Annotated in this window: 103 protein-coding genes, 1 pseudogene and 1 riboswitch (1 of these 105 running past the window's edge); of the genes and pseudogenes, 86 read left to right on the top strand and 18 right to left on the bottom strand. The window is 36.3% G+C overall.

Going from position 1 to position 115343, the window contains the following annotated elements; genetic code table 11:
* A protein-coding gene (locus IGL30_RS08980; RefSeq protein WP_034699167.1) for a YtxH domain-containing protein crosses the window boundary here: on the top strand, nucleotides 1-79 show its final stretch. The gene continues 518 nt to the left of window position 1, outside the view; only the last 79 of its 597 coding nucleotides appear in the window; its start codon lies beyond the left edge, outside the window; the stop codon is at nucleotides 77-79.
* A gap of 519 nt (nucleotides 80-598) precedes the next feature.
* Here IGL30_RS08980 and IGL30_RS08975 read toward each other — a convergent pair.
* Entirely contained in the window at nucleotides 599-1702 is a 1104-nt protein-coding gene (locus IGL30_RS08975) for a M24 family metallopeptidase (protein WP_088745272.1), read from the bottom strand.
* Nucleotides 1703-1909: 207 nt separating this feature from the next.
* Here IGL30_RS08975 and ccpA point away from each other — a divergent pair, with 207 nt between their 5' ends.
* The 3 genes from ccpA to IGL30_RS08960 all read left to right on the top strand — a co-directional run bounded on the left by ccpA (nucleotide 1910) and on the right by IGL30_RS08960 (nucleotide 8483).
* The gene (gene ccpA / locus IGL30_RS08970; protein WP_010718548.1) at nucleotides 1910-2911 is read left to right on the top strand and encodes a catabolite control protein A; all 1002 of its coding nucleotides are present in this window, start codon (nucleotides 1910-1912) and stop codon (nucleotides 2909-2911) included.
* 225 nt (nucleotides 2912-3136) lie between these two features.
* Nucleotides 3137-5548 carry a hypothetical protein gene (locus IGL30_RS08965; protein ID WP_349700660.1) on the top strand — a complete coding sequence of 804 codons (2412 nt, stop codon included), beginning with the start codon at nucleotides 3137-3139 and terminating at the stop codon, nucleotides 5546-5548.
* Between the two features lie 553 nt (nucleotides 5549-6101).
* Nucleotides 6102-8483 carry a hypothetical protein gene (locus tag IGL30_RS08960; protein ID WP_123874637.1) on the top strand — a complete coding sequence of 794 codons (2382 nt, stop codon included), beginning with the start codon at nucleotides 6102-6104 and terminating at the stop codon, nucleotides 8481-8483.
* A gap of 90 nt (nucleotides 8484-8573) precedes the next feature.
* On the opposite strand, the gene IGL30_RS08955 is transcribed toward IGL30_RS08960, so the two are convergent.
* Nucleotides 8574-10919 (bottom strand): transglycosylase domain-containing protein, encoded by a 2346-nt coding sequence (locus IGL30_RS08955; RefSeq protein WP_088745268.1) that lies wholly within the window; start codon nucleotides 10917-10919, stop codon nucleotides 8574-8576.
* A gap of 292 nt (nucleotides 10920-11211) precedes the next feature.
* Between IGL30_RS08955 and IGL30_RS08950 the strand changes: the two genes are divergently transcribed.
* Nucleotides 11212-12111 (top strand): deoxyribonuclease IV, encoded by a 900-nt coding sequence (locus IGL30_RS08950; RefSeq protein ID WP_081128037.1) that lies wholly within the window; start codon nucleotides 11212-11214, stop codon nucleotides 12109-12111.
* Nucleotides 12112-12356: 245 nt separating this feature from the next.
* Here IGL30_RS08950 and IGL30_RS08945 read toward each other — a convergent pair whose 3' ends face one another.
* Entirely contained in the window at nucleotides 12357-13934 is a 1578-nt protein-coding gene (locus IGL30_RS08945; RefSeq protein ID WP_010718543.1) for an Nramp family divalent metal transporter, read from the bottom strand.
* A gap of 238 nt (nucleotides 13935-14172) precedes the next feature.
* Between IGL30_RS08945 and IGL30_RS08940 the strand changes: the two genes are divergently transcribed.
* From IGL30_RS08940 to IGL30_RS08925, 4 genes are all read left to right on the top strand, one after another.
* Nucleotides 14173-14397, top strand: a complete 225-nt coding sequence (locus IGL30_RS08940; protein WP_010718542.1) for a YneF family protein — start codon at nucleotides 14173-14175, stop codon at nucleotides 14395-14397.
* A 173-nt stretch (nucleotides 14398-14570) separates the two neighbouring features.
* Nucleotides 14571-16331 (top strand): ABC transporter ATP-binding protein, encoded by a 1761-nt coding sequence (locus IGL30_RS08935; RefSeq protein WP_123874638.1) that lies wholly within the window; start codon nucleotides 14571-14573, stop codon nucleotides 16329-16331.
* Nucleotides 16321-18099 carry an ABC transporter ATP-binding protein gene (locus tag IGL30_RS08930; RefSeq protein WP_010718540.1) on the top strand — a complete coding sequence of 593 codons (1779 nt, stop codon included), beginning with the start codon at nucleotides 16321-16323 and terminating at the stop codon, nucleotides 18097-18099. The genes IGL30_RS08935 and IGL30_RS08930 overlap by 11 nt, the downstream gene beginning before the upstream one ends.
* A 219-nt stretch (nucleotides 18100-18318) precedes the next feature.
* Nucleotides 18319-18489, top strand: a complete 171-nt coding sequence (locus IGL30_RS08925) for a hypothetical protein (protein WP_317751766.1) — start codon at nucleotides 18319-18321, stop codon at nucleotides 18487-18489.
* A 191-nt stretch (nucleotides 18490-18680) separates the two neighbouring features.
* Here IGL30_RS08925 and IGL30_RS08920 read toward each other — a convergent pair whose 3' ends face one another.
* Nucleotides 18681-19571 (bottom strand): MurR/RpiR family transcriptional regulator, encoded by an 891-nt coding sequence (locus IGL30_RS08920; protein ID WP_088745266.1) that lies wholly within the window; start codon nucleotides 19569-19571, stop codon nucleotides 18681-18683.
* Nucleotides 19572-19791: 220 nt separating this feature from the next.
* Here IGL30_RS08920 and IGL30_RS08915 point away from each other — a divergent pair, with 220 nt between their 5' ends.
* From IGL30_RS08915 to IGL30_RS08890, 6 genes are all read left to right on the top strand, one after another.
* The gene (locus tag IGL30_RS08915; RefSeq protein WP_088745265.1) at nucleotides 19792-21186 is read left to right on the top strand and encodes a 6-phospho-beta-glucosidase; all 1395 of its coding nucleotides are present in this window, start codon (nucleotides 19792-19794) and stop codon (nucleotides 21184-21186) included.
* A gap of 13 nt (nucleotides 21187-21199) precedes the next feature.
* Nucleotides 21200-22633, top strand: coding sequence for a 6-phospho-beta-glucosidase (locus tag IGL30_RS08910; RefSeq protein ID WP_081128034.1), 1434 nt, complete (start codon nucleotides 21200-21202; stop codon nucleotides 22631-22633).
* Between the two features lie 146 nt (nucleotides 22634-22779).
* A complete protein-coding gene (trxB, locus tag IGL30_RS08905; RefSeq protein ID WP_010718536.1) occupies nucleotides 22780-23709 on the top strand; it encodes a thioredoxin-disulfide reductase in 930 nt (309 codons plus the stop codon).
* A gap of 198 nt (nucleotides 23710-23907) precedes the next feature.
* Nucleotides 23908-24303: a hypothetical protein gene (locus IGL30_RS08900; protein ID WP_123874639.1), complete on the top strand. Its 396-nt coding sequence runs from the start codon at nucleotides 23908-23910 to the stop codon at nucleotides 24301-24303.
* Between the two features lie 137 nt (nucleotides 24304-24440).
* A complete protein-coding gene (locus IGL30_RS08895; protein ID WP_123874640.1) occupies nucleotides 24441-26168 on the top strand; it encodes a phospho-sugar mutase in 1728 nt (575 codons plus the stop codon).
* Nucleotides 26169-26182: 14 nt separating this feature from the next.
* Nucleotides 26183-26530 carry an ArsR/SmtB family transcription factor gene (locus IGL30_RS08890; RefSeq protein WP_025480128.1) on the top strand — a complete coding sequence of 116 codons (348 nt, stop codon included), beginning with the start codon at nucleotides 26183-26185 and terminating at the stop codon, nucleotides 26528-26530.
* Between the two features lie 151 nt (nucleotides 26531-26681).
* Here IGL30_RS08890 and IGL30_RS08885 read toward each other — a convergent pair whose 3' ends face one another.
* Nucleotides 26682-27539, bottom strand: coding sequence for a pyruvate, water dikinase regulatory protein (locus tag IGL30_RS08885; RefSeq protein ID WP_123874641.1), 858 nt, complete (start codon nucleotides 27537-27539; stop codon nucleotides 26682-26684).
* Between the two features lie 92 nt (nucleotides 27540-27631).
* Between IGL30_RS08885 and IGL30_RS08880 the strand changes: the two genes are divergently transcribed.
* From IGL30_RS08880 to IGL30_RS08780, 21 genes are all read left to right on the top strand, one after another.
* Nucleotides 27632-28060, top strand: a complete 429-nt coding sequence (locus tag IGL30_RS08880) for a Fur family transcriptional regulator (RefSeq protein ID WP_010718531.1) — start codon at nucleotides 27632-27634, stop codon at nucleotides 28058-28060.
* A gap of 165 nt (nucleotides 28061-28225) precedes the next feature.
* Nucleotides 28226-28423, top strand: a complete 198-nt coding sequence (gene rpsU, locus IGL30_RS08875; protein WP_010718530.1) for a 30S ribosomal protein S21 — start codon at nucleotides 28226-28228, stop codon at nucleotides 28421-28423.
* Between the two features lie 26 nt (nucleotides 28424-28449).
* Nucleotides 28450-28896, top strand: coding sequence for a GatB/YqeY domain-containing protein (locus IGL30_RS08870; protein WP_010718529.1), 447 nt, complete (start codon nucleotides 28450-28452; stop codon nucleotides 28894-28896).
* A 459-nt stretch (nucleotides 28897-29355) separates the two neighbouring features.
* Nucleotides 29356-30327, top strand: coding sequence for a PhoH family protein (locus IGL30_RS08865; RefSeq protein WP_010718528.1), 972 nt, complete (start codon nucleotides 29356-29358; stop codon nucleotides 30325-30327).
* An 18-nt stretch (nucleotides 30328-30345) separates the two neighbouring features.
* Nucleotides 30346-32541: an HD family phosphohydrolase gene (locus IGL30_RS08860; RefSeq protein WP_010718527.1), complete on the top strand. Its 2196-nt coding sequence runs from the start codon at nucleotides 30346-30348 to the stop codon at nucleotides 32539-32541.
* 41 nt (nucleotides 32542-32582) lie between these two features.
* Nucleotides 32583-33059 carry an rRNA maturation RNase YbeY gene (gene ybeY, locus IGL30_RS08855; RefSeq protein WP_025480127.1) on the top strand — a complete coding sequence of 159 codons (477 nt, stop codon included), beginning with the start codon at nucleotides 32583-32585 and terminating at the stop codon, nucleotides 33057-33059.
* Nucleotides 33043-33450 (top strand): diacylglycerol kinase family protein, encoded by a 408-nt coding sequence (locus IGL30_RS08850; RefSeq protein ID WP_185068140.1) that lies wholly within the window; start codon nucleotides 33043-33045, stop codon nucleotides 33448-33450. Before ybeY ends, IGL30_RS08850 begins: the two co-directional genes overlap by 17 nt.
* Before the next feature lie 12 nt (nucleotides 33451-33462).
* The gene (gene era, locus IGL30_RS08845) at nucleotides 33463-34362 is read left to right on the top strand and encodes a GTPase Era (RefSeq protein ID WP_010718524.1); all 900 of its coding nucleotides are present in this window, start codon (nucleotides 33463-33465) and stop codon (nucleotides 34360-34362) included.
* Nucleotides 34363-34523: 161 nt separating this feature from the next.
* On the top strand, nucleotides 34524-35333 hold the full coding sequence (recO, locus tag IGL30_RS08840; protein ID WP_088745573.1) for a DNA repair protein RecO: 810 nt from the start codon (nucleotides 34524-34526) through the stop codon (nucleotides 35331-35333).
* 359 nt (nucleotides 35334-35692) lie between these two features.
* On the top strand, nucleotides 35693-36610 hold the full coding sequence (gene glyQ, locus IGL30_RS08835; RefSeq protein ID WP_010718522.1) for a glycine--tRNA ligase subunit alpha: 918 nt from the start codon (nucleotides 35693-35695) through the stop codon (nucleotides 36608-36610).
* Nucleotide 36611: 1 nt separating this feature from the next.
* The gene (gene glyS / locus IGL30_RS08830) at nucleotides 36612-38687 is read left to right on the top strand and encodes a glycine--tRNA ligase subunit beta (protein ID WP_010718521.1); all 2076 of its coding nucleotides are present in this window, start codon (nucleotides 36612-36614) and stop codon (nucleotides 38685-38687) included.
* 841 nt (nucleotides 38688-39528) lie between these two features.
* Entirely contained in the window at nucleotides 39529-40308 is a 780-nt protein-coding gene (locus tag IGL30_RS08825; protein ID WP_010737948.1) for a YveK family protein, read from the top strand.
* A 10-nt stretch (nucleotides 40309-40318) separates the two neighbouring features.
* Nucleotides 40319-41014, top strand: a complete 696-nt coding sequence (locus IGL30_RS08820) for a CpsD/CapB family tyrosine-protein kinase (RefSeq protein WP_010718519.1) — start codon at nucleotides 40319-40321, stop codon at nucleotides 41012-41014.
* Between the two features lie 19 nt (nucleotides 41015-41033).
* Entirely contained in the window at nucleotides 41034-41798 is a 765-nt protein-coding gene (locus IGL30_RS08815; RefSeq protein WP_010737946.1) for a tyrosine-protein phosphatase, read from the top strand.
* Between the two features lie 11 nt (nucleotides 41799-41809).
* Nucleotides 41810-43627 (top strand): polysaccharide biosynthesis protein, encoded by a 1818-nt coding sequence (locus tag IGL30_RS08810; RefSeq protein WP_010718517.1) that lies wholly within the window; start codon nucleotides 41810-41812, stop codon nucleotides 43625-43627.
* Between the two features lie 168 nt (nucleotides 43628-43795).
* Complete coding sequence (locus IGL30_RS08805) at nucleotides 43796-44425, top strand: acetyltransferase (protein WP_088745569.1); 630 nt, start codon at nucleotides 43796-43798, stop codon at nucleotides 44423-44425.
* Between the two features lies 1 nt (nucleotide 44426).
* Nucleotides 44427-45545, top strand: coding sequence for a DegT/DnrJ/EryC1/StrS family aminotransferase (locus tag IGL30_RS08800; RefSeq protein WP_053766592.1), 1119 nt, complete (start codon nucleotides 44427-44429; stop codon nucleotides 45543-45545).
* Entirely contained in the window at nucleotides 45538-46164 is a 627-nt protein-coding gene (locus IGL30_RS08795) for a sugar transferase (protein ID WP_088745568.1), read from the top strand. The genes IGL30_RS08800 and IGL30_RS08795 overlap by 8 nt, the downstream gene beginning before the upstream one ends.
* Nucleotides 46165-46175: 11 nt before the next feature.
* Entirely contained in the window at nucleotides 46176-47267 is a 1092-nt protein-coding gene (locus IGL30_RS08790) for a glycosyltransferase family 4 protein (RefSeq protein ID WP_123874643.1), read from the top strand.
* Nucleotides 47268-47509: 242 nt separating this feature from the next.
* Nucleotides 47510-48679: a nucleotide sugar dehydrogenase gene (locus IGL30_RS08785; RefSeq protein WP_088745567.1), complete on the top strand. Its 1170-nt coding sequence runs from the start codon at nucleotides 47510-47512 to the stop codon at nucleotides 48677-48679.
* A complete protein-coding gene (locus tag IGL30_RS08780) occupies nucleotides 48680-50101 on the top strand; it encodes an oligosaccharide flippase family protein (RefSeq protein WP_010718511.1) in 1422 nt (473 codons plus the stop codon).
* 209 nt (nucleotides 50102-50310) lie between these two features.
* Here the strand turns inward: IGL30_RS08780 and yidC are convergent, their stop codons facing one another.
* Both yidC and IGL30_RS08770 read right to left on the bottom strand, forming a co-directional pair.
* Nucleotides 50311-51243 carry a membrane protein insertase YidC gene (yidC, locus tag IGL30_RS08775; RefSeq protein ID WP_088745565.1) on the bottom strand — a complete coding sequence of 311 codons (933 nt, stop codon included), beginning with the start codon at nucleotides 51241-51243 and terminating at the stop codon, nucleotides 50311-50313.
* Nucleotides 51244-51575: 332 nt separating this feature from the next.
* Nucleotides 51576-51851 (bottom strand): acylphosphatase, encoded by a 276-nt coding sequence (locus tag IGL30_RS08770; RefSeq protein WP_010718509.1) that lies wholly within the window; start codon nucleotides 51849-51851, stop codon nucleotides 51576-51578.
* A 107-nt stretch (nucleotides 51852-51958) separates the two neighbouring features.
* Between IGL30_RS08770 and IGL30_RS08765 the strand changes: the two genes are divergently transcribed.
* The 4 genes from IGL30_RS08765 to IGL30_RS08750 all read left to right on the top strand — a co-directional run bounded on the left by IGL30_RS08765 (nucleotide 51959) and on the right by IGL30_RS08750 (nucleotide 55698).
* Entirely contained in the window at nucleotides 51959-52723 is a 765-nt protein-coding gene (locus IGL30_RS08765; protein ID WP_034700883.1) for a TrmH family RNA methyltransferase, read from the top strand.
* A 124-nt stretch (nucleotides 52724-52847) separates the two neighbouring features.
* A complete protein-coding gene (locus tag IGL30_RS08760; protein ID WP_010737939.1) occupies nucleotides 52848-53351 on the top strand; it encodes an HD domain-containing protein in 504 nt (167 codons plus the stop codon).
* 248 nt (nucleotides 53352-53599) lie between these two features.
* Entirely contained in the window at nucleotides 53600-54247 is a 648-nt protein-coding gene (locus IGL30_RS08755; RefSeq protein WP_123874644.1) for a FusB/FusC family EF-G-binding protein, read from the top strand.
* 42 nt (nucleotides 54248-54289) lie between these two features.
* Nucleotides 54290-54357: riboswitch (Fluoride riboswitch) on the top strand.
* 48 nt (nucleotides 54358-54405) lie between these two features.
* Nucleotides 54406-55698: a voltage-gated chloride channel family protein gene (locus tag IGL30_RS08750; RefSeq protein WP_088745564.1), complete on the top strand. Its 1293-nt coding sequence runs from the start codon at nucleotides 54406-54408 to the stop codon at nucleotides 55696-55698.
* A gap of 62 nt (nucleotides 55699-55760) precedes the next feature.
* Here the strand turns inward: IGL30_RS08750 and IGL30_RS08745 are convergent, their stop codons facing one another.
* The 3 genes from IGL30_RS08745 to IGL30_RS08735 form a co-directional block, all read right to left on the bottom strand.
* Nucleotides 55761-56960 carry a YdcF family protein gene (locus IGL30_RS08745; RefSeq protein ID WP_010718504.1) on the bottom strand — a complete coding sequence of 400 codons (1200 nt, stop codon included), beginning with the start codon at nucleotides 56958-56960 and terminating at the stop codon, nucleotides 55761-55763.
* 301 nt (nucleotides 56961-57261) lie between these two features.
* The gene (locus IGL30_RS08740) at nucleotides 57262-58569 is read right to left on the bottom strand and encodes a serine hydrolase (RefSeq protein ID WP_063627372.1); all 1308 of its coding nucleotides are present in this window, start codon (nucleotides 58567-58569) and stop codon (nucleotides 57262-57264) included.
* Between the two features lie 124 nt (nucleotides 58570-58693).
* Nucleotides 58694-58816 (bottom strand): hypothetical protein, encoded by a 123-nt coding sequence (locus IGL30_RS08735; protein ID WP_010718502.1) that lies wholly within the window; start codon nucleotides 58814-58816, stop codon nucleotides 58694-58696.
* A 232-nt stretch (nucleotides 58817-59048) separates the two neighbouring features.
* On the opposite strand from IGL30_RS08735, the gene IGL30_RS08730 reads away from it, so the two are divergent.
* The 6 genes from IGL30_RS08730 (at nucleotide 59049) to asnS (ending at nucleotide 67008) form a co-directional block, all read left to right on the top strand.
* Nucleotides 59049-60155, top strand: a complete 1107-nt coding sequence (locus IGL30_RS08730; RefSeq protein WP_088745563.1) for a hypothetical protein — start codon at nucleotides 59049-59051, stop codon at nucleotides 60153-60155.
* Between the two features lie 443 nt (nucleotides 60156-60598).
* Nucleotides 60599-60799, top strand: a complete 201-nt coding sequence (locus IGL30_RS08725; RefSeq protein ID WP_005875554.1) for a cold-shock protein — start codon at nucleotides 60599-60601, stop codon at nucleotides 60797-60799.
* A gap of 284 nt (nucleotides 60800-61083) precedes the next feature.
* A complete protein-coding gene (locus IGL30_RS08720) occupies nucleotides 61084-63864 on the top strand; it encodes a helicase C-terminal domain-containing protein (RefSeq protein WP_123874646.1) in 2781 nt (926 codons plus the stop codon).
* Between the two features lie 77 nt (nucleotides 63865-63941).
* The gene (locus tag IGL30_RS08715; protein WP_010718499.1) at nucleotides 63942-64463 is read left to right on the top strand and encodes a DUF5590 domain-containing protein; all 522 of its coding nucleotides are present in this window, start codon (nucleotides 63942-63944) and stop codon (nucleotides 64461-64463) included.
* Nucleotides 64464-64482: 19 nt separating this feature from the next.
* Nucleotides 64483-65673, top strand: coding sequence for a pyridoxal phosphate-dependent aminotransferase (locus IGL30_RS08710; RefSeq protein ID WP_088745561.1), 1191 nt, complete (start codon nucleotides 64483-64485; stop codon nucleotides 65671-65673).
* Nucleotides 65674-65709: 36 nt separating this feature from the next.
* Nucleotides 65710-67008 carry an asparagine--tRNA ligase gene (gene asnS / locus IGL30_RS08705; protein WP_010718497.1) on the top strand — a complete coding sequence of 433 codons (1299 nt, stop codon included), beginning with the start codon at nucleotides 65710-65712 and terminating at the stop codon, nucleotides 67006-67008.
* Nucleotides 67009-67089: 81 nt separating this feature from the next.
* On the opposite strand, the gene IGL30_RS08700 is transcribed toward asnS, so the two are convergent.
* Nucleotides 67090-68559: a MarR family transcriptional regulator gene (locus IGL30_RS08700; RefSeq protein WP_260221359.1), complete on the bottom strand. Its 1470-nt coding sequence runs from the start codon at nucleotides 68557-68559 to the stop codon at nucleotides 67090-67092.
* 314 nt (nucleotides 68560-68873) lie between these two features.
* Here IGL30_RS08700 and IGL30_RS08695 point away from each other — a divergent pair, with 314 nt between their 5' ends.
* The 10 genes from IGL30_RS08695 to IGL30_RS08650 all read left to right on the top strand — a co-directional run bounded on the left by IGL30_RS08695 (nucleotide 68874) and on the right by IGL30_RS08650 (nucleotide 82697).
* Nucleotides 68874-70052, top strand: coding sequence for a carbohydrate binding domain-containing protein (locus IGL30_RS08695; RefSeq protein WP_375371675.1), 1179 nt, complete (start codon nucleotides 68874-68876; stop codon nucleotides 70050-70052).
* Nucleotides 70053-70437: 385 nt separating this feature from the next.
* On the top strand, nucleotides 70438-72498 hold the full coding sequence (locus tag IGL30_RS08690) for a heavy metal translocating P-type ATPase (protein ID WP_034700865.1): 2061 nt from the start codon (nucleotides 70438-70440) through the stop codon (nucleotides 72496-72498).
* A 530-nt stretch (nucleotides 72499-73028) separates the two neighbouring features.
* Nucleotides 73029-74489 (top strand): APC family permease, encoded by a 1461-nt coding sequence (locus IGL30_RS08685; RefSeq protein WP_010718493.1) that lies wholly within the window; start codon nucleotides 73029-73031, stop codon nucleotides 74487-74489.
* A gap of 94 nt (nucleotides 74490-74583) precedes the next feature.
* Nucleotides 74584-75123 (top strand): topology modulation protein, encoded by a 540-nt coding sequence (locus tag IGL30_RS08680; RefSeq protein ID WP_088745559.1) that lies wholly within the window; start codon nucleotides 74584-74586, stop codon nucleotides 75121-75123.
* Nucleotides 75124-75196: 73 nt separating this feature from the next.
* The gene (locus tag IGL30_RS08675; protein WP_010718491.1) at nucleotides 75197-75634 is read left to right on the top strand and encodes a CopY/TcrY family copper transport repressor; all 438 of its coding nucleotides are present in this window, start codon (nucleotides 75197-75199) and stop codon (nucleotides 75632-75634) included.
* 16 nt (nucleotides 75635-75650) lie between these two features.
* Complete coding sequence (gene copZ, locus IGL30_RS08670) at nucleotides 75651-75860, top strand: copper chaperone CopZ (protein WP_010718490.1); 210 nt, start codon at nucleotides 75651-75653, stop codon at nucleotides 75858-75860.
* Nucleotides 75860-78043, top strand: a complete 2184-nt coding sequence (gene copA / locus IGL30_RS08665) for a copper-translocating P-type ATPase CopA (protein WP_123874649.1) — start codon at nucleotides 75860-75862, stop codon at nucleotides 78041-78043. Before copZ ends, copA begins: the two co-directional genes overlap by 1 nt.
* Nucleotides 78044-78071: 28 nt before the next feature.
* The gene (gene copB / locus IGL30_RS08660) at nucleotides 78072-80309 is read left to right on the top strand and encodes a copper/silver-translocating P-type ATPase CopB (protein WP_088745558.1); all 2238 of its coding nucleotides are present in this window, start codon (nucleotides 78072-78074) and stop codon (nucleotides 80307-80309) included.
* 457 nt (nucleotides 80310-80766) lie between these two features.
* The gene (locus IGL30_RS08655) at nucleotides 80767-82059 is read left to right on the top strand and encodes a helix-turn-helix domain-containing protein (protein WP_010737923.1); all 1293 of its coding nucleotides are present in this window, start codon (nucleotides 80767-80769) and stop codon (nucleotides 82057-82059) included.
* A 59-nt stretch (nucleotides 82060-82118) separates the two neighbouring features.
* Nucleotides 82119-82697 (top strand): prevent-host-death protein, encoded by a 579-nt coding sequence (locus IGL30_RS08650; RefSeq protein WP_088745557.1) that lies wholly within the window; start codon nucleotides 82119-82121, stop codon nucleotides 82695-82697.
* Between the two features lie 150 nt (nucleotides 82698-82847).
* On the opposite strand, the gene IGL30_RS08645 is transcribed toward IGL30_RS08650, so the two are convergent.
* Nucleotides 82848-83192, bottom strand: coding sequence for a hypothetical protein (locus IGL30_RS08645; RefSeq protein ID WP_014834534.1), 345 nt, complete (start codon nucleotides 83190-83192; stop codon nucleotides 82848-82850).
* A 206-nt stretch (nucleotides 83193-83398) separates the two neighbouring features.
* Between IGL30_RS08645 and IGL30_RS08640 the strand changes: the two genes are divergently transcribed.
* From IGL30_RS08640 to IGL30_RS08620, 5 genes are all read left to right on the top strand, one after another.
* Nucleotides 83399-83875, top strand: a complete 477-nt coding sequence (locus IGL30_RS08640; RefSeq protein WP_010718484.1) for a hypothetical protein — start codon at nucleotides 83399-83401, stop codon at nucleotides 83873-83875.
* Nucleotides 83876-84015: 140 nt separating this feature from the next.
* Entirely contained in the window at nucleotides 84016-84255 is a 240-nt protein-coding gene (locus IGL30_RS08635; protein WP_063627364.1) for a hypothetical protein, read from the top strand.
* 146 nt (nucleotides 84256-84401) lie between these two features.
* Nucleotides 84402-84614, top strand: a complete 213-nt coding sequence (locus tag IGL30_RS08630; RefSeq protein ID WP_088745556.1) for a hypothetical protein — start codon at nucleotides 84402-84404, stop codon at nucleotides 84612-84614.
* 2571 nt (nucleotides 84615-87185) lie between these two features.
* A complete protein-coding gene (locus IGL30_RS08625; protein ID WP_010737921.1) occupies nucleotides 87186-88076 on the top strand; it encodes a phosphate ABC transporter substrate-binding protein in 891 nt (296 codons plus the stop codon).
* A 182-nt stretch (nucleotides 88077-88258) separates the two neighbouring features.
* Nucleotides 88259-90724, top strand: a complete 2466-nt coding sequence (locus IGL30_RS08620) for a cation-translocating P-type ATPase (RefSeq protein ID WP_123874650.1) — start codon at nucleotides 88259-88261, stop codon at nucleotides 90722-90724.
* 99 nt (nucleotides 90725-90823) lie between these two features.
* Here IGL30_RS08620 and IGL30_RS08615 read toward each other — a convergent pair whose 3' ends face one another.
* Nucleotides 90824-92557, bottom strand: a complete 1734-nt coding sequence (locus IGL30_RS08615; protein ID WP_123874651.1) for a sensor histidine kinase — start codon at nucleotides 92555-92557, stop codon at nucleotides 90824-90826.
* Nucleotides 92554-93258 (bottom strand): response regulator transcription factor, encoded by a 705-nt coding sequence (locus IGL30_RS08610; protein WP_010718479.1) that lies wholly within the window; start codon nucleotides 93256-93258, stop codon nucleotides 92554-92556. Before IGL30_RS08610 ends, IGL30_RS08615 begins: the two co-directional genes overlap by 4 nt.
* 195 nt (nucleotides 93259-93453) lie before the next feature.
* On the opposite strand from IGL30_RS08610, the gene IGL30_RS08605 reads away from it, so the two are divergent.
* From IGL30_RS08605 to IGL30_RS08585, 5 genes are all read left to right on the top strand, one after another.
* Entirely contained in the window at nucleotides 93454-93957 is a 504-nt protein-coding gene (locus IGL30_RS08605) for a DUF523 domain-containing protein (RefSeq protein WP_123874652.1), read from the top strand.
* Nucleotides 93917-94255, top strand: coding sequence for a putative DNA-binding protein (locus tag IGL30_RS08600; protein ID WP_010718477.1), 339 nt, complete (start codon nucleotides 93917-93919; stop codon nucleotides 94253-94255). Before IGL30_RS08605 ends, IGL30_RS08600 begins: the two co-directional genes overlap by 41 nt.
* 15 nt (nucleotides 94256-94270) lie before the next feature.
* A complete protein-coding gene (gene ffh / locus IGL30_RS08595; RefSeq protein WP_088745807.1) occupies nucleotides 94271-95689 on the top strand; it encodes a signal recognition particle protein in 1419 nt (472 codons plus the stop codon).
* 215 nt (nucleotides 95690-95904) lie between these two features.
* Nucleotides 95905-96486, top strand: a complete 582-nt coding sequence (locus tag IGL30_RS08590; RefSeq protein ID WP_010737917.1) for a DNA-3-methyladenine glycosylase I — start codon at nucleotides 95905-95907, stop codon at nucleotides 96484-96486.
* A gap of 5 nt (nucleotides 96487-96491) precedes the next feature.
* Complete coding sequence (locus IGL30_RS08585) at nucleotides 96492-97022, top strand: dihydrofolate reductase family protein (RefSeq protein WP_088745809.1); 531 nt, start codon at nucleotides 96492-96494, stop codon at nucleotides 97020-97022.
* A 117-nt stretch (nucleotides 97023-97139) separates the two neighbouring features.
* On the opposite strand, the gene IGL30_RS08580 is transcribed toward IGL30_RS08585, so the two are convergent.
* Entirely contained in the window at nucleotides 97140-97361 is a 222-nt protein-coding gene (locus tag IGL30_RS08580; protein ID WP_228196763.1) for a helix-turn-helix domain-containing protein, read from the bottom strand.
* A 173-nt stretch (nucleotides 97362-97534) separates the two neighbouring features.
* Between IGL30_RS08580 and IGL30_RS08575 the strand changes: the two genes are divergently transcribed.
* The 5 genes from IGL30_RS08575 (at nucleotide 97535) to IGL30_RS08555 (ending at nucleotide 101734) form a co-directional block, all read left to right on the top strand.
* The gene (locus IGL30_RS08575; RefSeq protein WP_349700636.1) at nucleotides 97535-98434 is read left to right on the top strand and encodes a hypothetical protein; all 900 of its coding nucleotides are present in this window, start codon (nucleotides 97535-97537) and stop codon (nucleotides 98432-98434) included.
* A 42-nt stretch (nucleotides 98435-98476) separates the two neighbouring features.
* Nucleotides 98477-98689 (top strand): hypothetical protein, encoded by a 213-nt coding sequence (locus IGL30_RS08570; protein WP_010718472.1) that lies wholly within the window; start codon nucleotides 98477-98479, stop codon nucleotides 98687-98689.
* A 141-nt stretch (nucleotides 98690-98830) separates the two neighbouring features.
* Complete coding sequence (locus tag IGL30_RS08565; RefSeq protein ID WP_010718471.1) at nucleotides 98831-99604, top strand: ABC transporter ATP-binding protein; 774 nt, start codon at nucleotides 98831-98833, stop codon at nucleotides 99602-99604.
* Nucleotides 99543-101018, top strand: a complete 1476-nt coding sequence (locus tag IGL30_RS08560) for a hypothetical protein (protein ID WP_349700634.1) — start codon at nucleotides 99543-99545, stop codon at nucleotides 101016-101018. The genes IGL30_RS08565 and IGL30_RS08560 overlap by 62 nt, the downstream gene beginning before the upstream one ends.
* A complete protein-coding gene (locus IGL30_RS08555) occupies nucleotides 101015-101734 on the top strand; it encodes a thioredoxin family protein (protein ID WP_088766027.1) in 720 nt (239 codons plus the stop codon). Before IGL30_RS08560 ends, IGL30_RS08555 begins: the two co-directional genes overlap by 4 nt.
* 216 nt (nucleotides 101735-101950) lie before the next feature.
* On the opposite strand, the gene IGL30_RS08550 is transcribed toward IGL30_RS08555, so the two are convergent.
* Nucleotides 101951-102505, bottom strand: a complete 555-nt coding sequence (locus tag IGL30_RS08550) for an NADPH-dependent FMN reductase (RefSeq protein WP_096708884.1) — start codon at nucleotides 102503-102505, stop codon at nucleotides 101951-101953.
* Between the two features lie 338 nt (nucleotides 102506-102843).
* Here IGL30_RS08550 and IGL30_RS08545 point away from each other — a divergent pair, with 338 nt between their 5' ends.
* From IGL30_RS08545 to rplS, 9 genes are all read left to right on the top strand, one after another.
* Nucleotides 102844-103044 carry a PLDc N-terminal domain-containing protein gene (locus IGL30_RS08545; RefSeq protein WP_010737914.1) on the top strand — a complete coding sequence of 67 codons (201 nt, stop codon included), beginning with the start codon at nucleotides 102844-102846 and terminating at the stop codon, nucleotides 103042-103044.
* On the top strand, nucleotides 103044-103943 hold the full coding sequence (locus IGL30_RS08540) for an ABC transporter ATP-binding protein (RefSeq protein ID WP_063627359.1): 900 nt from the start codon (nucleotides 103044-103046) through the stop codon (nucleotides 103941-103943). Before IGL30_RS08545 ends, IGL30_RS08540 begins: the two co-directional genes overlap by 1 nt.
* Nucleotides 103940-104710: an ABC transporter permease subunit gene (locus IGL30_RS08535; RefSeq protein WP_088745757.1), complete on the top strand. Its 771-nt coding sequence runs from the start codon at nucleotides 103940-103942 to the stop codon at nucleotides 104708-104710. The genes IGL30_RS08540 and IGL30_RS08535 overlap by 4 nt, the downstream gene beginning before the upstream one ends.
* Nucleotides 104711-104810: 100 nt before the next feature.
* Complete coding sequence (gene rpsP / locus IGL30_RS08530) at nucleotides 104811-105086, top strand: 30S ribosomal protein S16 (protein WP_010718464.1); 276 nt, start codon at nucleotides 104811-104813, stop codon at nucleotides 105084-105086.
* A gap of 11 nt (nucleotides 105087-105097) precedes the next feature.
* Nucleotides 105098-105346 carry a KH domain-containing protein gene (locus IGL30_RS08525; protein ID WP_317751777.1) on the top strand — a complete coding sequence of 83 codons (249 nt, stop codon included), beginning with the start codon at nucleotides 105098-105100 and terminating at the stop codon, nucleotides 105344-105346.
* A 107-nt stretch (nucleotides 105347-105453) separates the two neighbouring features.
* Nucleotides 105454-106296 (top strand): hypothetical protein, encoded by an 843-nt coding sequence (locus IGL30_RS08520; protein ID WP_088745756.1) that lies wholly within the window; start codon nucleotides 105454-105456, stop codon nucleotides 106294-106296.
* A 150-nt stretch (nucleotides 106297-106446) separates the two neighbouring features.
* Nucleotides 106447-106971 carry a ribosome maturation factor RimM gene (gene rimM, locus IGL30_RS08515; RefSeq protein ID WP_088745755.1) on the top strand — a complete coding sequence of 175 codons (525 nt, stop codon included), beginning with the start codon at nucleotides 106447-106449 and terminating at the stop codon, nucleotides 106969-106971.
* Entirely contained in the window at nucleotides 106961-107710 is a 750-nt protein-coding gene (trmD, locus tag IGL30_RS08510; RefSeq protein ID WP_025480115.1) for a tRNA (guanosine(37)-N1)-methyltransferase TrmD, read from the top strand. The genes rimM and trmD overlap by 11 nt, the downstream gene beginning before the upstream one ends.
* 137 nt (nucleotides 107711-107847) lie before the next feature.
* A complete protein-coding gene (gene rplS / locus IGL30_RS08505; RefSeq protein WP_002286913.1) occupies nucleotides 107848-108195 on the top strand; it encodes a 50S ribosomal protein L19 in 348 nt (115 codons plus the stop codon).
* A gap of 562 nt (nucleotides 108196-108757) precedes the next feature.
* Here rplS and IGL30_RS08500 read toward each other — a convergent pair.
* Nucleotides 108758-109978, bottom strand: a pseudogene (locus IGL30_RS08500) (PTS sugar transporter subunit IIC); the annotation flags it as partial.
* Between the two features lie 9 nt (nucleotides 109979-109987).
* Here IGL30_RS08500 and IGL30_RS08495 point away from each other — a divergent pair.
* Nucleotides 109988-110149: a cation:dicarboxylate symporter family transporter gene (locus IGL30_RS08495; protein ID WP_430394596.1), complete on the top strand. Its 162-nt coding sequence runs from the start codon at nucleotides 109988-109990 to the stop codon at nucleotides 110147-110149.
* Nucleotides 110150-110404: 255 nt separating this feature from the next.
* Here IGL30_RS08495 and IGL30_RS08490 read toward each other — a convergent pair whose 3' ends face one another.
* Entirely contained in the window at nucleotides 110405-111070 is a 666-nt protein-coding gene (locus tag IGL30_RS08490; protein WP_010737898.1) for a helix-turn-helix transcriptional regulator, read from the bottom strand.
* Nucleotides 111071-111273: 203 nt separating this feature from the next.
* On the opposite strand from IGL30_RS08490, the gene IGL30_RS08485 reads away from it, so the two are divergent.
* The 5 genes from IGL30_RS08485 to IGL30_RS08465 all read left to right on the top strand — a co-directional run bounded on the left by IGL30_RS08485 (nucleotide 111274) and on the right by IGL30_RS08465 (nucleotide 115206).
* Nucleotides 111274-111387, top strand: coding sequence for a putative metal homeostasis protein (locus IGL30_RS08485; protein ID WP_010718433.1), 114 nt, complete (start codon nucleotides 111274-111276; stop codon nucleotides 111385-111387).
* Nucleotides 111388-111503: 116 nt separating this feature from the next.
* The gene (locus IGL30_RS08480; RefSeq protein ID WP_249509853.1) at nucleotides 111504-111938 is read left to right on the top strand and encodes a GNAT family N-acetyltransferase; all 435 of its coding nucleotides are present in this window, start codon (nucleotides 111504-111506) and stop codon (nucleotides 111936-111938) included.
* A 232-nt stretch (nucleotides 111939-112170) separates the two neighbouring features.
* Nucleotides 112171-113835, top strand: coding sequence for an acetolactate synthase AlsS (alsS, locus tag IGL30_RS08475; RefSeq protein ID WP_034700787.1), 1665 nt, complete (start codon nucleotides 112171-112173; stop codon nucleotides 113833-113835).
* Between the two features lie 12 nt (nucleotides 113836-113847).
* Entirely contained in the window at nucleotides 113848-114558 is a 711-nt protein-coding gene (budA, locus tag IGL30_RS08470; RefSeq protein WP_088745754.1) for an acetolactate decarboxylase, read from the top strand.
* 162 nt (nucleotides 114559-114720) lie between these two features.
* Complete coding sequence (locus IGL30_RS08465; protein ID WP_025480112.1) at nucleotides 114721-115206, top strand: GAF domain-containing protein; 486 nt, start codon at nucleotides 114721-114723, stop codon at nucleotides 115204-115206.
* Nucleotides 115207-115343: the final 137 nt, after the last annotated feature.

The following is a 115343-nucleotide window of genomic DNA, read 5'->3' as shown; positions in this document are numbered from 1 at the left end:
AATGGCAGATATGGCTAAAGAAGACGTAAAAGCTAAAAAAGAAGATTTAAAAGATACATTTACTGACAATGGAAAATAGGCAATTTCTATTTTTTGTAAATAATCAATAGATGCTATCTCGATTTTGGTTAATCGAACGGAACAAGTGATGAATATCAAAGCTAGCAAAGTTTCCTAGCTTTGATATTTTTTTGTTTGGATAATTACTAGAATAATACATAATGTAAAGGTCTAATTTGCGTAATCACTTGATAGCATGCTTATTACCATGAGAGTGAAGACACTATAAAAGAACCAGAATGATCAGAAGAATTCGTAAAATCTAATGGTAACCAGAGCTCTTTGGTATGAATGAGCCAACAACGATTAGTGAGGTTGAAGATAAGAAAAAAATGAGTCTAGGACTAACAGTCACCCTAGACTCATTAATAGATGTAGAAGTGATAAACGGCGTTCAAAGAGCTGATCTTCGGTGATAAGTCAAAAAATCTCAAAACATGGGAAGCTGTTTCGAGATTTTCATCCTTACTGCTCCTGCGATTACTCGTCGTAGTTTTTACTTGGTGAGCGCTCAGATCAAGTCGCTCTTCTCACAACCTTATTCAATAACCAATAATTCTTTTGGCGTAGTTGTAAATGGAATACAGCCGTCTTTTGTCACGTAGACACAGTCTTCGATTCGAACACCTACTTGATCAGGGATATAGATTCCTGGTTCAAGGGAGAAGCACATGCCTTCTTCGATGACTAAATCATTACCTGCTACAAGGGAAGGAAATTCATGGACAGTGGTTCCGATTCCGTGACCTAGACGATGATTGAAGTATTCGCCATAGCCATAGCTATTGATTACATTTCTTGCAATTTGATCTAGTTCGGCAGCCGTTACGCCGGGACGTACAGCTGCTTGGGCAGCTAATTGTGCCTCAAGTGTGATTTGATAAATTTTTTCCTGAAATTCAGTTGGTTTTTTATAGGCTACAGTTCGAGTAGCATCGCTGCAATAACCATCCCAAATAACACCTAAATCAAACAAAACAAGTTCATTAGGCGAAATTTTTGTGCTGCCTGGAGCACCGTGGGGGCTTGCTGCGTTTTTACCAGCTAAAACGAGCGTGTCAAACGACATTTGCGAAACACCTTGTTTTTTTAGTTGGTATTCGATTTCCGCAATGATTGCTTGCTCAGTAACACCTTCTTTTACTGCCTTAAAGCCGATTTCAAAGGCAACATCTGCCCATTTACCAGCAGCAAGTAATTGGTCTTTTTCTTCCAGTGTTTTGATTAATTGGAGACGTTGAATGATTGCTGTTAAATCAGTAAAGTTGTCAGAACCAGTTAGAACATCTGAAATGGCATCGAAACGATCAACGGTTAACGCATTTTTTTCAATTCCGATATTTCCAGGCTGACCATAACGGTGACGAATTTCTTTCCCAATGATTTCCCAAGGATTTTCGCTGTCTAAATAGCCACGAACATCAAAAGACCATGCACTGTTTTGTGCATCTTCAACTTCTAAAGCCGGAGTGAATAAAAAAGGATCCTGTTCAAGTGGGATAAATAGTGCTAAGACACGTTCATGGGGTTCACTTTCGTATCCTGAAAAATAAGCGATGTGTCCTGGATCACTAATATAGGCAAGATCCACTTGATTTTGAGCCATCCATTTACGTAATTCGTTGATTTTTACGTTATTCATTTTGGCATCCTTCTTTCTAATTTATTGAATTATTAGATAATTGTACCACTTAATGTTTCAAAGACCAACGTATAAAAGTGAAAAAATGAATTATTTTCATGAAAGCGGTAGTAAAACGGTTGCAATTTTGAGTATTATTTGTTATCCTGTTTTAGAAATGTAAAGCGTATTTTCAGAAAACATATAAAAATGAACAGGAGAGCAAGAATGGAAAAGCAAACAATTACTATTTATGATGTAGCGAGAGAGGCAAATGTTTCGATGGCTACTGTTTCACGTGTCGTTAACGGGAATCCGAATGTCAAACCTGCGACTAGAAAAAAAGTGTTAGAAGTCATTGATCGATTGGACTATCGTCCGAATGCTGTTGCACGTGGGCTAGCAAGTAAGAAGACAACGACAGTAGGGGTAATCATTCCAGATGTCAGCAATATGTTTTTTGCTTCTTTAGCACGTGGGATCGATGATGTTGCTACAATGTACAAATACAACATCATTTTAGCAAATTCAGACGGCAATGATCAAAAAGAAGTGAATGTATTAAATAACTTGTTAGCAAAACAAGTAGATGGCGTGATCTTCATGGGACATCATATCACTGATGAAATCCGTGGTGAGTTTTCTCGATCTAAGACTCCTGTAGTATTGGCTGGCTCAATTGACCCTGATGAACAAGTTGGAAGTGTGAATATCGATTACACTTCAGCAACTAAGGATGCTGTCAATAAATTAGCTAAGAATGGCAATAAAAAAATTGCCTTTGTCAGTGGGGCATTGATTGATCCAATCAATGGTCAAAATCGCTTGAAAGGATATAAAGAAGCACTTAAAGAAAATAATTTACCTTACAGCGAAGGTTTGATCTTTGAAGCAGAGTATAACTTTAAAGACGGATTAACCCTAGTTGATCGCATTCATAATAGTGGCGCAACAGCTGTTTATGTTTCAGATGATGAATTAGCTATCGGTATTTTAGATGGTCTTTTAGATAAGGGTGTGAAAGTACCGGAAGAATTTGAGATTATTACAAGTAATAACTCATTGTTAACAGAAGTTGCACGTCCACGCCTAACAAGTATCACACAACCATTGTATGATTTAGGTGCCGTTTCAATGCGTCTATTAACAAAAATGATGAATAAAGAAGAAGTTGAAGAAAAAACAATTATCTTACCTTATGGAATTGAAGAAAAAGGATCGACGAAATAATAAGTGATTAACACTCCACTAGATGATGCTAGTGGAGTGTTTTTAACTTCTAAAAAAGATTCAGTGATTGAAACAAGTAAACATTCGTTGAAGCTTTTAGCTAGTTAGCAAGAACAACTATTTATTTTTTTGTAAAAACTTGGACAAATTTTATCTTTTTATTCCGTATAATGAAATGGAATCTCTATCAGAAGAGAAAATCTAAAATGCCAGGAGTTACTGTATATGTCAGATTTTTATTTTGTAAAACTACGCCCTGAAGTTTACAATGATTTAATAACTTCAAAGGAAACTAAAAATAGGATATTAAATAAAGAAACAAGAATGTATCTTGCGTTCGAACAAAATGGAAGAAATTGGTATATTCCTTTTAAAGCTCATACAAGTACAAAACATCCAGATTCTGTATTTTTTTTGCCAATATTGGAGGAGGACCCTCATCTTGTTTCTCCGGGATTAGTTTTCTATCAGTCCTTAAATCTTTCCTCTTCCGATGTAATAGAAACAGAGATAGAAAGGAAAGAGATAGCTGATTTATATATACCGTTTATAGAAAAAAATTTGGAAAAAATTAAGGACGCTTTTTATCATTATCTAAGAGGATATTATAATCATTGTGTATACGATAAGAAGACCGGAACGCTTGAATTATTTCTAAAAGAAATAGAGGAAATATGCAATCTTAAGTTTAATGAGGGAATAAGTGATAAAAGTATACAAAATTTGAGCAAACGAGGTGATATAAAAGGGATTGAAGCATATCGAGAAAAACAACTTCCAAATTTTCTAGAAGAAGATTATTTTATTAAGTTTTTATCTGTTAAATCTCATCTTCCTTGGCAAGATTCAAGCATAATCCAAATCTTGATCGCCCAAAAACCAGACGTCCAATTGGCTCTTCAGGCTTGGGAATGGAAGAAACTTGAAAAAAAACTAAATCTGTGTCCGGAATCCCTCCTTAGAGCATATACAGGAGAAGTTTTCAAAAAAAAAACAAACTCTAAACCAACAGATTATTTTCAAGTACAGGTTTTTGATGTTAGTGAATTAAAGGAAAATCAAGAAATACCTAGACCTGCTTACTACGTAGGAGATCAAACAGTTGATTCATTTCTCTATAAAATTTTATTCCAAAGTATCCGAGGACTTACAAGTAGGTCAATCGAGATTAAATCAGGAATGAATGATAAAGAAAAATTGAGTATCTTATTGCGTTCAGCCATACATAAGAGAAGATGGACTAGTATCGGTGATCAAGACCATTTAGAATATTTTAAATCAGAAGCGGTCGGTTATACCTTAGCAAAACATTTAGGATTATCTACGGAGAGTTATTCTTTTGAATATCTTTCTACTTTGAGGCAGAATAAATTGTCTGAAACTACAATAGATAATATTTTAGAGAGCATTAGTTCAGAAGTAAATAAAACATATAATGACTTTAGAGAAAAATTTAATATTATTTTGAATAAAAGTAACGAAAAGAATAAAGTTACCCAACTTCAAAACAATCAATCTATAGAGATATTAGACCCCGTCAATAAAGGGAAAAAAAGACGTGAAGCTTTGATTGAAAATAGTAAAAAAAAGTTTAGCGACAAACGTTTGAAAGTAGGAGAAAAACAGCAGCGTGATCCACAAACTTGGACAGAAGTTAAAACTAAAAAGAGTAAAAGAATCCATCCGAATATATATGAGAGTAAAATACAAAATTCTGAAGGGCAAAATAGCGAAAATAATAGCGAGTATTGGTGGGAAATCGAAAGTAAACACGTGAGGGAAGTCAAAGAAGGGAACCACCAGCTATCAGGCGACTCTAAAGGATTGATTAGACCTGAAGTCAAAATATCTTTGGAAAAAGCTGAGGGTGCCTGCATAAAAAAAACTGAACTCTCGATGGATATTAAGGGAAATGAGCAACAGACAGTTCATATTAAAGGATCAAATGGTACTAAGCAACAAGAAGTTAAAGAGAGATCTTGGAAAGAGAACTCAAGCACAGAAAGAAACAATCAGCTAGATAATCTAGAGAAATATAGAGAAGCGAATCAACAATGGTTTGAGAAAGGAACTTTGGAAAAAAACACAAGTAAAGGAAGTAATACAAGTACTTCAGAAAATGTTGTTACCAATGATTTAAAGAGTTCTAAACTTAGAACTTTTGAAGGATCGATTATCCTTAAAGCCAAAGAAGGTGCAAGTCTACCTTTGAGAAAAGCTGAGGATACCAACCGAAATGAATTTGAACATTCGACGACTATTAATAGAATTAACCCGCAGACAGATCATCAAGAATCTTCTACCCTTAAAACCTTTGCAAGCTTGTTTAACATGAAAGCCAAAGAAGGTGAAAGCCTATCTTTGAAAAAAGCTGAGGATACCAACCGAACTGAATCTAAACATTCGACGACTATTAATGGAAAAGATCAGCAGACAGATCATCAAGCGGATCAAAGTGAGTCGGAAGAAATGACTTGGGAAACAGTTACAAGAAAAGGAAGTAAAAAAAGCAACAAAAGCAACAAAAGCACTTTAGAAAAAGTAGATACTAACAGACTAAGTTCATTTACTACAGATAAAAACAGTCCGCAACGGCAAAGGATAGCTCAGGAAAAGGCAACTAAAAATAATCGGTAGAAAAAAATGGAGTATCCGGGCGTAGAACAGTGGCAAGATAAAAAAGTTTCTTTAAAACCATAACCAGATAAAAACGAGAGTGGGACAATAGTCAGAAAAAAATCTGATTATTTCCCCATTTTTTTGATTTTAAGGTACATAAAAAGCACAACCTTGTATGATTAAAGTGCTTAAACAAAAATCAAAGGAGTGTGCTTTATGTTTAAAAATTATACCATCAGCCAAACAACTTTACCACGAAATGTAGAACATTAACTGTTACCACCTTTATGTGGATGAAAGACGGTTATATGCGAAATGGACAGCGCAAACCAGGTTATAATTTCCAAATCGCCAACGATTGAGAAAGAACTATTGTCCAACTCTCGTTTTAACTTCTAAAAAAGATTTAGTGATTGAAATAAGTAAACATTCGTTGAAGCTTTTAGCTAGTTAACAAGAACAACTATTTATTTTTTTGTAAAAACTTGGACAAATTTTAGCTTTTTATTCCGTATAATGAAATGGAATCTCTATCAGAAGAGAAAATTTAAATTGTAAGGAGAAGTTATAAATGTCAGATATTTATTTTGTGAAACTGCTTCCTGATGTTTACGATGAGTTAAAAACTTCAAAGTACAAAGAAATAACATTAGAAAATTTAAATAGGACATATCTTGCATTGGAAAGAAATAGGAGAAATTGGTATATTCCTATTAAATCTTTTACAGAGAAAATTTTTACAGAGTTTGTATATCCATTGCCAGTAATGGAAGAGAAGTACAAGAACAATCGTCGCTGTACTCCAGGTTTTGTTTTTAATCATTCCTTGTATCTTGATTCTTCACTGGTAATAGTAACTAAGGATCCGGGAATGGAATTATATCGTCCGTTTATAGAAGAAAATAAAGAAAAGATCATAGAAAAATTTTATTATTTTGTAAGTATGGCACATCATATTAATGAACGTGGTAATAAGTTGGTTAACTCAATTGACTTATTTCCAGAAGGAGTTGAATATATACTAAATCTTAGGTTTAATGAGGGAATAGACGATAAAAGTATACAAAGCTTGAATAAACGGGGGGATAGGGAAGGGATTGAAACGTATCGAAAAAAACAACTTTCAACTTTTCTAGAAGAGGATAATTTTATTAAGTTTTTATCTGTTACAGCGCATCTTCCTTGGCAACACTCAAAAATAACCCAAAACCTGATCGCCCAAAAACCAGATGTCCAATTGGCTCTCGAGGCTCAGGAATGGAAGAAACTAGGAAAAAAATTAAAACTGGGTCCAGAGGCACTTTATAGAGACCATACAGAAGTACGTTTCGACAAAGAAACAAAAAGTAAACTAACAGCCTCTTTTCTAGTACAGGTTTTCGATGTTAGTGAATTAGCGGAAAAGCAAGAAATACCCAGACCAGCATACTATGTAGGGAATCAAACAGTTGATTCATTTCTCTACCAAATTTTGTTCCAAAGTATTAACCAATTTAAAAGTATGCCAATCGAGATTCAATCAGGGATGAATGATAAACAAACATTGAGTAACTTTATGCGTTCAGCCATACATAAGACAAGAGGGACTAGTACCGATTATCCAGACCAATTAGAATATTTTAAATCAGAAGCGATTGGTTATATCTTAGCAAAACATATAGGTTTACATACGGAGAGTTATTCTTTTGAATATCTTTCTACTTTGAAAAAAAGTGAATTGTCTGACAGTAAAATCGATGCTATTTTAGTTAGCATTAGTAGGAAAGTAAGTCAAATATATGGACGGTTTAGAGACAATTTTAACGATATTTTGAAAAAAAGCATGGAAAATGATACAGTCTTCCAATTTCAAAACAATCAATCTATTGAGTTATTAGATCCTGTCAACAAAAGGAGAAAAGGACGTGAAGCTTCAAAGGAACGTAATCAAAAAAGGGTTGACAGCATACGTTTGGAAGAAGAGAAACAAAAACAGCATGACCCACAAGTATGGATAGAAGTACAAACGAACAGTAGCGAAAGAACCAATTGGAATAAAGATGAAAGTAAAATGCAAAGTCCTGAAGAGCCAAATAGAGAAAACAATAGCGATTATTGTAGGGAAATCGAAAGTAAGCAAGTGATGACTGTCAAAGAAGGGGATAACCGGCAATCAGGTGACTTTAAAGGAAAAGACAAAGATGATGCAAGCCTACCTTTAGAAAAAGCTGGGCCCTCGATGAATATCGATGGAAATGACCAACAGTCAGATAACCTAAAGAAATCAAGTGAAACGAACCCGCTGTGGTTTGAAATTGGGGTATGGGAACCAGTCATACATGAAAAAGAAAAAAGCAACCTTGCTACCAATGATCTAAATAGTTTTAACTCTAGCACCTTTAAAAGCTTGACTGCTCCTAAATTCAAAGAAGGAACCAGCCTATATTTAGAAAAAGCTGAGCCCTCAATGAATATCAATGGAAATGACCAACAGTCAGATAACCTAAAGAAATCAAGTGAAACGAACCCGCTGTGGTTTGAAATTGGGGTATGGGAACCAGTCATACATGAAAAAGAAAAAAGCAAACCTGCTACCAATGATCTAAATAGTTTTAACCCTAGCACCTTTAAAAGCTTGACTGCTCCTAAATTCAAAGAAGGAACCAGCCTATATTTAGAAAAAGCTGAGCCCTCGATGAATATCAATGGAAATGACCGACAGTCAGATAACCTAAAGAAATCAAGTGAAACGAACCCGCTGTGGTTTGAAATTGGGGTATGGGAACCAGTCACACATGAAAAAGAAAAAAGCAAATCTGCTACCAATGATCTAAATCAGTCTAAATATTCATCGACTATAGATAAAAATACTCATCAACAGCAAACAGTGGATCAAAAAAGGAATAAAGCAATGAGCTTAGTCAAACAGCAAGAAAAAAAGCGTATGGGCGCTACTGAAAAATTAACAAGATAAAAACAGTCGCCATAATTGGCGACTGTTTTTTTAGGTCCTTTGTCAAATAATGTTGGTACGTTTCATCAATATTATTTGACAAAGTCTGAGTTATTCTTTTTCTTTATCATTTTCTTTTTTTGCTGGATGCGCTCGAGCAAAGGATGAAGCAGTTCCCCAATAGTTTTTATAGTTTTCATCCGTTCCACCGACACCAAACTTGAATGTTGATTTTTTTGGACCATTTTTTGCCCAAAGCGATTCAACTGTCTGACTTGGTGTTTCGATGGTTTTCTTATCAACAGTAACTTTACCAGGAAGTTGTCCTGTAAAGGATGCTACTTTTTTCTTGGAGACATCAGAAGATAATTCAAATTTATCCTTTGTCCCGAACATCGCTGGATTTGCTTGGTATACTTGATTAATGAGATTGGCTAAATAGCTAGAAGAACGTAATCGGGCTCTTGAGTCCATTCCAGTGTTGTCATCGTGACCTGCCCAACTACTGATCGTAATAGATGGCGTTGAAACAATCAGCCAAGAATCACGGTAGTCATTTGTTGAACCTGTTTTGCCGATCCAATCCGCTTGTCCCAGTTCATGATTTAAAGCAGTAATATCATCTTTAAAAGGTGTCGTGATTTTCGCAGTGATTACACTACGCATCATATCATTCATAATTGATGCTGTAGCTTCAGAATACACTCTTACAGGTTTTTCCTCATGTTTGTAGATGACGTTTCCTGAGTTATCAGTAATTGAATCAATCAAATAACCTTCTTGATAGACCCCGCCATTAGCTAAAGCTTGGAAGCCATTGGTTTGTTCCAAAGTCGTTACATCAACGGTTCCCAAAGGTGCAGACTCAACGCCCCAATTATCGTTGGTTGGATAATTCATTTTTGCCAAGTAATTTTCATAAGCATATTGTTTAGAACCACCATTTTCTAAAACATCCTGATATAAATGATAGGCAGGGATATTGTTAGACCATTCCAAAGACTCTCGAATCGTTTGGAAGGTATTAGAACCTTCATTCGTTGCATTGACGATTTTTTCTCCTGCGTTACTTCCTTCTTGCCAGGTAGTTGCGTAATCAGAAACACGTGATTCTGATCCTACGAGCCCCATATCGATGGCTGGACCATACACGAGTACTGGTTTAATCGAAGACCCAGCTTGTCTTTGGGTGTCAAAAGCATGATTATTTTGGTTTTGTAGATAATTTCTACCACCAACAAAACCATAGATACGACCAGTTTTATTATCCATCAAGACATTTCCTGTCTCAACTTGTGTGGCTTTGCCATCGTCTAATAGATGACCATAACTTTTTGTTGCTTCTTGCATTGCCGCATAAACATTTTTATCGATCGTTGAATGGATCGTATAACCTTTGTTTTGGATCGTTTGTTGTGCTTTTTGATAGTAGGCATCATAGACTGAACTATCAGATAAATCTGCATCATCTTTTTCAGCTAATTGTTTAGTGATGATCTCTGTGGCTTCACCCATAACGGTATAATATAGAAACTCACGATCACTTTGTTCAGCAATCTGTTGTGGTAAGAAATCTTTCGTGAGATCATAAGCTTTCGCTTCTTCATATTGCTGTTTTGTGATTTTATTTTCACGATACATGCTGAATAGAACCACATCTTTTCGATTCAATCCTGCTGAAAGGTCTTCTTTTAAACTCCCAGTATTTGTATAAGGACTATAAGTGATCGGACTTTGTGGCAAACCTGCGATAAAGGCAGCTTGTGGTAAGTTGACATCTTTGGCATTAACACCAAAGATTCCTTTCGCTGCTTCTTGTACACCAGCGATATTTTGTCCTTTATTGTTTCGACCAAATGGAGAAACATTTAGATACATAGAAATAATTTCATTTTTGGAAAAGTGTTTCTCGACTTGTGCTGCTAATAAAATTTCATTTGCTTTTCGCTTGAATGTTGTTTCATCAGTTAAGATTTGTTGTTTGACTAACTGTTGAGTCAACGTGGAACCACCGGAAGAACCGATACCAGTTGCTTCAGAAAATAAAGCACGCAAAACAGCTTTTGGTACATAGCCGTTATGTCGCTCAAAATACTCATCTTCAGTACTAATGATTGCAGTTTTCAATAAAGGCGAAATTTGATCTGAAGGAACGGCTGTCCGCATTAAATCAGTTTGGATCTTTGATATTTCAGAATTGTCAGCATAAACAAGTTTAGATGTTTCTGTAATGTTGCCAAGCTCTGATTGCAGGGTTGCTTTGGATGGTATTTCGGTATCTTCAACAAGATAGGCAAAATAACCAGCTCCGATACCAACACCAAGGGCTGCCAGTAGCAGAAGAAGGACGACGATAAAAGTAGTCAGTGATTGGAAGACACCAAAAGCGATGTTTAATCCCAACCATTTTTGCTTTTTCCTTCGATGTTGCTTTTTCCGAGTATCTTTACGTGGCAAAAGGGTTCACCTCAACTAATAGTTTTATTTCGCTAATTATAGCAAATAATGGAACAAAAAAACAGATATGGTGATTTTTATAAGGATTATTTCAACTTTCTTTTTCTGAATGATAGAGTGAACGAGAAACTTAAAGCACTAGACCGGTTTTCGAGTCGTAAACTTTCCTTTCCCTATATGTTCAGTTAAAATAGAAAAAGATTAGCTTATTTAGAGTGATTATCAATGAATGGAATAGGGCTTGACAAGGATTTCGATCATTGACTCACTTTTTATGGAGAGGAAGAATTTTATGTTATTAGGGTCACACGTAAGCATGAGTGGGAAAAAAATGCTATTAGGGGCAGCAGAAGAAGCTGCAAGTTACGGTGCTTCAACCTTTATGATTTATACTGGAGCACCGCAAAATACTAGACGTAAAGCAATTGAAGACATGAATATCGAAGCGGGGAAAGCGTACATGAAGGAACATGGATTATCTGATATAGTGGTTCATGCACCTTATATTATTAATTTGGGAAATACGATTAAACCGGAGATGTTTCCTTTTGCGGTTCAATTTTTAAGAGAAGAGATCGTCCGAGCGGAGGCTTTAGGAGCAACCCAGATCACTTTACATCCAGGTGCCCATGTCGGTGCAGGTGCCGCAGCAGGTATTGCCAAAATCATTGAAGGATTGAATGAAGTTTTGACGAAAGAACAGACTGCACAAATTGCTTTAGAGACAATGGCTGGTAAAGGGACGGAAGTCGGTCGGACATTTGAAGAATTAGCGCAGATCATTGATGGCGTGACTTTGAATGAAAAATTGTCTGTGACATTTGATACTTGTCATACGAACGATGCAGGCTATGACGTGTGTCATGATTTTTCAGGTGTCATGACAGAATTTGATAAAGTAATCGGCTTGGATCGATTGAAAGTGTTACACATCAATGACTCGAAGAATCCTCAAGGGTCACATAAGGATCGTCATGCTAATATTGGTTTCGGGACGATCGGTTTTGATGCACTGAAAGAAATCGTACATGAACCGATGTTTTCAGATATTGCCAAAATCTTAGAAACCCCTTATGTAGGGAAAGAGAAAAAAACGGCCTATGCACCATATGGAAAAGAAATTGCTATGTTAAAAGAAAAACACTTTGATCCAGAAGCTTTCCCAGAATTATTAGCAGCAGTGAATGAATAAACAAATGAAACCTTAAAGTTTTGATTGTAGGATCTGTGCAAAACCTACATGATATTAGTAGTAAAAAACGTGATTCATTTGCTTCACGAAGACATTTCAACAAATGGACATCAAAGCTGTTGAATGTAGTTATACGAATTAAAATAAGCCGAAGAATTTCCCTGAGTAACTATTTCGGGATTCTTTGGCTTATTTTTTAAAGTTGGACACTTAAGGAACAACTTTTTTATCATCTAATCTTTTTATTAGTTATTTTCTTGGACGGTTAGTTGTTGCAAACGTTCTGCATATCTTTTGTTCCCTTTATACAAGTCGACGATCGTCCAACACAATAAGGCTAAGACAGCAAAGATAATCAAGTAGGCCACATTGTCTGCCCACATCAATTCATTGGTAGTTGCTTGATCACCAAAGAAACTTTCGATTTGTCCAGGCAACCCTCGTAAATTCAAGAATGTCAGACTGATTACGGAGATCCAGCCTAAAGATTTAACGAATAGATTATTTTTAAATTGTTTCCCCATCTCTACTTCACTATTTGTCATCATCAATAATGGAATCATTGAAAAAGGAAGCGCAAATGCAAGGAATACTTGAGATTCGTTCATCAAATGATTCAAAGCAGTATGTTCTTCGATCGTTCCTTTCGTGCTGGTAAAGAGGACACAGAGTAAAACAGGGATGACAGACAAGAGACGTGTGACCAAACGACGTAACCAAATCGGCATACGCATGTGGATAAAGCCTTCCATGATCACTTGTCCTGTCAGTGTTCCAGTAATCGTAGAATTTTGTCCAGAAGCTAAAAGGGCAACAGCAAATAATGTAGATAAAATGCCAGATTTTGCTACAGTGGTCAATACATCATTGCTCATAACAGAAGGATTAGACAATGCTTCGTAAAGCCCAAAAAATGATGGGTCTTGCACAGAACCATTTTTAAATACTGCAACGCCCATGATCAAAAGTAAAGCATTGACTAAAAAAGCCATAGTTAATTGAATATTAGAATCCCAAGTTGTAAAACGAACAGCTCGAGCGATATCGGTTGGGTCTTTCCGATCGATTTCTCTCGTTTGTGAGACTGCAGAATGGAGATACAAATTATGAGGCATGACAGTTGCGCCAATGATTCCTAATGCACCTGTCAATGGTGTCTCACCACCAATCATCGGTGAATCAGCAAACGTTTTGCTATTAGGAACAAAGCCAGCAAATAAATGTTTCCAGTCGGGATTTGACAAAGCCACTTGGTAGACAAAAACGAATAAAATGACAAAGATCAAACAAACGACGATCGCTTCAATTTTACGAAAGCCAATCTTAGTTAACATCAATAAAACAAAAACATCAAAAACAGTAATAAATACGGCAATTACTAATGGAATATCAAAAAGTAAATAAAGGGCAATGGCGGCCCCAATTACTTCTGCAATATCGGTTGCCATGATTGCCAATTCAGTTAACACCCACAAAATCACACCAAGTGTTTTACTTGTACGGGCTCGGATGGCTTGGGCTAAATCCATTTGACTAACGATGCCTAGTTTTGCTGCCATATATTGCAAAAGCATAGCGACTAAGCTGGATAAAAGAATGACTGACATCAGTAAATATTGAAAGTTTTGACCTCCTGTAATAGAAGTCGACCAGTTTCCTGGGTCCATATAACCTACCGCAACGAGTGCGCCAGGACCTGAATAAGCTAATAATGTTTTAAAAAAACTTTTCCCTTTAGGAACTTTGACTGTTCCGTTCACTTCAGCTAAAGATAAGCCGTTGGTGTGTTCAATCAATTTTTGTTTATGGAATTGATTACTCAAAAAAATCACCTCTCATTTTCTTCACGACACCATTCTACACCTGCATCAAAAAAATTGAAAGCAATTTATTCGGTTTGCCTAAAAAAAATATATGGTTAAGCTTCTATTTGGCGAAGTTATAGGAAAGCAGTAAAATAAACTTTTTAGCCAAAACTAAAGAAAACGCCTTTCTTTTTTGGGAAAACTTTAGTAAAATAAGTCATTGAGAGCAATTCGGAAATAGAAAGGAGAGATTTATATGGTAAAAACAGGAATAGTCGTACTTATCGCAGTTATTGCTTTATTAATCGGCGCAATCGGTGGATTCTTTTTTGCGCGTAAATATATGAAAGATTATTTAGAAAAAAATCCTCCCGTTAATGAGGACATGTTACGATCAATGATGATGTCAATGGGGCAAAAACCATCTGAAAAGAAAATTCGTCAGATGATGCAACAAATGAAAAACCAAGGGAAAAAATAGGGTTTTCATTGGACAAATCATAGCGGGCTGATTGATTTCAGCTCGCTTTTTTTTTAGATGGATTTATGGAAGCGATTAAAAACAAGGTTGTGTAGTTAGTGAGAAAAATGAGTGACACTGACTAAATTTTTAAGAGAAAAAGAGGTTGATGGGAGTTAAAAAGGAGGAAAAATATGTCTATTTTTAGGAAGTTGGGTTGGTTTTTTAAACAAGAAAAGAAGCACTATGTGATCGGCGTTTTTTCTTTATTATGTGTTGCCTTGGTTCAGTTAGTTCCGCCTAAAGTAATCGGGATCATCATCGATGAGATTGCAGATAAGAATCTCTCCATGCGATTTATCGTCTTTTGGATCGCTGTATTAATCGGATCTGCCATTTTACAGTATCTCTTTCGTTTCATTTGGCGGGTGAATATTTGGGGAAGTGCAGCGAGGCTAGAGAAGGAATTACGTCAGCGTTTGTTTATCCATTTCACTCGTATGGATAGTATGTTTTACCAAAAATATCGTACAGGTGACTTAATGGCACATGCGACCAATGATTTAAATGCGATTCAAAATGTGGCAGGAGCAGGCATCTTGACATTTGCTGATTCGGTCATTACCGGTGGAACCACAATCATTGCCATGATCCTTTTCATTGACTGGCGCTTGACTTTACTTGCTCTGATCCCTTTGCCGCTATTAGCTGTTACTTCAAGGATATTAGGATCAAAACTACATGATGCTTTTCGAGAATCACAAGAAGCTTTTTCCAGTATCAACGACAAAACGCAAGAAAGTATTACTGGGATTAAAGTAATCAAAACTTTTGGGCAAGAGCAGGAAGATCTGGCAGATTTTCAAGAAAAAATCGAACAGGCAATCACCAAGAATAAACGTGTCAACTTTTTAGATGCTTTGTTTGATCCGTTTATCACGCTGATCATTGGGTTATCTTATGTTTTAACGATCATCTTGGGTGGTAAATATGTGCTAGATGGCACGATCACGATTGGACAAATGGTTTCCTTCATCAGTTACATTGGAATGTTGGTTTGGCCGATGTTTGCTATTGGTCGGTTGTTCAATGTTCTGGAAAGAGGAAATGCTTCTTATGACCGAGTGAATGAACTCTTACATGAGAAGACCCATATCGTCGAACAACTTGGTGCAGTGAAGACACCCGCAAAAGGAGAATTAAATGTAGAGATCGCGCAATTCCATTATCCCAAAGAAGAATTACCCGCCTTGGAACAAATCAAGTTTGCAATTAAAGAAGGGGATACATTAGGAATTGTTGGTAAAACTGGTGCTGGAAAAACCACGATCATGAAGTTGCTGATGCGTGAATATGATGACTATCAAGGACAAATCAAATTTGGTGGTCGTTCGATCAAAGAATATTCCTTAGATGCTCTTTTACATTCTATTGGCTATGTACCACAAGATCATTTTTTGTTTTCAACGACGATTCGTGAGAATATCCGTTTTTCTGATCCTAAGTTATCTAACGAAGAAGTGGAAGCTGCTGCGTCGTTAGCATCAATCAACCAAGAGATCAAAGAATTACCGAAGGGGTATGAAACATTAGTTGGTGAGCGGGGTGTTTCCTTATCTGGTGGACAAAAACAGCGGATCTCGATTGCCAGAGCATTGATCCAAAATCCAGAGTTATTGATCCTTGACGATGCGTTGTCGGCAGTGGATGCTAAAACAGAAGAAAGAATTTTGCGGAATTTAAAAGAAATTCGTCAAAGTAAAACCACGATCATTGCCGCTCATCGACTAAGCAGTGTGATGCATGCTGATGAAATCATCGTCATTGACAAAGGACAGATCGTTGAACGTGGCCGTCACGCCGAGCTATTGGCTTTAGGTGGTTGGTACAAACAAATGTGGGAAAAACAACAGTTAGAAGCCAAAATTGAAAGGGGAGAAAATGATGGAAGATAACTATCAATCCGAATGGTCAAAATCCATTCCATTGCGAGAGCAAAAGCAAATCATTAAACGCTTGTTGCATTTTGCTAAACCCTTTAAAGCGACTTTCATCATTGCCATCCTGTTTGCTTTGGGATTGTCAGTAATCAATGTCCTATTACCTCGAATCATTCAAACCTTTATGGATGAATATTTAGCCAAACAATCTGCTACGACACAAGTGATTTTATTTTTTGCAGGCTTGTATTTATTTGGGGTCATCGTCAAAAGTATCATCTGGTTTTTCCAATGGTATTTGTATTCCAATGCTTCGCTTAAAACCTATCAATATATCCGTATAAAATTATTTGAAAAATTGCATACATTGGGAATGAGATATTTTGACCAGACACCAGCCGGCTCGACTGTCTCAAGAGTCACGAATGACACCGAAACGCTTTTTGAATTTTGGTATGTTTTTCTGATGGTATTGACAGGCATTTTCGCAGTAGTTTCCTCCTTTATTGCAATGTTTCAAATCAACGGACGCATTGCTTTATGGCTGTTGCTTTTTTTACCTGTTCTAGGAGTCGTGATCTGGTATTATCAAAAATTTAGTTCTCGGATTTATCGTAATATGCGAGAAAAGTTAAGTCAGTTGAATACTAAATTAAATGAATCCATTTCAGGGATGCGGATCATCCAGCAATTCCGGCAGGAAAAACGGTTAGCAAACGAATTTGAAGCGGTCAATACGGATTATCTCAATACACGATACGCTATGATCAAAACCAATTCGCTGTTATTGAGCCCGATTATCAGCTTTTTATATGCATTAGCCATTGCTTGGGCACTGACACTTTTTGGTTTAGATGCCTTAAAATCACCAGTGGAAGTTGGACTGATCTATGCTTTCACCACATATGTCCAAGGGTTCTTCAATCCGATGTCTCAAATGATGGATTTCTTAAGTATATTCACTGACGGGATCGTCGCTGGTAGCAGAATCTTAAAAATCATGGACACAGAAGAATACGCACCACAGCAACATGAAGGAGCAAACAAAACCATCACTGAGGGGAAAATCGAATTTCGTAATGTCAGCTTTTCCTATGATGGAAAAAATAAAGTACTGAACAACATTTCTTTTGTTGCCAATCCTGGTGAAACTGTCGCATTAGTCGGTCATACTGGCAGTGGGAAAAGTTCGATCATCAATGTATTGATGCGTTTTTATGAATTTTATGAAGGGCAGATTTTAATTGACGGGTGTGATATTCGGGAATATCCGATTGCTGAACTTCGTAAAAAAATGGGGTTAGTTCTCCAAGATGCTTTTCTATTCTATGGGGATATTGCAGGAAATATACGTATGATGGATCCAGCGATCACAGATGAACAGATACGTGCAGCGGCAGAATTTGTCCAAGCAGATCGCTTTATTAATGAATTACCAAATGGGTATCATTCAAAAGTGATTGAGCGAGGCGCAAGTTATTCTAGTGGACAACGACAATTGATCACATTCGCACGAACCATTGTTACTGATCCTAAAATCTTGGTTTTAGATGAAGCAACTGCCAATATTGATACCGAGACAGAAGGGTTGATCCAAGAAGGATTAGCAAAGATGCGTCAAGGAAGAACCACTATTGCGATTGCGCACCGCTTGTCAACGATCAAAGATGCGGAACTCATTCTTGTCTTGGATAAAGGAAAAATCGTTGAACAAGGAACCCACCAGGAGTTGCTAGTAAAAGAAGGACTGTATGCTGATATGTATAAACTTCAAAGTGAATAGTTGTTCCAAATAGAAGTAATCAGACAGAGAAAAAGAGGAAATCATCTTCTTTTTCTCTGTTTTTTTAATAAAGACAATTTTATTGAGTATCAGAAGTAGAGTACCTTGAACAATAGCGTTTGAAATAAACAAACAGATATAAAATAACTATTTAGTAATCATTTCTTAGCGGAGACATTTTATCGTCTGTCAGAACTTAATGAAAAACAAAAAGCAGTTTTGGTAGACTTAATGGCCGACAAGATTGATGATCCAAAAGTATCCGTAGAAGAGCTCAAAAAAGTAGTGGCTGCCAAAATGGAACAACTCTCATCAATTGAATCAAAACAAAGAAACAAAGAGAGTGAGGGGGGGGAGCAAGTTTTAGTCAGGCAAGAGAACGTGGACTAATAGGCGCTACTGAGCCTAGTCCAACTGTTAACAACTACGAAAAACAACATGAAATTTAAGCAAATAAAACCTAAAAAATATCCATGTTGTCATGGTAAATTTTTTAGGTTTTTCTTTTTGGACACGACTAACTTAACAAGCTAGATGGTGAAAAGAGAAAATGCATAAGAAGCTGAAAAGTGTGAGATAATTTATTCCTTAATTGTAGGAGGCTCTTCCATAATAGAGGAGCTGATTGGGCGATCGTCTACTTTTTGTCCGATTTTGATTAAATGGTTGAGGTTTTTTTGATATTCCTCTGCAAAGATACAGCTGTATAGTACGTCTAGTAAGTAACAAATTGAAGTATTGATCGTAAAATTACTGATTTTGGAATACAATCGTTCTCTGGTAGTGATACGAAGGATTGCTGAGCTGAAAGTAGAAAGAGTGGAATCACCAATACTCGTCAATGTTAAAATCGGCACATTGATTTCTTGCAAAATCTTGGCTGTTCGTAACATCATTTTATTTTCGCCGGTATAAGAAATTAAGATGGCACAAGTATCAGGCGTACAGTTGTAGGCTTCATAGTAGGATTCGCCTGAAGTCGTCACGATCGTTACGTCTCGTTTGATTCGCTTCATTTTCAACATAAAAGCCTGCGAGATCAAAGTATTCGAATTACTAGAAAAAAGGACGATTTTTTTTGCTTTCAATAAAAGCTGTTTTGCTCGTTGTAAGTCATCGTGGTGAAGCAATGAGAGTGTGTCTTCAATCGTCATTCGTTCCAGTGCAGCGACTTTGTTCGCAATAGACATGATTCCATCGTTTTCTAGAAAGGGGAGGTTGGCATCAACTTCTTGAAAATTTCCTTCCAAATACTCGTTTTCCGCCAAAAAAGCTTCCTTAAAGTGGACCCAACCGTTGAACCCAGCCTTTTTGGCAATCCGAATCAACGTAGAAGGATGGACATAACATGCCTTCGCAATTTGTTGAATTGTTGCTTCTTTGAGTTGATATTCATGGCTTTGAATAAAATGGATCACTTCTGTTTCTGCGGGAGAAAAAGCAATTTTTTTTAGTTTTTCTTTTAATAGCATGACGATCCTCTTTTACATGTTTTTAATTTTTTGTGTAAAAATATTGTAAGCGCTATTTGTTGATTCGTCAATCGTTCGTTGTTCTTATACAAGATTTTTACAAAATAATCGGCTATATAATGAATTTTTGTAAATGGAAATGCAAAAGAATAAAGTTAACTTGTTGTTTTCGTTTACAAAAAACATAATATAGTTGTAAAAACAAAAAAGGAGGAAGCTCATGGAACGAAAAGTGAAGATTGCAACAATTGGTGGCGGAAGTAGCTATACCCCTGAATTGATGGAAGGGTTTATTAAACGATATGAAGAATTACCGATTAAAGAAATCTGGTTAGTGGATGTAGCAGAGGGTCAAGAAAAACTAAGAATCGTCAGTGAAATGTCTCAACGAATGTGGGATGCTTCGCCTTATGATGTTAAGATCTATGCGACGTTGGATCGAGAAGAAGCACTGCGGGATGCTGATTTTGTAACAACTCAGTTTCGGGTAGGTCAATTAGATGCCAGAGTGAAAGATGAACGAATCCCTGCATATTATGGCATGCTTGGACAAGAAACCAATGGAGCTGGCGGGATGTTCAAAGCGTTTCGTACCATTCCGGTCATTCTTTCAATCGTAGAAGATATGAAAAGACTATGTCCAGATGCTTGGCTGATCAATTTTGCCAATCCTAGTGGAATGGTTACAGAAGCTGTCGTTCGCTACGGAAAATGGGAAAAGGTGATTGGGCTTTGTAATGTACCAGTTATGGCAATGATGACAGAGCCAGAAATGCTGGTAGAAACCAAAGAAAACTTGATTTATAAATTTGCTGGACTCAATCACTTTCATTGGCATAAAGTAGCAGATTCACATGGAAACGATCGAACGAATGAGCTAATCGACCGACTTTATGCTGAAAATAATGGCTTACCAAAAAATATATTCGATGTGCCGTTTTTCAAAGAACAATTACAACAAATGCAAATGATTCCTTGTGGCTACCATCGCTATTATTATCGTGAAGAAGAAATGTTGAACCATGCTTTAGAAGAATATCAAACAATTGGTACAAGAGCAGAACAAGTCAAAAAAACGGAAGCAGAATTATTTGAGTTGTATCAGGACCCAGAACTAGACCATAAACCAGAACAGTTACAACAACGTGGGGGTGCTTATTATTCAGATGCTGCCTGTGAAACGATCGCTTCGATCTATGCCAATAAAGAAACCCAAATCGTTGTTTCAACAAAAAATGACGGCGCTGTTCCTGATCTGCCTGCTGATTGTGTCGTGGAGGTCACAGCGTATGTCGGGGCACAAGGGGCACGCAACGTTGCTTTCGGTTCTTTGCCACCAGCTGAACGTGGCTGGCTTCAAGTCATGAAAAATATGGAATTATTGACGATCGAAGCGGCAGTGACGGGTAATTATGGCACAGCGCTTCAAGCATTTACGATCAATCCCTTAGTACGGTCGGGTGAAACAGCGAAACGGATCATGGATGAATTGTTTGTTGCTCACGAAGCGTATTTGCCACAATTTAAGGAAACGATCCACCGCTTAAAAGAAGAGGGGATCGAAGTACAAGATGAAATAGCAAACAACCTGACAAAAACTTATCAAAAACAATAGTGGAGGAAATAGGATGGCATTTAGAAAAGACTTTTTATGGGGTGGCGCAACGGCTGCCAATCAATGTGAAGGAGGCTACGCTGAAGGTGGACGTGGTTTAGCTAATGTTGATGTTGTTCCAATCGGTAAAGATCGTTTTTCAGTGATCACTGGGAAACAAAAAATGTTTGACTTTGATGAGGAACATTTTTATCCAGCAAAAACAGCCATTGATATGTACCATCGTTACAAAGAGGATATTGCACTTTTTGCGGAAATGGGATTTAAAACCTATCGCTTATCCATTGGGTGGAGTCGTATTTTTCCAAAAGGTGATGAAAAGGAACCAAATGAAGAAGGGTTGAAGTTCTATGAAGATGTCTTTAAAGAATGTCAAAAATATGGAATCGAACCGTTAGTGACAATCACTCATTTTGATTGTCCGATGCATTTGGTCAAAGAATATGGTGCTTGGCGTTCTCGAAAGTTGATAGAGTTTTATGAAAGACTTTGCCATGTCATTTTTAATCGTTACAAAGGACTAGTGAAATACTGGTTGACCTTCAACGAAATCAATATGATTTTACATGCTCCATTTATGGGCGCTGGATTGTATTTTGAAGAAGGGGACGATGTGGAACAAATCAAATACCAGGCAGCCCATCATGAACTAGTTGCTAGTGCAATCGCTACAAAGATCGCTCATGAAGTGGATCCAGAAAATAAAGTTGGCTGTATGTTAGCAGCTGGCGCAAATTATCCTTACACTTGTAAACCTGAAGATGTCTGGGCGTCAAGAAAGGCGGACCGGGAAAACTATTTCTTTATTGATGTCCAGTCAAGGGGAAGTTATCCAGCTTATGCCTTAAAAGAAATGGCACGTAATGGAATCAAAATCGAGATGGAACCAACTGACTTAGAAATATTAAAAGAACATACCGTTGATTTTATTTCATTCTCCTATTACTCTTCCCGGGTAGCTACTACTGATCCAAAAGTATTAGAGCAAACGGCCGGTAATATTTTTGAATCGGCTAAAAATCCTTATCTTTCAGCCAGTGAATGGGGCTGGCAAATTGATCCATTGGGGTTACGTATCACGATGAATGATCTTTATGATCGTTACCAAAAGCCATTGTTCATCGTCGAAAATGGATTAGGTGCGATTGATACACCAGATGAAAATGGCTATGTAGAAGACGACTATCGGATCGATTATTTAGCACAACATATCCAAGCAATGAAAGATGCGGTTGAGCTCGATGGTGTGGATCTCCTGGGCTACACGACTTGGGGCTGTATCGATCTTGTCTCTGCTGGGACTGGCGAAATGAAGAAACGCTATGGGTTCATCTACGTTGACCGTGACAACGAAGGAAATGGGACATTGGAACGCTCGAAGAAGAAATCGTTCAACTGGTATAAAAAAGTCATTGCAACAAATGGAGAAGATTTAAGTAACGAATAGTGAATCAAATAAAAGTCTATTGTTTTTAAACTAATTTTTCGAGTATAATAAATCTATTCGAGAAAAGAGTAAGCAGAACAATAGACTTTTTTTTCTATAGGCTGTAAAGTAAGCTTACTTGATTTTTATAATGGAGGAATGTACATATGTATGATGTTATCGTGATTGGTGCTGGACCTGCTGGAATGACTGCTGCGTTATATGCGTCACGTTCAAATCTTTCAGTTGCTATGATTGAACAAGGCGCACCTGGTGGACAAATGAATAACACCGCTGAAGTTGAAAATTACCCTGGATTTGATTCTATCATGGGACCTGACCTTGCATATAAAATGTATGAAGGTGTCACTAAATTTGGAACAGAAAATGTCTATGGAATTGTGCAAGACATCAAAGACCATGGAAATTACAAAGAAGTGATCTGTGAAGATCAATCTTATGAAGCCAAAACAGTGATTATCGCAACGGGTTGTATCCATCGTAAGTTAGGTGTTCCTGGAGAAGAAGAATACGCTGGCCGAGGTGTTTCCTATTGTGCAGTATGTGACGGTGCTTTTTTCCGAAACAAACGCTTAGTCGTGATCGGTGGTGGCGATTCTGCGGTAGAAGAAGCCATCTACCTAACGCAATTTGCTTCTGAAGTCGTGATTGTTCATCGAAGAGACGAATTACGTGCGCAAAAAATCATCCAAGATCGTGCCTTTGCTAATGAAAAGATTTCATTTGTCTGGGACACTGTCACAGATGAAATCGTTGGTAATGACATGGTGGTCACTGGGGTTAAAGCGCATAATGTGAAAACGAATGAAACCATTGATTTAGCAGCAGATGGCGTGTTTATTTACGTAGGATTAGATCCATTGACTGAACCATTTAAAAAAGCTGGTTTAACTAATGCAGCTGGTTGGATTCCAACAGATCAAGACATGCGTACGACTATGCCTGGTGTGTTCGCTATTGGGGATGTTCGTGAAAAAGATTTACGACAAATCACGACAGCAGTCGGCGATGGCGGCATTGCTGGTCAACAAGTTTATAAATATTTAGAATCATTAGAAGAAACAACACAAGCGTAAAGTGATCAAAAGAGGTCGTTAGAAGGGCTGTTTGAATATTATTCATTTTTATACTACTAAAGAGAGAGTGGGACAATAGTTCTTTCTCAAAAAGAAAATAAGTTCGATTTTGATGTTTATTGTCAAAATCGAACTTATTTTTCTGTTATGCGCACTTTCCTCTCCATAAGGCATATACGTAGAGGATACAAAATTGGCTTGAATAGTGCAAAACTAAATCCAAATTTAAAGATCCATTTTTGTTTAGATGGGTTAAATATGAGTGAGGTTTTATCTAAAGACAATTGCAACGGCAAAAAGAAAACATCAACTGAGCTTCGCTACGTTTATCGCAATAGGAAGGAATTGAGCGAGAAAGTTATTTTTATGAAAGGAGGACAGAGGGTAAAAGCACCTTGGGAACAGGAACCAGAAGTTTGGCAAGCATATCAGCCGAAGAGTTGGAATAATCTTGGAACTTTGCAAAAGAAAGAAGAGCAAACAAATAAAAAAAGAAAATTATTTGATATTCTAAAAAATAAAAAAACTCAACCAGATAATCGTAACGGTTCAGTGCAATTTCAAAAACAAGAAAAATCTTGTTTAATATTGTAAGAACAGTAGGAATAATCTTGATCTTGGTGAAAGAAAAGAAGATCCTATCTGCGCTTATTTTTTCTTCTGACTTTTCTATCTAAAAAGAGAATGCTATACTGAAAGAGGTAGATATTTTAGAAAGAGGTGTTCGCTTCATGTCTTGGGAACAAGTATACCAACAATGGGCCAATGAAGAAAATTTAGAAGAAAATTTAAAAAAACAATTAACTGATCTTAGTCAGGACCCTGAAAAGCTGGAAGATGCTTTTTATGCTCCTTTAGAATTTGGAACAGCAGGAATGCGGGGAATTTTAGGTCCTGGGATCAATCGAATGAATATTTATACGGTCAGACAAGCAACAGAAGGGCTGGCACGTTTTATGGATACACAAGGAGAAGAAACAAGACGTCGCGGCGTAGCGATTGCTTATGATTCACGCCATCAATCGCCTGAATTTGCGATGGAAGCAGCGAAGACTTTGGCACAACACGATATTCCTTCTTTTGTCTTTGAGAGTCTACGTCCAACACCTGAGCTTTCTTTCGCTGTTCGTCATTTGAATACGTTTGCGGGAATCATGGTGACAGCTTCTCATAACCCAGCAGCTTACAATGGCTATAAAGTTTATGGAGAAGATGGCGGACAAATGCCACCCGCTGATGCGGATGCATTGACAAAATATGTACGTGAAGTAAGTAATCCTTTAAAAGTCGCTGTTTTAGCTGATGACGAAGTAGAAACTAGTGGATTGATTACGATCATTGGTGAAGAAGTCGATAAAGCATATTTGGAAGAAATCAAAGCAGTCACGATTGATCAAGAATTAGTCCAAACAATGGGGAAAGACTTAAAATTGGTGTTTACACCCCTTCATGGTACAGGAAAAATGCTAGGAGAAAGAGCATTACAACAAGCTGGTTTCGAACAATTTATGCTTGTACCTGAACAAGCTGTAGCTGATCCTGACTTTACAACGGTTCAATCACCAAACCCTGAAGAACATTCAGCATTTGAGTATGCGATTCGTTTAGGTGAAAAAGAAGGCGCTGATTTATTGATTGCAACTGATCCTGATGCGGATCGCTTAGGAGCAGCAGTTCGCCAACCTGATGGCTCTTATAAAGTTTTGACCGGTAATCAAATCGGTGCGTTAATGATTCAATATATTTTAGAAGCACATCAATCACGAGGGACTTTACCTGAAAATGCAGCCGTACTTAAGTCAATCGTATCAAGTGAACTTCCTGCAGCCATCGCTGAAAGCTATGGCGCTACGATGATCAATGTCTTAACAGGCTTTAAATTTATTGCAGAAAAAATCCATCAATTTGAAAAAGATCATTCTCATACATTTATGTTTGGTTTTGAAGAAAGCTATGGTTACTTGGTCAAACCATTTGTACGTGATAAAGATGCAATCCAAGCACTCTTATTGTTAGCCGAAGTGGCTGCTTTTTATAAAAAACAAGGGAAGACACTTTATGACGGCTTACAAATGATTTTTGAAAAATATGGTTATTTTGCTGAAAAAACAATCTCAGTCACGATGAGTGGTCAAGAAGGTTCAGCCAAAATCGCTGCTTTGATGAAGAAATTCCGTGACCATGCCCCATCAGAATTTGCTGGAGCAAAAGTTCTTCAAACAGAAGATTTCAAAGAATTAACGAAAACAGATTCAGCTGGACGAGTGGAAAAATTAACGACACCTCCATCTGACGTATTAAAATATGTATTAGAAGAACATGGTTGGGTAGCGATCCGTCCTTCAGGAACAGAGCCAAAAATCAAATTCTATATCGGTGTAAAAGGCAATTCCGCACAAGAGGCACAAGAAAAGATCGATACCTATGAAGCAATCATCAAATCAATGACAGAAGAATAAAATAATTGAGACTGATGGAAAAAGTGGTAAACTTTAGAAGTCAGTCTTTTTTTATGGAGGTGAATCGGTTGACAGACACACCAAAAAGCGAAATAGAAAAAGTGAGTCAATTATTTAAAGTCTTAAGTGATCCTACCCGATTGAAAATATTGATGTATTTAAAAGATGGAGAACAAAATGTGACGGCCATCAGCCAAGCGGTGGAAATGGAACAATCCGCTGTTTCCCACCAACTACGTTTATTAAGGGAAAACCATGTGGTAAAATCGCATCGTGAAGGCAAAGCAATATTGTATAGTTTAGATGATTTTCACGTGTTGGATATCTTGGAACAAACCTTGAAACATGTGGAACATCAGTAAAATAAGAATGAGGCATTTCTAAGGGAATGTAAATAGATTATACTGAAAAAAAAGCCAGCAGACACGTGTCTGCTGGCTTTTTTTTCAACTAGTTATGCGTTTGGTTCTGGTTGTTTGTTATAGCTGCTTACTGGATACAATTATTTGTTCTTTATTTTTCTCCTGAAGTATCCGTGCCATAATAACTGTGGTCCTCTAAATCTAAGGCATTTAGGATCAACGAAGCCGTTTCTTCAATTGAGAGAGAAGCAACATTGATCACAACGCAACCTAATTTTTCATACAAATCATTAGCAAAATCTAATTCTGCTCGTATTTTTTCGATATCAGAATAAGCCGTATCAGGATTTAATCCATAGGAACGCATCCGTTCTTTTCGAATATTATTTAAAATATCGAGATTATTGGTTAAACCAACAATTTTTTTAGGATCGATCTCCCAAAGTTGTTTTGGGATATGGGCTTGAGGAATGAGTGGGAGATTCGCCACTTTTAAGTTTTTATTCGCTAAAAAAAGACTTAACGGTGTCTTTGACGTTCTGGAAACTCCTAGCAACACCACGTCTGCTTCTAAGAAACCTCTTGGATCTTTCCCATCATCGTATTTTACAGCAAATTCCATTGCCTTGATTCGTTTAAAATAATTTTCATTCAATAAATGTAGGGCTCCAGGTTGACGAGTGGGTTGAATTCCTGTTAATCGTTGGATTTCTTCGATCGGTGGGGTCATCACGTCAAAACTAAATAAGTTGTTTTCTTCGCAAAAACTTCGGGTATAATCAATCAGCTCTTGGTTGATCAAGGTATGAAGAACTAACGCTTTTTCTGCTAACGCATCTTGTAAGGCTTGTTCGAGTGTGTCTTGGTCAGTGACAAACGTTCGACGAAATAAATTAAATTCAACTGTAGGATATTGTGCCATGGTTGCCTGTGCGAGTTTTGTTGCTGTTTCACCAGCTGAATCAGAAATGACAAAAAAAGTAACGATCTCAGTAGAATCAAAAGCCATAAATAAAAAACCTCACTTGCATTTTTTTTATCTTTAGTATACCATACTGTGGAATATGTACTTCGTAATCATTTTGATTTGGAGGGAAAGACTTGAAAAACCAAACATTAATCGAACAATCGTTAGAAATTTTGAAAAATAACGGATTTAAATACACGAAAAAGCGAGAAGCATTATTGACTTATTTGGTCAAAAGAAATCGTTATGTGTCAGCAAAAGAAGTATTTGATTTTATGAATGAGGAATTTAAAGGAGTGAGTTATGATACGATTTATCGTAATCTCCATGATTTCTCTGAGTTAGACTTATTAGAAGAAACCGATTTGAATGGCGAAATGAAGTTTCGTTTTCATTGTTGCCAGGGAGAGATCGGTCACCATCATCATTTTATTTGTACCGTTTGTGGGATGACAAAAGAAATCCATATGTGTCCAATGGACTATTTTGAAAATCAATTATCAGGTTGTACGATCGAAGGGCATCGGTTTGAAATTTTCGGTCGATGTGAAAACTGTCAGTAGTTGTTTTATAATAAAATAACATATCATTATTTTAAAAAATCCAAAGATTCCCTTGACGGTCAAATCAGCATTAGATATAATGTTTTATAGAACAGTCTTGTTTTTTGGATTATAATTTCAATAACAATTACGGTTACTTTTTAAGCTCGGAGGGAGGGAATTAACATGTCAAAAACAGTCATTCGTAAAAACGAATCAATTGACGATGCTCTTCGTCGCTTCAAACGTTCCGTGTCAAAAGCGGGTACTTTACAAGAATCTCGTAAACGTGAATTCTACGAAAAACCAAGCGTAAAACGTAAGAAAAAATCTGAAGCAGCTAGAAAAGCAGCGAAAAAACGCAAAAAAACGCAAAAAAACTAGTTCCTTTATGAATTGGAGTTGGTAGTGTGTCACTACTAAGTAGATTGAACGATGACATGAAAACAGCGATGAAAGCAAAAGATAAAGAATCTTTACAAGTCATACGTATGATTAAGTCATCCATTCAAAACGAGCAAATCAAAGAAGGTCACGACTTGACTGAAGATGAAGAATTAACAGTGTTGTCTCGTGAAATGAAACAACGGCGTGATTCTTTACATGAGTTCGAAGAAGCTGGACGTGACGATTTAGCTGAAAAAGTGAAAAGTGAAATAGTAATTGTTGAAAAATACATGCCAGAACAACTTTCTGAGGATGATATTCGTCAACTTGTTCAAGAAGCGATTACACAAACTGGAGCTTCTTCTGTCAAAGAATTTGGCAAAGTCATGGGTGCGATCATGCCGAAAGTCAAAGGAAAAGCAGATGGGAACCAAGTGAATGCGATTGTGAAAGAGCTATTACAATCTTAAACTTATCATTTAAAGAGTTTGGGACAACCGCCCTCTCTTAAAAAGAAAATAAGCCTGATTTTGATCCACAACGTCAAAATCAGACTTATTTTTTTAGATTTTTTTCATGCATGTCCCAATTTCCTCAAGGTGAGCGCCAAGGCAACATCAATCGGTACGCCTTGTTCCCCATGCAATCATACATATCCTTCTTTTATCTCTCTTCCTCACTCGATAGATCTAGGCTTGGTTAGATTGGTTCTTTGCCTTATCTATTAAGTAAAAGCTGTTTATTGATAGGCAGGAATCTCTCAATCATGGAATAACATAAAGTAAATCATGGAAGTTCAGCAAAGTAATTTTAGGTTAAAATGAATGAAACGAATAAGGAGTGAGACAACCTTTTTTATTTGCTATATAGTTTTTTACGAATATGGTAAAATAGGAAGGAATGAATTGAAGTAAAGGAGATGTCTATTTTTGACAGAAGCATCCAGTTCTTTAGAAATTAGATTAACAGCTGCTGACGATATCAGTATGTTGTTAGGCTCGCATGACAAACATGTAAAATTAATTGAAGAAATGACTGAAACAACGATTCATACGAGAGGCGAAATGATCCAGATTATTGGAGAAGAGCCGGGGCTTTCGTTAGCACAATCGGTGATACGTACCTTACAAGAATTGATCAAGCGGGGGATACATGTCAGTACACCTGATGTTGTTACTGCCTTAAAAATGGGGCAAAAAGGGACATTGGATTACTTCATTGAAATGTATGAAGAAGAAATCGTCAAAGACCGCAATGGTAAACCGATTCGAGTGAAAAATAGTGGACAAAAACAATATGTCGAGGCCGTTGCTAAACATGACATCGTATTTGGTGTCGGTCCTGCTGGAACAGGTAAAACATTTCTAGCGGTCGTTTTAGCAATTGCTGCGTTGAAAAAAGGCGAAGTCCAAAAAATCATTTTGACTCGTCCAGCGGTGGAAGCAGGAGAAAATCTTGGTTTCTTACCGGGTGATCTGAAAGAAAAGGTTGATCCTTATTTACGTCCAGTGTATGATGCACTGTATCAAATATTTGGTTTAGATCATACCAATCGTTTGATGGAGCGTGGGATCATCGAAATTGCGCCATTAGCTTATATGCGTGGGCGAACACTTGACGATGCTTTTGTAATACTAGATGAAGCTCAAAATACAACAGTGGCACAGATGAAAATGTTCTTGACTCGTTTGGGGTATCAATCAAAAATGATCGTAAACGGCGATACAAGTCAGATTGACTTACCTAAAGGGACGATGAGTGGTTTGATCCATGCAGAACGTACATTGAAACAAATCAAAAAAATTGCTTTCGTCAATTTTGAAGCAAGTGACGTCGTTCGTCATCCTGTTGTAGCCGAAATCATCAAAGCTTATGAAAAGGCAGACCTTCATCAAGAGTAAGGCTTAGGGGGATAAGCAATGTTGAATAAAATACTCCAACAACTGCAAGCAAAATTAGGAAAGGCGGCAATGCCTTTCTTATTGCTTTTGTTTTTTGTGATCGTTTGTGGCGTTACGTTTAGTAGCGTCAAGCAAAAAGCCAATGACTTCAGAGAAGGACAAGTGGCAGAAGAAAGTATTCGTGCGAATAAAACGATTGAGAATACAGAAGAAACCGAACAAAAAAGAAAATTAGCAGCGGAAGCTGTTACGCCAGAATATACGTATCAACAAGATTTAGCTAGTGAACAAAGTAGTCGCATCAAGCAGCTTTTTGAATTGATCAATAAAACAAATGATTCGATCAATAAAGCGTATAAAGAAAAAGTAGATAAAGCAAAAGAAGATGAAAATGTTCCTAAGCCAACTATCGACGAACGAATTGCAGCTTTAAAGAAGAGTTTTGAAAATGCCAATGCTGAAAACGTGGCATTTTATCAAAAATTACCGACTAATTTTTACACAAAAATCTTTAGTATGTCAGATAGTCAAATTGCGACAGTCCGAGATGAAAGTCTTCGATTGATCAATGAACAAATGAAAAAACAAGTTCGAGAAAGTGATTTAGAAACCTTCAAGCAACAGGCAGAAGAACAGATCCAATATTTGAACGTGACACCTGACCAACAACAAACGATCCATTATCTTGTCGATCAAGGAATCGTCGTAAATGATGTCTTAAATGAAAAGAAAACAGAGGAATTGAAACAATCAGCAAGGAGTGCGGTTCAACCGGTCATGATCTATCAAGGCGAAATCATTGTTCGTGAAGGAAATCAAATCGATGCAGATGCAATGAAAAAGCTTGAATTATTAGGATTGACCAGTCAAACAACGTCAATTTTTCCTTTAGTAGCAATGATCTTAGCAGTCTTATTGCAAATTGCTGTTTTAGTTTACAACTCAATGCAGTACCATGAAGCCGGAAAACGAACAGAGTATGTTCTCTTTTATGTTACGGCTATGTCCATTAGTGTGTTATTAATGAAATTTTTCCAACTATTCCAAACGGAACAAGCAGCTTTTATCCCGCTGTTTTATCCTGCAGCTTTTGTTCCTTTAGTTTTAAATTTCTTTTTGAACCGGAGGGCAGGAATCATGGCTGCCTTGTTCCAAGCCGTATCTGCATTGTTTATTTTTTATGGCTCGATTGGGACCAACTTTTTGACCGTTATCTTGATGGCTTATCTTTTTTCAGGTTTATTAGCGACGGTTTTAAAACGCCAACGAGTGTCAGAACAATGGTTTTCAGCTATGATGTGGGTCATTATTTTTCCGTTGATGATGGATGTTGTGTTGATTGTTTATCAAGGTATGAGCTTTAGTAATGGAACAACTTGGTTAACACTGATTTGTGGCTTTATGGGGGCTTTGCTGTCGTATCTGTTAACGATGGGATTACATCCGTATATCGAATTGATGGTCAACGATGATAGTGTGATCGTCTTGAATGAGTTAAGTAATCCTAACCATCCATTGTTAAAACAGCTATTGGAAGAAGCACCAGGAACTTATCATCACAGTATGATGGTCGCCAATTTAAGCGCGAACGCAGTGGCTGAGATCAATGGGCGGTCATTATTGACACGTGTAGCTTGTTACTACCACGATATTGGTAAAATCAAACATGCTAGCTTTTTTGTAGAAAACTTGCCTTCTGGTGCTGAAAATCCACATAATTTCTTATTACCGGAAGATAGTAAACAGATCATTTTTGGTCATGTGACCGATGGAGCGAAAATTTTAGAGGAATATGGCATGCCGCAAATGGTAATCGATATTTGCCGACAGCATCATGGAACAACATTGATGAAGTATTTCTATATTAAGGCAAAAGAAAGAAATCCTGAAGTCACCGAAGAACAATTTCGTTATCCTGGTCCCAAACCACAGACCCGAGAAGCCGGCATCGTGAATATTGCAGATAGTTGTGAAGCGGCAGTACGGGCAATGGATCATCCAACAGGTGAAAAAATCGAAAAATTTGTCCATAATTTGATTGAAGAACGAATCTCTGATGGTCAACTTGATGATAGTGGTTTAACATTAAAAGAAATTCGCAAAGTGGAAAAATCTTTGATCAGTGGGTTAAGTAGTACCTTCCATTCACGGATCAAATATCCTAAAATGAAATCGGAAGCGGAAACGATGAAAGTAGAAAAAGAAAATGGCTAAAATAAAAAATATCAGCAATAAGTAAGAAAGAAGCGATAAATATGGACATCACATTTATGGATGAAACACAGAAAGTTTCAACAGAAAAAATCAAAGAGATCGAGGACCTTCTGCAATTTGCAGCGGCTCATTTGAAATTATCCGAGGAAACAGAAATGTCTGTTACTTTTATGGACAATGCAGCAATCCAAGAAATCAACCGTGTCTACCGTGGCAAAGATGCCCCAACAGATGTGATTAGTTTTGCATTAGAAGACGAAGGGGAAGACGAAATTCCCGTGATTTTTGAAGAAGGCGATAATCCTTTACCACGAGTATTAGGAGATATCATGATCTCAATTGAGCGTGCCCAGGAACAAGCGGAAGAATATGGTCATTCGTATGATCGAGAGTTGGGATTTTTGGCAGTGCATGGCTTTTTGCACATCAATGGTTATGATCACATGACACCCGAAGATGAAGCAGAGATGTTTGGTTTACAGAAAGAGATTTTAGATGCTTATGGACTTAAAAGATAAAGAGTGCGAGAAAAAGGTTGAGAAAAATAAGCACTTCGCTATGTCAGTAGAATTTGCTCTTCAAGGGGTTAAAACAGTCTTTGATGAGGAACGTAATATGAAAAAACATGTAGGTTTTGGGTTGCTGGCGTTTTTTATGGGAGTTGTATTTCAACTGAATCAACTAGAATGGCTGTGGTTAATTTTAGCAGTTTTTCTGGTGTGGATCGTTGAGATTTTAAATACTGTTTTTGAGAATGTGGTGGATATGTTTACCGATTTTCATTTCCATCCAATTGGGAAAAAAATCAAAGATATGGCGGCAGGAGCAGTGTTAGTCACCGCTTGTTTTGCAGTGATCGTCGGTCTCATTTTATTTGTACCTAAAATCTATCAAATGTTTTTTAATTAAAAGGAGAATAATATGTTAGAACATAAATCAGGTTTTGTCGCTATTGTGGGACGACCAAATGTTGGCAAATCAACATTATTAAATCGAATCGTTGGGCAAAAAATTGCTATCATGAGTGACAAGGCACAAACGACCAGAAATAAGATCCAAGGCGTTTATACGACACCAGAAGCACAGTTGATTTTTATCGACACTCCGGGAATCCATAAACCAAAACATCGTTTGGGTGATTTTATGGTAGAATCAGCCTACAGTGCACTAAGAGAAGTGGATGCTGTCTTATTTATGATCAGTGCGGATCAAAAACGTGGACGTGGGGATGATTTTATTATTGAACGATTAAAAAATGTTCAATCACCTGTTTATTTGATTATCAATAAAATCGATAAAGTTCATCCAGATGAATTATTAGGAATCATCGAAGATTATTCGGCACAAATGCCTTTTGCACAAGTTGTACCGATTTCGGCTACCGAAGGGAACAATGTGGACCGTCTAATGGAAGTGTTGATCGCTGAGATGCCAGAAGGTCCTCAATACTTCCCGGATGATCAAGTAACGGATCATCCAGAATACTTTATCGTTTCGGAATTGATTCGTGAGAAAGTCCTGTTTTTGACTAGAGATGAAGTCCCACATTCAGTGGCTGTTGTTGTTGACTCAATGAAACGCAATGAAAATGATAAAATCCAAATTCAAGCAACCATTATCGTTGAACGTGATAGTCAAAAAGGGATTATCATCGGTAAAGGTGGTAAAATGCTAAAAGAAATTGGGACGAAAGCAAGAAAAGATATTGAAAATTTGCTTGGTGACAAAGTATTTCTAGAACTATGGGTTAAAGTTCAAAAAGATTGGCGCGATAAAAGAGTTTATTTACAAGATTTTGGTTACCGCAAAGAGGAATATTAACTTTAAGTAGATAAAAATGAGTTGAACGTGATTATTCGATAGACGAAACCGCGTGTAAAAGTCAGAAGACAAGAAAATGAGTAGAATAAGTGGGAAAGGAAAATGATTCAGTGAATGATTTTTCTTTTCCTTATTCTTTTTCTAAAAGGGGGGCGAAAAAAATGAGCCAGCTAGCCGAATCAAAAGGGATCATATTGTCCAGTCGAAATTATAAAGAAAAAGACAAATTAGTGAAAATTTTTACTGAGTCTGCGGGGAAACTGATGTTTTATGTCAAAGGAATTCACCGGCAAAACCAACCATTAGCCCCTGCACTACTCCCTTTTACTGAAGGAATCTACATTGGTACGTTTAAAAGTGAAGGACTTTCGTTTATAACCAGCGTAAAAGATGTTCATTCCTTTAGAAAAATTCAAGAAGACATTTTTTTAAGTGGTTACGGCACGTATTTGTTAAACTTAGTGGATGCAGCGATCGAAGACCACCAATATGATCCCCATCTTTTTCAATTTACACAAGCAGCATTGCAACGGATGGATCAGGGGGACGACGCGGAAATCATCACCAACATCTTTGAGGTACAATTATTGCAACGCTTTGGGATTGCACCGATTTGGACACATTGTGTGGTGTGCGGCAAAACTCAAGGTAAATTTGATTATTCTTCCAAATATGGAGGCGTGCTGTGCGAAGAACATTGGTCAATGGATCACCGTCGTTATCATGCAGATCCAAGAGCTGTTTATTTCGTGCGTATGTTCTCTGCTATTTCTTATGATAAGATCACAGGAATCAATTTAAAAGACGAAACCAAAGCAACGATCAGGCAACTGATTGACCAGTTATACGAAGAATACGTAGGGATTCATCTAAAAAGTAAAAAGTTCATTGATCAAATGAAATCATGGGAACATGTCCTAAAAAAGCCTGATCCGGAAGGAGAAAGTGCTTCTGAAAACCAAAAAAAATGAGTAGAATGTTCAATCAACATTCAAAACTATTTGACAAAAGCCTAACTATACGTCTATTATGGAACCTAGATAAATGAGAGTTTTGTACAAAAACTTGATTGGCTAAATAAAAGAATAAAGTACGTTGAACAAGATCAGTAAAAAATACGTAGCAAAAGCGAGTTCGGGAGGGTGTGAGCCGAATGCTGTCGGTTTTTGAAGAGGCACTTGGGAGTACTGACAATGAAGCTGCCGAAATTTTCGGAAGTAGGGTGGAACCGCGAAGTTATTCGTCCCTATGTTTGTTTAGACAAGCATAGGGACTTTTTGTTGTTTCAAATTCTCAGCAAACTATTTAGAAGTGGAAGGAGTCATTTTAAATGAGCAAAAAATTATCTGTACAAGACATGATCTTGACGTTACAAAAATTTTGGTCATCAAATGGGTGCATGTTGATGCAAGCCTATGATACAGAAAAGGGGGCAGGTACAATGAGCCCATATACCTTTTTACGAGCAATTGGACCAGAGCCTTGGAATGCAGCATACGTAGAGCCTTCTCGTCGCCCAGCCGACGGTCGTTATGGGGAAAATCCGAACCGTCTGTATCAACATCATCAGTTCCAAGTAGTGATGAAACCATCACCTGAAAATATCCAAGAACTTTATTTAGAAAGTTTACGTTTATTGGGGATCGATCCTTTGGAACACGACATTCGGTTTGTCGAAGATAACTGGGAAAACCCTTCGATGGGCTGTGCCGGTGTTGGTTGGGAAGTTTGGCTCGATGGAATGGAAATTACACAATTCACGTATTTCCAACAAGTCGGCGGTCTGCCATGTAAACCAGTGACATCTGAAATTACTTATGGTTTGGAGCGCTTGGCATCCTACATCCAAGAAGTAGAAAGTGTCTATGATCTTGAATGGTCAGATGGCGTAAAATATGGGGAGATTTTCAAACAGCCTGAATACGAACACTCCAAGTATTCATTTGAAGTCAGTGATCAAGAACTATTATTAAGTAATTTTGATCGTTTTGAAAAAGAAGCTAAACGATGCATTGATGAAAATTTAGTTCATCCTGCCTATGATTACATTTTAAAATGCAGCCATACATTCAATCTACTAGATGCTCGTGGGGCAGTTTCTGTCACAGAACGTGCTGGTTATCTGTCACGTATCAGAAATATGGCAAAATCTGTTGCAAAGATTTTTGTGGCAGAGCGTGAAAAATTAGGATTTCCTTTATTGAATAAAAACACAGCAAATCCAGAAACGGTTAAGGAGGCTGAATAACATGGCAAAAGAGTTACTTTTAGAAATCGGGTTGGAAGAAATGCCTGCCCATGTAGTTACACCAAGCATGAAACAACTGGAACAAAAAACAGCAAAGTTTTTAGATGAACACCAATTGTCTTATGATACAATCGAAACTTTTTCAACGCCAAGACGTTTAGCGATCAAAGTAACCAATATCCCAGAACGTCAAGCAGATAGCGAAGAAGAATTAAAGGGTCCGGCTAAAAAAATCGCATTGGATTCAGATGGAAATTGGACGAAAGCCGCAGAAGGGTTTGTACGTGGTCAAGGTTTGACGACTGACGATATTACCTTTAAAGAGCTGAAGGGTGTAGAGTATGTGTACGTAACCAAATATACACATGGACAACCAGCGAAAGAAGTATTGACTGGACTTGCAGATGTCATCAAAAGTTTGACATTTCCTGTTACGATGCATTGGGCAAATTTTGACTTCGAATATATTCGTCCTATTCATTGGATTGTTGCTTTACTAGATGATGAAGTGATTCCTTTCGAGATTTTAGATGTTACAACAGATCGCACATCACGTGGTCATCGTTTCTTAGGAGAAACAGTTCGTTTCGCTCATGCCAATGAGTATGAAGAAAAATTACAAGAACAATTCGTGATAGCTGCGCCACATAAAAGAAAAGAAATGATTGTCCAACAAGCAACAGAATTAGCAGAGAAAAACCATTGGACGATCGATTTAGACGAAAAGTTATTAGAAGAAGTGAATAATTTAGTCGAATATCCCACAGTTTTTGCTGGCGATTTTGAAGAAAAATATCTGTCTGTCCCTGAAGAAGTATTGGTTACTTCAATGAAGGAGCACCAACGTTATTTTGAAGTAAGAAATGACCAAGGATTACTCTTGCCACATTTTATTTCTGCTCGAAATGGGGATCGTGTCAAACTAGAAAACGTGATCCGTGGAAATCAAAAAGTATTGACTGCTCGTTTAGAAGATGCAGAGTTTTTCTACAATGAAGATAAAAAGATTGAAATCGAGACTTTTGTTGATAAATTAAAATCAGTGACTTTCCATGAAAAAATTGGAAGCATCTACGAAAAAATGCAACGAGTACAAGTTATTGCTCGTATTTTAGGTAAATCTGTCGGCTTATCACCAGAAGAGTTAACGGATTTACAACGTGCTGCTGAAATCTATAAATTTGATTTAGTGACCAACATGGTAGGTGAGTTTCCAGAGCTTCAAGGGATCATGGGTGAAAAATATGCGCGATTACACGGCGAAACATCAGCTGTAGCAACAGCTATCAAGGAACACTATCTGCCAATTTCAAGTGAAGGTGACTTACCAGAAACCAAAATTGGTGCAGTATTAGCGATTGCAGACAAATTAGATAGTATCTTCTCTTTCTTTACAGTTGGAATGATCCCAAGTGGGTCAAATGATCCGTATGCTCTTCGTCGTCAAGCGTATGGGATTGTCCGCATCATCGAAGCAAAAAATTGGGCATTTCCATTGGTTCGTTTACAACGTGAAATCGACCAGGCAATCAATGAAGATCAAGAACGTTTTGGCGTCCAGTTATCGGATGGACAACAGGCAGTCATTGATTTTATCAAAGGACGTTTCCGTCAGTTACTAACTACAAAACAAATCCGACACGATGTGATTGATGCAGTTTTAAATGCAAAACAAAGCGATTTGACAAAAGTTTTTGCAGCAGCTCAACTGTTTAAAGAACGTTTAGATGAGGAAGAGTTTAAGCCATCGATGGAAGCATTGACTCGAGTGGTTAATTTAGCGAAGAAAGCGCAAGAAACAACGACAACAGAGATTAATCCTGCGTTATTTGAAAATGAAGCTGAAACAGCACTTTATCAAGCGGTAGCAGAAATGAAAAAACAATTTGGTACACAAACGCTGAAAGAAGATTATGATCAACTTGTTGCTTTACGTCCATTGATCGAAACGTATTTTGACCAAACCATGGTCATGGTAGACGATCCTGCTGTCCGTAACAATCGTTTGGCACAGCTGAAACAAATTGCTGAAATGGCACTATCAATAGCAAGCTTAGATCAGATTATCACTAAATAAATCAGGTAGCCCTTTGCCAACTTGATTTGAAACAAGCGTTATGACAAGTCTAGCTCTGATATATAAGCCGAAGCATCCGAAAATAGTTTCTTCTATTTTTAAATGCTTCGGCTTATTTTTTGACTGATTACCGAAGTGCAGATCTTTGAACGCCGTCGATAAGATTGTGAAAGTACCAGAGTGGATGCTTTCATAGCAATTACTCATCTTAGTATAAAAAGTAAGTTTAAGGTCTTAATACCTCAGACTCTTTTTATGTAGTGTATATCGTTTTTATTCATGCTATCTAGCAATAAACGACTTTTCTTTCACGAATCAGAACAATATGACATTTTTTGGTAAAAAGAGAACAATCGGTTAGTGCTATTGAGTGAAATGCATAGTTTTTGTTATTTTTAAATCATCCTTTATTTAAAAATGAAAGTTAGGTATAATTAATATAGAAAAATTGTTATTCATAACAAGAAAAGCTTGTTATGAATGGGATAATAGTAAATAGGATCTCAGGTAGAAATTCTTTACTTGTCTAATGAAATTAGCAAATTTCCCGTGATTTGGAAGCGATTAGATAAAGTAACGATTTATTTTTTTGGGAATAAAAAGTTTTTAAAACGATGGGATCCAGTATCTTACTCTAGATGATAATAATTATCATCTGAATGATAAACTAAAAATTTTTTTAGAAATCGATGTCATTTAATTATCTAAGTATGTTCATAGGATGGAAGTCTCACGAAGCTTCACTGAAACGAGTATATTTTATGAGAACAAGTAACATCAGCAGGATGTCATGTGTTAAAAGAAAAATGAATCTAGGAAAGTAACAGGAAAGTGGAGAGAAATGGAAGAGACAATTAGTATAAAAGAGATCATCGGAGTATTTCGTAAGCGTTTGTTGACCTTATTTATTTCAACGTTAGTTGGTTTGGCGGTAGCAAGTTTCGTTACATTCTTTATTTTAACACCCAAGTTTAGTTCACAAGCCCAATTGATTGTCACGTTGCCTCAGTCAAATATTACGAATGTCAATGATGTGAATACGAATTTACAAATGATTAACACCTACAAAGATATGATCATTAGTGACTTAGTTTTAAGTGAAGTGAAAGATCAATTAGAAACGCAAGATCAGCTAGCAATGACGGTTGGAGAAATCAAACAAGCAATCACAGTGAATCAATCCGAAAATTCACAAATGTTTTCTATCCAAGCGATTAGTTCGATTCCAGATAATGCTCAGAAAATTGCGAATACCACAGCTGAGGTGTTTCAAACGAAAGCAAAAGATGTGATGAATGTCGATAAAATATCGATCATTTCTGAAGCGGTTGCGGACGGAACATCGGTGTCACCAAATAAAAAAATAAATATTGCCCTTGGCCTTATTTTAGGTCTGATGATTGGCATGGGGATAGCTCTGTTATTGGAATTGTTCGACCAGACTGTGAAAGATGAAAAATATCTTTCGGAGGTCATAGGGTTTCCAATTTTAGGGACGGTACCAGAAATGACTGCCAAAGATTTCAATAGAAATGACAAAAACAACAACGCACCGGTGACAATAAACGATGAAACTGGTGAACAAGCGAGAGCTTCTCGTAGAGCTCGTTCGAGAGTGTAGGAGGGAAAACATGCGACGTGTCATAAAACAAAAAGAAACACTACTTCAACCGATTCGTTTGATTACTTTAACTAATCCTTCATCAGCAGCGGCTGAGCACTACCGAACGATTCGAACCAATATCCAATTTGTTTCAATCAATGATCAACAAGTCAAAACGATCGTGGTCACGTCATCTGGACCAGGTGAAGGGAAATCGACCACGGCTGCAAATCTGGCTGTTGTCTTTGCAAAAGCTGGTCAGAAAGTGTTATTAGTTGATGCTGACATGCGAAAACCAGTTATTTACAAAGCATTTCAAATAAATAATCATTATGGGTTAAGTAATCTACTCAGTTCAACTGAAACGATCAGTAAAGGGATCCAAAAAACGGCAATCAAGGAATTATCAGTATTACCAAGTGGACCTATTCCTCCTAATCCATCAGAGCTGTTAAGCTCGAAAAGAATGGATCAGCTAATGGTAGAAGCAAGTCAGCTCTATGATATCGTGATGTTTGATTTGCCGCCGATTGTAACTGTGACAGATGCTCAAATCTTGTCATCAAAGGCAGATGGTACGCTTCTGGTAGTACGTGAAAAGACTTCACGAAAAGAAGCAGTTGTGAAAGCCAAAAAATTATTAGAGATGGCTCAGGCAAAGGTACTGGGAATTGTTTATAACGGAGTCGAACAAAGCAAAGATACAAGTTATTATTATGAATGATAAAGAGGAGGTAAAGGGAATGATCGATTTACATTGTCATCTATTACCAGCAGTTGACGATGGTGCGCAAAACCTGGAAGAAAGCCTGGCAATGGCTGAAAAAGCGGTTGAACAAGGGATTACTCATATTTTATGTACACCGCACCATAACAATGGCAAGTATTGTAATCAAAAGAAAAAAGTCATTCCCCTAGTCGCCACTTTACAAAAAGAGCTGGATAAAAGAAATTTACCGTTGGTGTTATTAGAAGGTCAAGAAGTTCGTATTACTGGAGAATTGCTTGAAGCGCTTCACCGAGATGAACTTCTTTTTACAGATTTAAATGATACTTATCTGTTGATTGAATTTCCTACATTAGAAGTACCGTTATATGCAAAGAACCTTTTTTTTGAACTGTTGAAACTAGGAAAAATACCAGTAATCGTGCATCCTGAGCGTAATACTTATTTTGCAAAAGATCCGAATCGTTTGTTGCCTTATCTAGAAATGGGCTGTTTGACACAGCTGACAGCGCCAAGTTATCTGGGGCGCTTTGGCAAAGAAATCCAAAAAACAGCAAAAAAAATGGTCAAGTACAATCTTGTACAAATGATTGCTTCGGATGCTCACGGTGTTGAGCGACGTTCTTTTTGTTTAAAAGAATGTTATGAACAAATCGCTAAAGACTTCAATAACGAAAAAGTTGAACAAATGAAACAAGTCGCCAAAGATTTAATCAATGGGGAGCAGATTCATTATCCAACTTATCAAGCGATAAAAAAGAAGAAGTTTGGGTTATTTTAGGGGGAGTAAAGGTGTTTGAAGTCACAAGAAAAAGAAAGATTGCTATTTTGATAGGAGTTGATAGCTTATTGTTGTTTTTGGCAAACATTGCTACAATTAGATTCATGAAGCCATTCGCAGAAGTATCAACGGATTTTATGTTCATCTCTACAGGCGTTTCCATAGGTTTCTATTTGTTTTATGGGAGTTTATTTAAAGTCTTTACAAGGATCAATCGCTATATGAATTTAGAAGAAATCAGGGCGATTTTTGTTTCTTTGTCGATCACTATGATTTCAAATCTTTTTGTCTTGTTTTTTATCAATCATCAGTATATGTTACGTCTAACGATCTTTACCTATATTTTGTCTTTGCTTTTAATCATGGGAAGCCGTCTGGAGTGGCGTCTTTACATTGAGAAAAAGCAGACAAAGCTACAACCTAGAGCCACTGCCAAGAAGACGATCATCGTAGGCGCTGGTGAAGGCGGTAGAATTTTGGCAAATATCTTACTTGGATCAAAAACAGCAAGTGACACCTATGTCATTGGTTTTGTTGATGATGATCCTAATAAGCAAAATACATATCTTTCAGGAAAAAAAGTGATCGGTATGATCAAAGACCTCCCTGCACTAATCAAGAAACATGATGTACAAATCGTTACCATCGCCATTCCTTCCTTATCCAAAACAAAAATCAGGAATATCTTTCAAATGGTAGAATCCTTGCATGTCAAAGTAAACACGATGCCTTCAATGGAAGAAATCGCTTCTGGAAAAGTCAGTGTCACAAAATTAAAAAAAATTGACGTAGTTGATTTACTAGAAAGAGATGAAGTTGAATTGGACATTGAATCGATCAAAGGTCATTTGACAGGGAAAACCATTCTGGTGACTGGTGCGGGTGGCTCGATCGGCTCAGAGATTTGTCGGCAGATTATCCAGTTTTCCCCAGCACAATTATTACTAGTAGGACATGGGGAAAATTCGATTTATTTGATCGATCGGGAACTCCGCATGAATCAGCAAAATCAGCAGACAAAAATCGTCCCGCTCATTGCAGATATTCAAGATCGTGACAAAATCAATGAGATCATGCAAAACTATCGCCCAGATATCGTTTATCATGCTGCAGCACATAAGCATGTTCCTCTCATGGAAGTAAATCCCAAAGAAGCAGTAAAAAATAATATTCTTGGAACGAAAAATGTTGCGGAAGCAGCCAAACAAGCGAAAGTCAAGAATTTTGTGATGGTCTCAACAGATAAAGCGAATCATCCACCTAATGTGATGGGAGCGACAAAGCGGATTGCAGAAATGATTGTAACAGGATTGAACGAAAAAAATGGAACAACATTTTCCGCTGTTCGCTTTGGAAATGTATTAGGTTCACGAGGAAGTGTGATTCCTGTCTTTCGTGAACAAATTGCGCAAGGTGGACCAGTCACGATTACTGATTTTCGGATGACACGTTACTTTATGACAATTCCTGAAGCAAGTCGATTGGTCATTCAATCAGGAGTCTTGGCTAAAGGTGGAGAGATTTTTATTTTAGATATGGGTGAACCAGTCAAAATCGTCAACCTTGCCAAAAATATGATTCGCCTGAGTGGCTATCGTGAAGACGAAATTGAGATTCTTGAAACGGGTATCCGTCCTGGGGAAAAACTATATGAAGAACTACTGTTGGATAAAGAGAGAAACGATGAAGCTGTCTATGAAAAAATTTTTGTCGGAAACATCAAAGGTTATTCAAATCAAAAAGTGATGGATTTTATCCGTCATTTGCCAAAAGATGAGAAACAATTAGCAAGAGAAGTGATTCGTTTTGCCAATGCTTCTAATCAATAGAAACTAGCTGTTTTAAGCTGAACGTACTATTAGTAAAGTAGTAAAATCATTGCTTTATGTGCTGGATTATACGATTCCTGCGATCAAAAATTGCATAGGGATACGTTATTCAAATCGCATGTAAAAAAACGTTTGACCATCAAAAAAAGAAACGAGAGGAGAAAGCGAGTGGATGCAATAATAGTAGGAGCAGGTGGGTTTGGTAAAGAAATTGCTTTTTTGCTCCAACAACAAAATGAGTATCAGTGGGTCGGTTTTGTCGATGATCGTAAAAGTGAGCAAAGCGATGTTCTAGGAAAACCTGTGATTGGCAAAATTGCTGTCTTGCTTCAAGTCAAAACACCAATGGCAGTTTTTCTTGGGATTGCGGCTCCGACGGTCAAAGAAAACATCTATGAACAGTTACGACAAAACCCTCACTTGCTTTTTCCAAATTTGTTTGCCCCTAGCGCATTGATTGGCTTAAATGTTCAACTGGGCATTGGGAACATATTGATGCCTTACACGACCTATACTGCAGATATTTCAATCGGTGACTTCAATATGATCAATATTGGTTCAACAATCGGTCATGACTCCATTATAGGTAGTTACAATGCCATTTTTCCTAATGTCAATATTTCGGGAGCAGTCACTTTAGGAGATAAAAATGAACTGGGTGTCGGTACAAAGATTATTCAAGAATGTTCGATTGGTGATGGCAACATTATTGGGGCTGGCAGTGTTGTCATCAGAGATATCCCTCATCATTCAAAATGGGTGGGGGTACCAGCAAAGATAATTGAAAGGTGGAGTTGATGTGAGAAAAAAGCGAATATTATTAGCTTCGCCCCATATGAGTGAAGCAGGCTATGAACAAGCGTTTGTCAAAGAAGCCTTTGATACGAATTGGATTGCTCCTTTAGGTGCCAACGTCGATGGTTTTGAGCAAGAACTGGCAGATCATGTGGGAGCCAAGCATGTTGCTGCGCTTTCTTCAGGTACGGCAGCGATTCATTTAGCATTAAAGGCAGCAGGTGTCACTAAAGGAGATCAAGTGATTTGTCAATCCTTGACTTTTGCAGCTACGGTCAACCCGATTCTTTATCAAGGAGCCGTCCCAATCTTTGTGGATAGTGATGCCGAAACTTGGAATATGAGTCCTGTTCATTTACGCGCAGCTTTAGAAAAATATCCAAAAGCGAAAGCGGTGATCGTCGTTCACTTATATGGATTAGCTGCAAACTTAGCTGAAATCATGCAGATCTGTCAAGAATATCAAGTGACGTTGATTGAAGATGCTGCCGAATCATTAGGAACGACTTACCAAGGTAAATATACAGGAACGTTTGGAGACTATGGGATTTATTCCTTCAATGGAAATAAGATCATCACAACTTCAGGTGGGGGAGCATTAATCTCTGACGATCAATCAAAAATCGAAAAAGTCAAATTTTGGGCCACTCAATCTCGTGAAAATGAACGTTATTATCAACATTTAGAAATCGGTTATAACTATCGTATGAGCAATATATTAGCAGGAATCGGACGTGGACAATTAAAAGTATTAAATGAAAGAATCCAAAAGAAGCGTGCCATCTATCAATTTTATCAAGAAGAATTGTCCGAGTTTCCTAATATACAATTTATGCCGGAAAACTCTTGGAACGAACCTAACTATTGGTTGAGTGTCATTCGTTTAGAAGGAATAGATCCATCTTATTTGATTGAAGAATTGGAAAAAGAACAGATCGAAGCACGTCCTGTCTGGAAACCGATGCACTTACAGCCTGTTTTTGACTCTTTTGATTTTATTGGCGGCGAAGTTGCAGAATCGCTTTTTTCTTCTGGAGTTTGTCTTCCCTCAGATACTAAAATGACGGATGAAGAGTTAAATAGAGTCGTTGCAACGATCAAGCGAGTGATGCGTTATGAGTAAACCAACCTTTTATCGACTTTTTGGAAAGCGTACGTTCGATCTTTTTTTCTCAGGTCTTTTATTGCTTTTGCTTGCACCACTGATACTCATACTTGCAGGGTGTGTGCGATTAAAATTAGGTTCACCGGTTATTTTTAAGCAAACAAGACCAGGGAAGAATGAACAATTATTTTTTATGTACAAGTTTCGCACGATGACAGACGAGAAAGATCAACATGACGCGTATCTTCCAGATGAAGTTCGTCTAACAAAATTCGGCAAACTACTTAGAGCGACTAGCCTTGACGAGCTGCCAGAGCTTTGGAATATCTTTAAAGGCGAAATGTCTTTTGTTGGTCCTCGTCCATTATTGGTAGAATATTTGTCACTTTATAATGAAGAGCAACGAAAACGCCACAACATTCGCCCAGGTTTGACCGGATTGGCCCAAGTCAGTGGTAGAAATGCGATCAGTTGGGAAGAAAAGTTTACGTATGATTGTTTGTACGTTGAAAGTTATTCGTTTGGCAAAGATGTTTGGATCTTGTTACAAACAGTCCTTAAAGTGTTCAAACAAGAAGGGATTAGCTCAAATTTTGGACCAACAAGTGAAAAATTTGAAGGGAATGAACCATACTGAAAATTTTATATGTGACGACGATCTCCAATACACTCAATGCTTTTTTAATCCCACATATTGATCAACTAATCAAAAATGGACATGAAGTGAGTGTGGCATGTGCGCTTGAACAACCGTTGGCATCTTATTTTTCTGATAAAAAAATACCTGTGTTTCAAATACCATTCAATAGGAATCCATTAGCTAAAAGCAATCTTTTAGCCTATAAGAAAATCAAACAGCTGATCAAAGAAGAGAATATCGATATCGTACATACGCATACGCCAGTTGCTTCGATGGTGACAAGACTTGCTTGTAAGCGGATCAATATTCCTATCTACTATACGGCACATGGGTTTCACTTTTATCAAGGAGCCCCAATGCTTAATTGGTTCGTCTATTACCCAGTTGAAAAATACTTATCTCGTTATACAAGTAAGCTTATTACCATTAATCAGGAAGATTATTTGCTTGCTTCACAAAAATTTAAAGCAACACAAACTCATTTGATTCAGGGGGTTGGAATCCAAGTCGAAAAGTTCGAGAAAACCTTGGTTGATAAACGGCTAAAAAGTAAAGTACTTTCACTAGCTCAGCCAACAACCAAAGTACTCCTTTCAGTCGGTGAATTGAATAAAAACAAAAACCACGAACTGGTGATTAATGCACTCGCTTCATTTAAAGATCAAGATTTCCACTATTTTATTTGTGGAACTGGCCCTTTAAAACAAACGCTGGAACAAAAAATTAAAGATTTAGGTTTGGAAAAGAAAGTCAGTTTACTCGGATATCGTAAGGATATCATTGAGATCATGAAAATGAGTGATCTATTTCTCTTTCCTTCTTTAAGAGAAGGATTGCCTGTATCGATCATGGAGGCTATGAGCGTTGGTTTACCGGTAGTCGCTTCAAATATACGAGGCAATAAAGATCTGATCTATGATGAGAACACAGGGAAATTATTTGATGTCAAAGAGCCAGAAGAACTAGTGGATATCCTTCAAACTTTTTTTGCTGGAACGTTACCTGTTACAAAATATTCCGAGAACGCTGTTGCTCATATCCAACAGTTCAGCGAAAATGTGATCGTCAACCAAGTAGCAGACCTTTATGAAACGTTATAACTAAAGGAATTTCACAAAATAAAAAAGTACTTAAACAGGGAAAATGAGGTAAAAAGCTCTTAACCTCAAGGATGTTTTCATTATTTGTAAGAGTGACTGACGAAACGAGCATGCATTCATAGGAAAAGTAAATGGCTTTGTTTTTTTAGAAGAATGATAAAGCGAATGAAACGAAGAACGACCAATAACGTTCCAGTTTGTGTTTTTTATGTTAATAAAACTAATTATAGAGGTGAAACCAATTGAACGTATCAATTTTCGGCCTAGGCTATGTAGGGCTAGCCAATGCGTTATTACTTAGCCAGCATGAGAATGTCAAAGCTTATGACATCGTAGCAGAAAAGATCGAACGACTACAAAAGAAGGAGTCACCAATTGAAGACCGTGAAGTACATAATTTTCTTCAAAGAGAAGACCTAGCAATCGAATTTATTAAGGATTTCCGAGAAGCGGTTCTATTTGGTGACTATTTGATTATTGCCACACCCACAGATTACGATGAAAAGAAAAATTATTTTAATACCTCATCGATTGAGAGCATCATTGAACAAGCTCTCGCCATTCGTCCAGAAGCACAATTTATCATCAAATCCACGGTACCAGTAGGATATACGGCTGAATTAAAGAAAAAATATCAAACAGAAAATATTATTTTTTCACCAGAATTTTTACGTGAAGGTAAAGCATTGTACGATAATCTTTATCCTTCACGCATTGTTGTAGGAGAATGTTCAGATAGGGGGACAGAGATTGCGAATATGTTCAAAAAGAATACGCAAGCAGATAACGTCCCAGTTTTATTGACTCATTCAACAGAAGCGGAAGCAATCAAGTTATTCTCAAATACGTATCTGGCGTTGCGTGTGGCTTACTTCAATGAATTGGATAGTTATGCGGAGATACGAGGCTTAAATACGAAACAAATCATTGAAGGCGTCGGACTGGACCCACGTATCGGCTCTCATTACAATAATCCTTCATTTGGTTATGGAGGGTATTGTTTGCCAAAAGATACGAAACAGTTGAAAGCAAATTATACCGATGTGCCTAACAATCTTATCCAAGCGATCGTTGAAGCAAATACAACCAGAAAAGATTTTATTGCAGAACAAATTTTAGCCCAAAAGCCTAAGACTGTGGGAATCTATCGGTTAACGATGAAAGCCGATTCAGACAATTTCCGTTATTCATCGATTCAAGGAGTCATGAAACGAATCCAGGAACAAGGAGTTTCGGTGGTTGTCTATGAGCCAACGTTACCTGTTGAAGAATTTCATCATGCGCCTGTCGTTTCCGATCTTGCGCGATTCAAACAACTATCGGATGTGATCGTCTCAAATCGGATGGACCATCAATTAAAAGATGTGATCGAAAAAGTCTATACGAGAGATATTTTTAGACGGGATGAATAAATGAAAAATATAGCCAAAAATTTTTTTTATCAGAGCTTGTTTCAACTGACGAAAATCATTCTTCCGATTATTACCATTCCAATCGTTTCTAATGCTTTAGGGCCAAGTGGGATAGGTCTTTATAATTATACGTTTTCAATTGTCCAATATTTTGTTTTGTTTGCGGGGCTAGGGGTAACGATGTACGGGAACCGGGAAATAACTTTGACTTACAACCGTAAGAAAGAAGCGTTATCAGAAGTTTTTTGGGAAATTCTGCTTTTTAAGGCATTAGCGAGCTTAATTGTCATAGTCGCTTACTTTATTGTTGCCTCTTTATTAAATAATCGTTCGTATTTGTTTGTCCAATCCTTGGCGATTTTTGCCGTATTATTTGACGTATCTTGGTTTTTTATGGGAATTGAAGATTTTAAGAAAACTAGTATAGCTAATTTAGTAGTCCAACTAGTCACGTTTTTTCTCATTCTTTTCTTGATTAAAAACGAAGACGACACGTTAAAATATACCTTGATTCAAGGACTAGGTTTAGTTTGTTCACAAGTGAGTGTCTGGTTCTTTATTCCTAAATACATTCATTTGACGAAAGTTGATTTAAAGAAAAGTCTTAGTCATTTAAAGGGCTCTTTTGATTATTTTATTCCTCAAATTGCGATCATGTTGTATACCAATTTGAATAAGACCCTTTTAGGTTTCACATTAGGAAGTGTTGCAGTGGGCTATTTTACCAATTCTCTGCAATTGAATACCGTATTCATCACGATCATAACTACCTTAGACATCGTCTTACTTCCCCATATGACAAGTTTTTTTGCAAAAAAAAATATGGAGAAAATCGTTCGCACGATGGAAAAAACGATTCATTTACAATTGTTTTTTTCGATTCCAATCATGTTTGGGATGTTGACAGTTTATGACAAGCTCGTTCCTTGGTTTTTTGGCGAAAAATTTAGCTACATCACTCAAATTATTCCATATTTTACGGTTTTGATTGTGATCGTTCCTTTAGGCATGGCGATTTCTAGACAATATCTAATGCCAATTGGTCAGGTTAAAGAGTATAATCGTTCAGTAATCATTGGAGCTATCATCAATCTTGTGGCAAATCTCATACTATTGCCGTCTATTGGCTTTTTGGGCGTCGTATTTTCAACTATTCTCGCCGAAAGTTTCGTTACAGTTGTAAGAACAAGAGCTTTTCTGAAACAGACGACGTTTACCTTTTCTCTCAGAAAAATCGGGATGTTTATAATTGCTGGATTGATCATGTGTTTGATCACTAGGTTTTTAACAGGTCATTTAACGAGTAATATCCGAACCAATCTGATCCAATTCGTCATTGCTTGTCCGATCTATCTCGCAATCACAACGATAACCAAAGTCAATCCACTAGTTGATTTATTGAGGATCAAAAAGAAAATCTAATGATGACAAACAACAGGTCAAAGACCTTGAAAGTGGTTGCTGCTAGTGAAAAGAAAAATGTTTACACTGATTTTCATTCAATCCGAACTATTGATTCGGCAATATAGCGAAGAATAATCAATGATCAGAGGACAAAATAAAAAAGGAGGAGAGGCGTTCTCTCTTCCTTTTTTATTTTAGCTATTTTGAGAAATAAACGAAATGCTTAGTTATTTCCGTTTTTGTTGTTTTCCAGCGTTACGACCTGTTTGGTTTTTAGGTGCTTTGACTTGTTTCTTCACTGGTTGTTCGCTATCCGAAGGTGTCACGTCTTTACGAGGTGTTACGACTTGCTTCGGTGGATTTTGTTTTAACTCTTCTGCCACTTGAGCTTTTAATTTAGGCTTCATGATGACATTTGTAATGAAGGTTTGCAAACAACTAAAGATACCACCAACTACCCAATAAAGTGTGACTCCAGCTGGCGCACTGATCGACATGAAGACGATCATCGCAGGCGAAACGATAAGCATCGTACGCATTGTTTTCTTTTGTTCTTCAGGGATACCGATTGTTGAAATATATCCTTGAAGTAAATAAGCAGCACCAGCAATCGCAACTAATACAAAACTAGGGTGTCCTAAGTCGATCCCATAGAAAGAGGATTCACGAATGCCTTCTGTATAACGAGCTGTGAAATAAAGGGCTGAAAAGATCGGCATTTGGATCAAGAGAGGCAAGCAGCCAATCCCGCCAGTCATACTTAACCCATTTTCACGATAAACTTGTTGCATTTCAGCTTGTGCAGCCATTTGTTCTTCACGAGTAGTCGCCGTTTTTAGTTTTTGTTGAGCGGCTTCGACTTGCGGCTTCAATGCTTGCATTTTTTCAGATTGGATCATTGTCTTTTTCGATTGACTAATACCTAATGGCAAAATGATGATACGAACGATGACTGTCATTAAAATAACAGCCCAACCATAGGACCAGTTGAAGTTCTCCACTAAATATGTAATCGCTTGTCCCATTGGATGGACTAATACTCGGTACACGATACCTGATGTGTCAGGGTTACCATTTGAATCCAGACGAACACAACCAGATAAGAAAAGCATGACTGTGACAAGGCCAGAACCCAATACCCAATTTTTCCATTTATTCATAAAATACTTCCTCTTTTATAATTTTTACACAAAATTAACTATACTAAAAAAGCACACACAATTCAATCTACTTTATAGAAAATTCATAGATTCCTACCTATATGGTCTTAAAAAAAAAGTTATTTGTCAAACCACAAAAAGGAAAGGGAGAAAAGCCATCGGTTAAACAGAAGCAAAAACGATCAAACGAATGAGGGACGATTAGAAGAGAGAAGGCACGTTGTTTCTTTAAAAAAGTCCTTTATCGTCAAACTTTCTTAAAGTCATGTGAGCCTTCTCATAGTGTAAATAGAACTACCTTTTGCGTGTTTCGTCCATTCAGAATCAGTAAATTAGCCGATCACATCAAATTTTTTTCGTTCTTCCATCATCGGATTATCTTGCAAGTCAACGTATTGTACGCGACCACTAGGACTTGGAGAATCCTTTACTTCTTCAATGAATCTTTTGATCGTTTCCTCATCGCCACATGCTTCGATTGTCACCGAACCATCTTCTTCGTTTTTAACTGTGCCTGTTATCCCTAATTGATCGGCAACGATTTTTGTCATATAACGAAAGCCAACACCTTGGACACGTCCTTGAACGTTCATCTTGATTTTTTTCATCATATCCACCTTTCTTTCCTTGCTTTTTAAATTAATGATACCGATTTTTTGATGTTGTAACAAGTTCAAGGTTCGAATTCATGCTATAATTAAGTGAGGTGAAAAATGTGAAAGAAATCCAATCAGCAAAAAATCCAAGAATCAAAGAATTGAAAAAACTACATAAGAAAAAATACCGGGAAGAAACAGGCGAGTATCTACTCGAAGGATTCCATTTGGTTGAAGAGGCAGTTGCTTCTCATGCCAAAGTAAAAGAAATCTTAATCACAGAGAAAGGGTTAGAAGAGTGGGAGGAGTGGCTTAAAAACCATTTAGACATCCCTTGTACCTTGGTAACGAATGAAGTCATGGCTGTGGTATCAGATTTGCCAACACCCCAAGGTATCTTAGCCGTTATGCTCTACGAAAAAGTAAACATGCCCGAATTAACTGGAGGATGGTTATTGTTAGATAATGTCCAAGATCCTGGGAATGTTGGAACAATGATTCGTACGGCAGATGCTTTTGGATTATCTGGTGTCGTTTTAGGAAAAGGATCAGCTGACATTTATAGTACAAAAGTGTTAAGAAGTATGCAGGGGAGCAATTACCATCTACCAATACTTCAAACAGACCTTGAGCAAATGATCCCGCTTTTAAAGGAACACAATTTTAATATCTATGGAACGGAATTGAACGAGGATGCTCGTTCATTAGAACAGGTAACTGTTCCTGAGAAGTATGCAATTGTCATGGGGAATGAAGGGCAAGGCGTGCGGCCCGAAATTCTTTCCTTGACGGATAAAAATATCTATATTCCGATTCGCGGAAATGCTGAATCATTAAATGTAGGAGTGGCAGCAGGCATCGTACTTTACCATTTCTCTTTATGATTAAGGAACTATTAAGCTTTCTACATTTTGATGGAACCTCACTAGAATATTCCGAACACTAATGGTATACTAGGATCAATTTCAAAGGAAAATGAAATTCAAAAAAGGTGGCAGATCAATAATTATGACAGAAAAATGGCGTGAAGACGAAGAATATATGTCTTATGTAGAAGATCTATTAGCAACAGATGCAGTGAAGAAATTAGCCAATTATACACAACATGTCCACTCCACTCGATTAGAGCATTCTCTTAGTGTTTCTTATTATAGTTATAAATTAGCCAAAAAATGGGGCGGTAATGCAAAAGCAACCGCACGTGCAGGTCTTTTGCATGATCTTTTCTACTATGATTGGCGTACAACAAAATTTGATGAAGGAACGCATGCTTATATCCATCCAAGGATCGCAGTGAAAAATGCAGAAAAAATTACTGACCTATCCGATTTAGAGCGTGATATCATCTTAAAACATATGTGGGGCGCTACGATCGCACCGCCTAAGTATAAAGAAAGCTATATTGTGACGTTTGTCGACAAATATTGTGCTGTGAAAGAAGCAGCACAGCCGATGACTGCTTCGATGAAACAAAAATGGCAAAGATATTTCGGCAAAGAACAATCGATTTAATACGATGTGATTAAGAATTCTTCCTGAGAAATTTCATAAAATTTCTCAGGTTTTTTTTTATTGACGAACCATGATTTTTACTGTTTACTTTGTATCAAGAACAAGTTGTTGAAACAAACTTAAAGGGGGTGATGATAAGATGCCATATGGATCTTATTTAAAAGAGTGGAAAAGCTTTAACTAACGTACTTTGTTGAAGTTCTTTTCTTCAAAGTACATTCACTTGAAAGAAGAAAGGACTCAAAGTCATGGAAAAAACAATTAAACCTTATCAATATTATTTTATTAAAAGAGAAGTCGAACAATTAATATCAGTCTATCATTCAGTAAACGATTCTAAAACGATCGAAACGGTCCAAGCATTAGCTGTGGAGAGAATAGAGGAACTAGTAGAACCCTCACAAAGGATGAACCTTTTCTTAGAAAACATCTTAGATAATTCTTTGACCAAAGAAACTGCTGAACGCTTATTAGAAGAATTAAAAGAATCAGTTCAACCTTTTGAGCAACCTTCGAAAGCTCAAATCGAAAAATTATTCCGAAAAGTGAAAAAGTTAAAACAACCTGATTGGAATCATTTGGATTTAAGAGAACACACCTATATTGGATGGAATGATCCTGGTACCCAGAAAAAATTTCTTGTTTATTATGATGAATCAGGGAAGTTAAACGGTATTCGCGGGACTTTATCCCCGACCATCACGAAAGGGATTTGTACGATTTGTAAAAAAACTTCGAGTGTGTCACTCTTTTTAGCAACAACAAAATCGAATTCAGATGGCACCTATACGAAAAAAGGAAACTATATTTGCCATGATAGTGAGCATTGTAACCACAATTTAGTCCAATTGACTCCTTTTTATGAATTTACTGAGATTGTAAAAAAAGAAGGATAATTTCATTGTATTTTTCATAAATATATGCTATTTTAATTGATGAAGTGAATAGGTGATGGTGTTCGCCTTTAAACGTTAATCTTAAGATAACTAATGACGCCTACTAAGAATCGGGATACCCCTTTTTTTAGTAGGCGTTTTTTTGAGGAGGAAAAGAGATGGAAAATCGATTACCTGATCCAATTAGGGTCGTCGTATACATGGTCAAGTGGCTATTAATCACATTGTTATTGGGAATCTTTATGGGGAGTTTATCAGCCTTTTTTCTCAATAGTTTAACATGGGTTACTAATATACGCCTTGCTTCACCCTGGTTGTTGTTTCTTTTACCAGTAAGTGGTGGAATTTTTGCTTTTTTATATAGTAAGTACGGAGGAAATTCTGGTAGAGGAAATAACTTAGTGATTGATCAAGGAAATGGTGGGGAAGAAAAAATTCCTTTACGCCTGATTCCTTTAACGTTATTTGGAACGATTACCACCCATTTATTTGGTGGTTCTGTCGGACGAGAAGGAACAGCTGTGCAAATGGGAGGCGCTTTAGCAGAAAATTTAGCCCGTCTCTTTCGGTTAAATAAAGTGGAACGGGAGTTATTGGTGATCAGCGGGATCAGTGCTGGTTTTAGTTCCGTTTTTGGTACGCCTCTGGCTGGAACACTATTTGGGTTAGAAGTTTTAGCAATTGGAAAAGTTAGAACAGAAGCCTTATTTCCAAGTTTTTTTGCAGCACTGTTTGCTAACTTTGTGACTGAAAGCTTTGGGGTGAAACATATCCATTACCCTATGGGGACGATTCCAAATTGGGATGTATCTCTTTTCTTTAAATTATTCGTTGCAGGCATTGCTTTTGGTCTTATTGGTTGGGTATTTAGTCGTTCGATCGTTTTTTTGAAAACTTGGTATGCCAAAAGAATGGCTAGTCCAGTTCTACGTAATTTTATTGGCGGAGCTGTGGTCGTCATCGCAGCGCTCTTATTGCAAACCCAAAGATATTTGGGGCTCAGTTTGCCTTTGTTAACTGATGCCTTTAATGGTACCGCCCATTTCTATGATTTTCTTGGAAAGCTTGGATTTACTGTCTTGTCTTTAGGTGCTGGTTATCAAGGTGGAGAGGTAACTCCTTTATTTGAAATCGGAGCGACATTAGGTGCTGCTCTAGCACCAATCTTACATGTGTCCATTCCTTTTTTAGCAGCCTTGGGATTCATTGGCGTCTTTTCAGGAGCAACAAATACACCCATTGCTTGTTTTGTTATGGGAATCGAATTGTTCGGTGGACAAGCAGCCAGTTATTTCTTTATGATCTGTCTGGTGAGCTTCATGTGTTCTGGTAATAGTGGAATTTATTCAGCACAAAAAGTAGTAGTGAAAAAGGGAATTCTTTTCCTGCCAATGATGGGAAGTCAGAAACAGTCTGAGCGATCTAAGGGGAGAACGAAAACACGAAAATAATTGTTGCAAAAGGAAAGATTACAAAAAGTAAAAGGCATTTGGGGGGCACCCAAATGCCTTATTTAAATAAAGATGCTCAAAGCTGCGAATAATACGGTAAATAGCACGATTAAGCCACCAACGATCAAGTGTCTTTTTTTGTGCAGAACCAAGATGGCGATATATTCTCGCAAAAATGCATTCGGCAAGTAGTAAAAGGCAGTTTTCGCTCCGATTCCATCCGCTTTTAAACCAGCTTGCTTTGCATAAAGACCTGCACGGAAGATGTGGTAATTATTAGAAGTGAAAATCGCTCGATATGGCCCACCAGTTTGTTGATCCATGAGTTCTTTAGAAAAACGCATATTTTCTAAAGTTGTCTTTGAATTGGCTTCCACCAAGATATCTCTCTCAGGAATGCCTTTAGCTAAAGCATATTGCTTCATCGCAATTGCTTCCGGCACTTTTTCATCTGATCCTTGACCACCAGACATCAATAGAATAGGCGGGTTCAAGGTTGCTTTACTTTGTGCCCAATAAAAGGCGATCGCTTTGTCGATTCTTTTTGCTAAAAGAGGAGATACCGTTTCGCCATTTAGTAGACCAGCTCCTAAAACGATAATGTAATTTTGGTTGTATCGTGGACGGTTGAACTGATACAAAAAAGAAACGGTTATAAAGTTATAGAAAACCACAAAAAGATAAAACAGAATCAATGGGACAGCCGTGAATAATACATTGAACCATTGTGGGAAATATTGGATAAAGAAGATTTGAAATATAGTATATAACGTCAAAAAGATTGCTAATAATAAAGTTAAGAGATTGGCTAATGAGCGAGATTCTCTTTTTAAAACTAATAACCCGTTCCAAAATAAAAAGACGATCAAAATGTAAACGCCAAATAACAAGATCAACAAAACGGGGATAGCAATTATTGCAAATAAACCACCAATAAAAATATTTTGTGTTTCAAGCAGCAAGGTGACTAAGTAGCCACCAAAACTAATTAAAAAGAAATTGAACAATACCCCGTTCAATAGTTTGCGTTTTTCAGTAAAATAGGAGAATGCAAAAATACTGAAAAAAACAAGTGGGATCAAAAAGTAAAAGGTGGAATAAAAAATTTCCAAAACAATGAAGTAAGTGACCATCATCATAAATGTCCAAGATCCACAATAAAAGAACAGAGCAGGATCACTTTGACGACGGCGCCAATAAAGAATACCGGTAAACCCTAAAACATAGAGAACCAAGAAAGTCAGGTCTCTTGTCAAATTCATAGAATTAACTCCTTTCGTTTAATGAACACGAAATAAAACGTGTTTTGTTTAGGTTGTTACCAATTTACGCAAAAACGATTGATTGAAAGATAAAATCAATAAAATTGACACAACCTTTACTATTATAGCTAAAATTAGAGAAAAAAGCTGTTCTGAAAAATTAAAAACTAAAAAAAGGAAAACTTGAGGCATGTAGCAGGGATTGTTAGATAAAAGTACACCTCCTAAGTTAGACAATGACATTCTGACTTAAGAGGTGTACTTAAAATTCTACATTTTACTTGTTGGCATTTTAGCTGGATTAGAACAAATTACTAAAAAAATCAGTAACATGTCGCCAACCAATCACAAAGATATTTGCTTTTTCAACTGATTTAGCAGTAATAATATCTGTGGTTGGTTCTTTATTGTCTTCCAAATAGCCCAGTGAATCATCGGCTAAGGTAATCGTTGCTGTCCCTACCTTCATACCTTTATTGACGGGGGCTGCTACTTGATCATTCGTTACGACTTTTTTATCAAGGGTAGGAGTAATTTTTAATTTACCAGTATCCATACCATTTCTTACCCAAACTTTTACAGGATTTTTTAAGGCAACAGCTACTGAAGTTTCTTTGCCATCTTTCACTGCTAAGTTTTTTAAATCTGGAATACTTGCATTGGACTTTCCAAGTTCTTTAATTGACCAATTATCATAGCAGTAATCCATTAAACGTCCGGTTTCGTTGAAGCGGGCACTTGGATTTGTAGCATGGTCATCGGCATTTAAAACAACCGTAATGACTCGTCTACCATCTTTATTGATCGTTCCAACAAAACAAGCACCAGCAAATTCAGTTGTACCAGTTTTTAAACCATCTACGCCTTCTTTGTAGTTAACAAACCCAGAAAGCATCCAATTCCAATTCACCATTTCGACAGGTGACTGAGTCCCTTCGCCGAATGTTTCATTAGTAGTATTTGTCACTTTTAATACCTCAGGGAAATCTAAGATCAAGTGTCTGGCAACAATCGCAACATCTTTGGCTGACATTTGGTTTTCTTCTGTTTCCGAGGTACCTTCAGGACGATTCTCACCGAGATAGGAATTATTTAATCCAGAGGCGTTCACAATCGTTGCGTCGTTAATACCCCAATCTTTTAATTGTTTTTTCATCAATTCAAGAAACTTTGTTTCACTGCCAGCTATTTTTTCGGCTAAAGCTACCATTGAGGCGTTAGCAGATTGAATAAAGGCTGAATCAAAAAGTTCTTTGACCGTATAGCTGTTCTCTTTGTGCAAAGGTACGTTTGACAAGTCAGGAACAACGCTCAATTTTTCAGCATAATCTGAAATTGGCACTTTTTCATCCCAAGTCAGTTTTCCTTCTTTTACTTGATCAAGAACGATATAAAGACCAATTATTTTGGTGATTGAAGCAATTCCCATTGGTTTTTCTCCATCTTGATCATAAAGGATCTTACCACTCTCTGCATCAACAGCAAAAGCGGCTTTTGCATTGACTTTGAATGATTCGTCAGCGTGAACTGCTGTGATTGGTAAAATCGCAGTGAGGCACAAGATCAAACTTGTTAATAACATGAACAATCGTAATTTTTTTTGAGGCATTTATTTTCTCCTTGTTTTCTAATAGTTTTCCTATAAATTAAAATTTTATCAAAGAGATAGAGTAGTTTCAATATTTCTGATAAAAACATAATAAAAGATATTTATAGAAAAAGGAGAAAAGTGGTTACTTCTCTTGATCTTTGCTACGAATTTTTACCGGTTGCACTTCTGGCTCATTCAATCGAGAAGCAACAAAAATAGTAACAGCAGTTAGGGTTAATAAACTGAAGATCATGAATATGTGCATGTGATCACCTCATTCATTTATTTTCTATTAGTATAGCAAAAAGAATTGAATTTCTTTTTAAGAAATGAAAGGAATGATTGAGTAAAGTATGAAATAATTATGAAATTAATTAAATAAAACAAAAATAGAAATAAGTCGTTTTATTAAAATTCGTTTTATTATCTCGAAAAAATTTGTTGTGGTAGACTTTACTTATAGTAAAGGAATGAATTTTTTTAGGAGGGATACGATTATGACAAAAATGGCGAAAGAATTATTGTCACAGCTGACTTCAGAAGGTGCTACAGGCCCATTCGTCACGATTATGTTGAACACCCATGTCGCACATCAAGATGTAGAAAAAGATCAAATCAAGTTCAAAAATTTTGCGAAAGAAGCAAAAAAACGGTTTGAAAAAAAATATGCTGAACATGACTGGTCCTTGTTCCAAGAAAAAATCACTAGTTTGTTAGAAGATGCTTCATTTTGGCGAAGCGCTACAACAAGCGTGGCTGTCATCTTATCTCCAGAACATACGTATATCCATCGCTTAGGTATTCCTGTAGATGACCAATATTATGTGAGTGATCTGCCATATCTTCTAGCGATTATCAAAAATAGTCACTTTAACTACGCTTATTATCTACTAGGATTGAATCGTGATTCAATGAAGTTGTACGAAGTAAACAATAAGCAGGTAACTGAAGTAAAATTACCGGAATATGCACCGAAAGATGTAGTAACAGCTTTAGGTTCTGAGTTAACAGGTGGCGGATTAAACTATACTTCAAATGGTAGTGAGGGAGCTACGTTTCATGGTGTCAATCCAAAAGATGAGGAAGTAGAGATCGACTGGGTCAATTATTATCAAGCAGTTGATGATTATCTTAAGGATACCTTTGACAATCCTGAAAAACGCCCAATTTATCTCTTTGCGTTACCGGAAAACCAAACGATGTTCAAAAAAATCGCTAAAAATCCGTACTATTGTTCTGATGTGGCGATCTCTGCCTCACCTGCACAATTATCGTTAAAAGAAATCGAAGCAGGAGCTAAAAAACTTTCTGAGGAATTAGCTGCGAAAGAAGCAGAAGGGTATAATCGTTTGTTAGATAAGAAATTTATCGATCAACTAGTAGATATCGTTCCAGCTGCTAAAGAAGGGAAAATTTCTCACTTGTTTATTGCTACGTCTAACTTAGTGGATGGATTTGGAGAAGATCCAGAAACAGAGTATGACCGTCGTCAAGTTTTAAATGAATTGGCAGATAATGTCATCATGAACGGAGGACAAGTAGTCATTCTTGAACAAAAAGAGGCACCAGATGAGAAAAGTTTAGTAGCAATCCTTCGTTACTAATAGAGTGACGTGAGATTTTGCATTTTGAATAAAGAAATGAAAGAGCACGACTGGGGAAATTTTTTCCTCAGTCTTGTTTATAGTTAAAAAATAAAAAGTAGAAGAAATCAATTCAACTGGTGTTATTTTACTATCAACTATCGTTCTTAAGGGGAATCTTATCAAAAAAAATCGTTAGAGAAAGTCTGAATTATAAGGAAACGATTCCATATTTGTTAGGACGGAATACAGAGATATCCCTCTTTTTCTCGTTTTTGTCAGAAAACACCAGATGAAAAGGAAAAAAAGAAGGGAAAATAGTGGCTATTTTGTAACCGATATGATATATTAAGAGTGTAGTTTTTGTTCGGTAATCTGTGGCATGTTTCAAATAAACATCTTCCAGATATACACCATTCAAGTAATTGCAAAATATGTGTTGAAACACAAGGAGGATTTTTATTATGGAAACAGGTACAGTAAAATGGTTTAACTCAGAAAAAGGTTTTGGATTCATTACAGCAGAAAACGGTAACGATGTATTCGTTCATTTCTCAGCTATCCAAGGCGACGGATTCAAAACTCTTGAAGAAGGTCAAACAGTAAACTTTGACGTTGAAGAAGGTCAACGTGGCCCTCAAGCAACTAACGTTGTTAAAGCTTAATTAATTGATTTGAATAAAAGCTCGATAACTACTTTGTAGTTGTCGAGCTTTTTTGTTTTGGATCAATCACGAAGTTAAATACGTTCTTCAGATAAGTGGAATTGATTCTGCATCAATAGGTAGTTGAGTAATCAGCCGGTAGGTAAGATGATCAGATGATTTAGAAAGTGAACCAATAATATAAAGGTTTTTTTTCACAAATGGAAAGAGAGATTAAGAAATTTTCTTGTGATTGTAGTATAATCGCAAGAGAACATTTAAAGGCAAGAGAAGAGGAAGTAAATTTGAAATCAAAAACTTATGCAGTTGTCGATATTGAAACGACTGGGACAAATCCAAAAGAAGATCGCATTATCCAATTTGGATGTGTCATGATTGAAGGTGGTCGAATCACTTCTCGTTTTTCGATTGATATTAATCCCGGACGCAAGATTTCCAAACAAATCCAACATCTGACAGGAATTACCAATCGTCGTGTCCAACAAGCACCTTATTTTGAAGATGTGGCCGCAACCATCTATAATCTGTTGGCGGATACGATTTTTGTTGCTCATAATATTTATTTTGATTATAACTTTCTTAATCAGGAGCTATTAAGGTGCCAAACACCGGGATTAAAGATTCCTGGCATCGATACTGTTGAATTAGCTCAAATCTTCTTGCCAAGTGAGCCAAGTTTTCGATTGGCTGATCTGTCAGAGAGTCTAGGCTTTATTCATGAAAACCCACACCAAGCTGATAGTGATGCCGAAGTGACTGCCCAACTTCTTCTATTGATTGAAGAACGGATGCGCCGTTTACCGTTAGTCACATTAGAAGCCATTTATGCATTAAGTGGGCAAACTGGAATGGATACAAGTCGATTTATTCAAAGTGTGATGGAAGAGATGAGAGAACAACCTCAGCCGTTAAACGAAGAATTAGAGATAATCGATGGGTTAGCTTTGCAAAAAAAAGAAGTAGATCTTTATACCAGCATTCATTACAATGAGCAAGTTTATCCTAGAAAGAAACAAGCTAAAGAAAAGATATTTGGGAAAACATTGATGTATCGTAAGGAACAAAATCGCTTGATGAATGCAGTATACGACCATTTTACCAAAGATGAGTCCAAAGATTTGATGATTGAAGCCGCTACTGGAATGGGAAAAACGATCGGGTATCTACTCCCACTCAGCTATTTAGCCACTCCTGAAAAGCCGGCGATCATCAGTACTGTCTCACTGGTACTCCAGCAGCAGATCTTGGAGAAAGATATCCCATTGTTAAATCAATTGTTGGATCAGCCGATTCAAGCAACAGTGATTAAAAGTTATCGCCATTATATCGATTTGCAAAGGTTCAAAGCGACCCTTGAAGCGCCAAAAGAACAAAAACAATATTTACTTTACCAAATGGCAATCCTTGTTTGGTTGACTCAAACGAAAACCGGTGATTTAGACGAATTGCATTTGACCAACTTGAATCATCTTCTCTTTAGTGAGATTGCCCATCGGGGGACTTCATTTTTAGCTAAAAATCAACCGTTTTATGCACAAGATTTTGTTCGTTTTTTAGAGAGAAAGATCCAGCAAAGCAATTTTTTGATTGTGAATCATGCCTTTTTAGTCCAAGAAACCCAAAGAAAGCGACCATTGTTACCAGAGAGTCCATATTTATTGATCGATGAGGCGCATCATTTGCCTGATATTGCAGAGAAAGTCAATGATCGCCGCTTAAGTATTGCGTATTTTTTCAAACAAATCCAACAGTTTAACGAATCGGATCATTTGTTTGACCGGATCAAAGCGTATTTATCAGAAAACCACGAAGTTCAACGTTGGTTAGAGATTTACCAAGAGGAGTTAAACGCACTTAACGAAGCGCAAATTTTTCTGGCAGAAGGACTGAATCAATTTGCGGCAAAGCAAACAAACGGTCAGTATCCAGAAGAAATGATGGTTACTCAAGAAATGCTTTCGCAGTTACCCTTTGAGTCGAGCCTTGCAATTGACCATCTCCATGTATTTTATCGTGAAATCAAACAACTACAAGACCAAATGCGCTTAAGTTTGACAATCATTCAAGAAAGCTGGACGAAACAAATGCGCATTGATTTAGCCACTCTTTATCAATTATTCGATCAAATGGAAAAGCAAGCAACTTTGATGGAACAGTGGCTGGAAGATTGGCATGAAAATTTGATCCATTGGTTTGTTCCCAACAAAACGGCGCAACAAACGATTTTTCATCTTCACGATTTCAAGGCAGCCTCACTGAAAAGAACAGTTTGGTATCCGCGCTACACGCATATTTTATATATTGGCGGCACGCTTAAAGTGGGACCGAATCGTCAGTATCTTGCGAAACGTTTAGGAATTGAAGGTACACCATTGAAAGTGATTGCATCTCCTTATGATTACGAAAAACAAGCCCGTATCTATGTACCCAAAGAAGCACCGTCAATTAGTCAAGTTGATCAGCAACAATACGTGGACTATTTGTCTCAGACGTTGTCTCAATTGATCTTACAAGAAAAGCGACCAATCTTGGTTTTGTTTACGTCACATGATATTTTACAAAAAGTTTATCAGGCGATTCATTTATCCATGTTAGAGCATGGACGGGAAATCTTAGCCCAAGGGATCGGCGGTAGCCGACAGAAATTGTTGAAACGATTCATGCTGTCTGAAATGAGTGTTTTATTTGGAGCTGATAGTTTTTGGGAAGGTGTGGATTTACCGGGGGATGCTTTACAGATTGTCGTGGTTACCCGCTTACCTTTTGACAATCCGTTACGACCGATGGTGAAGGCAAGGAATACCTATCTTGAATCAGAAGGAATCAACCCATTCTATCAAGAATCGATCCCTAAAGCTGCTTTAAAATTGAGACAAGCCTTAGGAAGATTGATTCGTGGTGAAGAAGATCGAGGCGTTTTATTGATTCTGGATCGTCGATTACTGTCTGCGAAATACAGTAATCGGATCTTGCAGGCCTTACCGAAGAATATTACGATCAAAGAAGAAACATTGGACGATATTTGCAAAGATATCCCAAAATTCTTAAAGAAAAACGAAGAATAAACTTCTTCAGACAATCTATTTTCGCATGAAAAATCTGCTATAATAAAACTTAGCGAATATAAAAGGAGCGACGATCCTTGAAGAAACAATCAAAACAAAAGCAAGAATCTCCGAAAGAAAAAACAATTAATCATGTATTACTAGGGTTGATTATCGCTTTATTAGCGATCATCGTATTTAGTTCGATTTTTTATTTACGTGCGAGCCGCCCAAGGATGCAAGCCAAACAAGAAGCAATTGAGATTGCTAAAAAATACGCAGGACTTGAAGAAGCAGATCACTTTTATTGGTTTACTCGGAATCATACTTACTTTTCTTTGACTGGTAAAAACGATAAAGGACAAGAAATTGCGGTCATTATTCCTAAATCGGGCGAAAAGGTCAAAGTATTAGCTCAAAAAGATGGGATAACTGAACAAGAAGCAAAAGAAAAAATTGCTCAAGCTCATCCAGAAGTCCAAATCGAAAAAGCTTCACTAGGAATGTACGATAATCAAGCTGTCTGGGAAGTTGTTGGAAAAAATTCAAAGGATCAATTCAATTATTATTTGCTTTCTTTCGAGTCAGGGAAAGAAATAAAAACTATCACTGGAATATAATTTGTAAAGGATGAGTAGGATGAAGCTGTCAAAAAGAGTACAACAATTAGAACCTTCTGTGACGCTTGCTGCAGCAGCAAAAGCAAAAGCTTTGAAAGCACAAGGAAAAGATATCTTAAGTCTAACGGTCGGAGAACCTGACTTTGCAACGCCCGAAAATATCCAAGAAGTGGCGGTTCAGGCAATTAGAAACGGCAAAGCAAGTTACTATACGCCGAGCGCAGGGATTCCTGAACTACGCCAAGCAATTGTCGATTATATCAAGGAGTACTATGGGATCACCTATGAACCTTCTCAAACAATTGTAACGGATGGTGCAAAATTTGCGTTATATGCCCTTTTTCAGACGATTTTAGATCCTGAAGATGAAGTGATCATCCCAGTACCTTATTGGGTAAGTTATGGAGAGCAAGTAAAATTAGCAGAAGGTCGACCGGTATTTGTTAAAGGCGAGGAAAACAATGGATTTAAAATAACTGTTTCCCAGCTAGAAGCATCACGAACCCTTAAAACGAAAGCATTGATCATCAATTCTCCTTCGAATCCGACAGGAATGATCTATGATCAAAAAGAGCTGCAAGCAATCGGAGAATGGGCTGTCAAACATGATATTTTGATAGTTGCAGATGATATTTATGGACGTTTAGTTTATAATGGCAATGAGTTTACTCCAATTGCAACAATCTCTGAAGCTATTCGTAAGCAAACGATCATCATCAATGGGGTCTCAAAAACTTATGCAATGACGGGATGGAGAATCGGCTATGCTTTGGGGAACCAAGAAATCATCGATGGGATGATTGCAATTGCTTCTCAATCAACAAGTAATTCAACAGCAGTCAGCCAATATGCTGCGATTGAAGCGTTGACTGGTGAGCAAGATCCAGTGGAAGAAATGCGCGTGGCATTTGAAGAACGCCTAAATATCTTATATCCACTTGTTTCAAACTTACCTGGAGTGACACTTAATAAACCACAAGGTGCTTTTTATTTGTTTCCGAATGTAAAAGAAACGTTGGCTATGTGCGGTTATGAGAATGTCACGAAGTGGGTAGAAGATCTATTAGAGGAAACGGGTGTTGCTTTAGTAACTGGTGAAGGGTTTGGTGCGCCAGAAAATGTGCGATTAAGTTATGCAACGGATCTTGGAACTTTGGAAGAAGCAGTCCGACGTATTGCGCAATTTATTGAGAGTAAAAGTCAAATATAATCCTAATAATTAAGGTAGAGCGAAGGAGAGTCATAAGTGGAAACAATTCAAATCATTGATTCGAAAAATCATGTAGGAGAAACAGTAAAGATTGGCGCTTGGGTAGCAAATAAACGTTCAAGCGGAAAAATTGCTTTTCTACAACTAAGAGATGGAACGGCTTATTTTCAAGGAGTAGTTGTGAAAAGTGAAGTTCCAGAAGAAGTATTTCAATTAGCGAAAAATCTTCACCAAGAAACATCAATCATCTTGACCGGAGAAATCCGTGAAGATAGCCGTTCAAAATTTGGCTACGAAATCGGGATTAAGACAATCGAAGTTGTCAGTGAAAGTCATGATTATCCCATCACACCTAAAGAACATGGAACTGATTTTTTGATGGATCACCGTCATTTATGGTTACGTTCTTCCAGACAACATGCAATCATGCAAATTAGAAATGAAATTATTCGTGCAACATATGAGTTCTTTAATAACCATAACTTTGTCAAAATCGATCCTCCAATTTTAACTGGTTCTGCACCAGAAGGAACGACTGACTTATTTGAAACGAACTATTTTGACCAAAAAGCGTACTTATCACAAAGTGGTCAATTATATATGGAAGCTGCAGCGATGGCTTTTGGTAAAGTATTCTCCTTTGGTCCAACATTCCGTGCAGAAAAATCAAAAACACGTCGTCATTTGATCGAATTTTGGATGATTGAACCTGAGATGGCATTTACACATCAAGAAGAAAGTCTAGAGGTCCAAGAACAATATGTTGCTTTCTTAGTACAAAATGTATTGGATCACTGTGATTACGCATTAGATGTCTTGGAACGAGACAAAGAAGTATTGAAAACTTATACGAAGTTACCATTCCCACGTATCTCTTATGATGATGCGATTGAATTATTGAAGAAAAATGGGTTTGATGATATTGAGTGGGGCGATGATTTTGGTTCTCCGCATGAGACATTCATTGCCAATTCATTTGAACAACCCGTATTTATCTTGAATTATCCAAAAGCAATCAAACCTTTCTATATGAAACCACATCCAACTCGTGAAGATGTAGTGATCTGTGCCGATATGATCGCACCAGAAGGATACGGTGAGATCATTGGTGGTAGTGAACGGGCAACGGATTATGAATTCTTATTAGAACAGATCAAAAATCATGGTTTAGACGAAAATGAATATTCTTGGTATCTTGATTTGCGTAAATATGGTTCAGTGCCACATTCTGGATTTGGATTGGGCTTAGAGCGAACAGTTACTTGGATCGCAGGTATCGACCATGTGCGTGAAGCAATTCCATTCCCACGTTTGTTGAACCGTATCTATCCATAAAAATGAAATAGCTGGTTCAACCACAAAAAAATGCAGAAAGTGGCCTCTTAGGAGGTTAACTTTCTGCAGTTTTTTTATAACTTAGTCAGTTGGTAATGGCTTTTTTAAAGCTTCGATTAATGGTTGGATCGTTGATTGCTGAAGAAGCAATTCTAAGGTACGAATCTCTTTTAGCGAAGGATAATTGTCTAAAAGTAGCCAGTTTTTCTGAGGAGCTATTGGAATATTAGAAATCCAGTAATCGATGGAATCTGCATTTTGCTCGTTCATTACAGAATCTTGGACATCAATGATCTCAAAAACTGCGTACTCATTCAATTTCGTTTTAAGAAGCGTAATCAGTAATTCACTATGTACTTGGTCGTAGGTAAAAGCAAGACCAATTTTTTTCTTCTGTTGATTTTTTCTAATAAGTTCCTTTAAGTGTTTATCATAGATAATTGTAAGATAGAGCCATTCATAAAATAAAGGATCATCATTTATTTCATTTCTGAAAGTGATCAATTTTTGTAACAGTCGGTTAGCAGTATGGGCAGAAAAGCGCCCATTTTGCTTAAAAAATTCAATCACAAATCTTTTTTTTTGATCATTTAACAAATATTTGATTTTTCCAGACAAAGTTAGTGATTGATCGATCGAATAATGGAGCTCAATTTCTTTATTTTCTCCAAATAGCTGGTAGAGTTCAGTTGTCAACTGAATCAAGGATTGCTTTTTCCCTTGCATTTCTAGTGAAAGCTTTGGTTCTTTCATCATTGACTGAAATGTTAAGAGATTTGATTGGACGACACCCGTATATGAAAGCTTGAATACTTCTTTGAAGTGTGCATAATCAATGACGATTCGTGAATCATCAAATGGTAAAGTTGCTGAGGATATTGCATTTTTATCCGCTGATTTATAATAAGTCGTTGATTTTTGGATATGGACACTAAGCTTAATAATCACCCAGATCCAGCTACTTAATCGTTGTTGTTCTCGAGAAGTAGAGAAGTTGGGCAATTCGGTAAATGCTTGCAACAGTTGATCAAGAATTAATTGTTCTTTCGGAAGAATATATTGAGTATTAGCGTGATATTTTTCTGAAAAAAAGACATAAAAAAACTGATATAGTTTAGATGAATCTCCTGTAAAGTAGAAAGGAGAGTCAGTCAGACAAATATCATGGCAGTTCAAAAAATCAGCTACTTGTTTTTTGATACGGCGAAATTGAGATTTACTGATTTTTAGTTTTTTTAAAATTTCCGAAGTTGTTATAAACGGACAAGAAAAAACCAGAGAAATAAATTGAATCTGTACAGAATCTTGATAAATATAACTGTATACTTCACTATAGCTGATTGGTTTATTTTTTCTCAGCAATAAATGATCTTTTTTCTTTTCCACTTGAAAAAAGCCACGATTTTCCAGCTCATTCAATTGTTTAAGAATCGTTTGCTTGGTTGCTTGGGTTGTTTCTTCTAGTTGTTGAACGGTCACTTGTCCATTTGCTAAATATGTTTCTAAAATAATTAATTGGATATAATGTTTTTTGGATAATATCGCTCTCATCTTGGTTGGAACCTCCTTACTCGTTATAAGGATTGTACTAATGAAATAGCTGCTATCGGCAATGATAATTTCTTTTTTTGGAAAAAAAATTATGGACAATTCCAAAAAATTAGTAAACATTAGCAGGATTGCTAAATAGAGAGATGAAAAATGGGAATTTGGCGATTTATTTCTTTTTTTGTGTAAAAAAGGATCTTTAAAATAAAATGTTCATGAAAATTCAAGGCAAATAAAAGAGTATCTCCAGAGATAATATAGAATGAGTCTCGTTACCTAATCGTAACAGCAGAAATCAATTAGTGGGGGAAAATAGAATGAAAAATAACATGAAGAAGGTATTTGTCGCAAGTATTGCCTGTCTGTCTTTAGGAACTTCTATAGGCGTACATGCAACAACCATAGGTAAGGAAGCTATTACTATCAGTGATAACTTGAAAGAAGTGGTTGAGGACTCGATTATCAGTAATGGGGATTTTAGCGCTGGTTTAGATCATTGGATCGTGTCAAACCCAGAATCGAACAATCCAACACTGGTAACTGAAAATGGGGTTTCTTATGTGAAAGCAATGTTGGGCGAAAATATCCATCAATATGTGAAATTACAACCCAATACGACCTACACATTTTCTTATGAAGCTGCGGGAAGCAAAAATTTTCCGAGTAAAGTCGAGTTTGGTACATTGAATCACGGAGAAAAATTTGTTTCTTTACAAGAATCGGCACATAATAATGAACAATGGGAAAGACATTCGTTTACTTTTACGACACCAGAAAAAGACAATACATATATTATCCGTTTTTCTTCTACGGGAAATGGTTGGGCAACTTTTAAAAATATCGATATCCAATCAGAAGATGACATATCACAAAATACTTTGTTATCTGTTGGAGTAGAAAGTCACCAACCATATATCTACTTAAACTTAACGCCAGAACAATTTAATATCAAACAACGCCTGATGGTTTATTTGGATGGTAACTATTATTTTGAAACGTATAATGGTAAAGCTTACTACTCTTACAAAGAGATAACAGACGAACTGGTAAAGATACGTCGTGGGTTTGAAGGCAACAAAGGTGAAAAAATTGAAGTTTATTTAGCGCCTGGATCACCTGGTCAAAGCTCTGCAGGTAAAGTATTGTTAGAAACCCATGTAGTAGAGAAAAAATTGGAATCAGCAGCGACTGAATATGATCAGATCGTGAAAGATATTCAAGTAGTTGGAAATAAAGTAGTGATGGATATTGATCGAGAAATATTTGAGCAAGACAATCGAATCGTACTTTATAAAAATGATGCATATATCGCGGAAACTTATAAAGGAAAAGCTTACTATTCATCAGTCAAAAAAATGAATGAGACCGTTCGGGTGACTTACGGTAAAGGCGTGGTTGCTGGCGATATCATTTCAATTAAATTAGTAGGTAATCGACCAGGAACAAGTACTACGAATAGTTTCCAACAACTACTAGCGACTATAGAAGTGGAATAATCCCAGTAAAATAGATATCGCTTAGGATGAAGAGATACGACAACAATAAAAAAACTCCCTCACTCGTTTGGCTAGTGGGGGAGTTTTAATCAAATAGGAGAAATGCTTATTTTTTTTATTGCTGATAAGATAGCTATTAGGTATGGATTAGTTCGGGTAAGGACAAGTGTAGATTCCGTTGTTCAGTTCTTTTTTATTTGTGACACTCCTGTACTCTTAAAATGGATGATATGGTTTTCACTTTATGAGTCGCTTTTTTTATTGTAAAGGTAATGCTTTTTTGATTGATAAAAAATAGAAGAAGTATTAGTTTGACAAATGAGTGACCACTCATATATAATTATACATGAATAAACGTTCATGTTTAAAGTGAGGAGGTCAGAGCATGAAAAGCTATCGATTAGAAGGATTGGATTGCGCAAACTGTGCAATGAAAATCGAAAAAAGAATCAACGAAATCAATGGGGTAAAGCAAGCAAATGTTAACTTTGCTGTAGGTAAATTAACGATTGACGCAGATCAGGATAAGATAGGTGAAATCGAAACTGAAACTAGAAAAGTGATCAAGGAATTAGAACCAGAAGTTGAGGTAAAAGAGATGGAAGAAGTGACTTCGACATTAAATGAAGAAAAAAAGGATCTGATTCGTATTGTCCTATCAGCTATTGGCTTATTAGGCTTGTTTATTTGGGCTCCAGCTGAACCGATTCGTTTTATTGGATTTTTACTTGTCTATTTATTTATTGGTTTTGATGTTATTAAACAAGCTGCATTAAACATTACGAGAGGTCAATTGTTTGATGAAAATTTTTTGATGGCAATCGCAACGATCGGTGCGATGTTGATTGGTGAATATCCAGAGGCAGTAGCGGTCATGTTGTTTTATCAAGTAGGTGAATATTTCCAAGGCTTTGCAGTCAACCAATCAAGAAAATCGATACGTGCATTGATGGAGATTCGACCAGAAGTGGCTCATGTTGAAACAGAAGCTGGATTGGTGACAACCCAGCCAGAAAGAGTAATGATTGGGGAGCATGTTTTTGTCAAACCAGGAGAACGAGTACCATTAGATGGGAAAGTCATCAGTGGGCAGTCATTAGTTGACACTTCTGCATTAACGGGAGAATCGGTTCCAAAAGAAGTTTTTGAAGGAGAGTCAGTATTAAGTGGTTTTATCAATATCAATCAACCATTAGTTGTTGAAGTAGAAAAAAATTATCAAAACTCAACCATTAGTAAATTGCTCGAATTAGTAGAAAATGCAAGTAGTAAAAAGGCACCAGCAGAAAATTTCATCACTAAATTTGCTCGTTACTACACGCCAGTGGTAGTAGTATTAGCTGTTTTATTAGCCATTTTACCACCACTTGTGTTACCAAATACAGGATTTGATGAATGGATTTACCGAGCTTTGACGTTCTTAGTGATTTCGTGTCCTTGTGCTTTAGTAATTTCGGTACCTTTAAGCTTTTTTGGAGGGATTGGTGGAGCTAGTAAAATGGGTGTATTAGTGAAGGGTAGTAATTACCTTGAATTATTAGCTCATACAGACACCATGGTTTTTGACAAAACAGGAACTCTGACAAAAGGTGATTTTTCTGTTCAATCAATTGAAACTACTATGGTTGAACCTTTATTCATGCAATATGTTGCAAGTGTAGAACAATATTCGACACATCCGATTGCACAAGCAATTTTAGCTGATTATGAAGGGGCATTATTACCCACGGATCAAATGGAAGAAGTTTTAGGCGAAGGAATCAAGGCAGTTGTGGATGGGAAAGTAGTCTTAGTAGGAAATCATAAACTTTTCACTCGATACAATATAGCCTTTCCAGTCAATCAAGCAGTTGGTACCTTAGTATATGTGGCAATTGATCAACAGTATGTTGGAAGCATAGTGATTGCAGATTCCATCAAAGAAGATGCAAAAGCAGCTTTACAAAAACTAAAAAAACTTGGAGTTAAACAAACTGTGATGCTTACCGGGGACGCACAAGCAATTGCGACACATATTGGAAATGAATTAGGAATCGATACGGTCTATAGCGAGCTCTTACCGCAAGACAAAGTGGCTAAATTAGAGCAAATCCTCACGAACGCATCGCAAAAGACTGCGTTTGTTGGTGACGGAATCAATGATGCACCTGTGTTAGCTAGAGCTGATGTCGGAATAGCGATGGGAGGTCTTGGAAGTGATGCAGCAATCGAAGCGGCTGATGTAGTGATCATGAATGATGAACCTGGAAAAATCGCAGATGCTATTCGCTTATCAAGAAAAACGTTGAAAATCGTTAAACAAAATATTATCTTTGCAATCGGGATCAAAAGTGTTGTCTTAATTTTAGGCGCATTCGGGATCGCCACAATGGGAGATGCCGTATTTGCTGATGTAGGTGTCACTGTACTAGCAGTCTTAAACGCTATGAGATGTTTAAAACTCTAACGATCGACTGTTGATCTAAACACAAGCATCGTTAAAGTGAACTTTTCTTGCCTACGGAGTAGGATTATCAGAAAATAAGTGAAAATCTTTAACCAAACTATTTATATGCGTGTTTAAAATGAAGTTCTATAGGTGTATTTTGTTTGTTATTGATCAATAGAAAAGAAATTTTCCTTTATTCGTCAGCTTGATGACTGTTCGGATGAAAGGGGAATTTCTTTTTTTATGTAAAAGCGACGATTTTTGAATTGTACTACCTATTGTTGTTTTTTGATTAGAAAGTAAGCATATTAAAATAACTGTTTGATCTAATTTTTTGAAAATTCTTTTACATCCTTCAGTTTGAAAGGGATTAACTAATTTATATAAGGTGTTATCTTGTGTAAAATGATAAAAAGATGGAAAAATAGTGTGGGAAAATTAAAAATATACACACATAAAATAACGAACTATTGTAAATAGATAAGAATTTGTTTATGATTGTAAATAGATAAATATTTTATTTAAAAAAATTTAAAAGGAGAAAACAGATGAACGATAAACAACTACGTTGGTTTACCGTAGCACTCATTGCTTTCAACATGGTTTGGGGCATGGGGAATGTAGTAAACAACTATGCGCAACAAGGAATCTCAGTTGTTACTTCTTGGCTATTGATTCTTGCTATTTATTTTATCCCTTATGCCTTGATCGTAGGACAACTTGGTTCCGCATTTAAAGACAGTAAAGGTGGCGTCAGCTCTTGGGTCGAAAATACGACATCAAATAAACGGTTGGCATACTATGCTGCATGGACTTATTGGGTCGTCCACATTCCTTATCTTGCACAAAAACCTCAGGCAATTTTGATTGCTGCTGGATGGGCAGTTCAAGGAAATGGAAATATTGTTAACACAATGACTGTTCAAATGGTAGCAGTGATTTCCTTAGTAATTTTCTTAGCCTTCTTGTATCTTTCTACAAAAGGATTATCCACATTGAAGGTCATTGGTGGATTAGCAGGAACTGCGATGTTTGTCATGTCACTTTTATTTATTTTGATGGCAGTAACAGCTCCATTTATTACTACTGATATGGAATTTGCTACTACAGGAATGAATCAGGTCAAAACATACATCCCGACATTTGACTTTAGCTATTTTACGACCGTTTCGATGCTTGTATTTGCAGTAGGTGGGGCAGAAAAAATCTCTCCTTATGTCAATTCCACAAGAAATCCAGCCAAAGAATTTCCAAAAGGAATGATTTTCTTGGCTGCAATGGTTGGTGTTTGTGCGGTTTTAGGTTCTGTAGCGATGGGAATGTTATTTGCGAGTGACAATATTCCGAAAGACTTAATGGCAAATGGTGCTTACAGTGCTTTCCAAATCCTAGGCAACTATTATGGCATTGGTAATTCGTTGATGATCATCTATGCTTTGACAAATATGGTTGGTCAAATTTCCGCATTAGCCTTCTCAATCGATGCACCGCTGAAAATTTTATTAGCAGATGCAGATCCAGAATTTGTTCCTTCATGGTTACGTAAACGAAGCAATAAAGGAACACTCGTCAATGGCTATTTATTGACTGGGATTTTAGTTAGCATCATCATTTTACTACCCATTTTTGGAATCAAAGACATGAACGAATTAGTGAAATGGTTGACTAATCTAAATTCAGTAGTAATGCCTATGCGTTATTTATGGGTATTCTTAGCGTATATGATGTTGAATAAAGCTTACAAGAAATTTACTTCTGAGTATAAATTCGTGAAGAATCCAAAGGTTGGTTTTATTTTCGGTGCTTGGTGTTTTGCCTTTACCGCTTTTGCTTGTATTCTGGGAATGGTTCCCAAAGTCGAGTATGCGGCTGATCCTAAAGCTTGGTGGTTCCAGTTGATCTCAAATGTCGTTACACCAATTATTTTGATCATGTTGGGAATGATCTTACCAGCGATTGCCCGTCGTGATAAAAATAAAAATGTAAAAGAAACATTGATTGAAACATAATGAGTTGAGAGAGAAACGATCGTTTCTCTCTTTTTTTGTGCCTCATGTTATCATAAATAAAAAAAGAAAAAGTTTTGAGTGGAGGAGGAATAAGATGAAGATAGTAATTTTAGGACAAAGTGGCTCTGGAAAATCGACACTGGCAAGAACTATTCAAGAAACGGCAAAGATTCCTCTTTTACCCTTAGATTTTTTATGGCATGGTACAGATTATAGTGAAAAGGCACAAGTTTGGTTTCAACTAGAGCAAGAAAACTTTATGGCTAAACATGAGAACTGGATCATCGAAGGAAACTATCTTGCTACTGCTAGGAAGAGACTGCAAGAAGCAGATCAAATCATCTTATTACGAGTGCCAACGTATCTTGCAATGGCTCGTGTCATCAAACGAACTTTAAAAAGAAAGCGAGATCGTGCGACCAGACCTGACATGCCTAATGACTTTACTGAAAAGTTGGATAAAGAATACTTGGATTTTTTGTGTTTTGTTTGGCGTTTTAAGCGAAAGAATGAACCTCGAATCTTCCAACTGATTGATACATTGCAAGTAAAAAATAAGTTACTCATTTTAGATAATAAACGTGATCGACAAAAGTATATTAACCAGTTGAAAAAAAATAAGCCCATTGTTTGACAATTTACGATTACAGTTGTAATCTATTATCGAAGTTAAGTTTACAAATGTAATCGATGGAGGTGGAAAACCAATGGAAGAAAAGAGAGTATTAATTAAAATCAGTGATTCTGAATGGGAAGTCATGCGAGTTATCTGGACTTTAGGTCAAGCAAATGCCCAACAAATCACTCAGATATTAGCTGATTCGATGGATTGGAAAGTAGCAACTGTTAAAACCCTTCTAGGGCGTTTGGTGAAAAAAGAAGCGCTTTGGACTGAACAAGAGGGAAAGAAATTTATTTATCATCCAGCTGTTTCCGAGATGGAAACCGTTCGAAGTGCTACTGAAAATCTCTTTTCACATATTTGTGCAAAAAGAGTCGGTGCGACAATTGCTGATTTGGTTGAAGAAGCGACATTGACCCAAGAAGATATTCAGCAGATCATGAAACAACTCAATAAAAAAGAGCCAGTCGAAACGATTGAATGTAATTGTATACCTGGCCAATGTGAATGTAAGAAACAGTAATAAGGAGGAAACAAGAATGAAACAAGAATTTTCAGTTAAAGGGATGAGTTGCAACCATTGTGTGGCTCGGATTGAAGAAGCGGTCGGAAGAATCAGTGGTGTCAAAAAAGTAAAAGTTCAGCTGAAAAAAGAAAAAGCCGTTGTGAAATTTGATGAAGCAAATGTTCAAGCGACAGAGATTTGTCAAGCAATCAATGAATTAGGCTATCAAGCAGAGGTGATTTGATGGCAACGAATACCAAAATGGAAACATTTGTCATTACTGGAATGACATGTGCGAATTGTTCTGCTCGAATCGAAAAAGAACTAAATGAACAACCTGGTGTCATGTCTGCTACTGTCAATTTAGCCACTGAAAAGGCAAGTGTGAAATATACCGACACTACTACAGAAAGATTGATCAAAAGTGTCGAAAATATCGGCTATGGGGCAATTTTATATGACGAAGCGCATAAACAAAAAATTGCTGAGGAGAAACAAACCTATTTAAGAAAAATGAAGTTTGATCTTATCTTTAGTGCGATCTTGACTTTACCCTTGATGTTAGCAATGATTGCCATGATGCTTGGAAGTCATGGACCAATTGTGTCGTTCTTCCATCTGTCTCTTGTGCAGTTGCTCTTTGCTTTGCCTGTGCAATTTTATGTAGGTTGGCGCTTTTATAAAGGAGCCTATCATGCATTAAAAACTAAGGCACCGAATATGGATGTCTTAGTTGCGATTGGAACATCTGCAGCCTTCGCATTAAGCATTTATAATGGTTTTTTCCCTAGCCATTCCCATGATCTTTATTTTGAAAGTAGCAGTATGATCATTACCTTGATTTTACTTGGAAAGTATTTAGAACATACAGCAAAAAGTAAAACAGGCGATGCCATCAAACAGTTGATGTCCCTTCAGACAAAAACAGCACAAGTTTTAAGAGATGGCAAAGAAGAGACGATTGCAATTGAGGAGGTCATGATTGATGACATCTTAGTGATTCGTCCTGGTGAACAAGTACCTACAGATGGACGGATCATTGCTGGCGCTAGTGCATTGGATGAAAGCATGTTGACAGGAGAAAGTGTACCTGTTGAGAAAAAAGAAAAAGATATGGTTTTTGGTGGAACGATCAATACCAATGGATTGATCCAAATACAAGTTTCTCAGATAGGAAAAGATACGGTGTTGGCACAAATCATCCAAATGGTGGAAGATGCTCAAGGAAGTAAAGCACCGATCCAACAAATTGCTGACAAGATTTCAGGGATTTTCGTACCGATCGTTTTGTTTTTAGCATTGGTGACACTATTAGTTACAGGATGGCTCACGAAGGATTGGCAGTTAGCATTACTTCATAGTGTGTCCGTTTTGGTCATTGCTTGCCCCTGTGCGCTTGGTTTAGCAACACCAACTGCCATCATGGTAGGAACAGGAGTCGGTGCTCATAATGGGATATTGATCAAAGGTGGCGAAGCGTTAGAAGGAGCCGCTCATCTAAATAGTATTATTTTGGATAAAACTGGAACGATTACACAAGGCCGACCAGAAGTAACAGATGTCATCGGTCCCAAAGAGATCATTTCCCTTTTCTATTCCCTTGAACATGCTTCTGAACATCCTTTAGGAAAAGCTATTGTTGCTTATGGTACAAAAGTCGGTGCAAAAACTCAGCCAATCACTGATTTTGTTGCTCATCCTGGTGCAGGAATCAGTGGAACGATCAACGGTGTTCATTATTTTGCTGGGACTAGAAAGAGACTAGCTGAAATGAACCTTTCATTTGATGAATTTCAAGAACAGGCGTTAGAATTAGAACAGGCAGGGAAAACAGTGATGTTTTTAGCCAACGAAGAACAGGTTCTTGGAATGATTGCCGTTGCTGATCAAATCAAAGAAGATGCAAAACAAGCAATCGAGCAACTACAACAAAAAGGTGTAGATGTGTTTATGGTTACGGGAGATAATCAACGAGCCGCTCAAGCAATCGGCAAACAAGTAGGAATTGATTCCGACCATATCTTTGCAGAAGTTTTACCTGAAGAAAAAGCCAACTATGTAGAAAAACTACAGAAAGCTGGAAAGAAAGTTGGCATGGTCGGTGATGGAATCAATGATGCCCCAGCGCTAGCTTTAGCAGATGTTGGGATTGCAATGGGAAGTGGAACCGATATTGCGATGGAAACAGCCGATGTGACATTAATGAATAGTCATTTAACTTCTATCAATCAAATGATTTCTTTATCAGCTGCCACATTAAAAAAAATCAAACAAAATTTGTTTTGGGCATTCATTTATAATACGATCGGGATTCCTTTTGCTGCCTTTGGTTTTTTAAACCCAATCATTGCTGGTGGCGCAATGGCCTTTAGTTCAATCAGTGTATTATTGAATTCTTTAAGCTTAAATCGAAAAACGATCAAATAAATCGTTTCAGAGGAAAGGAAGGAAAAAGATGAATAATGGAATAGATCCTGAGAATGAAACAAATAAAAAGGGCGCTATTGGAAAGAATCCTGAGGAAAAAATAACTGTAGAACAAACGAATACCAAGAATAATTTACAGGAACATGGAAAAATGGAAATTATGGATCAACACCATACGCATGGACACATGGAACGGCACCAACAGATGGACCATGGACACATGAGCGGAATGGATCATAGCCATATGGATCATGAAGATATGAGTGGAATGAATCATAGCCACATGGGTCATGAAAATATGGGTGGAATGGATCATTCTATGCACATGGGGAACTTTAAGCAAAAATTTTGGCTTTCTCTGATTTTAGCGATTCCGATTATTCTTTTTTCACCGATGATGGGGATGTCTTTTCCTTTTCAAGTGACGTTTCCTGGTTCTAATTGGGTGGTGTTGATTCTTGCAACGGTTTTATTTATTTATGGCGGACAACCATTCTTAAGCGGAGCCAAAATGGAACTGAAACAAAAAAGTCCAGCAATGATGACACTGATTGCTATGGGGATTACCGTCGCATATGTTTATAGTGTGTATTCTTTTATAGCCAACCTCATCAACCCCCATACACATGTCATGGATTTTTTCTGGGAATTAGCAACGTTAATCGTAATCATGTTATTGGGACATTGGATCGAAATGAATGCAGTCTCTAATGCCAGCGATGCTTTACAAAAATTAGCAGAATTATTACCTGAATCGGTAAAACGATTGAAAAAAGACGGAACTGAAGAAACCGTCTCTTTAAAAGAAGTCCATGAAGGTGATCGTCTAATTGTTCGTGCTGGAGACAAGATGCCAACGGATGGGACGATCGACAAAGGACATACCATTGTTGATGAATCTGCTGTTACGGGTGAATCCAAAGGGGTTAAAAAGCAAGTGGGCGATTCGGTCATTGGTGGATCAATTAATGGCGACGGAACAATTGAAATTACTGTAACAGGTACTGGCGAAAATGGTTACCTTGCAAAAGTAATGGAGATGGTACGAAAAGCCCAAGGAGAAAAATCTAAATTAGAGTTTCTATCAGATAAAGTAGCAAAATGGTTATTTTATGTGGCTTTAGTAGTTGGGATCATCGCCTTTATTGCTTGGCTCTTCCTAGCAAATCTACCAGATGCACTAGAACGAATGGTCACCGTGTTCATCATTGCTTGTCCGCATGCACTGGGACTTGCGATTCCATTAGTCGTTGCTCGTTCGACTTCGATCGCAGCTAAAAATGGGTTGCTTTTGAAAAATCGGAATGCGATGGAACAAGCCAATGATCTAGATGTGATCATGTTAGATAAAACAGGCACGTTGACCCAAGGAAAATTTACTGTAACTGGTATTGAGATTTTAGATGAAGCTTATCAAGAAGAAGAAATCTTGAAATATATCGGTGCTTTAGAAGCACATGCAAATCATCCTTTAGCGATTGGGATAATGAATTATTTAAAAGAAAAAAAGATAACTCCTTATCAAGCACAGGAACAAAAAAATTTAGCAGGTGTTGGTTTAGAAGCAACTGTGGAAGACAAAGATGTTAAAATTATTAATGAAAAAGAAGCAAAACGTTTAGGACTAAAAATCGACCCTGAACGATTAAAAAACTATGAAGCTCAAGGAAACACTGTCAGCTTTTTAGTAGTTTCAGATAAATTAGTGGCTGTGATTGCTCTAGGAGATGTCATTAAACCAGAAGCAAAAGAGTTTATCCAAGCGATCAAAGAAAAAAATATTATCCCAGTCATGTTGACTGGGGATAACCCCAAAGCAGCCCAAGCAGTAGCGGAATATCTTGGAATCAATGAATATTACGGTGGTCTACTGCCAGATGACAAAGAGGCGATCGTTCAAAGATATCTTGATCAAGGAAAAAAAGTGATCATGGTTGGTGACGGCATCAATGATGCGCCAAGCTTAGCACGGGCAACGATAGGTATGGCAATCGGAGCAGGAACTGATATTGCGATTGATTCTGCAGATGTTGTCTTAACGAACAGTGACCCCAAAGATATCTTGCATTTCTTAGAATTAGCAAAAGAAACGAGAAGAAAAATGATCCAAAATCTTTGGTGGGGCGCTGGATATAATATTATTGCTATTCCTTTAGCAGCAGGAATCTTAGCACCGATCGGACTTATTTTAAGCCCAGCAGTGGGAGCAGTCTTGATGTCACTAAGTACAGTGGTCGTTGCGCTCAACGCCCTAACTTTAAAATAAGTTGTTAACGTTACTTGATTAACGAGTGAGTGTAAAAATAGAAAAAAGACAATCTTTAAGGACAAACACAAGCAAATTTATTCAAATGAAAACTGGCAAGCAGCTATTTTTCAGCGAATCAATTTTAGCAAAGGTCGCTAAAGATTGTCTTTTTTATTTATGTAGACAAAATGAAAAGAAAAAATGGCAGGAGAAAAGTTGAGAGAGGGATTCAAGAAATAATCAGTAACCATAGTTGTTCCCATTGTACGAAATTTTGCACAGTTCAATGTGTGACGGTAAGAAAAAAATAGCAGTAGTTAACTTTTTCGATCTGTTAAATTAGAATTTAATGAATTTCGTTTGAATTAAAGAAGAAAAAATGTTTTTTTTCGTAATTTATATATAGGGAGATGTATTAATCTATAGTTGATCGTACTCCTGAAACACACAGTAAAAAATAAGTGAGGGAACGCCAATGAAGTGGCAAAGATTATTGTCAAAAAATGTACAAAATCTATTTATATTGATCCATCAAATGAAAGATTTATCGTGGAAAAAAACGGATCTAGCAGAAAAACTATTAGTTGATGTAAAAACGATCGATCGATATTTAAAAAGATTAGAAGAAGGAGATTTTCCGATCCAACTGATTCAACATAAAAAAAGCGTAAAGCTGATTTATAATAAAGGCTACAGTGAGCCCTATTTGTTGTTTGATTTTCTGATCCACTCTTCGTCCTTTTGCTTATTGAAGGATTTGATTTTGAACACGGAGTATCAACAAGAGTATGATCGCTCCTCACAAGAGCGTCTAAGAAAATGGCTGGGTGAATATCATTTGTCTTTTTCTTATCGAAAACAACAACTTTATGGTTCTGAAAGAAAGATACGCTATCTTTTTTTCTGTTTTCTTAAAGATTTTCCCCTCTTTTTTATTGGGGATACAGAACAGTCTTTTTCCGAATTATTTATCCATTTGTTGGAGACACGTGCCCAAAATGCCGAAATCAAAATATTAGACGAACATCGCACGCTTTTTTTTGAACTTTTTCCAGAGTTATTATTCCGACACGAACAACGGTTATCTGTCCGCGAAAAAAATTACCGCTGTATCGTTCGTTTAAGTTGCAACATCATTATCGAAAAATACTGGAAAAAAATTGAAGAAACGAAAATCTACCGAAAATTAATGACCTTAACAGAGAAATTGGATTCGTTGTTTTGGTTGGCTAGTGAATTTGAAAGTACGAATAAAACAACGATTACGCGAGTTATCTATCAAGAGTGGCTCCGTTACTCAATTGGACTACACGAAAGAGTAGTCAAAGAGGAATTTCATGAGTATCAGGAAAGCTTGCGTTTGGTGCCGAATGTTAATGAAAAACTTTATCAATACCGGATGGCTTTACAACAAGCACTTACATATCCATCGTATGAATGGGGCCTACTTTTACTTAAAGTTTTGCAAGAAAGAGGATACCTGGAAATCTATCCACCAGAAGTAAAAATCGTCTTTTTTTTTCGTTACGATCATGAGGAAGCGCGCCGCCTAGCTTCTGTTCTGGATAAGACCTTGCGACATCGAAAACGGACCTCCATACATGTTTGTACTCGATCAATCCCTCCAAGTTATGCACAATTGATTATTACGGACCATTTTTTTCCATTAAATAATAGTAAACATCAAAAGACTTATTTCTACCAACCTTCTTTTGGGGTAGATCGTCTACTATCAGATATTGATTATTGGATTGATACGAAAAATTGATTTTTATCATATGAAAAGGGTGTGTTATAATAAAGAAGATGAGTAAAGGAGGATGTCTTTTGGATTTAAAGAAATTAGAAGTTCCTACATCTTCAATCACTGAAGTAAAACGATCACCGATGGATGTATTTGATCAGGCAAGAAAAGCTGAAACCGGTGTATATATATTTAATCGTGAAAAAGTTGCAGGAGTGATGTTGACACAAGAGCAATATGAAACACTGTTACAAGAATTAGCAGATTTACGTCAGAAGGCAAATGAAGAAGTACAGGCACCTATAGAAAGTAATGAACTACTTGGAGACTACACTGACCAAACAGCTGCTGTCGTTTCGACTTCTGATGGTCTAGATGAGTTGGTACAAACACTGAAACGTTATTTGATTACTGGTGTAACGATTTCTGCTAAAAATTTAGATGAACGAATGGTTACACTAGGTTTCATTACGAAAAAGACGGGCTTTGGAGGAGTGGTCGATATGTTAAACGAATTGACCGCAACTGGAAAGATCAATTATCAGTTACGTAGAAAACCAAACAGTCGTACAGTAATTGCCGAGATTATTGGTGAACAAGACAGTCAATCACAATTATTTGATAAAATTATTATAAAAAAAATCTATCTGCATGAACTTTAATGAATAGCGTAAATTTTTATTTTTTGCTTCTTTCGGTGCTATGATTTTTCAGACTTTTTTACAAGGATCAATGAGAAATCATAGCTGATTTTCTATAAAAATTGGGTGTTTACCGATCCTTTGCTAGTCATATTTTTTCGATTCACTGATTTAGCGAGTGAAAATTCTTGCCCAAAAAGCCCCAAGAATTTGAGGGATCAAATACAAAACTGAAAGCAGTAAAATCAGTTGGGTTGGTTTGAATGGCTGGTAAAAGAAATGCCAATCAGAGTAATAGTGACAAATCAAATAAGAAATGAATGTTGAACTAATATTAATAAAGAAGAGAAAGAGTAACTGTTGCTTTTTCTGGAAGCTAAAGCCAGCGTAAAAAGACAGAAAAATCAAAAAAATCAAGCCAAAAACAGAATGATACCGATAATCTAGTAGTAAAGAGAAGTACACATACGGAATGAAAAGTAAGAGCAAAATTAATTTTTTTCCATGATTTTTCATGGTGTGTTCCCCCAATCAGGTGAATCCGATTTCTTCTACTTTCATTCTAAAATCAACCAGCTAATAATCAAACACTTTTTTGAAATTTGTAGATTAAATGAATAAACTCTCATAGCCTTATCTCTAAAAAAAAAGATTTTCCCCCTAATTTTTTTAGAGAAAACGCTTATAGTAGGTGAAAGAAAAAATCGCGTAGGAGTAAAGTGATGAAAAAGAAAATAAAACTTGAACAATTGTATTTATTTTTTTGGTTTTTTCCAATTCTGCTGTTGCCGTTTACTTGGGTGAATGCCGTTGTTCAGGGAGCAGAAATTTTGGGGCTAATTCATGGTACTGGGATTGTAGTATCGAAAAATTTTCCAATTTTAACACTATTCTATTTTTTAGTGAGTATGAGCTTGATTTTGACAAATAAATTTATGAATAGTTATAATTGGCATTTGATTCATTTTTCTTGTATGTTGGTTTTTACTTCCTTTTTTTCTATTCTGCCACGAATCATTGTTGGACCGAATGGCTTAAGTGAAAGTGGATTGAAAGATACAGGGGAAACTTCGATGTACTTTTTGACCATTAAACCAAGTTTTTATCTAGCGATTCTTTCGTTTTTATTAGCAGTCATTTTTTATTCTATAGCAAAATTAAGAATAGAAGAAAAACTGTCCGGCGAAGTTAATAAATAGGTTCAATAAAGAGGAAACATTGTGAGCAAATGATAGTAGCGAACAGTGTTTTTTTGCTCTTTGTCAAAGATTTTTGATCCCAAAACAGGCGTTGGCAGGATTCGACGTTTTGAAAACACTGTACAAAAATACCTGAAAGGATGGCAGGAAAGCAAGAACAACTTAAGGAAATAGAAGAGAAGTTAGAAATAGCGAAAAAACAGCTTCGTTTCCCACAAAAGGAAGAACTCAAAGAAAAAGTGGTAGAACAAACTAGAATAAACATAGAAATGGAGTATTCACTAAGTAAGAAGTTAGATACGCAATCAATGGATGAAGATATGAATGAAGCAATGTTGCCTGAAGAAGAATACAATGAAGAAAATCAAATCGAAATATAAAAGAATAAATAACTGAATGTATTACATATTCCGCAAAGGAAATATCTCTTTTCGTATAATAATCAACCTATTTAAAAAATTCAAATAGCCTTTTTAGGCAAGCTAAAGATCTTTATTCTATGATATAATATTATTGTAGAAAGTTTGTGGCGGTTTGGCAAATCCAATTGAGGGGGCGTGGTGCCTATGGGCTTATTAGCTTGTTGGACGTACTCTTTAGAAAGGAAATGCCTGATTTGTTCTCATTGGATCAAATCATTGCTATTATCGGAGCAGCAGCAGTAATAATTACTGCAATAGCGAAAGCTAGTGATTCGATTTTAGCATGGTTAAAGTTCAAAAAAGAACAAAAAAAATAGAGCCGTCTCAACTTTTGGCAGAGTAGACAGGCTCTAAACTTGTTAAAAAATGCCATCCGCTTTGAACGGACTACGCTGGGCATGTTACAGCATGCCCTTTCATTTTTATTATAACCCATTTATCTAAATTTGAAAAGTAACTTTGTTTGCGAAGTGTTGTTCTGCATGACATTAAATATAGCATATTGCTACTTCTTCAATCATAGTAGAATCATTAATCCCAATTGCTATTCTATTACTTGAAAATAGTAGTAATCTCATTGATCAGTTTTTCAAATGGGATAAACTTGTAATTTTTTCGCAAGTTATTAAAATTCGTTCCATTGTTTTTAGACTAACATTTATAACTTTTCCTTTAAGTTTAAATGATGAAACTAAAAATGTTTTCCCTATAATTTTTAGCCTTATATGTTATCGGGTTATATTTTATGTTTTTACTTTTAAAAAACGCATACTATTGGATTATAAGTAAAGAAAATGAAAAAGAATCTTATCGTAATTCCAAAAGATATCAATATTTAAATAGTATGACTGGTAATACAGCCAATCAAATAACTATTTGGAATACAATTTGGGGAGATGCTGAACAACGAATAGGATTAGACGAGTTGAAACTTCTGAAAATTTTTTTAAACACTGTAAAGTAGCAGAAGGCCAGAACAAGTTGAATTTGTTAAACACATATTTACAAGATTATTAAAAAGATACTGTTTCTAAAGTTACTTATAGCAATTATGAAATAATTCAAGATTATAGTTATCATGATTTACCTATAATATTAAATGATTCTCTAGCTGAAGACTTTAGTTATTATGATTTACTTGCTTGCATTAAGGAAATGTTTTTTAAGTTCACCGAACAAAGTTGTAGTGAATCAAAACAATATATATATAAATATACACAAAAATTTAATTCTTTTTCCATAAAAACTATCTATAAAATACTAACTCGACTATTTTCAAATGATTTTGATATAAGATTTGTTTCAACTATTTTAAATAGTAAATTTACTTCCAATATAAACTTTAAAGATAATTTACTAGCTTCTTTAAAGCATGATAATAGAAATCTAACTACTGAACACCAGAACATAATAGTTTCAATATTTAGTAAATATTTTGAGAATTATTTAAAAAATGTTTCACACTATGATTCTACTAAAGTATTTCTTCTTAATGAATTATTGAAAGTAGTTTTTCACAATATAGATTTATCTTTATATATTACAATAGAAAATTTAAAAGATTATTATAATAAAAAAAATCATAACCTTCTTGATTTCGATGATTACTCTTTTATGATAAATTTCTTCAAAGAATATGCACTTATGGGAGATTGTGTATCTACTATTTCCGAAAATCTGTTTAAAGATACTGAGTAGACTAAGAATTTGTTAATGAGTATATATATTTCTCGATATCCCATTTTTACAGATAAAGATTGATTAATTAAATTAAGTCAAGGTATTTCTTCTACAATAGAAAGTGTTGAATTGGATACAAAAGGACAGAAAAAATTATATGCCTTAAAACTAGTTGGTTAGTTTATAGAAAAGCTAGCTGATTGAACCATTAGAGTACACCTAATTAACCGTTTTATTCATATACATATATGAATCCTTTTTAATTGCCATAATATGTCGAGAAAAATTCAGTCTTGAATAATAGAATATGCATATTAGATTTTCACTACTATTTGTCTGGTTCTAAATAAATAATAAAAAAATATTTTTTTATTCTAATTTAAAAACTAACTATAGATATAGTACAATCAAGTAATCTATAATGAAATAATTACTAAGGTAAAAGAGAGAAAACCTGAAGTTCAATTTATCTTTGCAACACATAATGCTAACATTCCGGTATTATGTGATTCGGAACAAGTAATTGCTGTTTTTTATGATGAAAACCAGATAAATGTAGAAACTGGCAGTGTAGATAATAAAGATATTCAGAATAAAGTTATTGATATTATGGAAGGTGGGAAAGAAACTTTTAACAAAAGAACTCAAATATACAGCTTATGGAAGAACGAGTAATTTTTTGCATTTTTAAGTAATTTTTCTGTGAGGATAATAGTTTATTTATTCTGAAATAAAAGAGATATAAATCTCTCAGACTGTAGACAAAAAGATGGAATGGTAATACCTTATAATTTCTGTCAAAAAAAGTGTTATCATTCCATATATTTCAAGTTTTATTCTAAAAAGGAGCCTATATAAATAGAAAAATTTACATGTCAAGAATGTGGTAATGAATTCACAAAAAGTGAATTAGATATAGAGTTTTACAGTGAAGGCGAATATTATTGCCAAGCTTGTTCCTCATTTCTCTTAGAATGTGGGCAAGATGCAATTGATCCTCATTGGGATGAAGATTAATTAGCAAATAAGAAAGGCTCATTGTCAATTGATGTCGGTGAATTTCACCAACATCAAAAAGTACGGAGCCTTTTTATTTGGCTTGGATTTACGATAACTTTACATAAATTAACTGGATATTTACACCTTCAATATGCAGGATTTACAGTGGATTGCTACAATTTACTTGTAAATAAGAAAGGGGTATATCAATGAAAAAAGTATTATTTTCTTTAGGTGTTTTAGGTCTTATGTTAGCTGGCTGTGGTTCCGGTTCTGGTAGCACGGATGGCTCCGCAGCACAAAATAATTCTGCAACTTCTGGCGATCAAGTCAAAATCGTGGCTGTCGGATCTACTGCGCTCCAACCTCTAGTCGATGCGGCACAAGAAAGTTTTGTCCAAAAAAATCCCAACTATCAAATCTCTGTCCAAGGTGGCGGAAGTGGTACTGGGTTAAGTCAAGTCGAGTCTGGGGCAGTGACGATCGGAAACTCCGATGTCTTTGCTGAGGAAAAAGAAGGCGTAGATGCAAGTAAAATAAAGGATCATAAAGTTGCGGTGGTAGGTATGGCGCCAATCGTCAATAAAGACACGAACGTCAAAAATATTACAAAACAGGAATTAATTGATATATTCACTGGGAAAATTACCAATTGGCAAGAACTAGGTGGGAAAGATGAAAAAATCAATGTCATCAATCGGGCAAATGGTAGTGGTACACGAGCTACTTTTGAAAAGTGGGGATTAGATGGTGCTACTCCAGTACAATCACAAGAACAGGATTCATCAGGAACTGTTCGACAAATTGTTAGCCAAACTCCTGGCGCAATCAGCTACCTTGCTTTTTCTTATTTGGATGATAAAACACAGGCTTTAAGTATTGATGGTGTAGAACCAAAAGAAGAAAATGTTGCTGACAACAGTTGGAAAATTTGGTCTTATGAACACATGTATACAAAAGGTGAGCCTTCCCCAGAAGTTCAAAAATTTTTAGATTATATGATGACAGACGAAATCCAACAAGGACCGGTGAAAGAACTCGGTTACTTACCAATTACTGCGATGAAAGTAGAACGTGATGCTGAAGGAAACTTAAAATAAGCAATCATGTACTCAAATCTGCTACCCCTAAAAGTGTGCCTTTAACGGGCATGCTTTTTTTTTAGCTATTTCCTGCAAATGAATATGACAGTAATGAAAGATATTTATTAGTCATTTCATAGGCTTTTTTTTTACAAATGTATTAAGGTAAATATAATACTAATAATCGAGGTAAACGGTAAATGAGAATATTTAGTCATCAAACGGAAGTTGAAAAAGATCAAACTTCAGTTAAAAATATTACAAGATATGCTCCCGATTATCGAGAGGGGCTAACAGATGAGCAAGTTGCAGAACGAGTGCATGCTCAAGCAACAAATGAAACGATCGACCCATCATTTAAAACGAACAAACAAATCGTTTTGCAAAATATATTTACTTATTTTAATTTGATTTTTATCGTCTTAGCAGTTTTATTATGTCTAGTTAGTTCCTATAAAAATTTGACTTTTTTGCCAGTGATTCTTGCAAACACGGGAATTGCTATCTATCAAGAGATTCGCTCAAAAAAGATATTAGATAATTTGAGTGTACTGAATGCAGCAAAAGTCACAGTCGTAAGAAACGGCGTAGCCAATAAGATCGATATGGAGGAATTAGTTTTAGATGATGTCATCTTGCTCGAAACGGGTCAACAGATTCCTGCAGACGGTTATGTCTTAGACGGTAAATTACAAGTCAATGAAGCACTTTTGACAGGTGAAGCAGATGAGATCGTGAAAGAAGTAGATGATTATTTGATGTCAGGGAGCTTTGTCGTTTCTGGTAAGGCTTATGCACGATTAGACAAGGTTGGCTATGACTCTTACATCTCCCAATTAACAGCAAAAGCAAAAAAAATGGGAGGAGGCGAACAATCAGAAATGATTGCTTCGCTGAATAAATTAATCAAATGGATCGGGATCATTATTATTCCCATCGGTATCACCTTGTTTTCACAAAGTTACTTTTTTAATGGCAACACGATCAAAGAAAGTGTGGTAGCCATGGAAGCAGCTTTAATCGGGATGATACCAGAAGGCTTGTATCTATTGACAACGATCGCTCTAGCAATGAGTGCCGCTCGTTTAGCTAAGCAACGAGTATTATTACATGATATGAAAAGCATAGAGACTTTAGCAAGGGTTAATGTACTATGTGTAGATAAAACGGGAACTATTACTGAAAATCAGATGTCTGTACAAAAACTAGTGATTGCTAAAAATGAGCAAGCGGAGCAACAGGCAACTAGGATTCAAGAACTCATTTCAGATTATGCTAAAGCTATGGCAAATGACAATGCGACGATGCAAGCAATCAAAACGTACTTTAATAAGCCTACAGATCAAGAACCTTTATCTATCTTGCCTTTTTCGTCGGTACAAAAATTCAGTAGCGTAACATTTGCGGATGGGGTCTATGTATTAGGAGCGCCAGAAATGGTTTTACGTGAACGTTTCGAAACAGTTAAAAATGAATTTAGTCAATATGCTGATCAAGGCTACCGTGTGTTGGTTTTCGGTAGTTACCAAGGAAAATTGAGCGAAGCACTTTTAGAAGCAGAAGTGATTCCGCTTGCTTATCTTTTGATTGCCAACCCAATTCGAAAAGAAGCCCCTGACACATTTGCTTATTTTAAGGAACAAGGGGTAGCAATCAAAGTGATTTCAGGGGATAATCCGCAGACCGTTTCAACTGTAGCATTACAGGCGGGCATTGCTAATGCAGACCAATATATTGATGTTTCTCAACTTGCTGAGGAAGATTATCTCTCAGCAGTGGAAAAATACACCGTATTTGGACGGGTAAAACCTGAACAAAAAATGCAGTTCGTTCAGCTTCTTAAACAAAAAAATACAGTCGCGATGACTGGTGATGGTGTCAATGATATTTTAGCAATGAAAGAAGCTGATTGTAGTATCGCTATGGCTTCTGGCAACGAAGCAACGATCCAAGCTGCGCAAGTTGCTTTATTAGATTCTGATTTTTCTAGAATGCCTGAGATCGTAGCAGAAGGTCGGCGAGTTGTTAATAATATTGAACGATCTGCTAGTTTGTTTTTAGTAAAAAATATTTTTTCTTTCTTACTTTCCGTCTTTTCTGTCTTGTTCGCACTGACTTATCCGTTGGAGCCTTCTCAAATTACATTGATTAGTCTGTTTACGATTGGTTTGCCATCGTTTTTACTTGCTCTTGAAGAAAACAAAAATCGAATTGAAGGAAAGTTTATTGTGAATGTCTTAGAAAAAGCCATTCCTGGTGGGCTAACAGATATGACTGTCGTGGGGACTTTAGTGGTAGGCGGTGTCATCTTGCATTTGAATAAGACAGATGTTTCCACGGCTTCAACGATGCTACTGACAGCGGTTGGTTTTCTCGTACTCTATAAAATTTGTTACCCATTGAACCAATTCAGAGGGCGGATCATTTTATTTTGTGCAGCAGGTATCTTATTTTCAGTCGTCTTTCTGCATAAATTATTTTCTATCTCCGCTATTTCACCCGTTTCGATTCTGTTGCTTTTGATTCTATTTTTTGCGGCGGACTCGATTTTCCGGCAGTATTCGCGAATGATTGAAAATTACAGCCAGTTGAAGGATGGAAAGAAAAAACGGTCTGTTTGGTTCTGGCTCAAAGTGCTGTTTTCAGTAGACAATAAACACGATTAACAGATAGACAAAACAAAAATAGGCGGTTATGCCAACCGCCTATTTTTTTCTGTTCCGCTATTTCACTTGTTCATTCATTTTTTGAAGATTTAAAGGTGATCATGCTGGAGGGATGGTGACGGTAAAAGTCGACCCCATTCCTGGATGACTTTCCACTTTGATCGTACCACCCAAGAGATTGACGTAATCTTTCACAATAGCCAGACCTAGACCAGTACCACCTGAGTGTCGACTACGTGCTTTATCCACTCGATAGAAGCGCTCAAAGATCCTTTCTTGATCTTCACGATCAATCCCAATACCAAAGTCTTGAACGGAGAATGTCAATTGGTTGTCAACCTCGTAACGGATGATTATTTTCTCTGATTCTTTAGAATATTGGATTGCATTTTCGATCAGATTTTTGATGATCGGGTATAAGAGTTCAGTTTGAGTTGTAAATGATTGTTCTTTCTGTTGCATTTCCAGGGTTAAGTGTTTCTTTTCGATCATTGGTTGGTAACTTTGAATGATTTGTTCAAAGTAAGTTGCTAAATGGATGGTTTGCGTTTCGTGTGCTGTTTCTTCATCTTTTGATAGCTGAATGATTTCTCGGATCAGCTTATCTAAACGAATCGCATCTTTTTGCATGATCAATAGGAACTCATTCAATATTTTTGGGTCATCTTTGGCTCCATCCAGCAGTGTTTCAGTAAATCCGATCAATGAAGTAACCGGTGTTTTAAGTTCATGAGAAATATTTCCTACGAAGTCTTTTTGCAGTTTTTCTAATCGTCTTACTTTTGTGAGATCATAAGCCACGCCTAGAATCTGCCCAGTCTCTTCAGAACTATTGAAGTAACGTAAGCTGATGTCTAATGTTTGTTGTCCCTCTGAAATAGTAATTTCTTGATGGATCAATGGTTCATTTGGCGTAACTTGATGAATCAATTGGATTAATTTTGGCTCTTGAATGATCTCAGTATACCGTTGATTAGGCTGATAATCATGTACCCCTAAATGTGCCTGCATTTTTGGATTCAATAGCCGCAGATGTGACTCTGAATCGATCAAAAAGACACCAATCATTAATTCATTCAATAGAGTATACAATTGTTCTTCAGTGGTCGTATAGGCACGATAGACTTTACTCATTTGTTCACTCAAAGCATTGATCGTTTGGTAAAGTTCTTCCCATTGATCAGAAGTTTGCATGATGGTCTCGGTTTTATCAGGGTTTTTGACCATTTTCTTTAAGACGGGCAGCACGGTTTTCAAGGGACGGTTACGTTGATAAACCAAATAATAGCTCATACTGGACAAAACAACGAAGAAAACCAAAAAGAAGAAAAAGACCCAACGACGAAAATTTTCTGTTCTTGGCAAAAAGCCATTTGTTGGTTCTGCGATTCGAATAATGGCTTCCAACTGCCCATTCTTCTTGATCGGTAGTGCTACATATAATAATTCTTCCTTTAACGTACTGCTCATTCTTAAAGAAGTACCTAGTGAGCCGCCATCAAGGACTGCTTTGATTTCTGGACGAGTATTTCGCTGCCCTCGTAGTGAGTGATCGGTCGTATCGAATAGGATTGTACCATTTGGAGCTAATAAGGTTAGTCGTTCATTTGATTGATGAACAAAGTCTGTTAAAACTGATTGATTATGCTTCGAAGATAAATCATCAATAGTCAATTGCTGGATCAGCAATTGCCCTTTTTTTGAAAGATAGCTTTCTTGTTGCTCGATGATTTGTTGTTTGAAATATTGAGAAATCATTTGCCAGCCACCGAAAAACAGTCCCACTAAGAGAATGAAAAAGAAGACACGCTCAGAAATTTTTTTCCAATTCATCGTTTTGGTTCCTGAAATTTATAGCCAAAACCGCGAACTGTCACTAAATATTTTGGATGTTTAGGGTCTCTTTCGATTTTTTCTCTTAAGTGACTGACATGGACATCAACGATTCGACTTTGACCTGCAAAATCAAAATTCCAGATGCGATTTAGCAGGGTATCACGATCAATTACACGATCTTTTCGTTTCATAAAATAAACGAGCAGTTCAAATTCTTTTGGCGTTAATTCGATTGGTCGTTCCTCTACGGTTACTTGGAAATTCGTTAAATCTGCTTTGATCTGTCCAATCGTTAGGTAAGCAGGTTCTGCTTCTTCTTGTTGGACATGGCGTGGTTCGATGCGGCGAAAAATAGCTTTCATTCGAGCAAGTACTTCTCTAGGGCTGAAAGGCTTTGTTAAATAATCATCAGCACCAATTTCCAAACCGATGATCCGATCGACCTGGTCATCTTTGGCTGTTAGCATTAAAATTGGAGTATCAATTTTTTCTTGTCTTAACTTTTGGGTGATTGCCATACCATCTATAGAAGGCAGCATCACATCTAAAATCATAAAATCAAAAGGTTCTTCCAGTGCTAATTCCAGTCCTTTTTGTCCGTCTAAAGCACTTGTTACTTGATACCCTTCTTTTTCCAGATTGAATGTCAACAATGTGACGATTGAAGGTTCATCATCTACCACTAATACTTTTTTCATAACTTCTCCCTTTTCTTGCGTTCATTCTTTTTGTTTATTTAAAAACAGCTATCAACTAATGCCTGGTTTTTTTAATTAAGTGTCATGAATAGACATTTCTTATTTTAGCATAGAATCCAGTAGAAGGACTATTTTACCAACTAAATAAATGGTATAATAGGAAGGCACTTTGTTGGATAAAGGAGTGAGTGGCAATTGATCGGAATTAGCGCTTGTTTAGGCGGTGTCTTATGTCGGTATGATGGACAAGAAAAAGCTGTGCCGGAATTAAAGAAACTGGTCGCTGAAGGTAAAGCGATCATGGTTTGTCCTGAAGTAATGGGCGGTCTTTCAACTCCTAGAGCCCCAGTAGAAATCGTTGGTGGCGATGGATTTGACGTTTGGAATGGTCAGGCAAAAGTGATCACTACAAATGGTGAAGACGTCACAAAAGCCTACCAAGAAGGGGCAATCCATGCTTATCAAAAATTAAAAGAGCAAGAAATAGATTTAGTGATATTAAAAGCGAAAAGTCCTTCTTGTGGTTCCTCTCTTATTTATGATGGGAGTTTTTCAGGAACCTTGAAGTCTGGAACTGGTGTGGCAACTGCTTATTTTATCCAACAAAAGATGACCGTACTCTCTGATGAAGAATGGTTGAAATTGCGAGGTGAACAGAATGGAAATCGAGAAAACGAACCGAATGAACGCACTTTTTGAATTTTATTCTACGCTTTTAACCGAAAAACAGATGAATTATATGGAGTTGTATTATGCAGACGATTTTTCATTAGGAGAAATAGCAGAAGAGTATGAAGTAAGTCGCCAAGCAGTATACGATAATATCAAACGAACCAGTAAGATTTTAGAAGATTATGAAAAGAAACTCCATCTTTTCTCTAATTATATTGTTCGGGAACAGTTATTAGAAAAAATGAAAACTTATGTAAAGGAAACTTATCCTAAAGATGAAGTTCTCCTTGATTATGTGAAACAGATCCAAGAAATTGAAGAATAAAGGAATGAAGAAATCATGGCATTTGAAAATTTAACTGAGCGCCTTCAACAGGCAATGAGCAAGTTAAGAAAAAAAGGGAAAGTTTCAGAAGCTGACGTCAAAGAAATGATGCGGGAGATCCGCCTTGCATTACTAGAAGCCGATGTAAACTTACAAGTAGTAAAAGACTTTACGAAGCGTGTTCGAGAACGGGCGATTGGTGTAGAAGTATTAGAAAGTTTAACACCTGCACAACAAATCGTTAAGATCGTTGATGAAGAATTGACGATCACTTTAGGGGCAGAAACTGTTGAATTGAATAAATCACCAAAAATTCCAACAGTCATCATGATGGCAGGTTTGCAAGGGGCAGGTAAGACGACGTTTACTGGTAAACTAGCCAACTATTTAAAGAAAAATGAAAATGCACGTCCTTTACTAATCGCAGGTGACGTGTATCGTCCAGCTGCGATCGATCAATTGAAAGTTCTAGGGCAACAATTAGATGTACCTGTTTTTGATATGGGAACAGATGTTAGTCCAGTTGAGATCGTTCGTCAAGGGATGGAATTAGCAAAAGAAAAGAAAAATGATTATGTTCTGATCGATACGGCGGGGCGTCTGCATATCGATGAAACCCTGATGGATGAATTGAAACAAATCAAAGAATTAACACAACCAAATGAAATCTTGTTGGTTGTCGATGCGATGACCGGTCAAGATGCTGTCAATGTGGCAGATAGTTTTAACCAACAACTAGGGATCACTGGGGTAGTTATTACTAAATTAGATGGTGATACACGTGGTGGTGCAGCACTTTCGATCCGTTCTGTGACTGGCGCATCAATCAAATTCATCGGGTCAGGGGAAAAATTAACAGATCTTGAAGTTTTCCACCCAGACCGTATGGCAAGCCGTATTCTTGGTATGGGCGATATGTTGACGTTGATCGAAAAAGCGCAACAAGACTATGACGAGAAAAAAGCAGAAGAATTAGCGAAAAAAATGCGGGAAAATTCATTTGATTTCAATGATTTCATTGAACAGTTGGATCAAGTGATGGGGATGGGACCGTTAGAGGATCTGATCAAAATGATTCCTGGGATGAACCAAGTACCAGGGATTGAAAATGTCAAAGTAGATCCTAAAGATGTCGAACGTAAAAAAGCAATGGTTTACTCAATGACACCTGCAGAAAGAGAAAACCCTGATTTATTGAATCCAAGTCGTCGCAGAAGGATTGCCGCAGGTTCTGGTAACAGTGTGGTTGAAGTTAACCGCATGATTAAGCAATTTAAAGAATCACGCAAAATGATGCAACAAATGTCTAAGGGAGATATGAATATTCCTGGAATGGACCAAATGTTTGGCACAGGTGTCAAAGGAAAACTTGGAAAAATGGCGATGAATCGCATGATCAAGAAAAACAAAAAGAAAAAGAAAAAACGGAAATAAAGCTTCTATCGTACGTCTATCGTACTTCTATTATAATAGTAGAATTTTGTTTACCGTTTCATCCATCGAAAGAATCGTTGAGTTAGCTTCTGCTGGCTTTGCGATTCTTTTTTTGCATACTAGATAAACCCAATTCAAAAACTACCTGCCATAGCGTTCCTCGTTTTAGATAGAGAAACAAAGGAATGGTACAATAAAGCTAAGAGGTGAAGAGAATGAAACGAAGATGTCCTTGGGGTGAGCAAACAGCAAGTATGAAACATTATCATGACACAGTTTGGGGTGTTCCAGAATATGATGATCAATTACTTTTTCGTAAATTGATGTTAGATATCAATCAAGCGGGATTAAGCTGGCAAACGATTTTGAATAAAAGTGCCTCCTTTGATGAAGCTTATGACTTTTTTTCGATCGGTAAAGTAGCCGAATATACAGAAGCAAAAATCAATGAGTTGATGGAAAATAAAGGGATCATTCGTAACCGTCGTAAAATTGAAGCAGCGGTAGCCAATGCTCAGGGTGTCCAAAAAATCCAACATGAATTTGGTAGTTTTGCGGATTATTTGTGGTCATTTTCGGATCATCAAGTGATCAATCACTCGTATAAAGAACAAAATGAGGTACCAACAACGAGCCCGTTATCTGATCAAATCGCCAAAGATCTAAAACAACGCGGATTTAAATTCATCGGAAGCACAACCATATATGCTTTTTTAGAAGCTGTGGGAATTGTCAATGATCATTTAGATCATTGCTTTCGCAAACAAGAAGTCAGCCAGATGGGAAAAGGAGAGTGAATATGATGGGGAAAATCGTCTTTTATGGTGCCATTAGTTTAGATGGCTACTTAGCAACAAAAGAGGATAGTTTACAGTGGTTATTTGACACACCAACTGGAGAAAAAACAACTTACGAGGCTTTTTATCAAACAATTGATCAAACGATTATGGGAAGAAAAACTTATCAGGAAGCAAAAAAATTGTTAGCAACTGACCATCTGTATCCTGAAAAAAAGAATTTTGTATTTTCTACTAACAAAGAATTGGTATTAAATGATGCAACAGTTGTTCATGAAGATCCCGTTTCATTCGTGAAAAACATAAAAGAACATTCTAACCAAACAGTCTGGGTCGTTGGTGGTGGGAATTTGTTGAAACCTTTGATCGAAAATCATTTAATTGATGAATGGTGGATCCAAATCGCACCTGTGCTTTTAGGAGAAGGTATTCGATTGTTTCAAGAAGGCGCATACGAAGAACGATTGAAACTAGTTGATACTAATTATTTTGGAGAGTTCATTGAATTGCATTATGTAAGTAATCGTGGAATATGATGGGAAAGATTATGTTGTGATGGCAAGTATTATTGTTTAAAAATAGTTTGATTAAATCAAGAGAGAAGGCGATTAAGACTTAAGTTAGTATGATGTATATTATAACTAACTTAAGTCTTAATCGTCTCTCATGTTAATAAATTGAGCGATTTCTTTATCACTACAACGATAAAGATTAAAAATATTGCGCAAACATTCGTAATTAGGTCTTCCTTTTCCTCTTTCCCAACAAGAAACGGTTTCTCGACTTACATTGAGATAATTTGCAACAAATGTTTGAGTATAATTTGCCTTTAATCTTTTTCGTTTTAACCACCTTGCATAGAAAATACAAATCACTCCTTAATATAAAGCGCTTCACCTTGAATTATATAGGTAACATATTGTATTTAAAAGGTGTTGTGTGGGGAAATTTTCCCCTTTACTAAAATAATACAAGGTTATACGATTTACATATATAAAAGTAAACGATTACTTTACTTTCTATAAAATGATAAATTAAGGAGATTTGATTGGATAAGTATTTTTTTAGAAAAACCTTTTACAAAAATAATTTATCTAGATTTGATGATTTTAAAATTGAAATACCATCTTCAATAACAATAGAAGGAAATTATTTATCTGATGATAAAATACCTGAGTTAAGGATTGAGCTAGATAATATTGGGAAAATTATTTGTAATAAATTGATTAATAGTAAAAATATCTTTTTTTCAGATTTAATTCAATGGATGAAAAGTATATTTCCCACCACGTCATTAGATACATTATATACCGATATTAAGTTATTTTTAATTTCAATGAATCGAAAAGGAATATTAAATTTTTTTCCAATCGAGAGGGCATCATTTATAGGTATCCTATTATGGAAATATCAAAATTTAAAAAATGATACAAGAATCCGCTATGATATTCAGGGGAAAAATAAATTTGGGAATTTTTGTGAGATTTTTAAATATGTGTTTAAAGAAAACATTTTTCCGATAGCATTCATAATTATAGCGGAGTTGATTGTTGTATATTTACTTAAAAATTATATTAAAATTTGGAATGCTAATTTTTTATTATTGTTACTACCGTTATATATATATTTAAATTTGTTAATTAGTTTAGTTATACATGAAACAGTACATTTAATCGTGTATAGATCAATTATGAAAAATTTTTCAGGTTATTTAGTATTAAGAAGATTCACTTTTTCTATAATTAGAGGCAAATTAAGGAAAAGTTTAAGTATAAAAGTTCGAGCTTCTGGAGCAGTATTTACTGTTTTACTGGGAATTATACTTTATTTGTTATCCAAAGAGTTGTGGGTAAGGATTCCCGCAGTTATATTCTTATTTCACATAATCAATTTGTTACCGATATTTGGTGATGGTTATGAAATAGTAAAAGAGTTGTTAAGTCATTAGACTTAATGTTCTTATAATAGCAAAAAGAAAGGTGAGTGTTAAATGAATTATTCAACACCAAAAATAGTGGAACAAAATATATCATTAACAGAAGATAAAGTAGTTTGGTATGTAGTAGCAATAGCAATTTTACTTTTACTTGCTATTACTATTGTTGGAGCAGCAGTCTTGTACTGTTTGACTAAAGGTAAAAACTTTACAGGATCGTGGTCATATGTAAATGGTAACGGCTCAGTTAGGTTAGGATGTAAATAATTAATTAAATCAAGTTAAAAACATTATTCATATCTTGGGACATACATTTTCAAAAAGGAGGAACTATATACAGCTGTATATTATATATCACTCCTTTTTGTTTTTATTTGCGTTAATTAATAATTATTTTTGGGAGGGTATATGTTAAAAATTGAAGGACTGAGAAAGATATACAAGAAGTCTCAAAAAGGTCTAAAGTGGGCTTCATTTGAAATTAAACATGGAGAGATTCTTTGCTTAGCTGGACCTAATGGATCTGGAAAAACCACCTTGATAAACACTATCCTAGGTATTGTAAAAAAGGATAGTGGTAACATTTCATTATGCAATCAACCTTTAGAAAACTACAGAATAAATAAAGAAATAGCTTATGTATCAGATGAGATTATATTGATTGAAGAATTAACTGGTATTGAATATCTCTTATTTATAAAAAAATTGTCAATAGGTGTAACAGATAAAAGAATTGCACAATTACTAGAAATTTTTGATTTGAAGGAAGATATTCATGATTTAATAAGTTCATATTCGCATGGAATGAAAAAAAAGTTACAAATCATATCAACAATTATGAGAGATTTTCAGGTTCTAATTTTAGATGAGCCGTGTAGAGGACTAGATGTAGAAGCTATATATATAATAAAAAGAATCATTTATGAATTAAAAAGACAAGGGAAAATAATTTTAATTACTAGTCATGATTTACTTTTTGTAGAAGAAATTTGTGACAGTATATCAATAATTAGTAATGGAAAAATACTAGAAAGCGGTATGCCTGATATGTTGAAATTAAATTATAGGAAAGAAAAAATAGAGGATATTTTCTTAGAAGTAGCTTTTTTGAAGGAACGAGGTGACAGACTTGAAAAAATTCTTAATAATTTTTTTAATGATTATAACAGTATACAGAAATAAATTAAAACAGTTAATAGATACGACTGCCAAAAAAATTTTTTCTTATATTTTTGTTTTGAGTATGATCGGTATATCAACTTTTTTGGCTAATGTTTTAACTAAAGATGTGATTGTACTATTTTTAAATGGAGATTCAAAAATACTATATTCAGCAGTTTTAACATATTTAATTTCTCTATCTGTTATTACGTTCTTTTTATTTGTCATTTTAAAATTTATTGATCCAAATAATTCTAAAATATTAAAAGTTTTAGACAGTTTGGACTTGAAACCCCATATCAAGTATATAGGTTATTATTCTTTTCAATTAATAATAGAAATAGTAATTCCTTTTTTAATGTTTTCTATTATTATAGTTCCTCATTTAATACAGCATGATGTATCAATTCATATACCTATCATTATATCAGCGCTATTTTTTTCCCAGTCGTTATTCATTACTACCATATCACACATCAGTTATAATTGCCTTTATTTTATGGGGAGTAGAATTAAAATACCTTATATAAAAAGTTTTGTTTTGTTAATTCAAACAGTTATTATGGCTAGAGTAGGATTCAATACGATTACAAATATGCATATGTTTCTAGTAAACTACGATCTATTTCCAAATCATCTTTTGATTTGGAATGGTGGTTTGGTAGGTAAATTATTTATAGGGGATAGCTTTATAGTGAACAATATATTGATAATTTCAAGTCAAATTATAAGTATTATTATATGTATTTTCAGTTTTACATTACTTTCAGGAGTTGAAAGAAACAATGAATATCACTCGAAAATATTATGGAGTTTGCAAAGTCCAATGAATAGATATTTAAGTCTTTTTTTCAAAGATGTTAAATTATTATTACGTTCAGAAAACACTAGTCTGCTTTTATTTATTTTGTATGGATTGAATATTTTTATTTTTATTTCTGAAACTTCTATACCACCATTTTTATTATTAAAATTTAACGCATTATTAATCGCTACTCTTCCTTTTCCTTGTTACGGTATAGATAATAAAATGTTAACTTTCTATAAATTTTTAGGGATTGGAAAATACACTTATATTTTATCCAAACTATTAAGTGCCTATTTTATTGGTGTAATTCTATTCCTTACTACATGTGTAGTAGCGTCTTTAGATAGTTGGAAAGAATTATTTATTTCATTAAGTATTTTTACTATATCTACTATCTGTTGCTTCATTTTAGGAATAGCATTTCCATATAATAAAAATAATCCATCTTCACAAATAAGTCTAATTTTTTTAGGAACTGTGGGATTATTTCCAATCTCTTATTTGATAAATAAATTTAGCGTTTTTTCATTTTCCATGCAACTCTTTCTGATAGTACTATTATTATTAATCGGTATATTAGTAACTATTTCTATTATTAATTTTAGATGGGAGAAGGAAAGTCTATGAGAAAAATATTCGTTGATCTTTTAAAATGTAGCGGTATATCATTTTTTATTACATTTTTGATGTTAATCATGTCAATTATCCCTATTTGCTTGATCAGTTTTTTTTATGGAACAAATTTTCACGCACCTTATAATTTATTTACTGTCATAGGGAATACGAATGATTTAGGAAACGCAATTGAATTTAATTTTAATCAGAATTTTGGGATACAAATTCTATTATTTTATTTTTGTTTCACTTTTGTAATATTAGGAATTACATATACAAAACGCTATAAGAAAATGATATATTTAATAATTTCATTGTTTGCCATTTTGCTACAAGTTCTCTTAATGAATAGTATTGTATTAAATAAAGAACCGTTTAAGGAAACATCTATAAATGAAATCAAGGAATTAATTAAAAGTAATGAAGATACAGTTATTTATGTGGGAAGAGACAATTGTCCAGAATGTATCATTTTTAAGCCAAAATTAAGTTCATTTTTAAGTAAAGAAGGTCTGAGAATCAATTACCTGAATACTACTGGAAATGAAGATGAAGTATCTAATTTTAAAAAATTTTATAATGAACTTGGTGTGGTTAGCGTGCCAGCAGTCATCTTTATGGAAGGTGGTAAAATTGTCAAAGTACTTCATGGAAATAAGGCCTATAATGAGATAGAAAATAGAATGAAACAATTTACTCAGCTCAAAACTGAACAAATAAGTAAATAATTAGATCGGGGGGGCTATGCTAGTATGACAGATTCTAGTAGTGATAGTACTTTGACCATAAATAGGAAAACAAGCCGAAGAATTCCAAAAATAGGAGAAGCTATTTTCGGATTCTTCGGCTTGTTTTTCAGAGCTAGACAGGTCACAACCTTTTTTCGATTGTTTCCTTCATATATGATCTATTTGATTCGACCCATCGCTTATCAAAGCTAATTTTTACTTAGTTAATTTATTTAAAAAATCAAGATAAGCATCTAGAATCGTTTGGAAGAAGCTGAGTGTTCCTTCCACAATATGACCTTCTTCATCAACTAAATTTGCAATATTGCCAATATAAGCTTCAGGTTGTTGTAAGGTAGGAACATTTAAGAATACAAGTGATTGACGTAGATGATGGTTCGCGCCAAATCCACCGATACCGCCAGGGGAAGCAGTGACAACTAACCCAGGTTTGCCGTCCCATGCGCTTTGACCGTAAGGGCGAGAGCCTACATCTAGTGCATTTTTAAGTACAGCAGGAACCGAACGATTGTATTCTGGAGAAACAAAAACAACACCTGCTAATTCCTTGACCTCATCACGGAAACGACTCCATTCAGCAGGAGCATTCTCTGGAGTTTCAAGATCTTCGTTATAAAAAGGCAGATCATCGATCTTTATAAAAACACCTTCATATCCTTCAGGTAGCAAGTTAGCGAAAGCCTCTGCTACTTTTCTATTGTACGAATCCTTACGCAAACTACCTACAAAAAATCCAATTTTTTTAGTCATAAAACAATTCCTCCTTCAAACTTTCTATATTTATCTTACAAAAAATAAGTAAACTCAGCAAATAAAAACACTTGAGGAACATAGCGACTAACTTAACTACTTTTTTCGACTACTTATAGTAGTTATTACGTATATATATTTGCTTCACTTGACATGGATCTTCTATAATTAGTGAATAGAAGTCTTGTCTAAAGGAGTTTGTGTGATTTTTTTAGAAAAGAGTGTAGTACATGAACTTTTGATAAAGAATGTTTCTCATTGAAACATCGGTACACATCATCGCATGACTTGGGGTAACGCAGCATCAAATAAAAAGATGAAATTGGTAGGTGGAACAAATGCATATTAACGAGTTTTTACCATTTTTGATCCCGTTAGTGATCATACAACTTGGGTTATTTTTTTATGCCCTTTATCATATTTTGACTCATACGCATTATCGATTTGGCAGTCGAACACTCTGGATCATCGTAATTCTCATAGGATTTCAATTTGTTGGTCCAATCTTGTATTTCGTGTTCGGTAAGGAGGAGGCATAATGGCGATCCTTGAACTAATCGATGTATCAAAATCTTTTGGTGAAAAAAAAGTGTTGAACCATCTTTCCCTTACCGTCAAGGAAAAGACGATCTTTGGGTTTATTGGAAAAAATGGTGCAGGGAAAACGACAACGATGAAATTGATTTTGGGGTTGCTAAAAAAAGATGCTGGAACAATCAAGGTTAATGATGAAACGGTTCACTATGGTCAAACAAAAACGAATCGCTGGATCGGCTATTTGCCAGATATTCCGATGTTTTATGACTACCTTACCGCCGAAGAGTATTTGCAATTATGCGGGGAAATCACCGAGATGCCTAAACATAAAATCCAACAAAAAACGCAAGAGTTATTAGCGTTAGTCGGATTGGCTCACGAGAAAAAAAGGATTAGGACTTTTTCAAGAGGGATGAAGCAACGTTTGGGGATTGCCCAGGGGTTACTGAATGAACCAAAACTGTTTATTTGTGATGAGCCGACTTCGGCGTTGGATCCATTGGGGCGTAAAGAAATTTTGGATATCTTATTACGTGTCAAAGAGCAAACAACGATCCTTTTTTCCACACATATTCTATCAGACGTGGAACAAATTTGTGATGAAGTGGCTTTCTTAAATAAAGGAGAAATCGTTTTATCGGGCACGGTAGCAGAATTGAAAACCCATCCTAAAAATGAAGGATTTGAAATCCAATTTTCAACTGTGAAACATTCTCAAGAATTTTTATCGCTTTTGCCGGGAGCAATCATGAAAAATGAAACCCTTATTTATCCTGGCAGAACTAACGAAGACTTACTTCGTGCACTATCTTTAATTGTTGATCACAAATTACCGATTCAATCGATTCATCGTTTAGAACCTTCCTTAGAACAAATTTTTATGGAAGTGGTGGACAAATGAAGCAATTACTCGCGTTTTCAAAAAAAGAATGGAAGGAAAATTGGCGTACAGGTAGATTATTACTGTTGCTTTCATTAACGATCATTTTTGGGATCATGAATCCACTGATAGCCAAATTAACACCCTACATCGTTCAATCGATGTCAGAAAATTTAGCAGCATCTGGTATGAAAATCGGGGAAGTCAATGTAGATGCGCTGACTTCTTGGGGACAATTTTATAAAAACATGCCTATGTTTCTTTTATTGTTTTTGTTATTGTTTAGCTCGACCTTGACGAATGAATATCAAAAAGGAACATTGATTAATCTTTTAACCAAAGGGATGGTTCGCTGGAAAATTTATTTTACTAAATGGATCATGGGACAGTTTTTTTGGGCAGTTGGTTTTTGGGGTTGTTCCTTCATTACTTACTTTTATACTGCTATTTATTGGGATAATGAGCTGGTTATTCAATTAGGGACAAGAAGTTTTTATTATTATTTATGGGGTGTGTGGTTATATACTTTATTTCTATGGTTGTCCTCCTTTATTTCTTCTGGCTATTTTGTGCTAGCTTGTGGAGGGTTTTGTGTGGCTGGCTGTTATTTGTTATCTATGTTTACAAAAGTTGCTGAGTATTCTCCTTTTTATTTAACGACAGTTTCGAACGCATTGGGGGAAAGGATTGATTCGAGTAACTATTCTTTTTCTTTAGTGGTAACAGGTTTGATGATTGCTGCCTTTTTAGTGACAGGAATTCTTTTTTTCAATAAAAAAGAGAGTTGAAAAAATTTTTTATTAGCTGTAAAGAAAAAAAGCTTTACAGGGTAAAAAAAAACTGTTACACTACAACTTGTGAATAAAACAATGGAGGTGGAAATATATAATGGCAGTTAAAATCCGTTTAAAACGTATGGGTTCTAAAAAGAGTCCTTTTTACCGTATCGTCGTAGCTGATTCACGTTCTCCTCGTGATGGACGTTTCATCGAAACTGTAGGTACTTACAATCCTTTGAAAGACCCTGCAGAAGTAGTTTTAAAAGAAGATTTAGTTCTTAACTGGTTATCTAAAGGTGCGCAACCTTCTGATACTGTACGTAACATCCTTTCAAGAGAAGGCGTTATGCAAAAACACCACGAAGCTAAATTCTCAAAGAAATAAGGTGATCGGATATGAAAGATTTAAGCGAATTAGTCTTAACAATCGTTCGTCCGTTAGTCACTTATCCTGAACAAATCCAGTTAGAAGTCACTGAGTCAAAAGACTTCTATGAATATAACCTAACTGTGGCTCCTGAAGATATTGGTCGTATCATCGGTAAACAAGGGCGTGTTGCGAAAGCAATTCGTACGATCGTTTACGGGGTACGAACAAATGCACCGAAAAAAGTGCGTTTAAATATTATCGATCATAAGGAATAAAAAAAGCTGTTTCGTCTTGACGAGACAGCTTTTTTCTTTTTGAGGGGACTACTTGGCAAATGAGTATAGAAAGCGTATCCTTAAAGTATAGAAAGGAGTAGATACCTATGAAAAAAGTTGCATTATTGATACCAGCTCTTTTACTTTTAAGTGCCTGTCAAGGGACAAATAATTCTACTGAAACAACTGATACGGCGACACCAGAGACTCATTCAACGAGTCATAGTACTTCCAAAGAAACAGATACTCAATCAACAACCAAAAAGAGTGAAAGCTCTGAGATGTCTGGAAATACAACGGAAACGGCGACTACAAAAACAGAAACATCTACACAGAATAAACAATCACAAACCGCATTTGAAGAACTGAAAGAAAAATACCCAACAACACCGATGCCACAAGAGATACCGATTACAACAGGGAAATTAAACATCGCTGCTGCCGAAACCAAACAGGGCTTTTCGATCTTATACTATGACCTACCCAAAGCCTATGTCTTAAATGCCAAAGAGTTAAACCAAGAAACCCCGATGGCTTCTTATCTTTACCAGTATGGCTTTGCTTCTAGTCAAGAAGCAATTGATGCCTTGCAACCAGTTACGGTTGATACAAACGGCCGACAAGTCGATTTGGGCTATAATATTACTGGCTATCAACAAGGAGCAGCGGGATCTAGTATTCTAGAATGGCAAGAAGGAAATTGGAGTATTCGTGTCCGGGCAAGTAATATTGAAGGACAAGATCCTGTACCGTTAGCCAAAGAAATCGTTGCTTACTTAGAAAAAGCAAGTTTGCCTGCTCCTGAGAAGTACGGGAAAATTACGGTTGAAATGAATGATTCTTCCCAACAAGCTACACAAGTAAGCTGGCAAGAGCCTAAAAATGTTTATACTGTTACCCACAAAGATACTCTTTCCGCATTGAAAATGGCTGTTTCTATGAACCAATAAATGATTGGAAAATGATATAGAAAAGCGAAAAGAAAGTAGAATTGCATATGCACACATGCTAAAATAAGGCAGATACGTCAAAAACACGTTCAGCCATTTAAAAACCATTGTTTGGTTGAAACATGTGTGAAAAGGAAAAGGGGATACAAGTTGACTGAATATTTAAATGTTGGAAAAATCGTAAATACTCAAGGGATCAAAGGAGAAGTGCGCGTCATTTCTACCACAGATTTTCCAGAAGAACGATATAAAAAAGGTGCTGTACTTACCTTGTTTCAAGAGAAGAAAGCGCCAATTGAATTAACCGTCAAAAGTCATCGTAAACATAAAAATTTTGACTTGTTAAGTTTTGAAGGGCATCCTTCAATCAACGATGTTGAAAAATATCGAGACGGTATTTTAAAAGTTTCAAAAGAAGAAACGATCGAGTTGCCAGAAAATGAATTTTATTATCATGAGATCATTGGAGCAAAGGTCGTTGAGGAAAATGGAAATGAATTAGGTAAAATCAAAGAAATTATTTCACCAGGTGCTAACGATGTTTGGGTAGTCCAACGACCAAAGAAAAAGGATGTTTTGCTTCCTTATATTGATTCAGTGGTTAAAACAGTTGATTTAGAAAATGGGGTCATTTACGTCGAGATTCCAGAAGGATTGATCGATGATGAAAATTGATGTCTTAACACTCTTCCCACGAATGTTTGAAGGACCAATGGGTGAATCGATCATCGGTAAAGCGGTCAATAAAGGATTGTTAGAGATCAATGTTTCTAATTTTAGAGACTATTCCGATAATAAACATCAAACGGTCGATGATTATCCATATGGTGGCGGGGCAGGGATGTTGTTAAAAGTCCAACCTATCTATGACAATATCAAAGCAATTGAACAAGCAAATCCTGAAACAAAAAAACGTGTGATTTTATTGGATCCAGCTGGTAAACGATTTGATCAAGCGATGGCGGAAGAATTTTCGAATGAAGAACATTTAGTATTTATTTGTGGACATTACGAAGGCTATGATGAACGAATCCGTTCGCTAGTTACGGATGAAGTCTCTTTAGGTGATTATGTCTTGACTGGTGGCGAACTTGGCGCAATGGTGATGATTGATGCAACAGTCCGCTTACTACCGGACGTTTTAGGAAATCAAACATCCGCTCAAACAGATTCTTATTCAACGGGATTATTGGAACATCCTCAATATACACGGCCAGCAGAATTTAACGGGATGAAAGTCCCAGAAGTTTTAACAAATGGAAACCATAAATTGATTGAAGAATGGCAACTGAAAGAATCCTTAAGAAGAACCTATCAACGCCGACCTGACTTATTGGAACAATTATCAATGACTCCACAAATGCTGAAATTGTTAGAAGAAGTCAAAAAAGAAGAATCAGACGAAATAGAATAAGAAATATCAATATGACTCTTTACACTAAATTGATAGTATGATAGTATCTTATGGTAAGTGCAAAAGCACTTAACTATTACGATGTTCCGCTGTGAGGGAAAACTCATAAGAATGTTTGGAATAAGGAGAAAAGATCAATGAATCCATTAATCGAAGAATTAACAAAAGAACAACTACGTTCTGACATCCCAGCTTTCCGCCCTGGTGACACTGTACGTGTTCATGCGAAAGTTGTCGAAGGTACACGTGAACGTATCCAGTTATTTGAAGGTGTTGTAATCAAACGCCGCGGAGCTGGAATCAGCGAAACTTATACAGTACGTAAAGTTTCTAACGGAGTAGGTGTTGAACGTACATTCCCATTGCATACACCACGTGTTGCAAAGATCGAAGTCGTTCGCTACGGTAAAGTACGTCGTGCAAAATTGTACTACTTACGTGCATTACACGGAAAAGCTGCTCGTATCAAAGAAATCCGTCGTTAATCTATCGTTATCTGATAGTGGAAGAACCCTTGATTTTCAAGGGTTCTTTTTTTGTTTATTTTTATAAGCGATAAGTCTAGATTATTTGACATTATAGATTTGCAAGAGTGGCAAACAAGGAGCAAAAAGTCGAGTCACTTTGGTATATCTTAAATACACGTCAATCAGATGACACGATGACAGTCCTATTCATACCAAAGGGGCGACAGATCTGGTAGGTGAACGTAATCAGCTTATCAAGTTTATATGTACTACACGCAAACGCTATGCGTATTAATGAGATCAGAAAAAAATCCTGCTAGAGAGTGTCTAAAAATATAAATTTCGACAGTCCTTGAATAATAAGAACCTTTTTTGAATGTTTTTACTAACAATCGTTTTGTCATTGGCAAGTTAACTGAAAATGAGACTGAAGAATCTGTTCTGATTCATCAGTCTCATAATTTCAACTTATTCAAAATGCAACGATGATCCCAAATGTCGGTTGTTAAGAGAATTGAGGACGTTTTTTTACATATTTACTAAACGAGAAAGGCCACTTTTTTAGGAGCGGAGGTGTCAATTATGGATTAGTGATTTCAGCTTCCTTTTGAGCCATTTTTGCCGTTACGTGTTCATCAATTCGTAGGAATGGTAGATAGATAAATACGCTAACCGCAATGATTAGAACTTGCAATACTGCTGCTCGCCAATCTCCACCTGTCGCAAGGAATCCTGAAATAACTGGTGGTGTGGTCCACGGTATCTGAACTACCACATGATTGATTAAGCCGGCTGCAGTCGCAAAGTAGGCAGTTACTAACGAGAAGATTGGTGCTAACACAAACGGAATAATTAGACTCAAGTTAAATACGATCGGTAATCCAAAGATGATCGGCTCGCTGATATTAAACATCGCTGGTGTTACCGATAGTTTAGCAAAGTCTTTATAATTTTTTCGACGACTGAAGATGAAAATCGCAATCAATAAGGCGATCGTATTTCCTGAACCACCCATAACAGCAAAAGTATCCTTGAAAGCCATGTTGATAATATGTGGGATGTGTTCATGGTTTGCATAAGCTGCCATATTTTCTTGCATGTTTTGTAATAAGAACGGATCAAGTAAAGAACCTGAAATTACAGCTTGATGAATTCCAAAACCAAAGAATAAATTGGCGATTGATGTGATTAAGATAAAGCCAGGTAAACCAGTTGTGATGTGACTTAAAGGTCCCGTGATCGCTTTAGTGATCAAGCCATTTACGTCCATGTTGAATAACTGATTGACAGCGAAAGATAGAATCGCAAAACCAGTAACAGTAATCATGATCGGGATCAATACATTGAATGACTTCAACACTGCGGGCGGGATATTTCCAGATAGTTTGATTTGCAATTTTTCATTTGTAGATAATTTAATGAATAGCTCAGTAGCTACTAATCCAACAAAGATTCCGACAAACATTCCTGATGCACCTGTATGGGAACCTGGAATAACTCCGGTTACTTCAATCGCTTTTTTTGTATTTTCCGGAGTGAACATCATTTTCATTGGTGTTAAAACGATGAAAGTTGAGATCGAAACTAAAACCGCTGCGATATGATTTGTATAATTTCTGCTAACACACATATGATAAGAAACTGCAGCTACAACTAATAGCGTCGTAATACTCAATGTTCCATTGGCGATCGACATGCCAATTTCTTGAACTTTCATTAATGTTTCGGGTTTAACAATTTTACCCATAAAACCAGTTGGTTCTAAGATAACGTAATTAATCAAAGTCACGAATCCAGCTAACTCACAAGTATTGGAGCGATATTTGGTATCGATCCGATTGTTGATATGGGACGTACCATGTTGAACGTCGCAGGCTCAATGGTTTCTGCGATTATGGTAGATAAGTGGGAAGGAACATTTGATAAACAAGCGTTTTTGGCACCATTGAATAAAAAAAATGAAGAAGAGTAATAGACAATGGGAAAAGTTATGTGTTCAATTAGTGATCAAATGATATCTAGGTAATAATTTGATACCAACTCGCGGATTAGATCGTTTTTACTATAGCTTTCGCCTGTTTCAAAAGTGAAACAACCAAGAAATAAGACGGCACGCCTTAGTGAAGAGGAGTGCCGTCTTTAGTTTCAAAGCCCATCATGTCTGAGAAGCTGTTAAAAAAATGCTTGCTTATTGTCATTGGAGGTAACCGATGCTTTCGCAATCTCTTTACTTTTCTCCTTCAGCAATCTTCAGGTAACGATAAACGCTGGGATCTGATATGTTGAGAATCTTAGCCACTTGTGAAACAGCGCCTTTGATTTGGAAGATTCCTTTTTCATTTAATTGGCGAATGATTTTAATTTTCAACTCTTTATTTAAAGGAGTCTGTTTGTCCAAGAGATCGGAGGGGACGATAGAGTAGATAATCCCTTCAATGGTTTCTTCCAAGATCTCAACGGATTCGGGGAGGTGATTTGTATCAAACACTGCAAGTGGTTGTTTTTCTGTTGATAAGCCAGCTAATGCGAGTATCTCCTTTGAGAGTGACTGATATTTGCTGATATCTTGATTAATGCAAAGTAATCCGACTATCTTCTGCTGATCATTGCGTATAAAAAAAGTGGCACCTCTTAATTTTTTCCCGTTGATTGTTTGTGCATCATAGTTGACTAAATAATCTTGTTTAAGATATTTCTTTGAGCGCACCATTTCTAAAGCGAAACCAGTAACAGGAGAATGGATATCTCGTCCACTTATATGATTGTTTTCAATGGCAGCGATATGAAAATGACCTTCTTCTAGATGATGAAGAACCACTTCATAGTTTTCCCCTAAAGCTTGTCCGAGGAATTTGACCAGGGATATATATAGCGTTAATTGAGTGTTATTCATTTTCTCACCTTGATAATTTTTTGTTACTTTATAATACCATCTTTGTTTGCTGTTTACATTATAAAATAATCGTTATTTCATTTTATTTTTTATTGACAAATTTTTTGGGTGAAGTTATATTTTTTGTATAAATCGTAATCATTACTATTTGAGTTCGTGAACGGTTTATTTGATAAAAATAGACTTGAAAAAGGGAGAAAGCAATGGAAAAACAAGACTTAGCGAGTGCCTATCGTCGGTTAAAGAGTCCGAACATCAAAACAAAAAAAAGAGCACTGAAAATCATCCATCAATACAAGCGTAATAAAAATAAGTAAAAACTATCATTTGCTAAAAAACGTGTTTGTTTTGATTAGTGATCTTATCAGTAGATTCTTGTCTTAAAAATTTGAACTGGTATAATAGTTTTTAAACAAAAAAAGGTGTGTACTATATGATCCGTTATTCTATAGCAGCTAAAGAAGATTTACCTCGCATCGTGGAGATTTACAATCAATCGATTTTAACGAAACAATCAACTGCCGATGTAACGCCCGTAACTATCGAGGATAAATTGGCATGGTTTGAAGCCCATGATCCTAAGAAACGTCCGCTATGGATCATGCAAGAAGCAGGGGAAATCATTGGCTGGATCAGTTTGAGTGATTTTTATGGACGACCAGCATATGATCAAACGGTAGAAATCAGTATTTATATTGATGAGACCTATCAACATAGAGGCATTGGGCAGTATGCTATGGACTTTGTAGAAAAACAGCTCCCTGGCTTAGGTATTGAGACCGTGCTAGCCTTTATCTTCGATAGTAATCAAGCGAGTCAACGTTTATTTGAAAAAAATGGTTATTGTTTATGGGGGGCTACTGCCTGAAGTTGCGCAAATCGATGAGAGATTGCTTGGGTTAGCTATTTGGGGAAAATCGTATCGCTAATCAAATAAGCTGTAGTTTCATGAATTTTTCTGAAACTACAGCTTATTTTTCATATTACTACACAAATGAAAAAATTTGTGTTACACTCTTTTTGTGAAACAGTTTGTAAAACTGTACTAATAAAAAAGTGTTTTTCGAGAGAATGTTTAATGAAAAGGGAGTAATATTGTAATGGATGATGAAATGAAACAAGGTTCTAGAGCTGTAGTAGAAAGTTTAGCAAATCACCAAGTCGAATATGTTTTTGGGATTCCAGGAGCAAAAATCGATGGGGTGTTTAATGAGTTAGAAGATCAAGGACCAGAATTAATCGTTACGAGACATGAACAAAATGCCGCTTTTATGGCTCAAGCAATTGGACGGATCACAGGCGAGCCAGGTGTCGTCATTGCTACTAGTGGTCCTGGAGCTAGTAATTTAGCAACTGGGCTAGTGACCGCTACGGCTGAAGGTGATCCGGTTCTTGCAATTGCAGGACAAGTCAAACGAAGCGATCTACTTAAATTAACTCATCAAAGCATGGACAATGCTGCTTTATTTCAGCCAATCACTAAATATAGTGCAGAAATTCAAGATCCAGAAACAATTTCAGAAGTGATTGCCAATGCTTATCGAATGGCTAAAAGTTCGAAAAAAGGAGCAAGCTTTATTAGTATCCCACAAGATGTGGTAGATGCGACTGTAAAAAATGAAGTCATCAAACCTCTAAAAGATCCACAATTAGGTTCTGCTTCTGCTGGCGATATCGATTATTTAGCGGAACGTATTCAAGAAGCGAAATTACCTGTTTTATTAATTGGGATGCGAGGTTCAAGTAAAAAAGAAACAGCAGCGATCCGTAGATTAGTAGAAAAAACAGGCTTGCCGGTGGTGGAAACTTTCCAAGCCGCTGGTGTGATTTCTAGAAAATTAGAAAACTATTTTTTTGGCAGAGTCGGTTTGTTTAGAAATCAACCAGGAGATATGTTATTGAAACGAAGTGATCTAGTGATTGCGATTGGGTATGATCCAATCGAATATGAAGCAAGAAACTGGAATGCTGAAAAAGATGCTCGAGTAATCGTTATTGATGAAACACCAGCTGAGATTGATTCTTACATGCAACCAGAAAGAGAATTAATCGGGGATATCTCTGAAACATTGGATCTGTTGACGGATTCTTTAACACCGCATCAAGTGTCACGTGATGCGAAAGAATACTTAGCCTTTTTGCAAAATAAATTAACTGAGCGTGATATTGTGCCAACAAAAGACCGCGAAGGAATTTTACATCCTCTAGAAGTCATTAATACACTCCAAAATAAAGTGACAGATGAGATGACTGTTACTGTAGATGTAGGTAGTCACTACATTTGGATGGCACGTCATTTTAGAAGTTATGAAGCAAGACATCTATTATTTAGCAATGGGATGCAGACACTAGGCGTTGCTTTACCATGGGCAATCTCTGCTGCATTAGTACGTCCTAAGACACAAATCATTTCGGTATCTGGTGATGGTGGTTTCTTATTTTCTGCTCAAGATCTAGAAACAGCTGTTCGTAAAAATTTGAAGATCATTCATTTGATTTGGAACGATGGTCGTTACAATATGGTAGAATTTCAAGAAATCATGAAATATCAACGAGCTTCCGGTGTGGATTTTGGCCCGGTTGATTTTGTAAAATATGCGGAAGCTTTTGGTGCTAAGGGGCTTCGTGTGACCTCTGTCGCTGAGTTGGAACAAGCAATAGAAGAAGGATTTAAAACGCAAGGTCCAGTTATCATCGATATTCCAATCGATTACCGTGACAATGAAAAACTTGGTGAAACGATTTTACCAGATCAATTCTATTAAGGAGATGCTAAGATGAGTGAAAGAATACTTTTTCAACATGGAACACTAGGAGCATTGATGGCAGGACTAATGGATGGTACTGAGACGATTGAACAGATACTCAAACACGGGACTTTAGGTTTGGGAACGCTACATGGATTAGATGGGGAAGTCATCTTCCTAGATGGTGAAGCTTATCAAGGACGTTCCGATGGAGTAGTTGTTAAGCTGACAGGAAAAGAAACCACTCCTTATGCAGCAATCACCCCATTCATTACAGATGAACGTTTTGAAGTCAAAAATCAAACAAAAGGCGAAGAATTAAAACAATCAATTTTAGCCAGTCAAGCAGGAAACAACTTATTCTTAGCGATAAAAATTACTGGGCTGTTTAAAACAGTCCACACACGTATTATGCCAAAACAAGAAAAGCCTTACCGAAGATTAGCAAAAATATCAGAGTCTCAACCTGAATTTCATGAAACAAATAGTCAAGGAACGTTAGTTGGATTTTATACGCCAGAACTGTTTCAAGGAGTAGCAGCTGCTGGATTTCATTTGCACTATATCGATGAAGCTAAACAATTCGGAGGGCATGTCATTGATTTTGAGCTGACAAAAGGCACTGTCGAAATCAGTAAAATCGAAATACTTGTTCAACATTTTCCCAGCGATGATCCAACGTTTATTGGAACGACAATAGATTATGCAAACTTGGAACAAGAGATCCAGCAAGCAGAATAATTTTCTAATGAGTCCATGCTAAAAATTAATAATGAAAGTATTTTATATTTGAAGGATGTTCTTTTCCCGTCTTTCTGTCTAGTAAGGTCAGTTTTTTCTCAATGACTAGTCAGCAAATCATTTCTAAGCTATAATTTTTTCATAGAAGGAGTGGTTGAGATGTTGTGGACAGAAAAGCAAAAAGAAGATGCCTATCAAATTTTATTATTACAGCAAAAAGGATTATTAGAGGCAGAAGATCATTGGCTAGCAAATTTAGCGAATTCTTCTGCTCTGTTGAACGAGACATTACCAGAAACAGTTTTTGCAGGTTATTACCTATATAATGGCGAAGAATTGATTTTGGGTCCATTTCAAGGTCGTGTTTCTTGTACTAGGATCACAATGGGAAAAGGGGTTTGTGGTGAGTCAGCACAAACAAAAACTACATTGATCGTTGATGACGTTAAGAAACATGAAAACTATATTTCTTGTGATTCTGCAGCTCAATCTGAAATCGTTGTGCCCATGATCAAAGAAGGACATCTGATTGGCGTTCTAGATATTGATTGTGGTGTAACAGGCGGATACGATCATATTGATCAAGAATATCTTGAGAAATACGTAGAAATGCTTATTGATATCGTGCCTTTAGATGTTATTTCTTAAAAAATTCAATAACTTTAACAAGTGAAATCAAAAGAACGCTCGAAATAGTCGTTCTTTTGATTTTTTTCTAAAATTATAATGGTTTTTGGTTTTCATAATCTAATTTTAATGTTATTATCATTTTATAAAATGTTAGA

This window comes from Enterococcus sp. DIV1089c (genome assembly GCF_050530965.1).
Taxonomy (GTDB): Bacteria; Bacillota; Bacilli; order Lactobacillales; family Enterococcaceae; genus Enterococcus_B; species Enterococcus_B hirae.
This window is presented reverse-complemented; position numbering and strand designations above follow the sequence as displayed.

Coding starts and splice junctions, on each gene's coding strand:
- IGL30_RS08975 (WP_088745272.1), bottom strand. CDS start 1,702: ATGAATAACGTAAAAATCAACGAATTACGTAAATGGATGGCTCAAAAT.
- ccpA (WP_010718548.1), top strand. CDS start 1,910: ATGGAAAAGCAAACAATTACTATTTATGATGTAGCGAGAGAGGCAAAT.
- IGL30_RS08965 (WP_349700660.1), top strand. CDS start 3,137: ATGTCAGATTTTTATTTTGTAAAACTACGCCCTGAAGTTTACAATGAT.
- IGL30_RS08960 (WP_123874637.1), top strand. CDS start 6,102: ATGTCAGATATTTATTTTGTGAAACTGCTTCCTGATGTTTACGATGAG.
- IGL30_RS08950 (WP_081128037.1), top strand. CDS start 11,212: ATGTTATTAGGGTCACACGTAAGCATGAGTGGGAAAAAAATGCTATTA.
- IGL30_RS08940 (WP_010718542.1), top strand. CDS start 14,173: ATGGTAAAAACAGGAATAGTCGTACTTATCGCAGTTATTGCTTTATTA.
- IGL30_RS08935 (WP_123874638.1), top strand. CDS start 14,571: ATGTCTATTTTTAGGAAGTTGGGTTGGTTTTTTAAACAAGAAAAGAAG.
- IGL30_RS08930 (WP_010718540.1), top strand. CDS start 16,321: ATGGAAGATAACTATCAATCCGAATGGTCAAAATCCATTCCATTGCGA.
- IGL30_RS08920 (WP_088745266.1), bottom strand. CDS start 19,571: ATGCTATTAAAAGAAAAACTAAAAAAAATTGCTTTTTCTCCCGCAGAA.
- IGL30_RS08915 (WP_088745265.1), top strand. CDS start 19,792: ATGGAACGAAAAGTGAAGATTGCAACAATTGGTGGCGGAAGTAGCTAT.
- IGL30_RS08910 (WP_081128034.1), top strand. CDS start 21,200: ATGGCATTTAGAAAAGACTTTTTATGGGGTGGCGCAACGGCTGCCAAT.
- trxB (WP_010718536.1), top strand. CDS start 22,780: ATGTATGATGTTATCGTGATTGGTGCTGGACCTGCTGGAATGACTGCT.
- IGL30_RS08895 (WP_123874640.1), top strand. CDS start 24,441: ATGTCTTGGGAACAAGTATACCAACAATGGGCCAATGAAGAAAATTTA.
- IGL30_RS08890 (WP_025480128.1), top strand. CDS start 26,183: ATGGAAAAAGTGGTAAACTTTAGAAGTCAGTCTTTTTTTATGGAGGTG.
- IGL30_RS08885 (WP_123874641.1), bottom strand. CDS start 27,539: ATGGCTTTTGATTCTACTGAGATCGTTACTTTTTTTGTCATTTCTGAT.
- rpsU (WP_010718530.1), top strand. CDS start 28,226: ATGTCAAAAACAGTCATTCGTAAAAACGAATCAATTGACGATGCTCTT.
- IGL30_RS08860 (WP_010718527.1), top strand. CDS start 30,346: ATGTTGAATAAAATACTCCAACAACTGCAAGCAAAATTAGGAAAGGCG.
- ybeY (WP_025480127.1), top strand. CDS start 32,583: ATGGACATCACATTTATGGATGAAACACAGAAAGTTTCAACAGAAAAA.
- IGL30_RS08850 (WP_185068140.1), top strand. CDS start 33,043: ATGGACTTAAAAGATAAAGAGTGCGAGAAAAAGGTTGAGAAAAATAAG.
- era (WP_010718524.1), top strand. CDS start 33,463: ATGTTAGAACATAAATCAGGTTTTGTCGCTATTGTGGGACGACCAAAT.
- recO (WP_088745573.1), top strand. CDS start 34,524: ATGAGCCAGCTAGCCGAATCAAAAGGGATCATATTGTCCAGTCGAAAT.
- glyQ (WP_010718522.1), top strand. CDS start 35,693: ATGAGCAAAAAATTATCTGTACAAGACATGATCTTGACGTTACAAAAA.
- glyS (WP_010718521.1), top strand. CDS start 36,612: ATGGCAAAAGAGTTACTTTTAGAAATCGGGTTGGAAGAAATGCCTGCC.
- IGL30_RS08825 (WP_010737948.1), top strand. CDS start 39,529: ATGGAAGAGACAATTAGTATAAAAGAGATCATCGGAGTATTTCGTAAG.
- IGL30_RS08820 (WP_010718519.1), top strand. CDS start 40,319: ATGCGACGTGTCATAAAACAAAAAGAAACACTACTTCAACCGATTCGT.
- IGL30_RS08815 (WP_010737946.1), top strand. CDS start 41,034: ATGATCGATTTACATTGTCATCTATTACCAGCAGTTGACGATGGTGCG.
- IGL30_RS08795 (WP_088745568.1), top strand. CDS start 45,538: ATGAGTAAACCAACCTTTTATCGACTTTTTGGAAAGCGTACGTTCGAT.
- IGL30_RS08780 (WP_010718511.1), top strand. CDS start 48,680: ATGAAAAATATAGCCAAAAATTTTTTTTATCAGAGCTTGTTTCAACTG.
- yidC (WP_088745565.1), bottom strand. CDS start 51,243: ATGAATAAATGGAAAAATTGGGTATTGGGTTCTGGCCTTGTCACAGTC.
- IGL30_RS08770 (WP_010718509.1), bottom strand. CDS start 51,851: ATGAAAAAAATCAAGATGAACGTTCAAGGACGTGTCCAAGGTGTTGGC.
- IGL30_RS08760 (WP_010737939.1), top strand. CDS start 52,848: ATGACAGAAAAATGGCGTGAAGACGAAGAATATATGTCTTATGTAGAA.
- IGL30_RS08755 (WP_123874644.1), top strand. CDS start 53,600: ATGGAAAAAACAATTAAACCTTATCAATATTATTTTATTAAAAGAGAA.
- IGL30_RS08750 (WP_088745564.1), top strand. CDS start 54,406: ATGGAAAATCGATTACCTGATCCAATTAGGGTCGTCGTATACATGGTC.
- IGL30_RS08745 (WP_010718504.1), bottom strand. CDS start 56,960: ATGAATTTGACAAGAGACCTGACTTTCTTGGTTCTCTATGTTTTAGGG.
- IGL30_RS08740 (WP_063627372.1), bottom strand. CDS start 58,569: ATGCCTCAAAAAAAATTACGATTGTTCATGTTATTAACAAGTTTGATC.
- IGL30_RS08735 (WP_010718502.1), bottom strand. CDS start 58,816: ATGCACATATTCATGATCTTCAGTTTATTAACCCTAACTGCTGTTACT.
- IGL30_RS08730 (WP_088745563.1), top strand. CDS start 59,049: ATGACAAAAATGGCGAAAGAATTATTGTCACAGCTGACTTCAGAAGGT.
- IGL30_RS08725 (WP_005875554.1), top strand. CDS start 60,599: ATGGAAACAGGTACAGTAAAATGGTTTAACTCAGAAAAAGGTTTTGGA.
- IGL30_RS08710 (WP_088745561.1), top strand. CDS start 64,483: ATGAAGCTGTCAAAAAGAGTACAACAATTAGAACCTTCTGTGACGCTT.
- IGL30_RS08700 (WP_260221359.1), bottom strand. CDS start 68,559: ATGAGAGCGATATTATCCAAAAAACATTATATCCAATTAATTATTTTA.
- IGL30_RS08695 (WP_375371675.1), top strand. CDS start 68,874: ATGAAAAATAACATGAAGAAGGTATTTGTCGCAAGTATTGCCTGTCTG.
- IGL30_RS08690 (WP_034700865.1), top strand. CDS start 70,438: ATGAAAAGCTATCGATTAGAAGGATTGGATTGCGCAAACTGTGCAATG.
- IGL30_RS08685 (WP_010718493.1), top strand. CDS start 73,029: ATGAACGATAAACAACTACGTTGGTTTACCGTAGCACTCATTGCTTTC.
- IGL30_RS08680 (WP_088745559.1), top strand. CDS start 74,584: ATGAAGATAGTAATTTTAGGACAAAGTGGCTCTGGAAAATCGACACTG.
- IGL30_RS08675 (WP_010718491.1), top strand. CDS start 75,197: ATGGAAGAAAAGAGAGTATTAATTAAAATCAGTGATTCTGAATGGGAA.
- copZ (WP_010718490.1), top strand. CDS start 75,651: ATGAAACAAGAATTTTCAGTTAAAGGGATGAGTTGCAACCATTGTGTG.
- copA (WP_123874649.1), top strand. CDS start 75,860: ATGGCAACGAATACCAAAATGGAAACATTTGTCATTACTGGAATGACA.
- copB (WP_088745558.1), top strand. CDS start 78,072: ATGAATAATGGAATAGATCCTGAGAATGAAACAAATAAAAAGGGCGCT.
- IGL30_RS08655 (WP_010737923.1), top strand. CDS start 80,767: ATGAAGTGGCAAAGATTATTGTCAAAAAATGTACAAAATCTATTTATA.
- IGL30_RS08645 (WP_014834534.1), bottom strand. CDS start 83,192: ATGAAAAATCATGGAAAAAAATTAATTTTGCTCTTACTTTTCATTCCG.
- IGL30_RS08640 (WP_010718484.1), top strand. CDS start 83,399: ATGAAAAAGAAAATAAAACTTGAACAATTGTATTTATTTTTTTGGTTT.
- IGL30_RS08635 (WP_063627364.1), top strand. CDS start 84,016: ATGGCAGGAAAGCAAGAACAACTTAAGGAAATAGAAGAGAAGTTAGAA.
- IGL30_RS08625 (WP_010737921.1), top strand. CDS start 87,186: ATGAAAAAAGTATTATTTTCTTTAGGTGTTTTAGGTCTTATGTTAGCT.
- IGL30_RS08620 (WP_123874650.1), top strand. CDS start 88,259: ATGAGAATATTTAGTCATCAAACGGAAGTTGAAAAAGATCAAACTTCA.
- IGL30_RS08615 (WP_123874651.1), bottom strand. CDS start 92,557: ATGAATTGGAAAAAAATTTCTGAGCGTGTCTTCTTTTTCATTCTCTTA.
- IGL30_RS08610 (WP_010718479.1), bottom strand. CDS start 93,258: ATGAAAAAAGTATTAGTGGTAGATGATGAACCTTCAATCGTCACATTG.
- IGL30_RS08600 (WP_010718477.1), top strand. CDS start 93,917: ATGGAAATCGAGAAAACGAACCGAATGAACGCACTTTTTGAATTTTAT.
- ffh (WP_088745807.1), top strand. CDS start 94,271: ATGGCATTTGAAAATTTAACTGAGCGCCTTCAACAGGCAATGAGCAAG.
- IGL30_RS08590 (WP_010737917.1), top strand. CDS start 95,905: ATGAAACGAAGATGTCCTTGGGGTGAGCAAACAGCAAGTATGAAACAT.
- IGL30_RS08585 (WP_088745809.1), top strand. CDS start 96,492: ATGGGGAAAATCGTCTTTTATGGTGCCATTAGTTTAGATGGCTACTTA.
- IGL30_RS08570 (WP_010718472.1), top strand. CDS start 98,477: ATGAATTATTCAACACCAAAAATAGTGGAACAAAATATATCATTAACA.
- IGL30_RS08565 (WP_010718471.1), top strand. CDS start 98,831: ATGTTAAAAATTGAAGGACTGAGAAAGATATACAAGAAGTCTCAAAAA.
- IGL30_RS08555 (WP_088766027.1), top strand. CDS start 101,015: ATGAGAAAAATATTCGTTGATCTTTTAAAATGTAGCGGTATATCATTT.
- IGL30_RS08550 (WP_096708884.1), bottom strand. CDS start 102,505: ATGACTAAAAAAATTGGATTTTTTGTAGGTAGTTTGCGTAAGGATTCG.
- IGL30_RS08545 (WP_010737914.1), top strand. CDS start 102,844: ATGCATATTAACGAGTTTTTACCATTTTTGATCCCGTTAGTGATCATA.
- IGL30_RS08540 (WP_063627359.1), top strand. CDS start 103,044: ATGGCGATCCTTGAACTAATCGATGTATCAAAATCTTTTGGTGAAAAA.
- IGL30_RS08535 (WP_088745757.1), top strand. CDS start 103,940: ATGAAGCAATTACTCGCGTTTTCAAAAAAAGAATGGAAGGAAAATTGG.
- rpsP (WP_010718464.1), top strand. CDS start 104,811: ATGGCAGTTAAAATCCGTTTAAAACGTATGGGTTCTAAAAAGAGTCCT.
- IGL30_RS08525 (WP_317751777.1), top strand. CDS start 105,098: ATGAAAGATTTAAGCGAATTAGTCTTAACAATCGTTCGTCCGTTAGTC.
- IGL30_RS08520 (WP_088745756.1), top strand. CDS start 105,454: ATGAAAAAAGTTGCATTATTGATACCAGCTCTTTTACTTTTAAGTGCC.
- trmD (WP_025480115.1), top strand. CDS start 106,961: ATGAAAATTGATGTCTTAACACTCTTCCCACGAATGTTTGAAGGACCA.
- rplS (WP_002286913.1), top strand. CDS start 107,848: ATGAATCCATTAATCGAAGAATTAACAAAAGAACAACTACGTTCTGAC.
- IGL30_RS08490 (WP_010737898.1), bottom strand. CDS start 111,070: ATGAATAACACTCAATTAACGCTATATATATCCCTGGTCAAATTCCTC.
- IGL30_RS08485 (WP_010718433.1), top strand. CDS start 111,274: ATGGAAAAACAAGACTTAGCGAGTGCCTATCGTCGGTTAAAGAGTCCG.
- IGL30_RS08480 (WP_249509853.1), top strand. CDS start 111,504: ATGATCCGTTATTCTATAGCAGCTAAAGAAGATTTACCTCGCATCGTG.
- alsS (WP_034700787.1), top strand. CDS start 112,171: ATGGATGATGAAATGAAACAAGGTTCTAGAGCTGTAGTAGAAAGTTTA.
- budA (WP_088745754.1), top strand. CDS start 113,848: ATGAGTGAAAGAATACTTTTTCAACATGGAACACTAGGAGCATTGATG.